At 45.9% G+C, this 100,579-nt stretch carries 82 protein-coding genes and 1 riboswitch; of the genes, 45 read left to right on the forward strand and 37 right to left on the reverse strand.

The window, feature by feature from the left end:
• The coding region (locus tag QUA45_RS00005) for an AAA-like domain-containing protein (protein ID WP_333218793.1) at window positions 1-1,485 on the reverse strand (1,485 nt) is incomplete at its 3' end.
• Between the two features lie 611 nt (window positions 1,486-2,096).
• Here QUA45_RS00005 and fbp point away from each other — a divergent pair.
• From fbp to QUA45_RS00065, 12 genes are all read left to right on the forward strand, one after another.
• A complete protein-coding gene (gene fbp, locus QUA45_RS00010; protein ID WP_333094994.1) occupies window positions 2,097-3,170 on the forward strand; it encodes a class 1 fructose-bisphosphatase in 1,074 nt (357 codons plus the stop codon).
• Between the two features lie 203 nt (window positions 3,171-3,373).
• A complete protein-coding gene (gene tal, locus QUA45_RS00015) occupies window positions 3,374-4,528 on the forward strand; it encodes a transaldolase (RefSeq protein ID WP_333094993.1) in 1,155 nt (384 codons plus the stop codon).
• A 261-nt stretch (window positions 4,529-4,789) separates the two neighbouring features.
• Window positions 4,790-6,319, forward strand: coding sequence for a glucose-6-phosphate dehydrogenase (gene zwf, locus QUA45_RS00020; RefSeq protein ID WP_333146798.1), 1,530 nt, complete (start codon window positions 4,790-4,792; stop codon window positions 6,317-6,319).
• Window positions 6,320-6,474: 155 nt separating this feature from the next.
• Entirely contained in the window at window positions 6,475-7,839 is a 1,365-nt protein-coding gene (gene opcA, locus QUA45_RS00025) for a glucose-6-phosphate dehydrogenase assembly protein OpcA (RefSeq protein WP_333094988.1), read from the forward strand.
• A 403-nt stretch (window positions 7,840-8,242) separates the two neighbouring features.
• Complete coding sequence (locus QUA45_RS00030; protein WP_333218795.1) at window positions 8,243-9,838, forward strand: cobyrinate a,c-diamide synthase; 1,596 nt, start codon at window positions 8,243-8,245, stop codon at window positions 9,836-9,838.
• 97 nt (window positions 9,839-9,935) lie between these two features.
• Window positions 9,936-10,427, forward strand: a complete 492-nt coding sequence (locus QUA45_RS00035; RefSeq protein ID WP_333094984.1) for an ureidoglycolate lyase — start codon at window positions 9,936-9,938, stop codon at window positions 10,425-10,427.
• 187 nt (window positions 10,428-10,614) lie between these two features.
• Window positions 10,615-10,809, forward strand: coding sequence for a hypothetical protein (locus QUA45_RS00040; RefSeq protein ID WP_333218797.1), 195 nt, complete (start codon window positions 10,615-10,617; stop codon window positions 10,807-10,809).
• Between the two features lie 26 nt (window positions 10,810-10,835).
• Window positions 10,836-11,144 carry a hypothetical protein gene (locus tag QUA45_RS00045; protein ID WP_333094979.1) on the forward strand — a complete coding sequence of 103 codons (309 nt, stop codon included), beginning with the start codon at window positions 10,836-10,838 and terminating at the stop codon, window positions 11,142-11,144.
• Between the two features lie 11 nt (window positions 11,145-11,155).
• Window positions 11,156-11,608 carry a hypothetical protein gene (locus tag QUA45_RS00050; protein ID WP_333094978.1) on the forward strand — a complete coding sequence of 151 codons (453 nt, stop codon included), beginning with the start codon at window positions 11,156-11,158 and terminating at the stop codon, window positions 11,606-11,608.
• A 95-nt stretch (window positions 11,609-11,703) separates the two neighbouring features.
• Window positions 11,704-12,144, forward strand: a complete 441-nt coding sequence (locus QUA45_RS00055; protein WP_333094975.1) for a KGK domain-containing protein — start codon at window positions 11,704-11,706, stop codon at window positions 12,142-12,144.
• Window positions 12,145-12,262: 118 nt separating this feature from the next.
• The gene (locus tag QUA45_RS00060) at window positions 12,263-12,439 is read left to right on the forward strand and encodes a DUF4089 domain-containing protein (protein WP_333123882.1); all 177 of its coding nucleotides are present in this window, start codon (window positions 12,263-12,265) and stop codon (window positions 12,437-12,439) included.
• A gap of 24 nt (window positions 12,440-12,463) precedes the next feature.
• Window positions 12,464-13,927, forward strand: coding sequence for an AtzE family amidohydrolase (locus QUA45_RS00065; RefSeq protein ID WP_333218799.1), 1,464 nt, complete (start codon window positions 12,464-12,466; stop codon window positions 13,925-13,927).
• Window positions 13,928-13,938: 11 nt separating this feature from the next.
• On the opposite strand, the gene rpsU is transcribed toward QUA45_RS00065, so the two are convergent.
• The 4 genes from rpsU to QUA45_RS00085 form a co-directional block, all read right to left on the reverse strand.
• Entirely contained in the window at window positions 13,939-14,133 is a 195-nt protein-coding gene (gene rpsU / locus QUA45_RS00070) for a 30S ribosomal protein S21 (protein WP_006632476.1), read from the reverse strand.
• 172 nt (window positions 14,134-14,305) lie between these two features.
• Window positions 14,306-15,440, reverse strand: a protein-coding gene (gene prfB / locus QUA45_RS00075) for a peptide chain release factor 2 (RefSeq protein WP_333094970.1) whose coding sequence is annotated in 2 segments (ribosomal slippage) — window positions 14,306-15,367 and window positions 15,369-15,440 — 1,134 coding nt in all. Because the reading frame shifts where the segments join, the coding sequence is not laid out codon by codon here.
• 95 nt (window positions 15,441-15,535) lie between these two features.
• On the reverse strand, window positions 15,536-17,119 hold the full coding sequence (locus tag QUA45_RS00080; RefSeq protein ID WP_333218801.1) for a tetratricopeptide repeat protein: 1,584 nt from the start codon (window positions 17,117-17,119) through the stop codon (window positions 15,536-15,538).
• A gap of 249 nt (window positions 17,120-17,368) precedes the next feature.
• Window positions 17,369-18,097, reverse strand: a complete 729-nt coding sequence (locus QUA45_RS00085) for a Bax inhibitor-1 family protein (protein ID WP_333074202.1) — start codon at window positions 18,095-18,097, stop codon at window positions 17,369-17,371.
• A 545-nt stretch (window positions 18,098-18,642) separates the two neighbouring features.
• Here QUA45_RS00085 and QUA45_RS00090 point away from each other — a divergent pair.
• A complete protein-coding gene (locus QUA45_RS00090) occupies window positions 18,643-18,969 on the forward strand; it encodes a PEP-CTERM sorting domain-containing protein (protein WP_333218803.1) in 327 nt (108 codons plus the stop codon).
• A gap of 72 nt (window positions 18,970-19,041) precedes the next feature.
• Here QUA45_RS00090 and bchD read toward each other — a convergent pair whose 3' ends face one another.
• Together bchD and QUA45_RS00100 are read right to left on the reverse strand one after the other, a co-directional pair.
• Window positions 19,042-21,147, reverse strand: coding sequence for a magnesium chelatase ATPase subunit D (gene bchD / locus QUA45_RS00095; RefSeq protein ID WP_333218805.1), 2,106 nt, complete (start codon window positions 21,145-21,147; stop codon window positions 19,042-19,044).
• A gap of 34 nt (window positions 21,148-21,181) precedes the next feature.
• On the reverse strand, window positions 21,182-22,465 hold the full coding sequence (locus QUA45_RS00100) for a HAMP domain-containing sensor histidine kinase (protein ID WP_333094964.1): 1,284 nt from the start codon (window positions 22,463-22,465) through the stop codon (window positions 21,182-21,184).
• 207 nt (window positions 22,466-22,672) lie between these two features.
• On the opposite strand from QUA45_RS00100, the gene QUA45_RS00105 reads away from it, so the two are divergent.
• Window positions 22,673-24,010, forward strand: coding sequence for an ArsB/NhaD family transporter (locus QUA45_RS00105; RefSeq protein WP_333218807.1), 1,338 nt, complete (start codon window positions 22,673-22,675; stop codon window positions 24,008-24,010).
• A 75-nt stretch (window positions 24,011-24,085) separates the two neighbouring features.
• Here the strand turns inward: QUA45_RS00105 and QUA45_RS00110 are convergent, their stop codons facing one another.
• Window positions 24,086-25,282, reverse strand: a complete 1,197-nt coding sequence (locus tag QUA45_RS00110) for a sensor histidine kinase (RefSeq protein WP_333094960.1) — start codon at window positions 25,280-25,282, stop codon at window positions 24,086-24,088.
• Window positions 25,283-25,453: 171 nt separating this feature from the next.
• Window positions 25,454-25,666: riboswitch (cyclic di-AMP (ydaO/yuaA leader) on the forward strand.
• 99 nt (window positions 25,667-25,765) lie between these two features.
• On the opposite strand from QUA45_RS00110, the gene ntrB reads away from it, so the two are divergent.
• The 4 genes from ntrB to QUA45_RS00130 all read left to right on the forward strand — a co-directional run bounded on the left by ntrB (window position 25,766) and on the right by QUA45_RS00130 (window position 29,890).
• The gene (gene ntrB / locus QUA45_RS00115) at window positions 25,766-26,614 is read left to right on the forward strand and encodes a nitrate ABC transporter permease (RefSeq protein WP_333094957.1); all 849 of its coding nucleotides are present in this window, start codon (window positions 25,766-25,768) and stop codon (window positions 26,612-26,614) included.
• Window positions 26,615-26,679: 65 nt separating this feature from the next.
• The gene (locus QUA45_RS00120; protein ID WP_333218809.1) at window positions 26,680-28,110 is read left to right on the forward strand and encodes an ABC transporter substrate-binding protein; all 1,431 of its coding nucleotides are present in this window, start codon (window positions 26,680-26,682) and stop codon (window positions 28,108-28,110) included.
• Between the two features lie 108 nt (window positions 28,111-28,218).
• A complete protein-coding gene (locus QUA45_RS00125; protein ID WP_333094952.1) occupies window positions 28,219-29,058 on the forward strand; it encodes a nitrate ABC transporter ATP-binding protein in 840 nt (279 codons plus the stop codon).
• Between the two features lie 46 nt (window positions 29,059-29,104).
• The gene (locus tag QUA45_RS00130; protein WP_333218811.1) at window positions 29,105-29,890 is read left to right on the forward strand and encodes a universal stress protein; all 786 of its coding nucleotides are present in this window, start codon (window positions 29,105-29,107) and stop codon (window positions 29,888-29,890) included.
• A 212-nt stretch (window positions 29,891-30,102) separates the two neighbouring features.
• Here the strand turns inward: QUA45_RS00130 and QUA45_RS00135 are convergent, their stop codons facing one another.
• Window positions 30,103-30,321, reverse strand: a complete 219-nt coding sequence (locus QUA45_RS00135; RefSeq protein WP_333066921.1) for a hypothetical protein — start codon at window positions 30,319-30,321, stop codon at window positions 30,103-30,105.
• Between the two features lie 214 nt (window positions 30,322-30,535).
• Window positions 30,536-32,479: a S9 family peptidase gene (locus QUA45_RS00140; RefSeq protein WP_333218813.1), complete on the reverse strand. Its 1,944-nt coding sequence runs from the start codon at window positions 32,477-32,479 to the stop codon at window positions 30,536-30,538.
• 79 nt (window positions 32,480-32,558) lie between these two features.
• Here QUA45_RS00140 and QUA45_RS00145 point away from each other — a divergent pair, with 79 nt between their 5' ends.
• From QUA45_RS00145 to QUA45_RS00155, 3 genes are all read left to right on the forward strand, one after another.
• Complete coding sequence (locus QUA45_RS00145; protein ID WP_333218814.1) at window positions 32,559-33,482, forward strand: nucleoside hydrolase; 924 nt, start codon at window positions 32,559-32,561, stop codon at window positions 33,480-33,482.
• A gap of 155 nt (window positions 33,483-33,637) precedes the next feature.
• Window positions 33,638-34,996, forward strand: coding sequence for a DUF3370 domain-containing protein (locus QUA45_RS00150; RefSeq protein ID WP_333218816.1), 1,359 nt, complete (start codon window positions 33,638-33,640; stop codon window positions 34,994-34,996).
• 119 nt (window positions 34,997-35,115) lie between these two features.
• Entirely contained in the window at window positions 35,116-35,499 is a 384-nt protein-coding gene (locus QUA45_RS00155) for a VanZ family protein (RefSeq protein ID WP_333218818.1), read from the forward strand.
• A 393-nt stretch (window positions 35,500-35,892) separates the two neighbouring features.
• Here the strand turns inward: QUA45_RS00155 and QUA45_RS00160 are convergent, their stop codons facing one another.
• The 3 genes from QUA45_RS00160 to QUA45_RS00170 form a co-directional block, all read right to left on the reverse strand.
• Complete coding sequence (locus QUA45_RS00160) at window positions 35,893-37,464, reverse strand: DUF4335 domain-containing protein (protein ID WP_333218820.1); 1,572 nt, start codon at window positions 37,462-37,464, stop codon at window positions 35,893-35,895.
• A gap of 184 nt (window positions 37,465-37,648) precedes the next feature.
• The gene (locus QUA45_RS00165; RefSeq protein WP_333218822.1) at window positions 37,649-38,254 is read right to left on the reverse strand and encodes a DUF3038 domain-containing protein; all 606 of its coding nucleotides are present in this window, start codon (window positions 38,252-38,254) and stop codon (window positions 37,649-37,651) included.
• 17 nt (window positions 38,255-38,271) lie between these two features.
• Window positions 38,272-38,472, reverse strand: coding sequence for a hypothetical protein (locus tag QUA45_RS00170; RefSeq protein ID WP_333218824.1), 201 nt, complete (start codon window positions 38,470-38,472; stop codon window positions 38,272-38,274).
• Window positions 38,473-38,638: 166 nt separating this feature from the next.
• Here QUA45_RS00170 and QUA45_RS00175 point away from each other — a divergent pair, with 166 nt between their 5' ends.
• Window positions 38,639-38,851: a helix-turn-helix transcriptional regulator gene (locus QUA45_RS00175; protein ID WP_333218825.1), complete on the forward strand. Its 213-nt coding sequence runs from the start codon at window positions 38,639-38,641 to the stop codon at window positions 38,849-38,851.
• Between the two features lie 503 nt (window positions 38,852-39,354).
• Here the strand turns inward: QUA45_RS00175 and QUA45_RS00180 are convergent.
• Window positions 39,355-40,296, reverse strand: a complete 942-nt coding sequence (locus tag QUA45_RS00180) for a site-specific DNA-methyltransferase (protein WP_333218826.1) — start codon at window positions 40,294-40,296, stop codon at window positions 39,355-39,357.
• A gap of 159 nt (window positions 40,297-40,455) precedes the next feature.
• The gene (locus tag QUA45_RS00185) at window positions 40,456-43,149 is read right to left on the reverse strand and encodes an endonuclease MutS2 (protein WP_333218916.1); all 2,694 of its coding nucleotides are present in this window, start codon (window positions 43,147-43,149) and stop codon (window positions 40,456-40,458) included.
• Window positions 43,150-43,612: 463 nt separating this feature from the next.
• On the opposite strand from QUA45_RS00185, the gene QUA45_RS00190 reads away from it, so the two are divergent.
• Window positions 43,613-44,884: an ATP-binding protein gene (locus QUA45_RS00190; RefSeq protein WP_333094930.1), complete on the forward strand. Its 1,272-nt coding sequence runs from the start codon at window positions 43,613-43,615 to the stop codon at window positions 44,882-44,884.
• Between the two features lie 281 nt (window positions 44,885-45,165).
• Here the strand turns inward: QUA45_RS00190 and thrB are convergent, their stop codons facing one another.
• From thrB to QUA45_RS00210, 4 genes are all read right to left on the reverse strand, one after another.
• Window positions 45,166-46,128 (reverse strand): homoserine kinase, encoded by a 963-nt coding sequence (thrB, locus tag QUA45_RS00195; protein ID WP_333094929.1) that lies wholly within the window; start codon window positions 46,126-46,128, stop codon window positions 45,166-45,168.
• Window positions 46,129-46,217: 89 nt separating this feature from the next.
• On the reverse strand, window positions 46,218-46,712 hold the full coding sequence (locus QUA45_RS00200) for a tetratricopeptide repeat protein (protein ID WP_333094928.1): 495 nt from the start codon (window positions 46,710-46,712) through the stop codon (window positions 46,218-46,220).
• Window positions 46,713-46,715: 3 nt separating this feature from the next.
• Window positions 46,716-47,282, reverse strand: a complete 567-nt coding sequence (locus QUA45_RS00205; protein ID WP_333094926.1) for a Uma2 family endonuclease — start codon at window positions 47,280-47,282, stop codon at window positions 46,716-46,718.
• A gap of 222 nt (window positions 47,283-47,504) precedes the next feature.
• Complete coding sequence (locus QUA45_RS00210; protein ID WP_333073175.1) at window positions 47,505-48,740, reverse strand: VWA domain-containing protein; 1,236 nt, start codon at window positions 48,738-48,740, stop codon at window positions 47,505-47,507.
• Window positions 48,741-48,812: 72 nt separating this feature from the next.
• On the opposite strand from QUA45_RS00210, the gene QUA45_RS00215 reads away from it, so the two are divergent.
• The 3 genes from QUA45_RS00215 to QUA45_RS00225 all read left to right on the forward strand — a co-directional run bounded on the left by QUA45_RS00215 (window position 48,813) and on the right by QUA45_RS00225 (window position 50,970).
• A complete protein-coding gene (locus QUA45_RS00215; protein WP_333094925.1) occupies window positions 48,813-49,472 on the forward strand; it encodes an ATP-dependent Clp protease proteolytic subunit in 660 nt (219 codons plus the stop codon).
• Between the two features lie 147 nt (window positions 49,473-49,619).
• Window positions 49,620-50,213 carry an ATP-dependent Clp protease proteolytic subunit gene (locus QUA45_RS00220; RefSeq protein ID WP_172188328.1) on the forward strand — a complete coding sequence of 198 codons (594 nt, stop codon included), beginning with the start codon at window positions 49,620-49,622 and terminating at the stop codon, window positions 50,211-50,213.
• Between the two features lie 130 nt (window positions 50,214-50,343).
• Entirely contained in the window at window positions 50,344-50,970 is a 627-nt protein-coding gene (locus tag QUA45_RS00225; RefSeq protein ID WP_333218828.1) for a J domain-containing protein, read from the forward strand.
• Here QUA45_RS00225 and QUA45_RS00230 read toward each other — a convergent pair.
• Complete coding sequence (locus tag QUA45_RS00230) at window positions 50,964-51,902, reverse strand: serine/threonine-protein kinase (protein WP_333218830.1); 939 nt, start codon at window positions 51,900-51,902, stop codon at window positions 50,964-50,966. The genes QUA45_RS00225 and QUA45_RS00230 overlap by 7 nt on opposite strands.
• 461 nt (window positions 51,903-52,363) lie before the next feature.
• Complete coding sequence (locus tag QUA45_RS00235) at window positions 52,364-53,095, reverse strand: DUF7873 family protein (RefSeq protein ID WP_333218832.1); 732 nt, start codon at window positions 53,093-53,095, stop codon at window positions 52,364-52,366.
• Between the two features lie 475 nt (window positions 53,096-53,570).
• Between QUA45_RS00235 and QUA45_RS00240 the strand changes: the two genes are divergently transcribed.
• Window positions 53,571-53,825 (forward strand): hypothetical protein, encoded by a 255-nt coding sequence (locus QUA45_RS00240; RefSeq protein ID WP_333073182.1) that lies wholly within the window; start codon window positions 53,571-53,573, stop codon window positions 53,823-53,825.
• Window positions 53,826-53,828: 3 nt separating this feature from the next.
• Here QUA45_RS00240 and QUA45_RS00245 read toward each other — a convergent pair whose 3' ends face one another.
• Complete coding sequence (locus QUA45_RS00245; protein ID WP_333218834.1) at window positions 53,829-54,722, reverse strand: EI24 domain-containing protein; 894 nt, start codon at window positions 54,720-54,722, stop codon at window positions 53,829-53,831.
• 89 nt (window positions 54,723-54,811) lie between these two features.
• On the opposite strand from QUA45_RS00245, the gene QUA45_RS00250 reads away from it, so the two are divergent.
• The gene (locus QUA45_RS00250; RefSeq protein WP_333094918.1) at window positions 54,812-55,603 is read left to right on the forward strand and encodes a 2-phosphosulfolactate phosphatase family protein; all 792 of its coding nucleotides are present in this window, start codon (window positions 54,812-54,814) and stop codon (window positions 55,601-55,603) included.
• Window positions 55,604-55,736: 133 nt separating this feature from the next.
• Here the strand turns inward: QUA45_RS00250 and QUA45_RS00255 are convergent, their stop codons facing one another.
• Complete coding sequence (locus QUA45_RS00255) at window positions 55,737-57,122, reverse strand: lipid-A-disaccharide synthase-related protein (protein WP_333094917.1); 1,386 nt, start codon at window positions 57,120-57,122, stop codon at window positions 55,737-55,739.
• Window positions 57,123-57,285: 163 nt separating this feature from the next.
• Between QUA45_RS00255 and QUA45_RS00260 the strand changes: the two genes are divergently transcribed.
• The gene (locus QUA45_RS00260; protein ID WP_333218836.1) at window positions 57,286-57,849 is read left to right on the forward strand and encodes a Uma2 family endonuclease; all 564 of its coding nucleotides are present in this window, start codon (window positions 57,286-57,288) and stop codon (window positions 57,847-57,849) included.
• Between the two features lie 63 nt (window positions 57,850-57,912).
• Here the strand turns inward: QUA45_RS00260 and QUA45_RS00265 are convergent, their stop codons facing one another.
• From QUA45_RS00265 to QUA45_RS00275, 3 genes are all read right to left on the reverse strand, one after another.
• A complete protein-coding gene (locus QUA45_RS00265; protein ID WP_333218838.1) occupies window positions 57,913-63,108 on the reverse strand; it encodes a PAS domain S-box protein in 5,196 nt (1,731 codons plus the stop codon).
• Between the two features lie 408 nt (window positions 63,109-63,516).
• Window positions 63,517-64,809: an ATP-binding protein gene (locus QUA45_RS00270; protein ID WP_333218840.1), complete on the reverse strand. Its 1,293-nt coding sequence runs from the start codon at window positions 64,807-64,809 to the stop codon at window positions 63,517-63,519.
• Window positions 64,810-64,993: 184 nt separating this feature from the next.
• Window positions 64,994-67,312 carry a tetratricopeptide repeat protein gene (locus QUA45_RS00275; RefSeq protein WP_333218842.1) on the reverse strand — a complete coding sequence of 773 codons (2,319 nt, stop codon included), beginning with the start codon at window positions 67,310-67,312 and terminating at the stop codon, window positions 64,994-64,996.
• Between the two features lie 160 nt (window positions 67,313-67,472).
• Here QUA45_RS00275 and QUA45_RS00280 point away from each other — a divergent pair, with 160 nt between their 5' ends.
• From QUA45_RS00280 to QUA45_RS00290, 3 genes are all read left to right on the forward strand, one after another.
• On the forward strand, window positions 67,473-70,043 hold the full coding sequence (locus QUA45_RS00280) for a glycosyltransferase (protein WP_333218844.1): 2,571 nt from the start codon (window positions 67,473-67,475) through the stop codon (window positions 70,041-70,043).
• A gap of 143 nt (window positions 70,044-70,186) precedes the next feature.
• Window positions 70,187-73,690, forward strand: a complete 3,504-nt coding sequence (locus QUA45_RS00285) for a glycosyltransferase (protein WP_333218846.1) — start codon at window positions 70,187-70,189, stop codon at window positions 73,688-73,690.
• Between the two features lie 71 nt (window positions 73,691-73,761).
• On the forward strand, window positions 73,762-75,090 hold the full coding sequence (locus tag QUA45_RS00290; protein ID WP_333218847.1) for a GH39 family glycosyl hydrolase: 1,329 nt from the start codon (window positions 73,762-73,764) through the stop codon (window positions 75,088-75,090).
• 95 nt (window positions 75,091-75,185) lie between these two features.
• Here the strand turns inward: QUA45_RS00290 and QUA45_RS00295 are convergent, their stop codons facing one another.
• The gene (locus QUA45_RS00295) at window positions 75,186-75,485 is read right to left on the reverse strand and encodes a contact-dependent growth inhibition system immunity protein (protein WP_333094907.1); all 300 of its coding nucleotides are present in this window, start codon (window positions 75,483-75,485) and stop codon (window positions 75,186-75,188) included.
• Window positions 75,482-76,021: an RNase A-like domain-containing protein gene (locus QUA45_RS00300; protein ID WP_333094905.1), complete on the reverse strand. Its 540-nt coding sequence runs from the start codon at window positions 76,019-76,021 to the stop codon at window positions 75,482-75,484. The genes QUA45_RS00295 and QUA45_RS00300 overlap by 4 nt, the downstream gene beginning before the upstream one ends.
• 318 nt (window positions 76,022-76,339) lie before the next feature.
• Here QUA45_RS00300 and rfbF point away from each other — a divergent pair, with 318 nt between their 5' ends.
• The 5 genes from rfbF (at window position 76,340) to QUA45_RS00325 (ending at window position 81,218) form a co-directional block, all read left to right on the forward strand.
• Complete coding sequence (gene rfbF / locus QUA45_RS00305) at window positions 76,340-77,116, forward strand: glucose-1-phosphate cytidylyltransferase (protein ID WP_333094903.1); 777 nt, start codon at window positions 76,340-76,342, stop codon at window positions 77,114-77,116.
• A gap of 205 nt (window positions 77,117-77,321) precedes the next feature.
• Entirely contained in the window at window positions 77,322-78,386 is a 1,065-nt protein-coding gene (locus QUA45_RS00310; protein WP_333218849.1) for an acyl-CoA dehydrogenase family protein, read from the forward strand.
• 77 nt (window positions 78,387-78,463) lie between these two features.
• Window positions 78,464-79,195, forward strand: a complete 732-nt coding sequence (locus QUA45_RS00315; RefSeq protein ID WP_333094901.1) for a cyclase family protein — start codon at window positions 78,464-78,466, stop codon at window positions 79,193-79,195.
• 176 nt (window positions 79,196-79,371) lie between these two features.
• Window positions 79,372-80,118, forward strand: a complete 747-nt coding sequence (locus QUA45_RS00320; RefSeq protein WP_333094900.1) for a DUF1995 family protein — start codon at window positions 79,372-79,374, stop codon at window positions 80,116-80,118.
• A gap of 329 nt (window positions 80,119-80,447) precedes the next feature.
• Window positions 80,448-81,218, forward strand: coding sequence for a metallophosphoesterase family protein (locus QUA45_RS00325; protein WP_333094898.1), 771 nt, complete (start codon window positions 80,448-80,450; stop codon window positions 81,216-81,218).
• Between the two features lie 177 nt (window positions 81,219-81,395).
• Here QUA45_RS00325 and QUA45_RS00330 read toward each other — a convergent pair whose 3' ends face one another.
• Entirely contained in the window at window positions 81,396-82,247 is an 852-nt protein-coding gene (locus QUA45_RS00330; RefSeq protein WP_333094896.1) for a M48 family metallopeptidase, read from the reverse strand.
• 372 nt (window positions 82,248-82,619) lie between these two features.
• Here QUA45_RS00330 and QUA45_RS00335 point away from each other — a divergent pair, with 372 nt between their 5' ends.
• A complete protein-coding gene (locus QUA45_RS00335; protein ID WP_333094895.1) occupies window positions 82,620-83,144 on the forward strand; it encodes a DUF4330 domain-containing protein in 525 nt (174 codons plus the stop codon).
• 334 nt (window positions 83,145-83,478) lie between these two features.
• Here QUA45_RS00335 and QUA45_RS00340 read toward each other — a convergent pair whose 3' ends face one another.
• Entirely contained in the window at window positions 83,479-84,384 is a 906-nt protein-coding gene (locus QUA45_RS00340) for an alpha/beta hydrolase (RefSeq protein ID WP_333066981.1), read from the reverse strand.
• Window positions 84,385-84,949: 565 nt separating this feature from the next.
• Between QUA45_RS00340 and QUA45_RS00345 the strand changes: the two genes are divergently transcribed.
• Entirely contained in the window at window positions 84,950-85,528 is a 579-nt protein-coding gene (locus QUA45_RS00345) for a hypothetical protein (RefSeq protein ID WP_333218851.1), read from the forward strand.
• Here the strand turns inward: QUA45_RS00345 and QUA45_RS00350 are convergent.
• Entirely contained in the window at window positions 85,496-86,431 is a 936-nt protein-coding gene (locus QUA45_RS00350) for a hypothetical protein (RefSeq protein ID WP_333094893.1), read from the reverse strand. The genes QUA45_RS00345 and QUA45_RS00350 overlap by 33 nt on opposite strands.
• A 215-nt stretch (window positions 86,432-86,646) precedes the next feature.
• Complete coding sequence (locus QUA45_RS00355) at window positions 86,647-86,919, reverse strand: hypothetical protein (protein WP_333094892.1); 273 nt, start codon at window positions 86,917-86,919, stop codon at window positions 86,647-86,649.
• A gap of 629 nt (window positions 86,920-87,548) precedes the next feature.
• Between QUA45_RS00355 and QUA45_RS00360 the strand changes: the two genes are divergently transcribed.
• The 3 genes from QUA45_RS00360 (at window position 87,549) to QUA45_RS00370 (ending at window position 90,977) form a co-directional block, all read left to right on the forward strand.
• On the forward strand, window positions 87,549-88,451 hold the full coding sequence (locus tag QUA45_RS00360) for an MBL fold metallo-hydrolase (protein ID WP_333042449.1): 903 nt from the start codon (window positions 87,549-87,551) through the stop codon (window positions 88,449-88,451).
• A gap of 240 nt (window positions 88,452-88,691) precedes the next feature.
• Complete coding sequence (locus QUA45_RS00365) at window positions 88,692-89,906, forward strand: bifunctional riboflavin kinase/FAD synthetase (protein ID WP_333094891.1); 1,215 nt, start codon at window positions 88,692-88,694, stop codon at window positions 89,904-89,906.
• A 162-nt stretch (window positions 89,907-90,068) separates the two neighbouring features.
• Window positions 90,069-90,977, forward strand: coding sequence for a MoxR family ATPase (locus QUA45_RS00370; RefSeq protein WP_333066985.1), 909 nt, complete (start codon window positions 90,069-90,071; stop codon window positions 90,975-90,977).
• Window positions 90,978-91,230: 253 nt separating this feature from the next.
• On the opposite strand, the gene QUA45_RS00375 is transcribed toward QUA45_RS00370, so the two are convergent.
• Together QUA45_RS00375 and QUA45_RS00380 are read right to left on the reverse strand one after the other, a co-directional pair.
• Window positions 91,231-92,439: a glycosyltransferase gene (locus QUA45_RS00375; protein ID WP_333218853.1), complete on the reverse strand. Its 1,209-nt coding sequence runs from the start codon at window positions 92,437-92,439 to the stop codon at window positions 91,231-91,233.
• Window positions 92,440-92,859: 420 nt separating this feature from the next.
• Entirely contained in the window at window positions 92,860-93,039 is a 180-nt protein-coding gene (locus QUA45_RS00380) for a hypothetical protein (RefSeq protein ID WP_333094889.1), read from the reverse strand.
• Window positions 93,040-93,153: 114 nt separating this feature from the next.
• Here QUA45_RS00380 and QUA45_RS00385 point away from each other — a divergent pair, with 114 nt between their 5' ends.
• Together QUA45_RS00385 and QUA45_RS00390 are read left to right on the forward strand one after the other, a co-directional pair.
• Window positions 93,154-93,480 (forward strand): MgPME-cyclase complex family protein, encoded by a 327-nt coding sequence (locus tag QUA45_RS00385; RefSeq protein WP_333042436.1) that lies wholly within the window; start codon window positions 93,154-93,156, stop codon window positions 93,478-93,480.
• Window positions 93,477-94,214, forward strand: coding sequence for a hypothetical protein (locus QUA45_RS00390; protein WP_333094888.1), 738 nt, complete (start codon window positions 93,477-93,479; stop codon window positions 94,212-94,214). The genes QUA45_RS00385 and QUA45_RS00390 overlap by 4 nt, the downstream gene beginning before the upstream one ends.
• An 80-nt stretch (window positions 94,215-94,294) precedes the next feature.
• On the opposite strand, the gene QUA45_RS00395 is transcribed toward QUA45_RS00390, so the two are convergent.
• A complete protein-coding gene (locus tag QUA45_RS00395; protein ID WP_333218855.1) occupies window positions 94,295-96,397 on the reverse strand; it encodes a tetratricopeptide repeat protein in 2,103 nt (700 codons plus the stop codon).
• 293 nt (window positions 96,398-96,690) lie between these two features.
• On the reverse strand, window positions 96,691-97,632 hold the full coding sequence (locus QUA45_RS00400) for an NAD-dependent epimerase/dehydratase family protein (protein WP_333218857.1): 942 nt from the start codon (window positions 97,630-97,632) through the stop codon (window positions 96,691-96,693).
• Window positions 97,633-97,856: 224 nt separating this feature from the next.
• Here QUA45_RS00400 and dnaG point away from each other — a divergent pair, with 224 nt between their 5' ends.
• On the forward strand, window positions 97,857-99,878 hold the full coding sequence (dnaG, locus tag QUA45_RS00405) for a DNA primase (RefSeq protein WP_333218859.1): 2,022 nt from the start codon (window positions 97,857-97,859) through the stop codon (window positions 99,876-99,878).
• A 157-nt stretch (window positions 99,879-100,035) separates the two neighbouring features.
• Here the strand turns inward: dnaG and QUA45_RS00410 are convergent, their stop codons facing one another.
• Window positions 100,036-100,551 carry a pentapeptide repeat-containing protein gene (locus QUA45_RS00410; RefSeq protein ID WP_333218860.1) on the reverse strand — a complete coding sequence of 172 codons (516 nt, stop codon included), beginning with the start codon at window positions 100,549-100,551 and terminating at the stop codon, window positions 100,036-100,038.
• Window positions 100,552-100,579: the final 28 nt, after the last annotated feature.

Consider the following 100,579-nt stretch of genomic DNA (forward strand, 5'->3'; position numbering starts at 1 on the left):
TTCTTCAGTAGGAGCGACTTTTAGCAAGCTATCTAAGGTAATTCTCCCCCTGGCAACTTGGTAGAGAGCAACTCGAACTAAATAAGGATGACCGCCCACCATTTCCATCAGGTCACAAATCTCTTGATTTGACCAATTTAAACGGTGTCGATTCACTAAATCTGTTACCTGTCTCTGATTGAGTTCAGGTAGCTCTATGGGCAATCCCACGTTAAATGGCGACTGATTAATATTGAGAGGAATATAAACTTCTTGAGAGTGAGAAATGACCAACCTCAGCTTTTTCCAAATTTCCTCATTTTTGCCCCGTTCGTGCCAAGCTCGTAATAATCCAAAGAAGTCGGTGGCTATTTCGGAATGCTGAAAAATCCGATCTACTTCATCTAACCCTAAAACAAGAGGCTGAGCAATGTTAGATAATAGATAGCGTTGGAAATAGTTGGTGCTTTTATTTTTACTGCCGCGAACGCCTTTCCAATATTCTCCTAACCGGTCTTCTAAATTTAATTCATTGGTAATCTCACCACAAAACCACTGCAACAACTCATTAAGATTGGTGAGAGAACTGCCATCAGCCGATTGAAAGTTTAAATAAGCCGTTTGATATCCCTGTTCCTTGGCGTGGTATAAAATTCGCTGCACTAAGGAAGTTTTTCCCATTTGCCGGGGGGCTTTGATTCGGATTAAAGCTCCGGGCTTGACAATAGTTTGGTAGGAGTCCGATTCAATGGGAGGCCGATCGATATATAGGGGTGAATCTAAACTAACAGAACCTTCGGGGTTATCTAAATTGAGAAGAGAAAGGGGAGGTGCGGCGATCGATCGCGCATTTTCCCCCACAGGCGACGGCTTCTCAACGATATCGCTAACAGAAGCATCCTGCGATCGATCTAATTCTTCCGAAAAATCCGACTTCTTCTTTAATACCGGAGTAAGTTCTTCTGCAATCCCTGCCATGCTGATGCTAACGCAACCCAACTTATAGGCAAATTCGATCGACTCCCCCGCCGCCAAGGTATCGTAAAAACCTACAGCAAATTCTCGTGCGGCCTTATCTCCCACCGCTTGGTTCATGCCGATCACGTAGGGAATGTGACGTGCGATCGCCTCAGCTTGCACTTCTGAATAGCAAGCGTTGAGTATTACGCACTCCACGTACTCCTTAAACGCCTCAAACAAAGCTGCCAAAGCTTTGGCATTTACCAGCTTAATCTGCCCCATGTCATCCTCTAGGGCTAAACCGCTTTCTCCTGCACCATGCCCTGAGAAATGCACAATCTCTGGTTTATAATCTAATACGGCTCGCTGCATTTCTCTTGGCGTTACTGCCCACTGTTGATCCAGTTGAAACTTGTCGCGCTTTTTAGAGCGTTGCAACCCCTCTGCAATTTCCTTCGCCTCTTCACCTAAGCGCAAGGGAGTTGAGTTTTTCGGGTTGGCGGCTAAAAACAGGATCGTTTTTTTCTTTCTTGGGGAACTACTCATCAATGGAACCTTCACGCTTAGGAGATACAGGAGCTTAACGACACTACCTCAGTCAGGGCGAGATATTTCTTGCCTTTATACGGTATTTAACCACAAACATCTTTATTTTTGTTGAGCAGTAAACTGGCAGAAACGATCGCCCTGAGTCAAGCATAACCAATCAAAAAGGCGATCGCGACTCTCAACTAATCTTTTAGCTACGTATTCAAGAAGCGCGATCGGCTTCCCGTTTGGCAGTCGTATTTTTATAAATATCGAGATTCTTTGCCCCTGTAAAATCAATTCCTCGTACTACATCTTTAGAAATCTTTTTAATAATTAATCAAGCAACAATTTTCCTTCTTCCTTCTTCTTTCTGCTCTTCCTCTAGGTCAAGAGCGGTTAATTAAAAAATTTAGTGATTTTGGATACAATTCCCGGCTCAACAGTCGATCGCACTCCTCAATTTTCGGTGGGGATCTAAAATTCACCTAAAGTTCGACGCCCTTTGGCAAAACCCTCCCTAAGATAGAAGTTAGGGGACGATCGGTCTAATAGCCGATTCAGGGGCAAGTGTCAAGCACCTGAAAATCCCAAACTCAGAGCCGCAAGACAGGGAGGTTATCAATATCATGGTACAAGCGCCGACAGGGGAAACCCGCCTGGGCCCGATCGATCAGGTGCAAGCCTTAGACCGCGATTGCACGACTCTATCCCGTCACGTACTCCAGCAACTCCACAGCTTTTCAGCAGATGCTCAGGATCTCAGCGCTCTGATGAATCGCATCGGACTAGCTGCCAAGCTGATCGCGCGGCGGCTCAGCAGAGCTGGGTTAATGGCAGATGCCTTGGGGTTTACAGGGGCTGTGAACGTGCAGGGAGAATCCGTCAAAAAGATGGATGTCTATGCCAACGAAGTGTTTATCTCGGTATTCCAGCAAAGCGGACTGGTATGCCGCTTAGCTTCCGAGGAAATGGAGAAACCCTACTACATTCCCGAAAATTGTCCGATCGGGCGTTACAGTCTGCTCTACGACCCCATAGACGGTTCTTCCAATCTTGACACCAATCTCAATGTAGGCTCTATATTCAGCATCCGCAAGCAAGAGGGGGACGATGAAGACGGTTCGGCTTCCGACTTGCTGCAACACGGACACAAACAAATTGCCGCTGGTTATGTGCTCTACGGCCCCAGTACCATGCTGGTTTATTCGATCGGTCAGGGTGTTCATTCCTTTACCCTCGACCCCAGTTTGGGCGAGTTTATTCTAGCTAACGAAAACATTAAGGTTCCCGATCGCGGCCCGATTTACAGCGTTAATGAAGGCAACTTCTGGCAGTGGGAGGAATCTTTGAGAGACTACATTCGCTACGTACACCGCAGCGAAGGCTACACCGCCCGGTACGGCGGGGCTTTGGTGGGAGATTTCCACCGGATTTTGTTCCAGGGAGGCGTGTTTTTGTACCCCGGAACGGTGAAAAAACCGGAAGGTAAATTGCGTTTGCTCTACGAATCGGCTCCTTTGGCGTTTTTGATGGAGCAAGCCGGCGGGCGCGCCAGTACGGGAGTTCAAGACATCTTAGACGTTGTGCCGACCAAACTGCACGAGCGATCGCCCTTGATTATCGGCAGTAAAGAAAATGTAGCGATGGTCGAGTCTTTTATTCAAGATCGATCGCGCAATCCTAGAACAGCTCAAGAGTGAAGGCATAGGGAAGTTCGGCAACGAGCAATGTACGGGATGTAACGGATGTCAGGAAGACGGAAGAAGGAAGAGGGTTTTAACTTATAACTTTCGACTCCCAATTACCAATTCCCCATTGCCAATTTTCAATTACCAATTTTCAATTTTCCATTTCCAATTTCCAAGTCCAAATTAACAGCTATCAACTTGTAGGAGTTACAGTAATGACAGCAACGTCAACGAATCACCTGTTAGAAATTAAAGAAATTGGCCAAAGTATCTGGATGGACAATTTGACTCGCGATCTGATCGAGTCCGGCGAACTCAAAAAGATGATTGAAAGTAGGGGACTGCGCGGGATTACATCTAATCCGGCTATTTTTGAGAAAGCGATCGCGGGTAATGTGATTTACGACGCAGATATCGAAGCCGGCATCCGGGCGGGTAAATCTGTAATGGAGATTTACGAATCTCTGGTATTTGAAGATATCCGCAACGCTTGCGACATCTTCGCCCCAGTTTACGCAGAGTCGAAGGGTTTGGACGGGTACATTAGCATTGAAGTGCCACCGACGATCGCCAACGATACAGAAAGCACGATTAGCGAAGCCATGCGCTATTACCAAGCCCTCGGCAAAGAAAACGTGATGATTAAGATTCCGGGAACCGCTGAAGGTTTGCCCGCAGTCGAGCGAGTCATCAGCGAAGGCATTAACGTTAACGTGACTTTGCTGTTCTCAGTTGACAGCTACGTCGAAACCTTCTGGGCTTACATTCGCGGTTTGGAAGCGCGGGTGGCTAAAGGTTGGGATGTGAGCAATATTGCTTCTGTTGCCAGTTTCTTCTTGAGCCGGATCGACATCAATATCGATGGCAAGATTGACGAAAAACTCAAAAATGTCACAGATATTTCCACAAAAGCTAAACTGGAAGCAGTGAAGGGGAAAATTGCGATCGCCAATGCGAAGATAGCTTACCAGAAGTATAAAGAGATCGTAGCGAGCGATCGCTGGCAAGCATTAGCGGCTAAAGGAGCGAAAGTGCAGCGCTTATTGTGGGCTTCCACCAGCACCAAAAACCCCAACTATAGCGATGTGATGTACGTCGATGAATTAATCGGCCCCGACACCGTTAACACTTTGCCACCGAACACCGTTGAAGCTTGTTTCGATCACTGCGATGTCGCACCCCGGATTGAAAACAATGTTGCAGAAGCTTACACCCTGATCGAAAGTCTCAAAGATCCGGACATCGACATCAACTTGGACAAAGTGATGGAAGACTTGCTCATCGACGGGATTGAGAAATTCGTCAATCCGTTCCAATCGCTGATGGATTCCTTGCAAGAGAAAGTCCAGAAGTTGTCACCCGTCGCTTAGGCAGATATCTGTATCCTGAAAGGCAGAAGCATTTAGGAATGGGAGTAGATAATTATTTGGGTTCTTAAAGGCTGAGTTTTAAATCCTCTCTAGGAATTTTGAGATAAATGGGTGTCAGAGTTCCTAGAGAGCAAAATCATCTGCCTCCTCTAGCAGTATTAAGAATCGATTAACTCTCTCACCCAGCAACTAGCAGAAATGACCGCAAACTATCATGGTGTCTTGGCAGGGTTAACACCACTAGAACAAGGAAAATAAATAATGGTAACGCTACTTGAAAATCCACTGCGGGTCGGTTTGCGAAAAGAACGGGTGCCAGAACCACAAATTCTGGTAATCTTCGGAGCTTCTGGGGATCTCACCCAGCGCAAACTGGTACCTGCCATTTATCAGATGAAGCGCGATCGACGCTTGCCACCGGAAACTACCGTGGTGGGAGTAGCCCGCCGCCCTTGGAGTCACGATTACTTCCGAGAGCAAATGCGCGAGGGCATTGAAGAATTTGGTGGCGGCATTGGCAATGAAGAATTTTGGCAAGATTTCGCTCAAGGTTTGTACTACTGTCCGGGCGACATTGACAACCCGGAAAGCTATCAAAAACTCAAAGCTTTCTTAGCGGAACTCGACGAAGAAAGGAGAACTCGCGGCAATCACATATTTTATCTCTCGGTTTCTCCGAACTTTTTCCCAGAAGCAATTAGGCAACTGGGCGCGGCTCAAATGTTGGTTGACCCAGCAAAACACCGCTTGGTAATTGAAAAACCCTTCGGCCGCGACTTGAGTTCGGCAAAAGCTCTCAACCGAGTCGTGCAGCAGGTTTGCCAAGAACAGCAAGTTTACCGGATTGACCACTATTTGGGTAAAGAAACTGTTCAGAATTTAATGGTATTCCGGTTTGCCAACGCGATTTTTGAACCGCTGTGGAATCGGCAATTTGTCGATCACGTACAAATTACAGTTGCAGAAACAGTAGGCGTAGAAGACCGGGCCGGTTACTACGAATCCTCTGGGGCGTTGCGGGATATGCTGCAAAACCACTTGATGCAGATTTTCTGTCTGACGGCGATGGAACCGCCGAACTCGCTCGACGCTGACAGCATCCGCACCGAAAAGATGAAAGTTCTGCAAGCAACTCGCTTGGCAGATTTGAATAATTTGGACTTCTCAGCGATTCGGGGTCAATATTCCGCAGGTTGGATGAAGGGCAAACCCGTGCCGGGATATCACGAAGAACCGGGGGTTGCTCCCAACTCGACAACGCCAACTTTTGTGGCGATGAAGTTTATGATTGACAACTGGCGCTGGCAGGGAGTGCCTTTCTACCTGCGAACCGGCAAACGGTTGCCGAAAAAAGTTAGCGAAATTGCTATTCAGTTCCGCGAAGTTCCGCTGCTAATCTTTCAGTCCGCGGCCCAACAAACTACTCCTAACGTTTTGACTATGCGCGTGCATCCGAACGAGGGGATTTCGCTGAGGTTTGAGGCGAAAATGCCGGGGCCGGATTTGCGGACGCGGACGGTGGATATGGATTTCAGTTACGGTTCTTCCTTTGGGGTGACATCTTCGGATGCTTACGATCGACTGTTAATTGACTGTATGCTGGGCGACCAAACTTTGTTTACCCGTTCTGATGAAGTGGAAGAAGCTTGGCGGGTGGTAACGCCGGCCCTGATGGAGTGGGAATCGTCCAACGACCAAGATTTGGTTCCTAAATACGAAGCGGGTACTTGGGAACCGGCGGAAGCAGAACTGCTAATTAACAGAGACGGCCGCAAGTGGCGCAGACTTTAAGAGTGATTAGTCAGCATTTATTAGTCATTAGTTATTGGTCAGCCTTAGTATTAGTGATTAGCTAATAACTACTAACTAATAACTAATAACTACTAACTAATGACCCAGGACTAATAACCAATGAGTAATGACTGATAACAAGGGAGAGAAGATTTATGACGATGACACCTATGAAAGCTCCGCCTCTGGTTTCGCTGCAAAATCCTAAAGATGTGTCGATCGACCAAATAGAGGCCGAATTGAGTCAAATTTGGGAAAGTTACAGAGAATCGGGGTCGAAAGGGGATGTTCCGATCGCTAGTAGGGCAACAACTTTTACTTTTGTAGTCTACGAACCCGAAGAAACTCAGCGGTTATTGGCGGATCTGGGATTTTACGACGGGCCGGTGGACGGTATTACCGGGCCGATGACGGCATCTAGCATCAGGGCGGCTCAAAAAGCTTACGGGCTGCCGAGAACTGGCAAACCTAACGCTGAATTGCTGGCAACTTTGCGGGAAGAAGTGGCTCGCAAAAATTCAAAAGGCGAGGAGATGGGATCGAGTGGTTTGGGTTCCGGGGGATCGGGCGTGGCTGATGCGATTGTGGCTGCCAATCCCTGCCGGATTATTGCTCTGTGCCCGACGGCGGGAGAAGATACGGGCGTACAGGCTCAAGTCGCTGCTTATTGTCCGGTTCACAAGCGCACCACTGGCAATCTGATCTGCTGCGAGTATATAACGCTCCGGGGTACGGAAGCTGCTTTGGAACGGGTGAGCGGCATCGTGACGGCGTTGACTATCGCTGATTTGCCGACGCTGCTGTGGTGGAAGGCGAATCCTGATGCCGATCGAGGTTTGTTCCAGCGGCTGGCGGCAATTAGCAGTTCTGTGATTGTTGACTCTAGCAGCTTTGCCGAGTGTGAAGCGGAATTGCTGTTGATGCACAGTCTGATCGAAGAGGGAATTCCGATCGCGGATCTCAATTGGCGCCGGCTGGCCGCATGGCAGGAGTTGGCTGCTGAGGCTTTTGACGCCCCGGAACGCCGCGCTGCGATTCGGGAAATCGATCGGGTGACGATCGATTACGAACAGGACAATTCTACGCAAGCGCTGATGTATTTGGGTTGGCTGGCGAGCCGGCTTCAGTGGCGTCCGGTTGCTTTCAAACAAGAAGAGGGCGATTACCAAATCAAGCGAATTAAATTCGCGGGGCCGGACGAACGGGTTGTCGAAGCCGAGTTGGCTGCTATTCCTACTGCTGATACGGGCGATGTCCCGGGCGATTTGATTGCTCTGCGTTTGAATTCTACAAACGAAAAGGCTGACTGCGGTACGGTTCTGTGTTCGGAAGTCGGCGGCTGTATGCGGATGGAAACGAAGGGCGGCGCTCAAACCGATCGGTTTAACCAGGTGAGTCCTCTGTTCGATCAGGTGACGGAACAGTTGCTGGGCCAGCACTTGCAGAGTTGGGGCCGAGATGTGCTTTACGAAGAAAGTTTGGCAGTGACGGCTCAAATGCTGAAGTTGGCTAAGCGGTAAAAAGAGGTTCGGCAACGGATTGTGTAGCGGATGTAACGGATGGATGGAATCACGAGAAAGGAGAAAAAAATAAGCAATACGGATTGAGTTAATATTCAGTGGGGCAGGCAATGTCTGCCCTACTTTTATTCTTCTCTTTTCTTCCTTCGCGCTCTAGCGCTTACGCGCGGCTTCGCTTAACGCGTCTTCGCGGTTCATTAAATAGTTATTATTTGAGCGGTGCGAGAGCAATACTCATAACTTTATCAAGTGTCTATTTTTATGAGGAAAGATTGCATAAATCTTTTATTGATACAGAAACCGCAGATGCAAGGCAGATTAACACAGATAAACGCAGATAATTTCGTGATTGGAAAGCAACTTTGACAATCTTATATATTATTTATTTTAACTAACTATAACTATGACTTTAGTAATTGCTGGCGAACGCAGCGGTGCGGGAAAGACTACTGTAACGATCGCCCTTTTAGCTTATTTAATCCGCCGCGGCTTGAATGTTCAATCTTTTAAGGTTGGCCCGGATTACATTGACCCGATGTTTCATGCTTTTGTTACTGGTCGCCCCTGTCGCAATTTAGACCCGGTATTAACGTCTGAATCTTATGTAAAAAAGTGTTTTTCTCGTCATATTCAAGATGTCGATTATGCCTTAGTTGAAGGGGTAATGGGGCTATTTGATGGGGTTTCTCGGAAGAAAGAAGAAGAAAGTTCGGCAACGGATTTCGTAACGGATGTAACGGATAAAATTTCGGCAACGATTGTACGAGATGTAAAGGATTTAACGGATTTAAGGAAGCCAGAAGGAAAACAACACTATTCTATTTCCTTTGCTTCTACGGCTCATGTTGCTTATTTGCTGAATTTGCCGGTATTGTTTGTGATAGATTGCAGCAGGCTCTCTGGTTCTGTGGCTGCGATCGCCCACGGTTTTCGTTCTTTTAACCCTGACCTTAAATTCGCTGGTTTGGTGCTCAATCGGGTGGCGAGCGATCGACATTTGGAACTGCTTCAAGATGCTCTCAAACCGCTCAATTTACCGATTTTGGGCGTTTTGCGTAGAGATGAGGCTGTTACTATTCCAGATCGACATTTGGGGCTGATTCCGGCTGAGGAGTTGCCGAATCTTCACGCTGCGATCGATAAACTGGCTGATTTGGCTGCTGTTAGTTTTGACTGGGAGCAACTTTTGCCTTTGTTGGCTGCAACTCGAAATGGGGGAGGTGAGGGGCCTGAGCAACTTTTTGGTAGACACAATTTCCCTTCGGGAATTGTAGTTAAAAAAGATGATGTTGTCAACAGTTTGGGAAAACAATTTGGAGTGAGGATTGCAGTTGCGCGCGATCGGGCTTTTAATTTTTACTATCAGGACAATCTTGATTTGTTGGAAGAGTTGGGTGCGGAGTTAGTATTTTGGAGCCCGCTTGATGACTCGGTTTTTCCTGACAATGTGCAGGGGTTGTATTTTGGCGGCGGTTTTCCCGAAGTGTTTGCTCAAAAATTGAGCGGTAATGTTTTAATTCGGGATGTGGTAAGAAGTGCGATTTTTTCGGGAATGCCGACTTATGCGGAGTGCGGCGGTTTGATGTATTTGTGCGATTCTATTGTAGACTTCGATGGCAATTCTTGGGAAGGGGTGGGTGTGTTGAAAACTGCTGCTGCGATGGGAAAGCGTTTGACGCTGGGATACCGAGAAGCTGTGGCGGTGAGGGATAGTTTGGTGTTAACTGCTCTTGATGAGGTTTGGGGACATGAGTTTCATCGATCGCATTTAACTGTCGAACCAAGTAATCCAGTTTATCACAGTTGGAGGTATGGGAAGCGGGGGGAGGTTGAGGCGGTTGCTGAAGGTTGGGGAGTTTGTCAGGTACACGCTTCTTATTTGCATTTGCATTGGGGTGCTCGGCCTGATATTCCGGCTCGTTTTTTGCAGCAGTGTGCTGATTTTGATTGTAAGGGTGTTTTGGGCGATCGAGAAAGCGAACTAGATTTTTTTATTTAATTAACCGCAGAGGAAACAGAGGGCACAGAGAAGAGAATAGAGAGGAGTTACTGTATTAGAATGTTGATGACGGATCGAGCTAGGGATGTTGGGATTTATGAGCGAAGCAATTTCTACTAAGCAGTTATCCGCACAATGGGTGACACCGGAGAATTTTCGGAGTTACGGTCAAGTTATCTTTGCGGCTGTTGAGGGCAAGTCTTTCGATGCTGAGGATGCTCAGTTAAATTTGCAAAATGGTATTCCTAGATTTTACATTATGCGGCTGCACCATAAAGGTCGCAAGTTTGGCAAAATTACACGACACATTAAATGTACTCAGTGTTTGGGTTCTTTGGAGGGGAAGGATTGGTTGATGGCGGTTGCGCCTCCTGGGGATAGCTATAAACCGAGTTTAGAGGATATGGCTGCTTTTCGGATTCCGGGCAATTGTTTTATTAAGTTAGATGTGGGGACTTGGCACGCTGGGCCGTATTTTGATGCGGATTTTGTTGATTTTTACAATCTGGAATTGAGCGATACTAATGTGGTTGACCATTTTACCTTTGATTTGGTAAAAAATCACAATCTGGAGTTTGAGATTGTCTGATATTGGCGATTTGTAGTTGCGCTTTCTTGGGGTTGATTATGGTTATAGGTGGGTTTTTTGAGTAAGATTTTTTAACCGCAGAGGGCGCAGAGGACGCAGAGGAGGAAAAGGAGGGGGTTCGCAAGTGATTGGGGAATTCTTTTGGCATTACTAGGCTGAATCGCCACTAGGAAGATAGAGCTTACAAGTGTTAAAACAAGTGGATTTGTCATTTCTGAGCAAAAGTATAGCAGGGTTCTGCGCGATGTCGTTGTTGATTGTGTTGGACGCTGAGGATTGTTATGATGCAATTAGGAGGCGCGCTGCGGTTTGGTATGTGATTTCGCGGGGTAAGTTGCTGGCGGAAACTGCACCTGCTAAAATGAGTTTTTATGGTATTTGACAAACAATATTTGAAGCTGTTAAATTGTGAATCAAGGTGCTATTCCCGATGAGAGTCCCATAAATTTGCAGGAGCAACTGCTACTGCAAGATGCTAAGGCTGGTAATTGCAAAGTAATTCGTCGCGGTACAGATAGATTGTTGGGGGATGCGCCGAGACTTATTGCTGTTTATGGCGGGAATTATGAAGATTGGGATAAAATGACAAGTATTGAGGCTTTTGAAATTAATGGAGCTTCCGTACAAGTTCATTGGTTTCGGAACAGTCAGACTCTTCAAGATGTGGAGTTTAAGTTCAAGCGACAGTATCCCAAAATTGCTCCTAAAAATTTGTAGGTCATCAAGTTATGAAAATTCGTTGTATTGCTAATACGGGTGAATCTCTCCCTGATAAATATATAGATCCGCCACGTGGTTACACTAAAAAAATTAAGTTGGCATTAACAATAGGCAAAGAATATGTTGTTTATGCTATCCGAGAATGGCAAGGTACTATTTGGTACTACATCTGCGACGATATTTTTAGCTATTATCCGATGGAGAATCCGGCACCAATGTTTGAAGTAATTGACAGTAGAGTTTCTAAGTATTGGCGGTTTGAACTTTCGCCCAATGGCTTGTTAATGATAGCGTTTGAGCAGTGGTTTACTGACCCTTATTTTTATGATAAGCTGACGGATCAGGAAGAGGCGGAGGTTGAGATTTTTGAGAAGGTTAAGGAATTGATGGATGCTGAGGATTTTACTTTGCCTCCGCTGGATGTTGCCGTTGAGAAATTGCGGGAAACTGTCAGTGTTTGAGTTGGGAAAGTGCGATCGCAAATTGTTTCTTTACCACCTTGACTCAGAGATATTGAAATGGTATCAAAGAGGAATAACCCGAATTTTGAAAAAAAATGAACGATAAAATTGAATCCAATAAAAACTATGAGGCAGTAGGCGATGATGATGTTTTGTTATTCGGTCAAACAACTTTTCTGGTACGAAAGTTTAAAGAGCTATCGGGTAGCAAGTTGAGTGAGATCCTGGGGATTCCCGCAAATGGACAATACATAAGGGATTGGATGAGAGAGCTAAAGATTAACCCAGAAACAATAATTAGTGTAGGCGAGATTAACTGGAAATCGCATGAAGAAGGAATCGATTGTCAAATTATCAAAATTGGTTCCAAGGGTTGGCAAAAAGGAAAGGTTAAAATCGAAGTTAATAAAAACATAAAGTCTGGGGAAACGCAGACATCTATAAAGTTTTGTCCTGATGAACCACTAGAGCCAAAATCTCCTTTAGATGATATCAGACAATCTGAGGAATACAAAAAACTGAGCAATAACAACTGACAGCCCGATCGCTATTACAATACAATAATCATCGCACTTATATCTGAATCTTAGATTTTTAACCGCAGATGAGGGCAGATGTACGCGGATGAACGCTGATGTTGTTTGGGATGGACTAATGACAAATATAGAAGAATATGTCGATCGCACTGCTGAACTGATAAACTTACCCTTAGACCCGGAACATCGTCCAGGGGTTGTGGTAAACTTCGAGAGGATAGCTGCGATCGCCCGACTCGTTACTGAATTCCCTTTACCCCCAGAAGTAGAAGTCGCGCCGGTGTTTGAACCTTAGATTTTTAACCGCAGACGAGGGCAGATGAACGCAGATGAACGCAGATGTTTTTTAGATAAGGCTGATGCGGTTGCTACGGCAGCGGCGGTTAAATGTGGTAAGGTTACGGCTACAGAGGCGGTAAGTGCTGCTTTGGAACGGATTGCTGTTAAGGATAAAGCTGTTAATTGCTTTACTGCAATCACTGCATCAAGCGCCCTCGCAGCAGCCGAAAATATAGATAATTTGATCGCAAATAACCAAAACCCAGGCCCTTTAGCAGGCGTTCCCTTCGCAGTCAAAAACCTGTTCGACATCGGCGGAATTACTACTCTAGCTGGGTCAAAAATCAACGCTGGCAATCCTCCGGCTACCCAGGACGCGGCGGTGGTCGCCCGACTAAAACAAGCCGGGGCTGTGCTCGTAGGTACTCTCAACATGGATGAGTACGCCTACGGTTTCGTCACCGAAAACAGCCACTACGGGCCGACTCGCAATCCCCACGATACTACCCGCATCGCTGGCGGTTCCAGCGGCGGTTCCGCAGCAGCAGTCTCCGCCGGTTTTGTACCCGTCACCCTCGGTTCTGATACTAACGGTTCCATCCGCGTACCGGCTGCTTTGTGCCGTGTCTTTGGGTTTAAGCCTACTTACGGCCGTTTGTCCAGGGCTGGCGCTTATTTATTTTCGGGTAGTTTGGATTGTGTGGGGCCGTTTGGGCGATCGATCCGAGACATCGCGCTGCTGTACGATATCCTGCAAGGCCCTGATTCTCGGGACCCAGTTTGCACTCAACGCCCGCCAGAACTTTGTTCGCCGCAGTTAAATCAAGGCATCGAAGGATTGCGAATTGCTGTTGCTGACGGGTATTTCGCCACAGGGGCCGAACCGGAAGCATTGGATGCTGTAGAAATAGTTGCTAAAGCCTTGACAAATGTCTTGGATTGTGGTACAGCTACAGAAAAAACAACAAACCCCCCAAAAATAGGGGGGCTTGCAACTGTCAGCATACCGGAATCCGATCGCGCCAGGGCTGCGGCATTTATCATTACCGCCTGCGAGGGGGGAAACTTGCATTTAGACAATTTACGATCGCGCCCTCAAGACTTCGATCCTGCCACGCGCGATCGCTTTTTAGCGGGAACCCTGATCCCTGCGACTTGGTACTTGCAAGCGCAGAGATTCAGACAGTGGTACCGCGATCGAATTCGCGAAATATTCCAACAAACAGACATCATCCTCGCACCCGCCACCCCGATAGCAGCCCCTGAAATTGGCGTCGAGAAAATGGTAATAGCCGGACAAGAAATCTTAGTGCGTCCCAATCTCGGACTGTTCACCCAACCCCTATCATTTATTGGCTTGCCCGTTCTTTGCGTGCCCGTACAGCGGCCCGGCGCTTTGCCCTTGGGGGTACAAATTATTGGTGCTCCCTACAGCGAAGCGGTGATTCTCCGAGTCGCTGCGGTACTAGAATCGCAAGGCATTATATCTGCCGAATCAATTTAGTGCTAATAATTCTAGGGTTTGTTGTTGCGGTGAAAGCGTCTCTTAGTCCTTCTGGCAATAGCTTTGCGCTTCTGCTTTTCCAACGGGGTTTCAAAGTGGCGGTGCTTTCTCATGTCGGGGAAAATACCCGCTTTGGAAACTTGTCGCTTAAACCGTCGCAGGGCTGACTCAATCCCTTCATTTTCGCCTATTACAACTTGGGTCATTATTTCTCCTTTTGTTCGTTAGATCAAGTTTTATCATATCAAGGTTTTTGGCCGCACGACCTGTTGAAGGTCGGGCGATCGACCAAAACCCCAAAATTATACCAAATCCGCTGCCATCACGGCTCTTAATTCTTTAGTCTGCACAGGCAGACTTTGTATGTCAAGGAGCGAATTAGATTCCCGCGGTTGCATCGGTTTGGGCTATCAACTGATTTTCCTGCCGCAGGTAAGCTTGAATAAACTGGTCTAATTCGCCGTTCATCACATCTGCGATGGCGGTTGTTTCCACCCCTGTACGCAAATCCTTGACCATTTGGTATGGGTGAAAAACATAATTGCGAATTTGGTTGCCCCAAGCCGCCTCCACCATGTCGCCGCGAATCTCGGCAATTTCCGAAGCCCGCTGTTCCTTAGCAACCACCAACAGTCTAGCCTTGAGTAATGCCAAAGCTTTTTCCTTATTTTGCAACTGACTGCGTTCTTCAGTGCAGCGGACGGCCAAACCAGTAGGAATGTGAACGATGCGGACTGCGGTTTCTACCTTGTTAACGTTTTGCCCGCCCTTGCCGCCAGCGCGGGAAGTCGTGATTTCCAAATCTTTTTCTGGAATGTCCAACTTGACGGATCGATCGAGAATTGGCATTACTTCGACGCCTGCAAAACTGGTTTGACGCTTGTCGTTAGCGTTAAAAGGCGAAATTCTGACTAAGCGGTGAGTGCCTTTTTCCGATCGCATATAACCGTAAGCGTAGCGGCCGACTATTTCCAAAGAAGCAGATTTAATACCTGCTTCCTCTCCCTCGGAAATTTCCATTAAATGTACTTTGTAACCTTGACTTTCCCCCCAGCGGGTGTACATCCGCAGCAGCATTTCGGCCCAGTCTTGAGCATCTGTGCCGCCGGCCCCGGCGTTAATCGTCAAAACAGCGCCGCCTTCGTCGTAGGGCCCAGATAGTAATTGTTGCAGTTCCCACTGGTCGAGTTCGCGGGTTAACTGAGAAAGACTCGATGAGGCTTCTTGGAACAGGGACTCGTCGGCCTCTAACTCCAGCAGTTCTAAAATAGCTTTAGCATCTTCCAAGCTCGTTTGCCAGCCGCGATATTGTTCTAAATGAGATTTGAAGTCATTAAGTTCTTGGAGGGTTTCTTGAGCTCGATCTTGGTCATCCCAAAATGCTGGTTGGGCGCAGATTTGCTCTAAGTCTTGAATTTTGGCTGTGAGTGCGGGGATGTCAAAGATAGTCCTGGGTTGCACCCAGTCGATCGGACAATGTTTCGATATTGTGTTTGATGTCTAGAACTTCCACTATTAGTCCTCTTGGTTTTGGGTGGTAATATCGATTTTAGCTGAAATTTCGACATTTCAGCAATTAATCCATGTATCCGTGTCGTGCCTTCCTTCTTATATATACTGCGAACCTGTTGAATTGAAAGTTTTACCGCATTCGTGAGCGCATACGTCCAACCTTTTAGAACAGGAAAAACTTTTGGTGAGGTCTTCGCGAAACCAATCTCTGGCGATCGCATCTTTCACCGATTGAGTTCTGAGAGAATTAAAGCCATTTCCGTACTTTTCAATTAAAGCCAGCATCTGCGGTCTGTAAGTGTGGTTATAAATAGCGTATTTAGTATGGCTTACCCAACAGCAAGGCCAGAGTTCCGCTTCAAAACTGATAAAAATCTCTTGGGTGGCTTGAGTTTGGCAGCTAATTTCTACATTTCTGTAGTAATTGTTTAGGCTACCAAATTTTTCTACAGCTTGGATAAATTGGTCTCCCTGGGGATTTTTATATTGTTCCAACGATGGGGGTTGAAGTTCTTCGGTGGCTGGCTTTGATGGGACAGAAGGAGTTGGTTCTGGTGCTTGAGAGGTTTCGATAGCTATCGCTTGATACCAAGCATAATTTGCTTTTTCTGGTTGCCCCAACTGCGTCAAAACTTTAGCTAAATTGCGATAAGCTCCGGCAAAATTGGGTTTAAGCTCGATCGCCTTTTGGTAATAAGCACTAGCGGGCTGCCACTGTTGCTGTTGAGCGTAAAGACTGCCGACATTAGCATAAACTTCTGGAAAATTAGGCTGAATTTTGAGGGCTTTAGCGTAACAATCTGCTGCTGCTTGCATCTTCCCCAAACCTTGAACAGCATTGCCTAAAGTTTTCCAGGCTGCTGCAAAATTAGGTTGAATTTTGAGGGCTTGTTGGCTGGCTGCGATCGCATCTGAAAGTTGCCCTTGTTTCAAGCATTCCTCAGCTTGTCGGTGGAACTGAAGCGCGGTCTGTTCTTGATGCTGAGGGCCTGACACATTAGCTGTTGCTGGTTGGTTGGGGCGATCGCTCTTAGCCTCTAGTTGAGAGTTTTCTGCCTTCTGGGGCTGTTGATTTGCGGACTCTTTGTCATAAATCTCTTTCGCTACAAAACGAGAGGTTGCTTTCGGTACAAACTCGACAAATCCTAGTTGTTGGGCTAAATCGCGTGCTGCTTCTACTTGGTGCTGGTTGTGTTCAAATATCAAGTAGTGCCATACAGCTTTTCCGCCAGCTTGGATGAAGGCATTAACCGACTGCATTATCCTGTCCCAGTTGGTATTTTGGCGGTAGATGCTGTTAGTATCGGCCAACCCGTCGATACTAAAAATTACGCGATCGTGTTCTCCTGTCATCGCCTTTGCGAGGGTTTGCCACCAGTCGGGATTGCGTCCGCTACCGTTGGTGTACAGGGAGATATGAGGAACTCCCATGCGGTGCAAATACTCGATCGCGGGAATTGTGGTATTGCTAGTCATAGCATCGCCGTAGTTGCCGCACATATAAACCAAATCCAACTGAGAGCAAAACTCTTGTGGGAAAATTCTCTCAATATCCTCCATCTTTAATTCCGCCCCCGGCAAAATCGGGTTGCCGGTGCGGGGACACTGCGGACAAGCTGCATTGCACCTGGAGGTAATTTCTACGCTGACTCTCCTGATATCTTCATATTTTAAGTACATGAGTTTTCCCCGATTAATTTGTGATTAATATTGAAATCGCGATCGACACAATTAGATAGCAAGAGGTTTGGTAGAGTGATTAAAAAGTAAAATTATACCTTATCCTTGCCGCCTGTGAACATGATATAAGTTTTTTGTATGTAGGACAAAGGAGGCGAGGACGACTATCTTGATTCCAAATCTTAATAAAAAAAACCGCGGCCGGATGTCGATCGGGCCGCGGTTTTTTTTATTAAGCTAAAGTTTCAATTAATCGCGGCTGTTGATAGCAATCAGCAGGCGCAGAATGAAAATGAACAAGTTGATGTAGGTCAAGTACATCGACAGAGCGGCGGGCAAATACTGGTCGTCGCGGTAACTGCGGGGTAATATGTAAAAATCGACGATCGCAGCGCCGGCAAATATAAACACGCCGATGCCAGAAATGCCAATTTCCAACCAGGTTGGGGTGTAGACGCCAAAGAGAGAGAGCAGAAACTGACCGCCAACGACGACTAACAAAGCAATCACACCTAAACTGATAGTTTTGGTGAGGGCCATGCCATCTTGTTCAGAAAGGTTGGAGCCAATTTGGCGGGCGGCGATAAAGGTAATGCCGCATCCGAGGGCTGCAAAAGCGATGCCGGAGATGCCGACGCCTTGGGTTCTGAGGGCTGTAAATACCAATCCGCTGAGGGTGTAGCCGGAAAGCAGGCTGTAGGTTGCCAGCAGGGGCAAAGCGGTGTTTTTGTTGCCTTGTTCGGCGGCGCCGCGGGCAATGAAGAAGAGAATTAATTCTACGACGATCGCGGCAATGAATGTGGGAAAGAAGATGCTGGGATAGTTACGAATCACTCCGAGCCCGCCGTAGGTGCCGACAGCAGTTAAGACAAGTCCGCCTCCCACGAAGGGGAGAGCGTTGGAGATGACGTTGGGGCCTACCAGCGCGTGGTTTTTGGCCTCGCGCACGGCTTCGCGGAAATTGCTAGTGTTACTCACGAGGATTTACCTAATTTTGGCTGAGAATTGCTATCTATCATTTTGACAGCTTTACACTTTGTTTGCAAAACCTGAAAGAGTTTAAAGATTTGATAAAGAACGGGGGTGAAATCACTCCAAACCAGGGATCGATTGTTTATAATAGACTGCGTACAAGTCGGTGCTGTTTCGCTGTCTCGCTGCAAAGCTATAATTTAGTTTAAAGTATCGGCGCTATCTGGGGCCAAGGGCTAGCTTAAAGTCGCGCAAATCACAGATAGCTGAAGTCAATCAATTTGGGAGGGGAGATTTACGATTGGGGATTATACAGTATATGCTAGAGGCAGTAGCCCAAGTTGATTTTAGGTTTTTGATTCGCGACTTAGTTGAAACTAGGGACAAGAAACTTCAATAATCTAAAATATAAAATATAAATAAAATCTAAAATCTAAAATCGGTTCCGTTAATTGCTAAGGTAGCTCAGACAGTAGCTCAGACACAGGATACCGAGAAAATAAATGAAAAGATCGAGTTGTATCGACAAACTGCTAAATAGGTAATGTCCAATGCCCACCTTTTTTGAGCGCAAATTATTGCCCCCTACAGCGGGGATTTTATTGGCTGCCGCCGCCATTATTTGCAGCGGTCAAGCTGCACTTGCAGCTAATGTCCGAGCCGTTTATACGGCTACTTCAGGCCAGGGTTCAGAAAATTTGCTGCTGGCTCAGACAGGTCAACTCCCCCAAGGTACAACTTCTTCAACCCCGAGCCGGGGGACGGCAAACCGCGTACCTCTGCCCGTAAGAATTCCTGAGCCTTCGACGGTGGTAGGGTTGGGTTTAGTTGCCGGTTCCCTGGCGGTGAGTCGCCGGAGAGCAAAAGTAAAAAATTAGACTTTTGGGCAAAAGTCTAATTTTTTGGTTTTTAACTGCAGATAAACGGAGATAAATCCGGGTGTCAGGATTTTAGCCGATCGCGTCGCGCAGAGCATTTTTAGTCATAGCTGCGATCGACTGTTCGGTAGCTTTGGGCAAGTGATAGTATTTCCCTCCAGAAGTCTTGGCCAATTCCTTCGCAAAGCCAGTCGAAATAAACTTGCTCTCGGTATCAATTACCAGCAACTGCATTCCCAACCCGCGAATTTTGGCAGCAATTTCTAACAATTCCTGCTTAATATCAGGCTTTTCTCCATCTACAATCGGTTCGCCCAAAGAACGAGCCAAAGGAATATTACCGCGTCCGTCTGTAATGGCGACAATCGCAACTTGACCGATATCTCCAGACTGCCGCGCGTTGACTCCCACCCGCACTGCTTGAGTCAAACCGTGGGCCAAGGGGGAACCGCCTCCGCAGGGCAACCGTTCCAAACGCTTGCGGGCCAAGGCTATCGAGCGAGTCGGCGGTAGCAGCACTTCTGCTTGTTCTCCGCGAAAGGGAATCAGAGCAACTTGGTCGCGGCTTTGATAAGCTTCTGTGAGTAGCTGCATGACTGCACCTTTGGCCGACTGCATCCGGTTGAGGGCCATCGAACCCGAAGCATCGACGACAAATACGACTAAAGCTCCAGCTTTTCTGGCCAAGCGCTTCGCCCGAATGTCTCCCTGTTCCACAAATACACGGCGCTCAACTCCCCCTTGTACCCCCGAAGCTTGGGGGGGGTTAGAATGCCTGTCGCGGCGGGCTTTTTGGTAGGGTGCGGCGGCTCTGAGGGTGGCGTCAACGGCGATGCGGCGGACGGGGCCTTTGGGTAATACTGGCTTGACGTAACGGCCTCTATCTTCCGAGAAAATGGTGCTGCGGCTGCCGGATTTGCCTTGGCGGCTGGCGGCTTGGGCGAAGAAAAGCACGCTGGGGTCGAGAATTACGCCTTCGGGGTCGAAAAGAAATTCTTCGGGAATGGTATCTTTTTCTGGTTCTTGTTCAGGTTCCGGGTTGTCTTCATCCTCTTGGTCTTCTTCGTCTTCTTGCTCGTTTTCTGGTTCGTCTTGTTCTTGTTCTGACTGCTTTTGGGGAGGCGGTGGGGGCGGAGGAGGAGGAGAGTTTTCGTCTGGGGGAGTTTGGATGATGGTGGCGCGGGGTACGATGACTAATTCTACGGCGCGGCGCAGGTCTTCGGCGTTAACTTCTGTGCGTCCCTCCATGGCGGCGGCGGCTTTGGCGACGCGGACTGCGAATATTTCGGCGCGGTGTCCTTGAACGCCACCCCGGATGGCTTCTTCTACTAGGTAGGCAATTTGTTCGCGTTTAATGCTGACATCTTTGAGCCATTCTCTGGCTAGGATGATTTGGGTTTTGAGGTTGTCGGTGTCTTCGCTGTATTGATTGAGAAAGTCTTGGGGGGAGCTGGAGTAGGATAAAGCTTGTTCTACTGCATAGACTCTTTCTTGTAGTTCGAGTGCTGCGTCGGCTGAAAGTACGATCGCGATGCGATCGAGCAAATGTTCTCTCAGCGGCCCTTCTTCGGGGTTGTAGGTGGCGATAAATAGAGGTTTGCAGGGGTGTTGAAAGCTGATGCCTTCGCGCTCTATTTGGTTGCGCCCTTCGGTTAATACTGTTAGCAATTGGTTGGAAATGTTGTCATCGAGGAGGTTAATTTCGTCTACATATAGTACGCCTCGATTTGCTTGGGCTAGGAGTCCGGGTTGAAATACGGTTTGACCGAATTTTACTGATTGTTCGACATCGACTGAACCTAAGAGTCTGTCTTCGGTGACACCCAAAGGAATTTGAATGAACGGTGTGGGAATTATTTCAGTAGTTAAGGAATTAGTATCGGTGGTGTGGGCATCTTGCCCGCCATTTTCTGCTAACAAGCCTGATGCCTGTTCGGCAATAATTTCATTAGGTTCGGCGTTGCAAAAAGAATCTTTAACAATTTCAATGGGTGGTAGTAATGAGTGCAAGGCGCGGGCCATTACTGATTTTGCTGTACCGCGGCGGCCTGCGATCGCCACTCCTCCCAATCCGGGATCGACTGCTGCTAACAGCAGGGCTAATTTGATTGCTTCTTGCCCGACTACGGCGGTGAGGGGAAAGGCTGTGGTGGAAGGGCTAAGGTTGGCTGCGGGCATAGGATTTTCGGATGTAAAAATTTGAACTTAATGTTTAGCTTACTTCTTGGAGTATTTTAACTTCTTGGGGTAGAATCACGGTAAAAGTTGAGCCTACTCCTATTTCTGATACTAACTCGATTTTGCCTTGGAGCAGCGTGACGAGCCGCGATACTATTGCTAATCCCAGGCCAGTGCTTTCGGTGGGAAAGAGCTGTTTGCCTGCTTCTCCTGCTTGAAAGAAGGGGTCAAAGATGCGCTTTGTATCTTCCGGGGCGATGCCAATGCCGGTATCTGTAATTGCGATCGCCCACTTTCCTTCTCCAGCAGAGTGGCAACTTAATTCGATGCTACCAGATTCTGTATAGCGAATGGCATTGCTCAGCAGGTTGATCAGAATTTGTTGCAGCCGCTGTGCGTCGGCGATTACTTGTCTTGGGGCGCAGTCGCTGGTAACAGCGAGCTTTAGTCCTTTAGCATCAGCAATTGGCTGCATCATTTCTACTACGGTGTTAATTACTGATTGTACATTAGTTCGCTGCAGGTTAAGTTTAATTTTGCCGGCATCAGCGCGAGAAAGTTCTAGTGTGTCATTAATCATGCGAAGCAAGTGTCTGCCGTTACGCAATACTCGCTCGATGTGTTCGATGCCGGGGAGGGTATCTTTGACTTCTGATTGCCATTTTTCTTTTCGCAGGAATAGTTCGGAATAACCAATAATTGAGTTGAGAGGAGTTTTGAGTTCGTGAGCCAAATGGTAGACGTTTTCTTGATGGACGCTGACGAGGCGAGAGAGTTCTTGATTGGTGAGTTGTAACTGAGTTTGGATTTGTTGAAGTTCCTGCAGCCTCTGAGCTACGTAGCTGTTGAAACACTGGGCAATTGCTTCGTCTAGTACGGCATCTATCAGCCGAAAAGCTCTGAATACGTCGGCGGTGCTTCCTGCTAGCAATTCGGATTCTAATTGCGAGAATATTACTTGACGCAATAAGTGGTATTCCTGGGCTACTTCTGCTGCGTCGTAGCCTTGTTCGGCTCTGAGAAATCCGTGATCTAAACTGGCTTCAATTATTAGTTTTATTTCGCTGTTTTGATATTGGGAAAGCACTGTGGTCATCGCCTGCAGCAGGTGAGGTATGTGATTTTCGATTGCTGAGTGCGGTAAGGCGTCAGCGGTTTCAATTTTCCGATCCTGACGAACTGCTTCAATCCAGTTTTGGACGATAGTATCGGTTTTGTCGGCGAGCACTTGGCTGTAGTCCATGATTTCTGCGTGGGGGTTGAGTTTGGCAGAGATTGCCCATGCTTCATTGTAGTTGAGCGATCGCCCGATCGCCATATCAAACTTCGGGCGATCGCGACCCTCCCAAAAGAAGTAGTTTTGAGGTGATTTTTTCCCTGTACCGGAAAGCTCTTGATGAGTTGCTCCCAGCTTGTGGCTGCCAAAATCAGCACTTAAATTTATTGACAGAAGAGCCAGAAAGTAGTATATTCACTCGAACCGAAAGTTTTTAATTTTTAAGTTTTATTTTTTTCAGGGGACTAAATGGAAAACCTGCAAGCTGTGATTGCTGCAACAACATTTATATGTGTAATTTTCTTAATAATTACAGAATGGATACACCTCACAGTTGCGGCATTTCTTGGAGCGGTAATTCTGGTTTTTACCCACGTGATGACGTTAAACAACGCGATCGAATATATCGGTCGGAGTCACGCCACCCTGGGCTTATTTTTCGGAGTCATGGTAATGGTGAGAGCCTTTGAGCCTACCAAAGTATTCGAGTATTTGGCAACTCAAATTGTGCTTCTGGCTAAAGGCAAAGGTAAAAATCTCTTGCTGGGTATTGTCGCAATTACTACGCCAATTTGTGCAGTTTTGCCCAATGCTACGACAGTCATGCTGCTAGCACCATTAATTCCGCCTATCGCAGAAGAAGTCGGTGTAGATTTTGTGCCGTTACTGATTTTAATGGTATTTGTAGCTAACAGTTCGGGACTGCTAACAATAGTAGGCGACCCGGCGACATTCATTGTCGGCGATGCTATTAACATGAGCTTTGCAGATTACCTGATAAAGTTAAGTTTGGGCGGGGCAATTGCCGTAGGAGTGATAGTAGTTATGTTGCCTTGGCTGTTCAGCGAAATTTGGCACAAAAACTTAGAGGATTTGGAACATTTGCCGAGCCCAAAAATTAATCACCCCCGAGTCTTAGCAGTGGGCGGCTTAATTATAACTTTCGTGCTGACATTTTTTGTCATAGGAGAGTCTCTGCCCGTGCCTATTTCACCTGCAGCGGTTGCTTTGTTGGGGGCTGCTTTGGCAATGCTTTTAGCTCACCATTCCAAAATTGATTCTGTTAATAATATTTTGCGGGATTTAGATTGGAGCACGCTCCTATTTTTTATGTCTATCTTTGTGCTGATTGGCGGTTTGGAAAAAACCGGAGTTATCGGCAATATATCTGGAATATTAGCAGTAATTTTAGGGAAGAATATTTTTCTGGGTTCTTTAGTTTTGTTATTTTTTGTGGGTTTGTTGTCGAGTGTGGTGCCAAATATTCCGCTGGTAGTGGCGATGGTGCCGCTGCTAAAACAGTATGTTGTTAATATCGGGCTCGCACCGGCAGAGGTGCTGGCTCCCGATTTTGCAGGGCAGTTTCCACCTGCTGTGCTGCCGCTGTTTTATGCGATGATGTACGGAGCAACTTTAGGCGGAAACGGCACTTTGGTAGGAGCTTCTTCTAATATAGTGGCGGCGGGAATTTCTGAACTGCACGGGCGCCGCATTTCTTTTCAAACTTTTCTGCGTTATGGGCTGCCTGTGATGGCGGTGCAATTGGTGGCTGCGGCTGTTTATGTAACTCTTCGGTTTCTGATTTGAAGTCAGAAGCAAGAGGGAAGAAGTCAGAAGTCAGAGGGCAGAGGGAATAAAAATTAGTTGGTAATACTAAAGCATCTAAAATTCAGCCAATTCTAAGGGAAAAATTACAGTGAAGGAAGAGCCAACTCCTACTTGAGAAACTAATTCGATTTTACCTTGCAAGAGCTTGACTAATCGAGCGACAATTGCTAACCCTAAGCCGGTACTGTCAGGAATGCCAGAGCTTAGGGAGTTGTCTGCTCGAAAATAGGGTTGAAAAATCCGCTCGCAGTCTTCGGGAGCAATGCCAATTCCTGTATCTGAGACAGTTACTGTCCAATATTTATCTGGCAAAAGTTCGCTTTTTATTGTAACAGTACCGGCTGTGGTGTAGCGAATGGCGTTGCTGGTTAAGTTTGTGATAATTTGCTGCAAGCGCAAGCAATCTGTCACCACTCGCTCGTCTGAGAGATGGCACTCTACAGCTATCTCTAAACCTTTTGCTTTCGCTAAAGGCTCAATTATTTCGACAACAGTGGCGAGTACATCTGGCAGGCTGATTGCAGTTAGCTGTAACTTTATTTGTCCGGCTTCGTACCGCGAAATTTCCAGAGTATCGTTGATCAATCTCAGTAACAGTCTGCCGCTGTTGAGGACTCTATCAATATGTCCTATATTGGGAACAAAACCTTTAATTTCGGAATAGTTTTGTTGCTGGCGCAAAAACAAATCTGAGTAGCCGATAATAGAGGTGAGGGGAGTTTTTAATTCGTGAGCTAAGTGAGATAAGTTCTCTTGATTGGCGCGAACTAAGCGAGTCAGTTCTTGATTTGTAAGTTGCAATTGGTTTTGCAAATCCTTTAGTTCTTGGAATCTTTCCTGGGTAAAAGTTTGGAAACATTTAGCAATTACTTCGTCGAGGGCCGTGTCAATTAAGCGGTAAGCTCTGCTGACTTCGGCGGCAGAGGCTTTTACCAATTCTGGCTCTAAAGCCTCGAAAATTACCCAGCGCAGCAAGCGGTATTCCCGCGCAATTTCTTCGGCGTCGTAGCCTTGTTTTGCCCTGAGAGTTCCGTGTTCTAAACTTTTTTCTACGAGTGTGCGAATGTCGCTCTCTTGGGATTGGGAAAGCATAGTTACGATCGCTTGTAGTACCATTGGAACGCTGTCGCGCACGCCATTGTAGGTGAGTTCTTTAGCGGTTTCGAGTTGGTCGTCGGAGCGTACAGCTTCGATCCAGTTTTGTATAATTATGTCAATTCGATCTTGCAGCGCGAGGCTAAAGTCTCTCATGGCTCAAGTAGAGAAAGAAGTGGCCGATCGCATTTTATCTCTCTAGGTGAGTTTAATTAATTAACTTTTGGAATTTTCTCTCAACTTTGGAGCTTTGCCGATCGCCAATGGCTACTCCTAAAGACATATTGACAAAAGCAAATGCTCGTGCTAGCTTAAGTTAAATTGGCTTAAAAAGTCAAGCCTAATCCAGCACTGCGCGATCGAACCAAGCGTGTGGCTGGAGCGGAGGAACCAATTTTAGGGGCTAATTTCTACAGAATTAAAAAGCAAAGTTAAAAATTGCCAAATTTGAGTGTAATTTTTGATTTTGAAATCTAAGGAGAAGGACATCTCTCAGTCCTAGCCCGTCAGCTAACTTCGCAGGCATTGAGAAGAGACTGAAAAGCCAAATTTCTGAAAAAGATTGTTTGGCTTCGTCAGTGTCTCAGGTTGGTATTGTTCAAGATTCTTGTACCTGCCCTGACTCTGAAGGAGATTGAAATGTTCATACAGCTTAATTTATCTGCGATCGTACTTGCAGGAGTTGCAACGTGGAAGCGGGTCAAACCCGTTGTCATCCGAGATGCTGTTTTGTTGCCTGCGGCTGGTTTTTTGGGAATTCTTGGTGTGTGGTGGATTGTTGCCAGCTTCAACAGCGATTTGATTCCCACTCCCTATCAGGCGTTAATCGCTAATTTAGATTACATATTCCATCCATTTTATCAGCGCGGGCCTGGAGATTTAGGCATTGGCTGGCTGCTGCTAGCGAGTTTGCGGCGGGTGTTGGTGGGATTTTTCCTGGGTGCAGCAGTTGCGATTCCCGTGGGATTTCTGATCGGGATGTCGAAACCGGCAATGATGGCGCTCAATCCGCTGATTCAAATCTTCAAACCGGTGTCGCCGCTAGCTTGGCTGCCGATAGCTTTATCGATTTTTAATTTAGCAGAGCCGTCGGCAATTTTTGTCATATTTATCACGTCTTTGTGGCCGACAATTATCAACACAGCTTTGGGAGTTTCTAGCGTTTCCCAGGATTATCTGGATGTGGCGCGAGTTTTGGAAATCCCGCAATGGAGGCGGATTACCAAAATAATTTGGCCGGCGAGTTTGCCATACATTTTTACAGGTTTGCGGATTAGTTTAGGGATTGCTTGGCTGGTGATTGTGGCGGTGGAAATGCTGACAGGCGGTGTGGGAATTGGCTTTTTTGTCTGGGATGAGTGGAGCCGTTTGAATCTAAGTTCGGTATTTTTAGCGGTGTTGGTAATTGGCTTAACTGGATTGTTGCTCGACGCTGCAGTTGACAAAGTTCAGGAATGGGTAACGCATCGATCGGTCATTAATCATTAGTAATTAGTCATTAGCTCACGGTTATTGATGACAGACATTTAGTTATTAGCGATCGAGAATTAAATATGAGTGACAAGTTTTCCAATGAATGGAACCGCCGAGAGTTTTTTCAAAGAATGGGAGCGGCGGCGGCGGGAATGGTTTTATCTGGTTGTGGAATTAGCGCGGATCGATCGGCAAAAGGACTCACAGAAGAAGCCTTAGCCGTAAAGCCGGTAGTCGATTCCCGAACCTTAGAAAAACCCAATTTAACCGTAGGATACGTGCCCGTTAACGATTGTGCACCATTTGCGATCGCCTGGAAAAAAGGCTTTTTCCGCAAATACGGTTTAAACGTCAAACTCAACCGCGAAGCAAGCTGGGCAACCTCCCGCGACGGCGTAATCTTCGGCCGCCTCGACGCCTCCCCAGTCGTATCCGGCGCCGTCACAAACGCCCGAATTGGCGCCGAAGGAGCGCGCCACGCACCCCTGTGCGCGGCAATGACAATTCACCGCCACGGCAATGCCATGACGATGAACAAAGCTATGTGGGATTCCGGTTTACGCCCTTGGCACGAATACAACGGCAATTTGGAAGAATTTGGCAAACAATTTCGAGCTTTTTTTGACAGTCAGCCGTCGGAAAACAGAGTTTGGGCAGTGGTTCTGAGTTCTGCGATTTACGAATACTTTATCCGCTACATATCGGCGGCTGCGGGTGTCGATCCGTTCAAAGAATTTCGGGTAATTATTGTGCCGCCGCCGCAGATGGTAACGAACATCAAGATTGGCGCCATGCAGGCTTACATGGTGGCAGAACCTTGGAATACGCGGGCAATTCAAGGCAATTTGGGAGTGGGTTTTACCTTCGTGCAAGGCAAGGAAGTTTGGCTGGGACATCCCGATCGCCTTTTGGGAGTAATGGAATCATTCATTGAGGAAAATCCGAAGACTTATTACTCGTTGGTTAAGGCAATGGTGGAAGCTTGTCAGTATTGCAGCAAGCCGGAAAATCGCAGTGAAATATCGGCGCTGCTGACTGAGCGATCGTTTACGGGGGCGAGACCGAAAAAAGGGGCGATCGACAAATTTACGCGACCGGCAATAGTTGGCGACTACAACTATGGAGGGTTTGACGGAAAAGACCGCACCCTACAATCGGAAGATGCAACTATTTTCTATGACATTCCTAAGAATTTGCCTCAAATACCGGGAAATCATTCAACATTTCTGTGGCAGTCTCAGAGTATTTGGTTGATGACTCAAGCCGCTCGCTGGGGACAGATTAAAGAAGTTCCAAAAAATGCTGAGGAATTAGCTAAAAAAGCTTGGAGAACCGACATTTACCGCAAGATTGTTGCCGAAATGGGGATCGATTGTCCCCAGGAGGATTACCAAGTGGAACCTGCGGAACTTTTTATTGATAAAAAGGCATTCGATCCAAGCGATCCGGTGGGTTATTTGAATAGTTTTGAAATTCGAGCCAACCGTCCTCAGTCTTTTTTTCAGTCTTAATTTCTACATTCCTGAACGCAGAACCTCTGCGAGGGGGCGAACCTTACCGGCGCTTACCCAACCGGAAGTAAATCAAATTAACACTTTACTACTTTTTAGGAGAATACCGTGACTCAATACTTTTCTACTTCTATCGAAGCCAGCAGCCAAGTCAAGAAGCAGCCTGAATTTTTGGAAATCAACAACTTGTTCAAGTCGTATAAAAATCCTGACGGTAGCGAATTTAGCGTTTTGGACAATATCAATTTAAGTATTGGAGAAAACGAATATATTTCGGTAATCGGTCACTCGGGCTGTGGCAAATCAACGCTGCTAAAAATAGTGGCTGGTTTGGAAAAACAGAGCAGGGGTATGGTGACACTGGAAGGAAAAGAAATTCGCAAACCTGGAGCCGATCGCATGATGGTATTCCAGCACTACGGATTGCTGCCTTGGCTGACAGTGCGCGAAAATATTCGGCTTGCAGTTGATGAAGTTTTGCAAAGTCTTAGCCGTCCCGATAAGATTAGTCTTGTCAACGAACACCTAGCAATGGTAAACTTAACGGCAGCAGCCGATAAATATCCAGACGAAATTTCAGGAGGCATGAAACAGCGGGTTGGGATTGCGCGAGCTTTGGCGATTCGACCGAAAATGTTATTAATGGACGAACCGTTTGGAGCGCTGGATGCTCTAACTCGTGGCAAGTTGCAGAAACAGGTGCTGGATATCTGGGAAAATCACAGACAAGCTGCAATGATGATTACTCACGATGTGGATGAAGCTATCTATATGTCCGATCGCATTGTGCTGATGACAAACGGTCCGGCGGCGACAATAGGGGAGATTTTGTCAGTGCCGTTTTCGCACCCGCGCGATCGCCAGGAGTTGCGGGAATCGAAGGATTATTACGAACTCCGCAACTATGCTTTGAATTTTCTCGATCGCTACTTTACTCAAGACGAATAACACCCGACCGATCGACATAATAATTAACTTAAGAGAGGTTAAGCCTGTGAATCTCAAAACAATGTTAGCGCGTTTTGAAAGTGCATTGGGATACCAAAATTTAGCAGAAGAAATGGTATTGCTGCCAGAGCAAACATTACCAGTTTCTAAGAAATCAAAATCCCCAAAACAGGCAAAAACTATCAATTTTATTGTCGGTTACAACAGTTCTCCCCAAAGTCAAATAGCTCTGGATATTACCCTTTGGATGGCGCATCAAACTCGTTTAGTAACAACTAAAGAAGTCACGGTTCAAGTCGTCTACGTGATCGACGAATCGCCAAAAAGTTACGGTGAAGATAATTGCAAATTTGCTGTAGCAAATGCCTTGGTCGCACAGCAGAAAGTGTCTAATTTAGAGGAAGCATTCGCGCTTAATTGTGCAGCGCCTGCGCTGGCTTTACAAACCGAAATCCCATCGGTAGCCCAGCAAAAAACTTGGATCGATCCGCATTATTTTCGAGAAATTTTTGGTCAAAAAAATGAGTACGAGGTAGCAGATAAGTTGCTGTGGCAAGCGCGCTGTTTGGCTGAGGAGTGGCGCGGTTTATTCAAAGCTCATTTACGCATCGGGCGGGTTGCTACAGAACTGAGAAATGTGGTTGAATTAGAATCAGCCAACTTACTTTTCTTGGGCTGCGATTCGGGAAACCACTCGCTGGTTAGGGAACTAGGCAATAATTTTCCGTGCTGCGTACTCGGGATTCCTTCGGCACTCAGCTATCAGATGGAGGTTCAGCCTGAAGAAAGTTTGAGTAAGTTACAGTTGGCTACAACTATACCTGCACATTAAACTGGTTCAGCACTTACGCAAAACTATATGTAAGGTTCGCAGTGCAAACCCTACCGCTATAAATTCGCGCGCTAAACATTTTTTTGCGTAAGTTCTATGTCGATAAAAGATTAACAATAGTTTTCTCGCTCGAAGTTCCAACTAACAGACAAGTGGGACTTTTTTTGATTATTGAGATGTTTAAAGTTCCTCTTAAGGAAAAATGTCGTCACTTACCTGAGCATAGACAATTCGTTAACTAATTTTATCCTTCCCCGGCACACAGAGCGCAGCAGTCGATCGATCGAGCGTTTGTCTTCCTCAGTCAAATTTTCGTCAAAAATAGCAGCCATCAAACCATACCTATCGGCTAGAGTAATGTAGCCATTTTGATTCACTTCGGCAAACAGCTCGGCCAAAGCAGATGGAATCAGGTGGACAGGAGTTTGCATAGCGATTGAGTCTAAATTCGACGATCGCGCGATCGGGCGTTTCTGCAACAACAAAAGGCGATCGCACTATAAAAATTTATAGCTCTATTGCCTTTAAAGGTGTGACAATAAACAGCAAAATTTGTGAAGTAAATCACATTTGAAATTGGCGAATTATGATAAAGTGGGCAGGTGCGTTTTAGGGAAGACCGAGCAACTGCAAACTTAATGTTTTCTAAAGATTGAAAATCACCACTTCCTCCACAGGTTCAGCTAACTCAAACTTAAACACCCGGGAATAGAAATAGAATTCGCCGTCAAGAGTTCTTTTGATATTTTCAGCGCGGCGAAAACCGTGCTGTTCCCCTTCATAAGCAACATAAGCAACCGGCAAACCTTTAGCTTTCAATATCTCTACCATCATTTCCGCTTGATTGGGCGGAACCACTTTATCTTCTAATCCTTGAAAAAAGATAACGGGACAAGATAAACGTTCGGCGGAATGAATCGGCGAACGAGCTACATACAAATCTTTTCTTTCAGGATAAAGCCCGATTAATCCATCCAGATAGCGCGCTTCAAATTTGTGAGTATCCGTTGCCAAAGCTTCCAAATCGCTAACTCCATAATAGCTCGCACCGGCCTTAAACACATCGCGGAAAGTAAGAGCGCACAGAGTAGTGTACCCCCCTGCACTGCCTCCGGCGATCGCCATTTTTTCGCCATCAACTAAACCTTTTTCAGCTAAATATTTAGCACCGTTAGCGCAGTCGTCAACATCGACAATTCCCCAACTATCTTGCAGTCTTTTTCTGTATTCTCGGCCGTAACCAGTGCTGCCGCCGTAATTAACATCGAGCACGGCAAAACCGCGACTCGTCCAATATTGAATTTTCAAATTCATGCTACTAGAAGTAGCGGCAGTTGGGCCGCCGTGACTTTTGACGACAAGCGGCGGTTTTTCACCCGCAGGCCCTGCGAAATCTTGATTTTTCGGGGGATAGAAGAAACCGAAAGCAGTCAAATTGTTTTCCGTGGGAAACTCGATAGGTTCCGGTACAGAAAGATAACCCGGATTGATGCTTAAATTGCTCGATTGGCGCCAGATTGACAGTTGACTTGTTGCTAAATTTAATTGTACAATAGCAGTAGATTCAGTTGGCGAACTTGCAAGAAAAACCACAGTTTCTCCCCGCGCTTTGACGGAGGAAATATCAGTGTAATGCGTTTCAATTGTTGTCAACTGCTTTGTCGTTAAATCAAGACTTGCTAAATGCCACTGGCCTTGCTGAGTGTAGGTGCAAATAATTTTGCTTTCCGAGACAACGGCATAAGTAGACATTCCAAAAACCCACTGGGGAAGTCCGAATTCAGCCGCCATTTCGCACAGAGGTTCGACCTGTTGTTGTTCCCTCGGCAAGCGGGGATTGACGGTTCTATAGAAATTCCACCAGTTCGACTTGTCAGAAACAAAATACAAAACTCCATCGGGCGACCATTCCGGTTGAAAAATCGACTCCTCAACCCCGCCAGCAACTAAGTATTTTTCACCTAAAGAACCATCAGCCTTAATTTCTGCTACCCACAATTCTGTGCCATCCCACGGCATATTTGGATGGTTCCAACAAATCCAGGAAAGTAGAGAACCGTCTGGACTTAAACGAGGGGAAGCATAAAAATCATTGCCCTGAGTTAAGATTTGAATATCTTCGCCGTTATCTAAATTAATGCTAACAATAGTATTGACAGATTCACCCTCACCTGCATGGTCTTCGCGCACGCCAATCAGGCGATTTCTCTGCTTGTCAATTATCGCATCTGCATACCGAGAATTAGCAGCAGGAGTCAGAGGTTCGGGTTGAGAATTTAATGTTTGAACATAAATACGTTGGTCGGCAAAATGAGAGAAATAGACAACACCGCCAGCAACTGCAAAAGCAGCGCCGCCGTATTCGTTAACGCGAGTGCGAACATTAAAAGGATGCGGTGTCACGTCGCTGATTGTACCGTCAGGAGTGCGCCGCACGAGGACGCTTCTCCCCGCTTCCGAAGGCCTTCCCTCAACCCAGTAATTATCATCGCCGTCAATAGCAATTTGTCCCAGTCCGACAGTTCCAGAAACAATTAAATCGGAAGAAATAGGTGATTTCCAAGAGCCGTAAGGTGATACTGTATTCATATAGTTAAGGCTGTTGTGTTTGATGCACAAATAAATTTATATTTGTACTTTACACTAATTCAGTCACCGGGAAAGCAAAATGTCCAAAAAACTCGTACTAATGGATCACGACGGTGCAGTTGACGACTATCTCTCTGTCGTATTGCTGATGACAATGGAGGAAGTCGAAACTCTGGGAGTAATTGTAACTCCTGCGGACTGCTACATTCAACCGGCGGTGAGTGCAACACGCAAAATCCTCGATTTGATGGGGCGTTCAGAAGTTCCGGTGGCGGCGAGTACGGTGCGGGGACTGAATCCATTTCCGGTGTTATTTCGGCGAGATTCCTTTGCAGTCGATCGACTTCCCATTCTAAATGAAAAAGGAACCATTGACACGCGGTTAATATCAGAACCCGGACAAAACTTTATGGTGCGAGTTTTGCAAGATGCAGCCGCACCAGTCACATTAATGGTAACGGGGCCGTTAACAACAGTAGCGCAAGCTTTAGATATCGCGCCAGAAATTGAAAGCAAAATTCAAGAAATTGTCTGGATGGGAGGCGCCCTCAATGTTATCGGCAATGTTAGCAAAGATATGGAACCCGGACAAGATATGTCGGCGGAATGGAATGCTTACTGGGACCCGATAGCAATCGAGAGAATTTGGCAAACCCAAATTCCCGTTGTCATGTGTCCTTTAGATATCACCAATAATGTACCGCTAACTGTAGAATTTTCCAATCTCTTAGCAAGACAGCACAAATATCCAATTTCCGACTTAGCAGGACAGTGTTATGCCCTAGCAATATCTCAAGATTACTATTTTTGGGACATTTTGGCAACCGCTTATTTAGCGCATCCAGAATTTTACCAACTGCGAGAATGGGAAACAGAAATTATTACCGAAGGCATCAGCCAAGGACGCACAAAAGTTAAAACGGGAGGGCGAAAAATTCAAGCAATGGATCAAGTAGACACTGCCAAATTTTACAACTACATATTACAACAGTGGGCGCGGTAAAAATCACAATATCTGCTAGAAGCGACCAAAATCTCCGTACAAAACCCGCCCTGACACAAATATTAACCTCCTCTTCTCTTCCCTCTCTTCCTCTGCGCCCTCTGCGCCCTCTGCGGTAAAAAAAATCTCAACTCCCAAGTGCAAAACATCAAAAAATGCTGCCACCTCTATCAATCATCCCCTTAGCCCAAACCCCTCCCGCACCTCAAGAAATAGTCCAAATCCAAGAAGTACGACCTCTCCCCGGACAGTTAGACAACATACCAGTATTTAACAGCAACAGTCCTGAATTAGTGCTGCAAGAAGGAATTTTGCTTTCAACATTTCCTCCGGATGGTAAAAGATTTCCGGCGGCACATTTAAACTTTGCCTTTCAAGGACGTTTCGACATATTTGCCCACCACATAGCCCGCGCACCTTCCCCGGAAGATTTGCGAACCTTGTATCAAGGAGTAATTGTTTACAATCCGGGCAATAAACCTGTAAAAATAGATATATTGCAAGCTGCGAGTTATCTCAGTCAACCCGATGCACCTTTTATTGAATTGCCGCCGCAAGTCGATAATTCAAACAGTAATATTTACGCTGGGCCCGGAAGCCGCGCTGTGAATGATATTTTGAGAGGAAGGAGACAGTCAGAGTTTGGGCCTGGGTTAATTATTCCACCGGGAAAAAGCCAAATGTTGATGAATCATCCGATACCGGTGCGGGGATTGGTGCCGCCGCTAAACGGTCGATCGACCTTGATGCGGTTGCGGAGCGATGGTATAGTCTATGTTGCCAGTCTTGCGATGTTTGCCCCAGTTGACGCACAGGGAAACGGACAGGGAAACGAGCGATCGCCTAATTTAGCAGAATGGCAAAACTTATTAGACAATGGTAATATAGCCGGGCCGCGCGATCGAGTTCCCACACCGCCCGAAATCACCGAAGGTCAAATAATTTACGGTCGAGTTGCCGGTGTAGCATTAGGTTCAGAATGGCGATCACTTCTCTCCGACAACCCCGCCACATCAAACCTAGCAATTCCCCAACCCGGAACAGCATTTTCCTATCCATTAAGCAGCCTCCCGCGCGGAATGCTGGGCACAAATCAAGTGCAAAGTGCGAGGATGCTAGTCCGCTACCCAGATACAGCATACCGCGCCCACGGCAATTACGGAATTCAATACAGTCTCAGCTTGCCACTGTACAATTTTACCAGCAAGAATCAAACTGTAACTGTCGCAATTCAAACTCCAATTAAGACAGACAAATTAACTTCAGGAGGACTTAATTTTTTAGAACCTCCGGCACCTCAAACTTTTTTTAGGGGAACGGTTCGAGTGCGGTATAATGATGACAGTAAAGTGCCTCAAACTCGCTACGTGCATTTAGTCCAGCGGCGGGGACAGCAGGGGGAACCTTTAGTACAATTAGAGATGAAATCGGGAGAAAAGCGACTTGTAGAAGTGGATTTTATTTATCCACCCGATGCGTCACCGCCGCAAGTTTTGACAGTAAAAACCCATTAAACTTGAGCTGCTGCTACTGCTAGGCATACGCCTACAAATACAATACGCAATTAAAGATTTGTTTTTATTTTGGGGCGGCGCATAATTAATTTGTCCCTAGTGGGTATCGGCAAAAAAAGATGAAGTTCTCAAAAAAATTCTGGATAGTTGCTTGTTTTGTGTACGTTTTAATTCTTCTCAGTATTATGCTTTTAGCAGGTACGGGGAAATTACTCAACTTTCCTCTCGCTCATCCGCCTTATGACAAACTAGGTCACTTTATTTTGTACGGAATAGCATCTTTTTTGTGCCATAGAGCAACAGGCAAAAAAAAGATCAATTTGTTTAATTATTCAATTCCTTTCGGTTCCGCAATTTTTACTATGTTCACTGCTGCAGAAGAAATGCTGCAAGCCATTTTACCAAATCGTACTGCTAGTATTGAAGATTTTTTATATAGTTTTTGGGGGATTGCAGTTTTTTATTGGATTGGAGAAGTTTGGGATAGAACAAAAGGGCATTGATGATATAGAAGGAAGTTCGGCAACGAATTCTGTAACGAATGTAACGGATGTCAGGAAGAAGGTAGTTCGGCAACGAGCAATGTACCGGATGTAACGGATGTCAGGAAGAAGGTAGTTCGGCAACGGATTCGCTTTCTGAGGATGTAACGGATGTCAGGAAGAAGGAAGAAGGAAGTTTCTAGAGTGCAGAATGCGAACCTGTTGACGAGTGTCAACAACTTTTTTTTACTGGTGACTCTGCCCGCACGGGTTAATAGATATGTATACCACAAACGGGAGCAACTGTCAATACGCTGGCGGCTGCTACCGCAGTGAAAATTTAATTTTTTTTGAAATTGTTTAACATTAGCAATTTACCGAGATTTCCCATCTGGACAATGTGTTTGAGAGCCTTCAATCACTCTCTTCCAAAAAAGTTTGTACTCGACCGCTTGGTCGCAAAACAACTCTAATTTTCGGGTTTTTGCCATTAGAAACGGCAGAAACAAACGGCTCGCCGACTAATGGCATATTAGCTTGCTCGATATAATCTGCTGCTGCTTTTCCCATCGGCACAATACTTTGAACTGACCCATTTTCATCGATCAGCACGCTGTATTCCAAAGTTTGTTCCATTCCTTCTGGAGGCTTCCAGCGTTCCTCAAAGTAAGTTCTAGCTTCTGAAACTTGAGGAATTGTATCAAATAAAGTGCGGTTTTTTTGGCTAGCGGCAGCCTGGTTGTTGTCCTCGGACTCGGTGGTTGGTTGATCGTCCTCAAGGGGTGGGAGTTCGGTACTGGCGGGGGGGACAATCGGCTCGATGGGGCTGGGGAAGGGCTGCGGCGGGGGAACGGGAAATCGGGAAGCCGACAGCGAGGGCGGCAGGGGGGGCGGTACGGCGGGAGCTAGTCTCGGCGGTAGGGGGGGCAGCACGTAGGGTACTGGTGCGGGTGCTTGGGGGGGGGAAATGGGTGGTTCTTCGGGGGCGGGAATAGTGATCGTTTGCCCTTTAGGGAAAGCTGGGGCGCTCTGTGGGGCGCTGGCTGCGCTGCCGTTGGGGGGAAATAGCAGGGGTGGCTGCTGGATGGGGCTGGGTCTGTTGGTGGGGGGATTTGGGGCGAGGGCGATGGGGGGCAAGCTGGGGCTGGGGGAGGCGGCGGTGTTGATGGGCGGGGGCGGCAGGGGCGGTAAAGTGGGTGTGGCGGCGGGTGTTGGTGCTGGGGGTGTCGGTAGGGCGGCAACAGGACTGGGGGAGACGCCGGCAGCTAACTGGGGGTTTCCTGGATCGGGGGCTGTGGCGGTTTGGGGGGAGGTGGCGGATCGATCGAGCATTTTGATAGTTCCTGTCGTCAGGCCAGCGCTGGCGACCAGCAATGCTGCCACCTTGAGCCAGGGTGAGGACAGCGGCCGTTGAGACTCGCGGTTGAGGTTGGGAAGCGCCATCACTTCGGCGGCGCAGTCATCTAGTGCTGTGGCCAAGTCAAACAGTTGCAGCGTGCTCAATGGAACTACTGGCCCAGATTCTGCTGCGCTCAAAGAGCCTAAAAACAAGTTGTGGGCGAGCAAGCCGCGCGGTTCTAAGCGGGGGGGAACCGGAAGGTAGGAAGTTGGGAGAGAGTAGGGGTTGGAATTTGCTAGTTCGGAAGTGTTGACGGCTCGATCGAATATAACGGCATTACGCGCGACTTCTGGCGAGTCTGGGCCCGCAGGGATACGGCCGGTTTGAGAGTTGAGGTTGCTTTCCCAATCGCGGGATTCGCCGAGCAAGTTTTGGACGTAGTTGCTGACAGCTTCGTGGAGGGTTTCGAGTTGAATTCGATCGCCCCTGAGAGTAACGTGTTGGGTATCAGGCAGCCTGGGGTCGTCGAGTCGCAGCTCGAAACTTAAAGATTTAAACACCGGTTGGCCCGCCCAGCGAGATAGAGGCGAACTTTTGGCTGTAATTTCCAGCGTGCAAGTGGGGGGCGTGTACCGTTTGAGAACCATAGCAGGAAGGAAGAAGGAAGAAGGAAGAGGGAATAACTATGTTTTATCTGATATTTTGCAGCATTCTTAACAAGCTTTTTTAGCAACAGGCAAGATGCCTGTTCCACAATAAATAAATTTTCTGGTGGAACAGGCATCTTGCCTGTTCCCGATGTTTGTGATTCTCGTTCCCATTATGCTTAGCCTAATTCTTAGCGCGGTCTAGAAGAGCCAGCCAGAGGCGACGGTGGCCGCCGGGACTGCTGTAAAACAGCAAATCGATCAGGAGTTTGAGGGCCAAATCACTCAGTTCTCGGGCCGATAAGTTTTCTGCATCTTCCATGCGCGAGCCATAAGTGTTGCTGAACCTGTCAATATAATCTCCCAGCAAAGCGATTGTGTGAGGTTCGCGGTTTTGCTCGGCCATTTGTTCGAGCAAAGCAACAGCGCGGCGGATTAAAGCTTGGTGCTGTTTTGCCAAATGACAGCTTATCAAAACTAGCGATCGAGCTTCCTCCACATCTAGTTTTTTGCGCCCTCCGTGGCCTTTCCGCAGCGGGTTAGATTGGCGCAGCCGCCACAAAGCTACCCGATCGGCTACCATTGGCTCTAAATTCAGTTCGGCTGCTACCTTGAGCATCGCCTCTGAGCCAATTTCTGCCAGTGCTTCTAGGGCTAACAGCACTAAATCCAGTTGGGCTTTAATGTTGTCCAACTGAGTAGGTTCTGGTGCTTTTTGGGTCAATTCTTCCCAGTTGGGAGATGGGCCCCTTTCGTTTGTGGGAGCGGAGGACTTTACGGTCGAGCGCATGGCTTCAGCACGGGAAATTAAGACTGGTTGAGGCAGGATATCAAACAGTATGCAGTGATTGAAGCTTTGCAGCCTGTGGGCAACAGCACATCTGTTAATTTTTCTCCATAGCTCGTTGCTTTGATTCCGGCAATCCTAACTGCTGGACGGAGTTGCGGGTGAAAAGTTGCGGTTTCAAGTTCGATCGATCGCAATCCGCAAAACCCAGAGATTTTCACCCCTAACCATCCTACGCCACACAGTGACCGAAATCAAATCAGTGCTTTGAAACTATCGGGCCTTATATCAATGCAAATATCCTAGCGCTCTCGAATGCTACTTATAGTCTGTCGCTACTTATAGTCTGTCAGATTATAGTTGTGATTGCTTCATCTGGCGCCATCTATGGATATTACGGAGCAATTTGGTAAAAAAGTTAGACATTTCAGAAAGCTCAGAAATCTTTCCCAAGATCGGCTTGCAGAACTATCTGAATTACATCGCACCTATATTGGTTCAGTTGAACGAGGTGAAAGGAATATAACCCTGCTTAATGCCAGCAAAATAGCCAAGGCATTATCAGTTAGCCTAGCTGAGCTGGTAATTGATGATGACTGAAAGAAGACTCGAGCAAATTTTAGCAAGATACCAAAACTCATTTACCGAAAAAATTTATGCAGAAGAGAATGAAGAACACGATATTTTAATGGATGTGTTTGGTATTTCTCCAATAAGAAAAAAATAAAATAGGCAATATTGGGGACGTGAGTTAGGTATGTGTTGGCAATTGTTAGTTACTGAAACGTGTAAAACATTTTGCAGTAGTTTTCAGCCAGCATTTAAAGTTGGAAGCGATGAGCCGTGCGATCTGATTGTTGATGGGTACGCAATAGATACAAAATATCGTATTGGCTCAGGAGATTCTGGAACACTGAAAAAGTTCAAATCTTATGGGCCACTACTTCGTACTTATAATTACCAGCCAGTTTTTTTAATCCTTAGACAACATAATTTGCCCGCAGCTATTACAGCGTGCCAAGCCGGGACTTGGAAAGTTTACACGGGGGACGATTCGTTTGAGTTTATACAAACAATAAGCGGATTTGATTTAAAGTCTTTTCTTATTGAAAAAGTGGGAGAATTCCCTGTATACCGCTGAAACTATCAAGGCGCTTGTTGATAATCTCTATGTAGTCAGGTACTATTTCAATGCCAACATACCTAATGCCAAATTCTTTCGCCGCCAGCAATGTAGTTCCCGATCCTGCGAAAGGGTCGATTAAAATAGAATTTTCCAAACGCGGTACAAATATTTCGACCAGCTTTCTCATGAGAGCGATTGGTTTAACTGTGCAGTGGACGTTAAACTCCTCGGTTTTCTCACGCTGTATACCTTCTAAAATATTGGACTGAAAACCACCGAACTGATCTTTAGTATAAAATAGACCAGTACCATACTCCTGTAGAGTTTCCAAGTAATTATTGACCAGGGGTTTTTGAAGTACGCAGATTGCTTCCCATTCGTTCCTCAGACAACTGTGCCAACCATCCCATTTTTCAGAGTTTTCATATCCTTTCTTCTCTAACTGTTGTTTGATATTGACACCTTTAGGGATACCACTGGATCTTTTATACACAAGAATATCTCTGGCATAGAAACCAGCACTTTCAAGTGCTACTTGTACGTGAGCAACAGTCCGTGTGCTGTTGAAAACTAAAACTGTCGCACCCGGTTTGCAGATCCGAAAAAGCTGCTCACCCCACTCAAAGCACCACTTTTCATAATCCAGAGTGTTGTTGCGATTCCTTTGATACCATTTTTCGTTTCTGACTCCACCTGCTAAACCACTGCCATAGGGAATGTTTTTAACAAGGGTTTTATTTCCCTTGCCATTGACTCTTTCAATACGCCTTTGAATTTCTGAGTCATCCCATTTATGACCAATAAATTCATAATTATAAGGTGGGTCAGTGATACACGCAGAAATATAATTTTCTGGCAATGTCTTCATCACTTCACGACAGTCGCCAACCAAAACTTCATTTGAGGGAGTTTTTTTCATTAGTCAGGCAGTTACTAAAGTGGGAAATCAACTCTTAATTATTCCACATTTGCAGTATAGTATCCATTCCGGTTGCATCAGTATGATATGTTCCTTGCGACTTGTTTTGCTGCTGATAACTATATAATTACGAGTCAACCGGAAATGCGTAAATCCTGACTATTTCAAATAAACCACGGTAACACCTGCACCTCCTTCTTTTTGACTGGCGAGCTCAAAGCGGGAAACCTGCGGGTGATTCGCGAGGAACTCGTGAACCCCGCGCCGCAACTGTCCCGTACCTTTGCCGTGAATTATCCACAGGACTCCGTATTCCACGGCTTTGGAAAGAGCTCTGTCTATTTCGATTTCTGCGTCTGAGACTCTCGCGCCCCGTAGGTCGATCGAATTATTAGCAGTGCGAATGGCGATTTCGGGATTGGGTTTCGCAGGTTCCGCCGCTGCTTGCTTAGCTTTAGCGGTAGCGAGTGCTTGTGCTTGGGCGGCCGCCTTGGCTAATTGAGCTTTAGTTTCCGGTTTTTGACCGTCGAGGGATTCAATTTCTCCCAGTTTGACAGTCATTTTCATAATCCCAAACCGAACGCTCAACTCTTCGTTAGCATCGGGGCCGCTGAGGACTTCGGCGGTTTGGCCCAAGCTGGGAATGCGGATGCGATCGCCCACTTTCGGCATAAAACCCGGTTTGGGTTTAGCCGGTTGTTGGCGAGAGGGCAGGTGTTTTTCAGAAATTTGATTTAAGGTTTCTGTCGCTTGTTGGGCATTTTGAGCCGTCTGGTTGCCCGACTGCAAGCGACGAATGATTTGAGCAATTTCTGATTTTGCTGACCCTATCGCCTCATTTACTGCCACTTCCTGAGCTATTTTTAGTTCTCGCTCCCGCTCTTGCAAAGCGGCTGCTTTTTGAGAAACTTCTCTGTGCAGTTTTTCGGTTTGGTGTAGCAGTTGAGTTGCTTCTCTGGCCTTGGTTTCCTGTTTTCGGCGCTGTGCTTCGAGTCCAGCAATTACTTGATTGACATCTTGAGAGGCTCCCCCCACATAGGTTTGAGCTTCTTCGACTATGGATGCTAGCAAACCGAGTCTTTTGGCAATGGTGAGGGCGTTGGAACGTCCGGGAATTCCCCACAGCAAGCGATAGGTTGGCTGCATGGAATTGTCGTCAAATTCTACTGAGGCATTTTCAAAGCGGGAGTCTTGATATTTGAGGGCTTTGAGTTCGCCAAAGTGGGTAGTTGCAACTGTTAATAGGGAATGTTGGGCGAGGTATTTCAACAGGGCGATCGCCAATGCACTGCCTTCTGAGGGGTCTGTCCCCGCTCCTACTTCGTCTAACAAAACTAAAGATTTGGGAATTGGTAATTGGGAATTGGCAATTGGGATTTGGGGTTGGGGAATTTGTAATTTAGGTTTGAGGATTGGGAAAGCAGAAACCGTGTTCTGTGGATCGGTGACTTCCTCCTCTTGCTGTTGGAAATTAGTAATTTTCAGGTTTGAATTTTCTTCCCCTTCAGCCTGGGATTTATTGTGTAAAACTTCTAAAATGCGGCTGATGCGGCGGATATGGCCGGAGAAAGTAGACAAACTTTGCTGCAAAGATTGTTCGTCACCAATATCAGCCAAAATATTGTCGAACCAAGGCAATTCTACGGGTTCGCGGGCGGCAACAAACATTCCTGCTTTCGCCATTAAAGCTGCCAAGCCCAAGGTTTTGAGGGTGACAGTTTTGCCGCCAGTGTTGGGGCCAGTGATGGCGACGACGCGGATGTGCGGCCCGATGGTTAAATCGACCGGCACGACTGGAAACCCTTGCTCGTGCTGTTGCTGCCAAACTAATAAAGGATGGCGCAACTGGCGCAGGGTAATTTGCGATCGCAGGTTGCGAATTAATAATTGACTGTTTTCTGAGTTTTCCTCATCTTCTTTTTCCTCATCTTCTTTTTCTGGATTTTTTGGTGCTAATTCTGGCTCTCCCAATTCGATAAATTTCGGCGGATTTGCTTGCAACCAAAAACTATAACGCGCTTTAGCGGCGGCTAAATCTAAAGTTGTAACTACCACCACCAATCTGTCTAAATCGGGTTTGACTGCTGCGACTTGCTCCGTGAGGGCGCGGCGAACTGCTTCTTCTTCGGCTTGTTCTTGCCTGAGCAACTGCCGCATTTGGTTGTTAAGATTGACTGTGCTGTGGGGTTCTACGTACAGTGTCGCGCCGCTGGCCGAAGAGTCGTGAACGATGCCCGGTATCGCATCTTTTTGGGGAGCTTTGACGGGAACGACAAAGCGTCCGCTTCTTTGGGTAATTAGCTGTTCTTGTACGGCGTTGGATTGGCGCTGCAAAATCCCCTGCAATATTTGATAAATGCGATCGCGCAACTGTCGCATTTGAACTCTAATTCCTGCTAATTTAGGAGTGGCTCTGTCTGCTACTTGAGCGCGATCGTCTATACAGCGATGGATTTCTTGCTCTACTTCGGGATAAGTCCGCAATTGGGCTGCAAGTTCTTTGAGCGTCGGCACATCTGCCTGAGAGTCAATTATCCGGCGCAATTGCCTTGCTCCGGCGAGGGTAGTAGCAATTGCCAGCAATTCTTCGCCGCTGAGCAAACCTTGCAGTTCGGCTCGCTGCAGAGAAGTGCCGATGTCTTGGATGCCTTCAAAACTCAAAGCACCGCCAGCGCGGCTCTCTAACTGATAAGCTTCCTGAGTTTGGGCTAGGAGTTCTGCTGTTTGAGCTTGAGTTGCCGGGATTTCGAGGTCGAGGGCGGCGGCGACGCCAAGTTTGGTGGCCGCGAAGGTAGCTAAGTGCTGACACAGGCGCGGCCATTCTAATAGTTCTAGTGTTTCGGCTTGAATCAAAGTTGAGGTGGTGTTGGTAATTGGCATTCTCAGGCGCTGACCGAGAAGGTGAATTTAACGATACTATTAATTGATTTTAAAGTTTTTTATTGTTTCCTGGCGCAATTTGAGAAACTATCTGCGATCGCCCTCAGCAGTCTTTCGGCCGAAAGCTCTGATGTAACATTAATTACGAAGGAGAAAATTTGCATTTTTGCATTACCCGTCTAAAATTATACCTTCTGGTGATACCATTCCCCAAAAAATATGCAACTTTAGGCAAGCTCCCAACTATTATACAGTAAGTCATTCCCAATTTTTTACTCTAAAATATAAATTGTAAAATGGTATGGGCTATTTTGGGTTTTGAGGGAGCGGGGATGGGCTGTTTTTTGGTGGAATTGAACTATTTTGGAATTTTAAATCTGTCAGCGCAATTCTGGCGGTTGTATCCTAAAAAGTAATTTGTGGAGGTGGTAGAAGTATGGCAAAGATTCTGGCGATCATCGCGGATACTGTGACTTTTCAAGTTGTCCAAGAGTTACTCAGCCAACAGGGACATCAGGTGAGAGTCGTTCCCGACGACAAGGAGGGTTTAGACTTGGCGAGGGAGTTGTCCCCCGATGTGATAATTTGCGACGGGACTTCGCCTCAAATCAACTTTTTGGAGGTGTGCCGGCTAGTGAAAGCCGATTCCCTACGGGATAGCTTCGGTTCACGAGAATTGGCAACAGCCTATTTTATTCTGCTGACAACACCAGACCAATTTGATGAAATTCAAGAATTGGATGTGCCCTTTGACGATTTTCTGTTTAAACCGATAGTTAAGCACGAATTATTGGCGCGGGTGCGCGCGTCTAAGCGATCGCACGAGTTGAGGGCGCGGTTGGAGTTAACACAGCAAGAATTGCAACTGTCGCGCGAGCGAATTCTGCAAAGTGAAAAAATGTCTAGTTTGGGCGAATTGGTGTCTGGGATAGCCCACGAAATTAATAACCCAATTACTTTTATTTACAGCAATCTAACTCACGTCCAAAGCTACACGACCGATTTAATTGAACTACTGCGATTGTATCAACAAGAGCTAGTCAATCCCGGATCGGAAATTCTGCAAAAACAACAAGATATGGATGTGGAATTCGTACTCGACGATTTATTAAAAATTGTGAGTTCCATGCGTACCGGGAGCGATCGCATCCGTCAAATAATTTTGTCACTACAGGATTTTTCCCGCAGCGATCGATCGGGCTGGCAGTTATTCGATGTTTCCGACGGTTTAGAAAATACTCTGTTGTTGTTACAGCACCGCTTGCCGGCGCGCGAGGGAAGGCGAGACATCAAGGTGATGAAAGAATTCGGCAATTTGCCACAAATTGAGTGTTATGCAGGTCTGCTCAATCAAGCTTTTCTGAATATCATCAATCACGCGATCGATGTTTTGGAAGAGTCTGCTCAAGAGTTGGCAGAGTTGGAATCGAGCAAATTTAAGCCTGTGATTTTGATTAGCACTCAGGTGGTCGATGGTCAGCGAATTTCTATTGAGATTGCTGATAACGACATGGCAATTAGCAAAGATATCACAGCGCAACTTTCTGAGCCATTTTTGGTTTCCCAACCTGCGGAACCACCGATATCACCGGGACTTGCTCTCAGCTATCGGATAATTGTAGAGCAGCACAAAGGAGAGTTCAAGTGTTTTTCAGAACCGGGTAAAGGCACTAAAATTCAGATAGAAATTCCGCTGCGTCATAGTTAATTAACAGTATTTACAGTTGGTGGGGCGGGTTTTTAAATTTGTTGGTTTTAGCCGGAAATTGTTGTGAATCCGCCCCTACAATGACTGCACTTTTTTAAGGTAAAATTTTGTAGAGGGAATGGCAGAAGTTATCGAAAACAGACTTGAGTTGATATTCAAGAGATTTGAAGGAGAGAGGAAGAGAATAGAAATATGAATAATTCCATCGATAGGGGCAACCACGGGAGATTGCCCCTACAAAACACGGTTATGTAGATGTTGTGTGTCTAGGAGTGGAACAACTAAAGGGAGACTTGCCCGCCTTGAGTATCGAGGCCGATCGCCCTTACCTCAGCATTTACCCCAAATTCCATCCAAGCAGCCGCCATCCCTTTCTCAACCGCAACAGCGTTAGCCACATCCGTTAAAGCTAAAAGCGTTGGCCCGGCACCGCTAATTACCATTCCACAAGCCCCTGCATTCAGGGCAGCTTGTTGCACCGCTTCATATCCCTTAATCAGAGATTGCCGGTAAGGCTGGTGAATTTTGTCTTGGAGGGCGCAGCGCAACCAGTTTTGATTGCCAGTTTCTAAAGCCCGCACTAGCAAACCGAGGTGTGCGGCATTAAAAATCGCGTCAGCCTTACTGTAATCTGCTGGCAAAACTTTGCGGGCTTCGGCTGTAGACAGTTCAAAATCCGGGATGGCTACCACGGCCACAATATTTGGATGCCAGGGAATATCGCAAATCTCCCAAGCACCCCCCTCCTGCCCCTTACTAAGGGGGGGTTGGGGGGGTGGATTGCTAGCAGCGAGACGACAACCTCCGAGTAAAGCGGGGACAACGTTGTCGGGATGGCCTTCAAGTTCGATCGCCAACTGCATCACTTCCACCTGACTCAAAGGCTTTCCGGCTAATTCATTGGCACCGACTAACCCACCGACAATAGCTGTGGCGGAACTCCCCAAACCTCTAGCCAGCGGAACTTGCATATCTATATGTATCGCTAAAGGGGGCGGCGATTGGTTGAGGCGATCGTATAACTTGAGAAAAGCTTGATAAGCGAGATTGCTGTCGTCTGTCTTGACTTTGGCGGCTTCTTTACCTGTAACAGTAATTTTTAGTTTCTCGGTTGCTGAGGGTTCGAGTAGGGAGAATTGGAAGCGGTTATAGAGGCTTAAAGCGGCGCCGATGCAGTCGAATCCGGGGCCAAGGTTGGCGGTTGTAGCGGGTACGGTAACGGTGACGGTAGAGATTACGGACATTTTTTGAATAGTTAATTTGGAGTGTTTAACCGCAGATGAACGCGGATGAACGCATATCGCAGGTATTATACTATGTTTTCAAAAGCCATTTATTCTTGCAGCATTTCAAGGTGCTTGATGGCATCTTGATAATCGTTGGTATTACCATCTTTTTGATAGAGTTCGGCTGCTTTATGATAATCGGCGATCGCCCCCCGTTTGTCTTCTAAGAACTCGCGGACTCTGGCGCGGTTGTAGTAGGCGTCGCCGTAGTTCGGGTTAATTTCAATTGCGCGATCGAAATCTGCTTTAGCTGCTGGGTAATCTTTGAGATTGCGGCCGTGGATGATGCCGCGTTTGTTGTAGGCTTTGGCGTAATTGGGGTTGAGGCGAATAGCTTCGGTGTAATCGGCGATCGCCCCTTGAATATCTCCAGCCTCTGATTTGGCTAAAGCACTATTGAATAAATCTTCTGCGGGATTTTGAACAATTGTTTTTTGAGCTATTAATATTGCTGAGGATTGAGCAGATACAGCCGGAAATATATTACCCAAGATAGTAAATATTACTAGAGTAGTAATTAAATTGTAAAATGATAATTTCATAATTTAGGCAAAAATTAGAGCAACAGAACAACTAAAACCGGGCAACAAAGGCGAAGTTAGTTCATCATTACTCAACAGCGTAGAAATGAGCCTTAAACTTGCTTGTTCCCTGCGATAAACTTCTATTTGCTGCAACCGCCAATTCACAATCCAGTATTCCTGTACTCCTCGTACCGAATAGAGTCTGAGTTTCAAATCTCTATCCCGTCTTTCATTGTCTGCACCGAGGGACAATACTTCAACAACTAACTCAGGTGCGGCGGTTAAATGGCCGGCTTCGTCTAGCAAGATAGCCAAGCGTTCATTGCTGGCCCAAACTAAATCAGGAATAACGTTATCAGCATCCGTGAAAATGATACCTGGATTGATTCCTGCTCGTCCTAAATTAGTCTCTCGCGACCAAGTATTAAGTTCTTGGTAGAGGTTGCCTATAGCTTGTTGATGACCCCAATGGGGTGCTCTAGTCACAAATAACTCTCCATCAATAATTTCGTAGCGATCGCCGTTATCGGGCAATAGTTCTAAATCGGCGGTAGTCCAGCCTAGTTTATCCGATATTTTCTGGTTCATACAAGCACTCTTGATAGGTGATACAAACATTCTAAACGATCGAGCTTATACACGATCCACAGCTTAAAACAATCTGGCTAGACTGACTTTCGCTTTTTGCAGGCGAGACTCAGAATATTGAAACCCGCCTGGGCGCGGGTTTCGTTTTTGTAGACGCTATTTCGCATCGCCAAATTGTCCGATCGCCCAATTTAAAATTATTTAAAATTTCAAATCGCGCGATTACTTCAAAATAGTTTTAGAAGCAATCCGAGTTTTCTTGCGATCGGCTTCACTCAATTGTTCGCCAGACTGCAAACGAGTAGCAGAAGTTTGCAGCACAGTTGCGGCACTTTGATCGCCCATTTGCAGAGCAGTTTTAGCGGCAGTTTGCAGCATCGTTGCCGCGCCGGCGCGATCGCCCTGTTGCAATCGGGTTTCTGCGAGTTGAGTTTGGCGGTATTTAGCCAAAGCTAAAATGTGCTGCTGCACCATCGGGTTAATTGCCGGCTGATAAACTTTCAGGACATTAGCGGAAAGTGCAACGGGATCGGAAAGCAAACTTTGACCGACAGTCGGATCGTCATAGCGAATTTGCAATTGCCCGATCGTCTGTGTACCTTCGGGCAACTGTCCAATATAAATATTAGCCAAAACTACTCGCTCTATATCCTTCATTAAATCTCCCAGGCGCACCATAAAACGATCGCCCTCTTGCTGTACCGGTAATTCGATCGTATCCGGGGAAACTTGGGCGATCGGTTTGAGTTCGGCTAACCGCACTTTTGGCATTAGCGAAAATAGCAAATAAGCATTAGTCAAACCTACACCTTGGATGCGAGTAAATAGTTTGCCAAACTCGTCAACCGCATCTTCGGGACGCTGAATGTGAGCCAGAGCACCGCCGCCAGCGTCAGCAATCTTTTCCAAAATATCCTGGTTCCAGTTATCGCCAAATCCCAAAGAATTTAAAGTCATGTTGTAGTCGGCAGCCAATTTAGCCAACTTCAAACAGCGGCTGTCGTCGCCGTGTTCGTTTTCGCCGTCAGTCAGCAGAAATGCTTGAGATATAGCTTCTTTTTTGCCTTTGCCCAACTCTTCAATACCTAACTTAATGCCCTCATCAATTGCTGTGCCACCGGCCGAGCGCAATTGCTCAATTTGCCGTTTAATGCTGCTGGGATCTCCTACAATTTGATTGGGGACGAGGACTTTGGCTTTGTGGTCGAAAGCCACCGCGCAAAAGCGATCCCCGGGCTTCAACCTGTCTAGCAACCGTCCGGCGGCTTGTTTGACGGTTTCCAAGGGGCGTCCACCCATCGAACCGCTGTGGTCGAGAATCAGGCACAGGTTTAAGGGTACGCTGGAGTCGATCGAGCTTGCCGTCGCAGACACCGAAATCGCTAGCTGGCGCTGCGTTGAGGGCGCAGCAGCGTCAAGGTTAGGGTCGTTTAAAACCGGGAGCAAACTAACTTTCATGCGGGATACCTAAAGATTGCGTTAGTATTTCTTTAAGAATAGCTCCATCAGTTCAGGCAACATTTCGGTTATATGAACACACCAATTAAAGCTGTGCAATCGCCATACTACGGGGAAGGGAACTCTCGGACGCCACCTCCCGATTTGCCATCCCTGTTGCTGAAGGAGCGGATCGTTTATCTGGGGATGCCTCTGGTGCCTGCGGTAACAGAACTAATTATCGCTGAACTGTTGTTCTTGCAGTACGAAGACCCCGAGAAGCCGATCAAAATCTACATCAACTCGACCGGCACTTCTGGTTACAGTGGCGAACCCGTCGGCTTTGAAACAGAAGCCTTCGCTATCTGCGATACGATCAGGTACATTAAGCCGCCCGTACACACTATTTGCCTCGGTTCGGCAATGGGGATGTCTGCGATGCTGTTAGCGGCTGGTACAAAAGGCTTTCGAGCGAGTTTGCCCCACGCTTCTATTGTGTTGCACCAACCCAAGGCTTACACGCGGGGTCAAGCAAGCGACATTCAAATTCGGGCTAAGGAAGTGCTGGCAAATAAAGCGACGATGCTTGATATTTTTGCAAGCTGTACTGGCCAACCGATCGAAAAGATTACTAAAGATATGGATCGGTTGCTGTACATGACGCCTTATGAAGCTAAAGAATACGGTTTGATCGATCGTGTTCTTGAAAGTTCGGAAGAATTAGCGAAACCGCTGCCTGCAGGAGTTATCTAATTCGGTTATGGGTTATTAGTTATTAGTTATTGTTTATTGGTCATTATAGCCAAAAACTAAAAAACCTGAAATAACAAGTAAAAAATAACTAATAAACCCTAACCAATTGCCCGATCACCAATTACCAACTAAACGGAGTTCCGAATTATGCCTATAGGTGTGCCAAAAGTTCCCTACAAAATGCCGGGTGGTTATGATACTCAGTGGATTAATATCTACGATCGCCTCTACCGGGAACGAATTATTTTCTTGGGCAGGGACATTGACGATGAAATTGCCAATCAAATCATCGCTGTGATGCTCTATCTCGATTCGGAAGATTCAGGTAAGGATATTATTTTGTACATCAATTCCCCAGGCGGAATGGTGTCTGCAGGCATGGCTATTTTTGATACCATGCAGCACATTAAATCGGACGTGGTGACGATTTGTGTGGGCTTGGCTGCTTCGATGGGTTCTTTCCTGTTAGCTGCCGGTGCGAAGGGGAAACGGTTAGCTTTGCCTCACTCGCGAATCATGATTCACCAGCCTTCTGGGGGCACGCGGGGACAAGCAACGGATATTCAGATTGAGGCGAAAGAGATTCTGCGGCTGCGCCACGAACTCAATAATATCTATGCTAAGAATACTGGCAAGCCGATCGAGAAAATCGAGAAGGACATGGATCGCGATTATTTCATGTCCGCTGAGGAAGCTAAGGAATACGGCTTGATTGACAGAGTGATCGAAGATCGTCCGTAAGTTATTTTTGCGCCTCAGTAGTGCGGGCAACCCTCCCACTACAACCTAGTTCGCAGTAAATTTTGGCAGAATCTTTACATTTAAGGATTCTGCCATATTTAATGGTATTATCAACGCTCATTCATGCTAAATGGATATTGCAGATTATTACCGACAGTTAGGACTGAGGTCTGGCGCGAGTTTATCGCAAGTTAAGGCCTCTTATCGGCAGTTAGCCAGACAGTATCACCCCGATGTGAATCCGGGAAACGAACAGGCTAAGAATAAGTTTATTGCTATTACTGAGGCTTATAAGTTCCTGGTGAAGGTTGCCCCCCACCATGTTGCGGAGTCGAAAGTTGCCAATTCAACTGTGCCGCCTACTTGGACACCGCCGGATCGGGGGGTGAAAGCTCAACCGCAGGCAGTTAAAGTGACTCGAAAAGAGGCTGCGGTTCAATCTAATGCGGAGTTGTCGGCTGCGGAACAAAAGTTAAAGCAAGATGCTTATTGTGAATTGCAGCAGTTGCTGAAATATCAGAGGTTCCCGCGGGCGATCGCCTTGATTGAGGGTTTGGCCCAGCGGGTTCCCGAGGATTTGGAGGTGCGTCAGTGGCAGGCGATCGCCTATCAGCGCTGGGGACGGCATTTGATCGGAGAAAAGCAGGTTGATAAGGCGAGAATTTATTTGAAAAAGGCTGTGAAAACGGACCCTCACAATCGGGCTTTGTGGGCAGAAGTTGAGCGGGATTTTCGCCTGCTGGAACAGATTTATTGAAGCGATGTTGTGTCCCCCTTTTCCAGGGGGTCTGCGTCGTAAATTTTTAATTTATCTAATTTTTCTAAAATAACTTGGGTATTTTCAGGTCGATTTTCTAGTAGCGGTTCGATCAATTCGTCGATCGAGTCTAGGAGTAACGGGTCAATATCTACAGCCTGGTTCCTCCAATTAATTTTACCAGTTTTTTCATTAACGGGAAAGTGACTTGGCTGTATGCCTGTTAATAAATGTACAAAAGTACGCCCTAGGGCAAAAAAGTCCGATCCCACGCCTGCTTTACCTAGAATTTGTTCCGGTGCGGCGTATCCAGCAGAACCTATGGGTGCGGTATCTATATCTGCTTCTGTGGCGGCGCCGAAGTCAATTAATCTCAATTTCCCATTGGCTTCAACCATCAGGTTGGATGGCTTAATATCCCGATGTACTACACGATACTTGTGGATTTCCTGCAAAATATGAAGCATTTGTTGCAGCCAATCTAGAGCGAGCTTTTGACAAACGTACTGTTTTTTAGTTAAGAATTCTGCCAAGTTTTCTCCGGTAATTTTTTCCATCACCAAACAAGACAATTTCTGGAAGTTATGGGGGAGTTTAATTTGGAAATAACCGTCAGGTTCGACTTGGGGAACCGATCCCTTTCCGGCCAGCCAAATCAAAACTCGCGCTTCTTGCTTGAACAACCGAACTAAATCGGGATTGTGGGTGTGTTTCAAGACTTTTAAAATTTTGACAGTTCCCCATTCGTTTTCCCCGGTTCCAAAATCTTCAACTTCAAAGATGTCTGTGGGGCGTGCGGGATTGGGCGATCGCACTGGTTTAAGGATGCGGTAGCGATCGCCAATTAACAAATCTGTGCCGCAAGCCTGACAATTTTGAGCAGCAGCAGGATTTTCGCGTTGTTCGCAGTGAGGATTGATGCAATAAATCATCGGCCTTGATACGTCCAGGACTGACGGATTTAACGAATTGAATCAATTATTAGCATAAAACCCAGCAGTTCTGACCTTACTACTGGGTTTATATTTACCGCCCATTTGCGCACGCTATCACATTTAAGTCAAGGATTTAAGATTAATAGCATCGCGCTCTACCAATTGAGCTACCCCCCTGCGTTTGGTAGAGGGGGCTGGATATGAGCCAGCAACCTCGATGATGTGATTTTCCTGACATTCGTTTTAGCGATCGGCGGTGAATGCTGAGTTTAGAGTAATAGCTTGCTGTTGAATTTGTACGCAATGCTGCCTCTGCCAATTGGGCTACCCCCCTATTTTGGGTAGAAGGGACAGGAGTCGAACCTGTACTGTCACATTTGTACGGTTTAAGTTGAAGTTTGAGATTGAACTTGTACTCTGTTTATATCTTAAACCATACCTATCAAAAAAGCAAGCAATTAGCGGAAAATAAACTGAAAAATTCGCTCCCCCACTCTCTGTTCCTCAACTTGTGAATTGTTAGCTTCTTCGCGGGCGAACATAACAGCTTGCTGCAAGATTTCCACCCTTTGCAGCAACTCATTGATCCGCCGCGCTGGCAAAGCTCCAGAAAACTTGACAGTCCGCCAATAGCCGATCGTAATATCTTCGTAATAAACATCGACTTGAGCCGGATGGTGTTCGGTAGCTTCAGCTTTAACGTGATTGCGCGGAGTTTTAAAAGTCTTAAGAGTTTGCACCGGTTCTGTGGCCCAGCAGTCGGCCGAAGCATCGAAGTTCCACGTCTCGGAAGCATCTAAGACGGGAAGTTTCTTGATAAATGCTTGCAAATCTGCTAACTGCTTTTCAAGGAATAGCAAATAGCTGACGGGAACTTGGCTCAAAAGCACGTTTCCGTCTACAGTTACGTCCGCGCGGGCGCTACAGTTTGTCCAATCTTTAGTTGCGGTTACGTCGAAGAGTTTGGTCAAAACTTCAGTCGTTTTGCGGATAATCTCTTCTGCTTTGACTTCAACTTTTTTGGACTCTGGCGGCAGTTGTTCGCCTTCTTCGTCTTTGGGACGGTAAGTGCGGGAGATTCCAGAAAGCACAGCGGGCTTCTGGAGAGCTTTTTGAGCTTCTGCCAGTTCTTGAACCGAGCGGCTTTTGATGCCTTTTTCGATCGCAATAATCTGATTTAAGCGTGCCATTGTTCGATTTTATTGACGCTGAACTGATATCAAGCCAGGTTAATACTGATAATCAAATGGTTTGTCTTGGGGCTTTTAGGGCTTTGATAACTCTCCCTCCTCAGTACAAACCTCACGATCGTTCTTTAACCAGACTTGTTTAGTTTGTAGTATTACATAATTCAATATAAATTACAAACTTTTTTTGTAGGCGCGGTGCCAAGAGAACCCGCGGCTATCCGTACCCAGCAATTTATCTCTCAAAAAATCGGCAAAATCTCTAGCGTCGCTGCCAAAGTGTAGCAAATATCACTCTTTGTTAGCGCTGCGACTACCTCTTGAGATAGATGCGGAAATACCTCCCAGGGCGCGTTGTCACATTGAGAAATATTTCTTAACATATAGATAACAAAGGGAATCCGAGGAGACACCAAAAATCCTTAAGCCCTTGGGGTGCCCAGGTTAATCAGATTTTTCGCAAACAAGGGCTAAATCAATGAACAAGCTGCAAAACTCCGAAGTTTCAGCATTTTTGCCCATGCTCCAAAAAGGCATTTGGCTGTTTGGGATTCTCTCCTGGATATTCGGGCTGACAGATAGAACTATTGCACTATTATCTGACGGATATTTGTCGGCGATCGATATTGTCCAGCTATTTACAGCATCCTTTTTCTTCATTAGCTGGCTGTTATTAAGCCCGTTTTTGGGGCTTAACTCCCAGAGTCAGCCGAAGGAAGAAGCATCTCCCTAGTTTTTAATTTGTAATGTTAGTTTCTCGATCGCTATTTGTTTCTTCTGGGGCAAAGCGGGTCGGCCAAATGCGATCGCAAAAAAACAAAGTTCCCGCCGTCACGCACAGCGGAATCGCCAACAGATTCAACAGCGGAATGCTCACCAAACCCAAACAAACCAAACCAAAACTCCCGCTGGCCGGCAAACTCGCCCAAATTATCTCCAACTTCTCCTGAAAAGGTCGCCTCCGCCTCTCCAAAGGTGCATCTAAAAAGTCCAAACAGACAATAGTCGCGCCCAAAGCTACGCCACCCAAACTGCTAAGAATAGAGCCGACACCAGGGATAAAATTTAGCAGCAGCAGGGGTATACCGACGCTCAACAAAATTTGTAGTTTTCGCAGTTCAAAGGCGATCGCCCTTTGAATATCCCCAAAACTACTCGCCAAATTCATTGGTGCTTCTGCGGGCAATTGACCGTTCCGCAGCAGTTCCAATTGTTCGGAAAGTTTGCCGTACCAGGGCGAACCTAAAATCACGCCAAACTGCACTAACAAAAATCCAATTATCAGCAAAAGTCCTGACACTAGGAGTACGCGCAGCAGCCAGCCGAAAGCAACTGTTAACACGGCAAGAAAGCTCAGCCAAGCTGGAAAACTCGCAATTAGAGTATTAAATCGGACCGACAAATCGGCAACCAAAACGTCTATTCCTGCCAAACTGGGAAATAGCAAGCTTAAATAAAGACCAATACCAATTATAAAATTTAGCACCACGGGAACCAATACATAAGTCCACAGCTTGGGAGTTTGCAAAATCAGCGTGAAAGCTCGCAAAGGATAGGTGAAACCTGCCAGGAGTCCAATTGGTGCGGTAATGGCGATGTCGGCGGGGTTTGAATTTAGCTGTTTTGACATATTTTCTGCTTTTGAGGACTTGACTCTATTTTCTATTATCCACTTTCCATTATTATTAATGATGAGGATTTATCGCAGGTTGCCCAAAAGTGAAGCTTTTTATTTACCATACCCCGGAACTTACGCCAGCCGACAAAATGCCGGCTTGCGCGATCGCAGTTGATGTGCTGCGGGCGACTACGACAATGGCAACGGCCCTGAATAATGGGGCGGAAGCTGTCCAAGTTTTCAGCGACTTAGATAAGCTAATGGCCGAGAGCGAAAAATGGCCTGCAGATAAGCGGATTCGCGCCGGAGAGCGAGGCGGCGGCAAAGTTGACGGATTTGATATGGGGAATTCCCCCTTCGACTGCACGCCAGAAAAGGTGGCTGGGAAGCGAATTTTTATCAGCACAACTAACGGTACTCGGGCTCTGCAGCGAGTGCAAGCTGCTGCAACTGTGTTAACGGCGGCTTTGATAAACCGCAAATCGGTGGTGCAGTTTTTGTTAAATAAACAGCCGGAAACTATTTGGATTGTGGGTTCTGGTTGGGAAGGGAGTTATTCGTTGGAAGATACGGTTTGTGCTGGTGCGATCGCCCAAAGTCTGCTAGCAGAAAGCGGTATTCCTGCGAGCGATTTTGCTGGTAATGATGAAGTATTTGGGGCTATTGCTCTTTATTTGCACTGGCAAGATCGGTTGCATGAATTGTTGGAAAAGGCAAGTCACGGCCAGCGCCTTCTCGGTTTAGGTGTTATTGAAGATTTAAAATATTGCGCGCAAACGGATACTTTAGATGTGCTGCCTGTGCAGCGAGAACCGGGAGTTTTGGTTAAGTCGGATTTTAAAATTCCTCAAGCTAATTTCTGGGTTCCATCATCAGAAAAAACGGCGACTTGAAATTTTCTGCGAATGCAGTATTAGTAAGGTGCGCCTAGGCGCACCTACGAAAATTAGTAGGTAGTTAGTGAACAATATTTTTAAATCAAGTAGAATTAAACATACTTGGTAGGGACAAAACAACGTTTTGTCCCTAGTCTATTGCAGCCAATTGAGAATTGCTGGATTCACCGCCGAAGCGCTGAATTAAACACTCGGCAATTCTGGCTGCTGCACCGGGTTCTCCCATGCGCCGCAAGCCATTTTCAGCGATTAGCTGCAACCTGTCAGGGTCGCGGAGCAAAGACTGGACGGTGCCTGCAACTTCAGCAGGATGTTTGACTAAAATTAATGACGGGCCTAACAGGCGACTTTGAGCTTCTGCAAAAGCTGGAGTAAATTGCGGGCCGTTTCCGGGAATGGCGATCGCCGGTTTTCCTAAACCTACAAATTGTTCTGTAGCAGTTCCGGCCATTGCTATTGCTAAATCCGCTTCGTACAAACAATCGTTAAAACTTTGCTGAGTCAAAATCATCGTGGCGTTTCTCTGCACAAATGTCAAGGGCAATAGCAAATTAGGAGATTCTTTCCGAATTTCTTGACCGCTAGAAATAGGAGGTCGCAAAATACTTCCTTCTCGCCGCTGCGTTCTAGTTTCCCCGTCTTGTCGCCAGCCGAAAAATTCTAAACTAGGTCGCAAAGCTTCTAAGTTTAACTCTGGAGAAATGGCTCCGAAAAATAACAATTGGCGATCGGCAAACAGCGACAAAATTCCGGCTACAGCCTCTACTATTAGCAGCCAATTAGCGTAGGCTTCCGGCGCTCTAGAACCGGGGAGTAAGGTGATGACTAGCGATCGCGACATTTCCCGAAACTCTGCGTCAGGGCCGTAAAAACCGGCGGGGTTTTCCGGTTCGAGTCCGTCCATCATCGGATTTCCGAGATTGTAAGCGGGAATTCCCAGCTTTTGTAAAGTCTCGGCAGTCAGCGCGTCCCTGGCAAAAACGGCCCGACAGCGCGATCGAGTCATCAACCAGCGCTCCCAAGGCAAATAAACCGATCGCGGGCAACCCCACCAGCCCAAGACTCGGGATTTGCGAGCCAGAGGCCCGTTCTCGTCGCGCAAATAATACTCTGACTTGGCAGTACCGACAAACGCATAGGGCGCGCCGCTGACCCAAGCAAACAGCAGCGGTACAATATCCCCGCAGGCTAAAATAAAGCCGTCTTGATTCCCAGACTGTTGTTGCGATCGCGCCCAAGCGCGGATGGCTTTAAACTGAGCGATAGTCAACTGAAGCAGGCCGCCTTTGACATCGCGCAAAAATTCTCTCCCGTCCATGTAAATAAAGCCGCCCGAAGGCATCCGCTGCACCGGGCCGATGATGCGGGCGTTTTCTAGTTGAGCGAAAGCTTGCCCTTCACCCACTAGCGGAAACACGGCTAATTCTGGCGGATGCGGGTGCTGTTGCAGTTCCTGCAAGATGCGAAGGGCGATCGCGTCTTCTCCGTGGCCGTTACTGAGGCAAAGTAATTTCAATCCCAACTCTCTCAAAAACTGTCTCTGAATATATAGAAGCAAGATTAGCCGCAGGATGCAAGGTGGTATAGCCGAAGGAAGAAGTAAGTAGAGCGCCGATGGCACGAGTCCGGGACTTTTGGGTAAAATAGCAGATGAAACTCTATTTTATAGGTAAAATCGGATGGTACAAACCCTGCGAAAATCTTTGACACTCCAAGAGTTTCTGAAGTTGCCAGAAACCACACCAGCCAGCGAGTACATTGACGGTGCAATCATTCAAAAACCGATGCCTCAAGGAGAACATAGTGTCATTCAAGGCGAGTTGACAAGTGCTGCTAATGCTACTCTCAAACCTCAAAAGGTGGCGCGAGCATTTCCAGAACTACGGTGCATTTTTGGCGGTCGAGCGATCGTTCCAGACGTAACTGTATTCACTTGGGAGCGCATTCCCCGTAAAGACAATGGCGGTGTGGCAAATGTGTTTGCGATCGCCCCGGATTGGACAATTGAAATCCTCTCCCCCGACCAAAACCAAACTAAAGTTACTAAAAATATTTTACATTGTCTCAAACACGGAACTCAAATGGGTTGGTTAATCGATCCAGATGAGCAATCGGTTTTTGTATATCTGCCGACTCAATCAACGGAGGTGTTCGACGAACCGGAACAGTTATTGCCCGTGCCATCTTTTGCCAGGGAATTGCAACTGACAGTAGGAGAATTATTTGGTTGGCTATTAGAGTGATATCATGTCCGATCGAGCGACCGGACATGATATCACTACTGACCACTGACCACTGACTACGGACTACTTCCCCTCGATATATTGCTTTAAAGTATTCCGAATTTGTTTGAGCTGAAATCCCTTAGCAAGTTGGCGCAGCTTCGAGATAAACGGTACTAATTTAGGTTCTAAACTCTCCAGCTTAGCACTCTCCTCAAAAATTTCTTCAATGTCGCCCATAGCAGCGAGTTTCAAAATTTTTGCTACCGACTCAGAAACCGCAGGTAACAGAGAAGAATAAGCAGGAAAATCCGATGCGGGTGACAAACAGGGAGTTTTGCGCTTTTTGTTTTCCGAAGTTTCCCCGTAAATCCATTCTAGATCCAAATGCACGCGCAACTGTGCCAAAAAGTGATTTGCTTCGATCGGCTTGGGAAGAAAATCATCGCACCCTGCAAGGAGTCTCTCTTGCTGCGCCGCATCGAAAACGCTAGCTGACATAGCGATTAACACGATATTTTTTACTTCCGGTAACTCCCGCAATCTCCTAACAGTTTCTAAGCCATCCATTACAGGCATCCCCAAGTCAATAAAAATCACATCCGGTTGAAATTCAACTGATTTGTACAGGGATTCTTGACGGTTTTGTGCTTCTGCAACTTCAAATCCCAAACGCCTCAGCAACCTGCACAACAAATCGCGATTTAGTTGATTTTCATCCAGGATTAGCACTTTCCGCTTGTTGCCAACAAAACCAACAACCCAGCGTTTTTTCCGCAAAGGAGATACCTCTAAGTACCGTTGGACTGCGGGCACTTCTAAATCCAGCCAGAAAGTGCTGCCTTTTCCCAAAGTGCTGTTTACTCCAATTTGGGTGCCCATCATTTTTGCTAATTTCTGGCTGATCGAGAGTCCGAGACCCGTACCTTCAACAAATGTATTGCCTCCTACTTGGTGGAATGGCAAAAATATTTCTTCTAACTTGCTTTGGTCTATTCCTGTGCCAGTATCCTCGACTTGAAAGCGGATTTTTAAAGTGTGTTGGGCTGGGTTCGCATTTTGGGCGAAGCGCAGATAATTTTCTTTCAGTTCCGAACTCAAAATCGATAATTCATAATTTTCGTTTTGCCCTCGACTCCAGGCCTGTGTGCCTACATAGCCGACTTTAAAAGTCACACCTCCGCTGTTAGTAAACTTAACAGCATTGCTGAGTAAATTTATGAGAATTTGGCGCAATCTTTTTGGATCTACACAAACGCAGCTAGGTAGGGGAGATACTTGTTCGTAATTGAATAAAATTTCTTTTTGCGAGGCCCGCATCTGAAAGAGATCGGCAATGTTTTTTGTGAAATTTAGAAAATTCAACTCTTCTGGGTAGAGTTCCATTTTTCTAGCTTCGATTTTGGAAAGGTCTAAAACATCGTCGATTAGCATCAGCAGGTGTTGACCGCACTGTTGAATATTGCTGAGACTTTCTTGCTGATCTGAGTTTAAGTCTTTGTCGGTTTTCAAGATTTGAGCGTAACCTAAAACGCCGTTTAAAGGCGTCCGCAATTCGTGGCTCATGTTGGCGAGAAATTCGCTTTTAGCGCGGTTGGCGCTTTCTGCGACTTCTTTGGCTTGTTGGAGGGCAGATTCTGCAAGTTTGCGATCGGCAATTTCGGTTTGTGCTTGTTGAAATAGCGTCGATTGCTGGATCGCGATCGCCAATTGCACGCACAATTGCCGGAGGGATTCTATTTCTGAGGAATCCCAGGGACGGGGGCCCCTGCAATCCTGGGCGATTAGCAGTCCCCAGAGCTGATTTTTTGCGGTCAGTTCGGTCTGGGAAATGCTTTCTCGTGCTTTTAAAATCGGCACTATTAAGTTAGCTTTTACTTCCAATCCTTCGAGAAACTTTATGTGGCATTCCGTCAAATTTTCTTGGTAAATATTTTCCATAGATCTAATACCGCCTTGCTGATAAATATCAACAAATTTCTCTTTAAAACAGCCATCAAGATTGTTGAAATTTCGCAGCGAAATTCTATCTTTTGCCACTGATTCCACAACGACAAAGCCACTCCAGTCCGGATTAAAACGGTAAATAACTGTGCGGTCTGTTTGCAAAAAGTGCCGCACTTCTTCGACAGCAGTGCTGAGGACTTCTTCTAAATTGAGAGAGGAGCGAATGCGATCGAGCATGGCAACTACCAGCCGTTCTCGCCTTAATTGCTGCTGCAGGGCCATCTCGGCTTGTTTGCGTTCGGTGATATCGGTAATTACTCCCACTAACCCGATTAAATTACCAGTTTCATCTTTAATGCCGTCGGCGCGAAATAAAGTTGTTACCAGTGCGTTGTTTTTAGTGTTAATTTTGAGTTCGCCTTGCCAAGATTTGCCTTTACGGATAGTTTTAAACATTTCTAACAGCACTTTAGTTTGGGGGTAAATTGCTGTTAATCCGCCTGCTGTGTTTAGTTCTTCTGCTGTGTAGCCGTACTGTTGAATAAAGGCTTGATTGTGGTAGAACGATCGCCCTGTCAAGTCAGCAATGCCGATCGCATCGCTGGTGCTTTCCACTGCTTGAGTAACTCGCAGCAAATCTAATTCTGCTTGTTTGCGATCGCTAATATCAGTAATAGTGCCGATATAGCCTTTAATCTCCTGCTTGTCTCCGATTTCTGCAATTGCCTGACCTATCACCCAGATTATCCGACCATCTGGATGCTGAAAGCGGTATTCAGATTTAAAAGGTATTTTCTCAAAAGTTGCGCGATGCCATTCATTTTTTACCCGCTCGACATCATCAGAATGTATGGCATTCATCCAGCCAATTTCTGCTGCTAATTCTGCCTTTAATCCCGTAATTTCACTCCACCGTTTATTCACATAAAGGCAATTTCCTAAGGTATCCGTATGGAAGATGCAAACTGGCGATGCTTCTGCTAAAGTCTGGTAACGACGCTGGCTCAATCGCAGGGCTGATTCTACCTGTTTTCTATTAGTTATATCGCGGACTATAGAAATTATTTCGCCACCGACAAGCATTGTCAGCGACAATTCTTGAGGGAACTTACTACCGTCCCGGCGCTGACCGATAGCTTCTATATTGCAGTACCCTTTTTGCAAGAGCATCGGCATTATTTGTAGTTCAAAAAATATATTTTCTGCTTTGCTGTAGAGCATTTTCCATTTCTTCCCATACAGTTCGCTAGGGCTGGTCAAGCCGTACATTTTCAGATAAGCGTCGTTGGAATAAATACATTCTTTATTATTATTAAAAATGGCGATACCGTCATAAGCAGCGGCCATTGCTACTGCTTGTCGCTGGAGTTGGGACTCTGCTTGTTTACGAGAGGTAATATCGTGACCAACTGAGTAGATTAAACCTTCTTCGCTAAATGGCGATGCCGTCCACAGGAAGTATTTGTAAGAACCGTCTTTGCATATGTAGCGGTTTTCAAAGGAGATACTGGACGTACCCGCGATTAGTTTCGCTCCTTCAGCCGCAGTAGCTTTTCGATCCTCTGGATGAACAAATTCGATCATTGGCTTGGCAAACAATTCACTAATACTGTAGCCTAAAGCTGTTGACCAAGCTGGATTTAAACGTTTAAAATAGCCGTCAAAACCAACAATACAAAGCAAATCTAATGAGATGGTAAAAAAACGATCGCGCTCTGTTTGTGCCTGCTTTAATTCAGTAATATCCATCACTAAACCGTCCCAGAGAATATCGCCTTCGCTGCTAGATTTGCTCTCATTAGTGAGCCTTTCTGGTCTCGCAGCTCCTTGCAGCCACTTAACTTTTCCAGATGGTAAAGTCTGCCGCCACTGCTGCTGCCAAGGTTCCAGCTTAGTGGCTGAAATTGCGATCGATGCTTTTAAATCTAAGAGATCGTCTGGGTGAATTCCATTGAAAATCAGTTCCGCATTTTGCTCTATTGCTTCTGCCTCTAATTCGTAGAGTTTGCTGCTGCCTGAAGAGATGTAGGGGAAAAACATTTTTCCAGTTGCTGACATTCGTAATTGATAAATTATTCCCGGCAGGTTAGCTACCAATTTTTGAAAGCGAGCTTCGCTTTGCTCCAGGGCTTTTTGTTGCTGTCTGTATTCGGTAAAATCTCTAATTGTACCCACTATTACTTTACTGCCGTCTGCTATTTGGAAGACGCTTTTTTTGGTAGAAATTATGTGTTCTCTCCCGGCAGAGTCGGTAAATTTTTCTTCTGTTTCCAAGCAGACACCCGTTCTCAATACTTCTTCATCTTTTGTCCAAAAAACAGCAGCTTCTGATTGGGGGAAAAAGTCATAATCTGATTTGCCAATCAGTTCTTGTCGCGATTTGCCGACCAACTGACAAAAAGCATCATTTAATATCATCCAGCGGTGTTGCTCGTCTTTGACAAAAATTGGGTCTGGCGTAGCATTTATGGTGTGATTTAAAAATTCTTCTGACGCTTTCAGTTTTGCTTCGTAGCGGTAGCGATCGCTCACGTCCAATACTACTTCGATCATCCGGTTGATTGACCCGTCCTGGCGGCGGATGCAGCGCAGGGAAACTCGCGTATGAACTATTTCGCCGTCTTTTTTGAGCCACCTTTTGTCTGAGATGTAACCGTCGATCGTACCTGCTAACATTTGAGACAATTTTTCAAGATTGGCATCAAAATCCTCTGGATGAGTCAACTCTAGCCAATTGTTCTGCATGAGTTCGTAGCGTTCGTAGCCCAGCAAATTGCACAAGGCATCGTTAACTTCTATCCAATTGCAATTTTGAGGAATTTCGCAGTCAATAATTGGAGCGATGATGGCAATTCCGATCAGGGAATTTTCCACCACCGAACGATATTTTTCTTCGCTGTTTCGCAAAGCATCTTGACTGTTCTGGCGTTCTATGGCGTAACGGAGCGATCGAATTAACAGTTCGCTGTCGATTTTTCTTTTTACCAAATAATCCTGTACGCCGACCGAAATCAACCGCAGGGCAAGTTCTTCGTCGTTTTGGGCGGTCAGAACTACGATCGGCACATTTACCCCGTACTCTTGTACCCGAGCCACCGTCTCGATTCCCACACTATCTGGCAGTGAAAGGTCTAATAAAATTATGTCAAAAGTTTCTTGATTCAATCGCTGCTGCGCTTCGCTGAGGCGCTCTACTTTCGTCAGCACTATACGCTGCGCGCCGCCTATTTCTGACAGCAAATCTTCAATCAGCTCAGCTTCATGAGGGTTGTCTTCTACTAACAGAACTTTAAAGCAGATAGGAGGCAAAGCTAAGTTAAAAACTGCTTTCATAATATTTATTGACTAACAAAATATTAAACTAACTTAAATTTTACCTTTTATTTTAAGGGCTGTCATTCAATTCACTTACACATACATCGAGCGTCAGATTGGGGAGAGTAAGCAAGCGCTACAAAAATTATGTTTTAATTAAGATTTTATCACGCATCAACTCGACTGTCAACGGAAAATAATTTTTATTCTAACTGACATTTATACCACTTAAAAAAAATGCAACTGTAGCCCATCTCCCCACCCGGATAGTCACAGTTATTCCCAATTATTCAATCTTTTAACCTGCCCTATTAAATACTATCAACTTCTAGATTATATCTTTTAGGTTATGATTTATAACATAGAAAGTATTATTTAATTTTACCTAGATTATAGCTTCTACATTTTGCAGAAATTATGTCTCAATTAAGCGAGAGTAAAGTAAAAAGTTGAACCTTGCTCCGGTTCCGATTCCACCCAGATACATCCGCCGTGAAGTTCCACAATCTTTTGACAAATTGCTAAACCAATACCTGTTCCCGAATATTCTCTTTGAGTATGCAAGCGCTGGAAAATTTGAAAGATACGTTTTTGATGCTGGGGAGCAATCCCAATTCCATTATCTGAGACAGAAATTAACCAGTTTTCCTCCTGTTTGCAAGCGGTAATATGAACCACAGGCGGTGCATCGTGGCGATATTTAATCGCATTGCTGATTAAATTTTGAAATAGCTGTACGAGTTGAGAAATATCCCCCATTACCGCAGGTAATTCGCTGTATGTGACAACGGCTTTAGTCTCACGGATCGCCCCTTGCAGGTTCGCGAGTGCTTGCTCGACTGCGTGATTGCAATCTATCAGTTCAAAAGGTTTCCGACTCCGGCCAACGCGCGAATATTCGAGTAAATCGTCAATTAAAGTTTGCATTCTGGTGCAGCCCTGAACGATATTGCCGATAAACTTACTACCTTGGCTGTCGAGTTGGTCTTTATAGCGTTTTTCTAAAAGTTGAGCGTAACTGGCAATGGTTGCTAAAGGCGCTTGCAAGTCATGAGAAGCCACATAAGCAAATTGTTCTAGTTCTGCATTTGAACGTGCTAATTCTTGGTTAGATTTTAATAGAGCAGATTCAGCGCGCTGGCGGTGGGATATCTCTTGTTGGAGTACCAAATTTTGCTCTTGCAGAGCTTTTTCTACAGCGCGCCGGGTGCTGATTTCTTGTTGCAAAATTTGATTTTTCTCCTGAAGAGTTTTTTCTACTGCTAAGCGACTCGTGATTTCTTCTTGCAGCAGCATATTTTGTTCTTTTAGCTGCTTTTGTAAATTCCGTAGGCTGAGGTGACTTTCGATGCGGGCGAGAACTTCTTCAAACTGAAAGGGCTTGCTGATATAGTCAACAGCTCCCACAGCAAATGCGTTTACTTTGTCAAATACTTCATCTTTAGCGCTGATAAAAATTACCGGGATTTCGCGAGTTTTTGCTTCTAGTTTCAAGTGCTGACAGACTTCGTAGCCGTTCATTTCCGGCATCATTATGTCGAGCAAAATCAAATCGGGTGGATTAGAATTGCAGGCTCTTAGAGCCATTTTTCCGTTAATCACGCAGCGGGGGGTGTAGCCCCTCTGAGTCAACATCGTAGACAACAGACGCAGGTTTTCTGGTGTATCGTCTACTACTAAAATGTTTCCTAACGGCGTCCCTGGTTGGTGATTGTTCATTAAATTATTTCCCAGTTCCTCTTTTATTCACAAAAAATGTTTGCAGCTATTTTATTTAGGACTTACGGAAAACACCCGGTTTTTAGTAGGAATATTGGGGAAATAAAACGAGGAATCCGCTCAGAAACCGGGTGTTTAGCCGTTTGTGAACAAGCAAGTCCTGTTATTATTCCTTTACCAATTCTCAAATCCCCAGCAGCAGAGTCAAAGCATTATTGTCCCAAGTCAATCCTTTGTCTAAAACGTTAAATCCCGCGACTTTGCACATAGCTTCTAAAGCAGTAGCTGTAGGCAGCCACCAGCACGCCGCAAAGTTGTTCATGTCAAAAACTGCTTTCTCAGTTATCCCTATAAGTTGGTTGTTGTTGATGTATGTCCGCCAATAAGCTGTTAAAATAGCTCGTTCTGCGTCGTCCAAAGCGGGAATAAACATTACTCCAGAAGCGGGAATTTCATAGCGTCCCAACTCATTTTCTATCACTTCTTGAGTAATAGCTGAAGTGAAAATTAAATGCTCGCGAGTTATCTGACGCAAAGCAACTAAAATCTGCAACGGATGGGGGTGATGGTACAAAACTCCTGCACAGTGAACTACATCGTAAGGCTCGCCAATGTCTGCAAGCTGAATCTGAGTGATATCTTGATTGATACAGTCATAATTAGCAATATTTAAACTTGTCATGCGATTGTGAAAATCTTGCCACCAGTGCATGGATGCCGGCATGGCATCAATCATTGTCAGAGAAACTGCACCGTATTTGCTAGCTACAGAAACTTTTTCGCTGACAGTTCCCCACAAGCCACCGACTTCTGCAAAAGTCTTGCCTTGGGCGACTCGGGCAATGTAACGATCGCGAATATCCTTAGCTTCTAACTCTAATAATAGAGTAGATTCCCCTGTTTGACGCTGTTTTTCTAAAATCTCCTCTAATTTTTGGGAGATTTCTGGATCTTTGGGTCTAATTTCTAATGCCATCAAGTACAACATTATGGCTTCGTTACGCCGATCGCTCTCAGCAAACTTTTGGGCGATTTCGCAGTAAAATTCAGGAGGGTGCAGCGGCTGCATTTCGTGGTGATAGTAGCTAGTTGCTAGATCTGAATCTACCGGAGTTCTTTTAATTAGAGCCTTACCTAACTTCATGTAAATTTTCGGTAGAGACGGGTCGATTTTAAGCGCACAAAGGTAGGCAGAAACAGCATCGTTCCATTCGTGACTTTCACTCAAAGCATCGCCTAAATTGTAATAAGACCAAGAAATACGGGGATTAAGTTCAATAGCACGTTGATAAGCGCTAGCTGCGGCTTTCCACTGTTGAGTTTTTAACAGCACTTCTCCTAAATTGTGGTAAGTCCAAGAGAATTCTGGATTGAGTGCGATCGCCCGCCGATAAGCTAGTGTTGCTGGTTCAAACTTTTGAAGTTTAACTAAAGTCAAAGCTAAGTTATAATGAGACCAAAATAAATCTGCATTTAGGGCGATCGCCCGTTCGTATGCAGCCTCAGCTTCTGACCACTTTTCTAGTTTAAAAAGAGCATCTCCTAACTTGTGAAAAGCTGCGAAGAAATTCGGGTCTACTTCAGTAGCGCGCTGGTAAGCCGCAGCGGATTCCGACCATTGCTCTAATCGATCGCAAGCTGCACCGATGCTGTAGTAAGACCAAGAATAATCCGGGTTAATTTCAACAGCCGTGCGGTAGGCTATCGCAGCTTCTTGCCATTTTTCTAAATTGAGCAGCACGCTGCCTAAGTTGTAGTATGACAAAAAAGAATTGGGATTTAAATCAATACTTTTTCGGTAGGCAGCCTCCGCTTCGCGCCAGAGATCCTTAGCTTGCAAAACATTTCCTAATTTGTAATGAAGCTCCGAAATATCCGGCTGGAGTTTAATCGCTTTGCGATAGTTAACAATAGCTTCGTCCCACTGTTTCAAGTCGCTAGCAGCTTCTGCTATTTTGCAATAAGCTTCGCAACAACTCGGGTTTAAAAAAATGGTGCGATGGTAACAAACTAGCGCTTTTTCAGGCTTATTTTGGCTCAGCAAAGTATTACCTAAATCGAGATATTCTTCTGCTGTTTCTATCGGTTCCACGATCAGTGCTTGATACCAACAGTCTGCTGCTTCTTCAGCTTGACCGACTTGAGTAAATATCCGGCTTAAATTACGGTAAAATCCTGCAAAGTTTGGTTGCAGGGAGATGGCTTTTTGGTAACAGGCGATCGCCTCTTGCCACTGTTCCAAAGTAGCGCTGAGAGTGCCGAGGTTAGCAAAAGCTTCGGCAAAATCGGGTTGGTGGGCGATCGCAACTTTATACCAATACCTTGCGTCTTCTAGTTTACCCTGAGCTTGCAGCGCTTTCCCCAAGGTCTTGCAACTCTCTGCAGAGTTGGGTTCAGATGCCAAAACTTGTTGGCAAAGTGCGATCGCTCGCTCGAAGTTGCCTGTAGCTAAATAAAGTTCTGCCTGTTGCTGAAAATTCACCTGCGCTGTTTCCGAATTCATTTTTTATTTTCCTTTTGAGTAATGATTCCCTGTAAAATTATATGCTACACTTTGCCAAAGTTCAAGCTTTTGTAAGTAGATCTACCGAACACAAAATAATGCTGAATGTCCGGCACATTAATCTAAACTAGATAATCATAGGTTAACAGCGAGCTAAATAATGTCAACAGTCAATCAAACACCGCTCATCAGCGTAATTATACCTGTATATAATGGCGATCGCTACATCGTACAAGCGGTAGAAAGCGCCCTATGTCAAACTTTTACTAACTTGGAGATTATAGTTGTAGACGATGGTTCGACAGATCGCACGCAGCAAGTATTGCAGCCTTATTTTGACAAAATTCGCTATATATACCAGGAAAATCAAGGAGTAGCAGTCGCCAGAAATATTGCTTGCCAACTAGCGCAAGGCGAGTTTTTGGCATTTCTAGATGCCGATGACTATTTCCTACCATCCAAGCTAGAGAAACAACTAGCTTGCTTTGACGCTGACCCCACCTTAGATATGGTGCAAACAGGTTGGTCGATCGTCGATGAAAACGGGCGAGAGATTTCTGCTGTCAAGCCTTGGCAGCAAGCGTCTAAATTAGATTTAGAAAGCTTTATTCTATATAAATGCGTGCGGCCGAGTGCGATAATGCTGCGCCGAAAGTGGTGGGTAAAATTGGGCGGTTTTGATTCTCAGTTTCCACTAGCAGAAGATTTAGACTTTGCCTTGCGTTTAGCTTTAAAGGGGTGCAAAGCAGTTTGGTTAGAAGAAACACTTACCTGTTATCGCCAGCACAATTCTAATCTCATGTCAATCGGTTTTCGCGTAATGAAGAATATAGAAATAGTGATGAAAAAATTCTTCGCTAGACCCGATTTGCCTCAGTCAATCCAGAAGTTAAAAAACCCAGAACGCTATCAATGCTTAAAGTGGCTGGCATGGCGGATGTATCGCGACGGTCATCTAGCAGAGATGGCACAGTGTTTAGAAGAGTCATTACAACATACGCCTTTTTCGCCAACAAAAACAGTTTTGAATTGGCTAGAAAGTTTTCAGATGGCTTCGGAAGAATATGGTGAAAATTTTGACGCTTATTCGCTGAGTACGTTAGCGGAATGGCAAGAGATAATTCTGATGGTGATGACTAATCCACCCCAATCTCAACAGAGTTCTATTCCCACAGCTTCACCAGCGCGTGAAGCGAAGCTACCCCGTAGGGAAACGCACATTCTACTCTACAACACCGACGATCCGGGCGTGGGAGGATTAGCGCAGTATAATCATGCCATTCTTTGTCAGTTAGCCTTGTTAGGCTATCGAGTCACTTGCGTGCAAACCAAACATTCTAGCCCCTTGCTGGAGCGAGAACGAGAGTTAGGTATAGAGCATTTGTGGCTGGATTTTAGCGGCCATAAAGATTTACAGCGGGTGTTAAGAAATACTCAGGATGCACGAGAGCTTTTTGCTAGCAATCAACCGGATATGATTATTTTTAGCGATGGTTGGCCCTTTTCCAATTTTGCAGCTAAACAGGTAGTTATTGAAATGGGAATACCATACATGATGGTGATTGGGTTAGTTATGCCAGAACACGCAACTTTTGCCTGCGGGGATGTAGTGCCTTATGTAGAAGGAGTGCTCTACCACTGCCTGCAAGCTAGAGCCTTGATTGTTGGCGCTTACGAACATTTGAATTTATTATGCCAAGATTTCAAGTTGCCAAAAGAGCGAGGACAAGTGATTTATTTGGGACGTTCTCCCAAATATTTTGCACCTCCTAATGCTGCGGCTCGTCAACGCCTGCGACAAGAAATAGACATTCCTGAAGATGCGATTGTCTGTTTCACATCGGCTCGATTGGCATCGATTAAAGGGCATCGATATCAGATCGAAGCAATCAAGCAGTTGCAGCAGTCTCCTGTGTGGTCTAAACTGTATTTTGTGTGGGCAGGAACTGGTGAGGGAAGCGCTGACAATGTAGAAATAGAATTGAGGAAAACTATTAAAGAGTTAGAGGTGAGCGATCGCGTAAAGTTGATCGGACAGCGCTGGGATATCCTAGATTGGCTTGATGCTAGCGACATATTCATTTTGACTTCTCTGGCAGATGCAGCGCCTTCTCTTGCAGTCATGGAAGCGATGGCTAAGGGATTGCCGATAGTTGCAACGGCTGTGGGCGGTATTCCTGAAGGGCTTGGCGATACTGGGAAATTGTTGCCCGATCCGAATACCGATCCAGAGGGAACCGCGAGGGAATTGGCGAAAACTGTAGAAGCTTGGGCGATGAATTCAGAATTGCGCCATCAAATCGGTCAAGCTTGCAAGCAGCGGGCAGAGAAACTATTCAAAGAGGAACGGATGTTGGCAGAGTCGATGGAGGCGATCGAAAAAGCTTTAGTTTGCGATGATAACCAAACAGATCAATTTGTTGCTCAAAAAGAGGTTCAGAGGTCAATAACGAAGATAGAAAGCCGGGTGCATTACAGCTCTTTAGTGTGGAATGCTTGGCAGGCTTACTGTCAAGAAGATCTAAGCAGAATGCAGAAGTCGCTTCAAGAATCTTTGAAGTACACACCTTTTTTGACTACAGAAACGCTATTAAACTGGGTCGAATATTTTGGCAATTTTTCGTCAGCTAAAGGGCATAATTTAGATACATATTCTCTAATTAATTCAGCAGAATGGCAACAATTAGTCGAGGAAGTACAGGGAATTGAATCTGTATTTTATGCACGCTAAAATACCAGATTTACCTTTCAAATTCGGATTGCTGTCAGCAGTACAATTGTATCTGCCTTCTGCCTTCTGCCTTACCTCCGTTACCTCCGTTACCTCCGTTTCCGAATCAGTTACCGAACCCTTCCTTATCACCGATAAAACTCATGTCAATGGCAAATCCGACACCGCGAGTAAGTGTAATTATTCCAGCATATAATGGATCTCGCTACATCGCGCAAGCGGTAAAAAGCGTCATCAGCCAAACCTATAAAAACTGGGAAATTATCGTCGTAGACGACGGCTCAACCGACGACACCCGCCAAGCATTGCAGCCTTATGTTGAAAAAATTCGCTATGTTTATCAGGAAAACCAAGGAGTAGCTGCCGCCCGCAACCGAGGAATTCAGGAATCCCGATGTGAATTAATTGCTTTTTTAGATCAAGATGACTTTTTATTGTCAGATAAGTTAGCTGGACAAGTTGCGTTATTTGACGCTCAGCCATCATTAGGAATTGTTAATAGTGGCTGGCGAATGATTAAAGAGCAAGGCGAAAGTATTTTCGATGTCAAACCCTGGGAATATTTGCCTCAGCTAGACTTAAAAACCTGGATTGTTTATCTGCCACTACTTCCCAGTGCGATGATGTTTTCGCGGCAGTGGCTGGAACGAGTCGGTGGCTTTGATTCTCAGTATGATTCAGTAGATGATGCCGACTTAATCTTGCGTTTAGCACTATCTGGCTGCGAAGCTGCTTGGTTGCCTGAAGTGACAGTATGCTACCGCCAGCACGGGCAAAATGTGTCCATTCAGAGAGCGCTAAAACAGGCAAACCTTTGTATTAAATTAAAGCAAAATTTCTTCAGTAGAGCCGACTTGCCAGAGGACATCCGCCAATTAGAAAAGCAGGCGTTGTATGAAGCTCTGACATGGATGGCGTGGCAACTTTACTACAGCGGCTATCCGGCAGAAATGACTGAGTATTTGCAAAAATCTTTAGATTATACCCCGTCCTCGCTGACACTAACTATAATAGATTGGGTAAAGCGCCTTATCGGAATTTCTAACACCTACGGCTGCCCAATTGATGGCATGGCTCTCAGAAAAATACCCGAATGGAAACAGTTAATGGGTAGTATCATTCCTCCCAAAAAAGTGCGCGTCAGTGTCATTATCCCGGCTTACAACTGCGAGCGCTACATTGTCAGAGCCATAGAGAGTGTTCTCAGCCAGACTTATGAAAACTGGGAAATTATCGTCGTAGACGACGGTTCAACTGACAACACGCGCCAAGTTTTAGCACCTTACCTCGATTTAATTCAATACATCTATCAAGATAACCAAGGAGCAGCAATTGCTCGAAATCATGCTTGTAAGTTAGCAAAAGGGGAATTTTTAGCTTTTCTCGATGCTGACGACTTCTTCTTACCAGAAAAACTAGAAAAACAAGTAACTTGCTTTGACGCTGATCCCACATTAGATATGGTGCAAACAGGTTGGGTTATTGTTGACAAAAACGAGAAAGGCATCTATGGAGTAAAGCCTTGGGAAGGAGCACCAAAATTAGATTTAGAAAGTTTTGTTTTGTACAAATCAGTGCGTCCCAGCGCCATGATGCTGCGGCGAGAGTGGTGGGAACGCTTGGGCGGTTTCGATCATCGCTTGCCGCCAACCGAAGATTTAGATTTTGTGCTACGTTTAGCTTTAAAAGGCTGCAAGTCAGTTTGGTTAAAAGAGATATTAACCTGCTATCGTCAGCACGACAGCAATATCATGTCTAACGGCTCCAAATTAATGAAAAATACGGAAATTTTGATGGAGCAATTTTTTGCTCGGCCAGATTTACCTCAGCACATCCGCGACTTGAAACGCGCGGAACGTTACAAGTGTTTCGTATGGATAGCATGGCGGATGTATCGCGACGGATATTTGGCAGAAATGGTCGAATGTCTGGAAAAATCTCTGCATTACACTAATCTGACAGGTACTGAAACTGTTTTTAATTGGTTGGAAACTTTTAAGGGAGTTTCGGAACAGTACGGCTACCACTTTGATGCCTATGCTTTAACCAATTTACAGGAATGGCAAGACATAGTGGCGATCGCAGCGAACAATCCTTATCAGTTTCAATCGGCTCCCAGTTCGACTTCTCGGCAGCCAAGACAGCACGTACTCTTGTACACAGAAGATTCAGGAGTCGGCGGATTGGCTCAGTTCAACCACTCGCTGATGTGTAAATTAGCTGCGGATGGCTACCGAGTTACCAGCGTTCAAAGTCAAGCTTCTAACCCTTTAATTACCGAACAAAAACAGCTAGGTATCGAACATATTTGGCTAGAGTTCGACACGATGAAAGAGTTTTTGCGAATAGCTTACAATTTAGATGACGCTCAAAAGATTTACGCCCAGGCTCGACCGGATTTAATTATATTTAGTGACGGGTGGCCGATGGCTAACTTTGCCGCAAAACAAGTTGCGATCGAGCAAAATATACCGTACATAATCAGTTTGGGTTATATCAATCGCAATTATGAAACTTTCGATCGCGGCGATCAAATTCCCTATTTCGATGCAGTTGCCTACCAGTACATGGTAGCCAAAGCAGCAGTAGCTGTTTCCCACGAGAATTTAAACTTGTTCCAAAGTCTATTTAAAGTGCGTCTAGAACGGGGAAAAGTAATCTATTATGGCAGACCAAATAGTTATTTTGAGCCTCCGAATCTTTCCACTCGCCAACGCCTGCGTCAAGAACAAGGAATCCCCGAAAATGCTGTTGTTTTTTTTACGGCGGCGAGATTGACTCCAATTAAAGGATATCAGTATCAATTGCAGGCGATCGCCCAATTGAAAAATCGTCCAATTTGGTCCCAAATTTACTTTGTTTGGGCCGGGCCTGGGTCTACTACTCACGACAATCTGGAACCTGAATTAAGAGCAACTGTGAGCCAATTGGGAGTAGAAGAACAGGTTAAATTCTTAGGACAGCGCTGGGATATTGCCGATTGGCTAGACGCCAGTGATATCTTTATTTTATCTTCCGAAGCTGAGGGAATGCCACTAGCGATTATGGAAGCAATGGCGAAAGGATTGCCCGTAATTGCCACAGCAGTCAGCGGTATTCCCGAAGAATTGGGAGACACGGGAAAGCTACTGCCCGATCCTACAATCGATCCAGCAGGAACAGTAAAAGAGTTAATAGAAACGGTCGAAATATGGGCCGAAAATCCCGAAGCGCGCAGGCTTGCAGGACAAGCTTGCAAAGCGCGAGCTCAAGAACTATTCAAAGAAGAACGAATGCTTCGGGAATATGGAGAAATAATTGAACAGGCATTTGTAAGTGATGAGAGCGACAGTTTCTCTATAAGTCCGAAACTCCAAAAGCAGGTACAGCAAGTTGATAGCCTGCTGAAATACTATTATTTAGTGTGGAAAGCTTGGGAGGCTTACGAGCGGGGAGATATGTACGAGATGGTGAATAATTTGCAATCTGCTTGGGCTTGCACACCTTATTTTACCACAGAAACTATCTTTGATTGGGTGAAAAATTTTGGTATTTTCGCTGCGGAAAAAGCAGTTCCGTTCGATACCAACGAGCTGATTAACTCCAGCTCCTGGCAACAAGTGATAGAATCAATACAGAGTTTTGAAGTGTTGTCATCTGTTCGTTAAAACTGAGTTCTAGCAGCATTCTCAGGAACGGGCAAGATGCCCATTCCACCAAACACCAACCAAAGAAAAATATGCAACTTAAATTCAATTTCCCACGTATTCATAGACTGCTGCCAATTGGTTTAGCTATTGTCACTGTTCTGTTAATAGCCTATTTGGGACAGGCAAAAGCGATCGCCCAACTGCGATCGAACGTGACAGTAGATTTTGGACAGCCTGCCACCGGTACAATTTCCATGAGTGGCATCCTGCACGGAATCGACACTGCCAAACCGCCGGATAGCTCGATAAAACCCTTACAGCCCAAACTTTGGCGGGCCGGGAGACTCGATATTTACGATCGAGTAATCGCCAGCGGAGCCGAGTTTCAGTTAGTAGTTAGCGACTTGTGGGGCTACGGTAGCAATCCCAATGGCTGGCCATATCAAAATTACCCCGCGTGGGAAGCATTCATCCGACAGTTAGCCCAGCAAAATAAAGGCAAAAAAATTATTTGGGATGTATGGAATGAACCAGATTTGAAAGATCCATTTTGGAAGGGAAGCAGAGAACAATTCTTTGAAACTTACAAAAGAGCTTACAAAATCTTGCGGGAAGAATTGGGACCGTCAGCGATGATTGGCGGGCCGAGCCTCGGCCGCTACAGCAAAGAATATCTCGCCGCTTTTTTGGATTACTGCAAGGCTAACAAACTTGAAGTAAACTTCCTCTCATGGCACGAACTTAACGACACGATGATTTTATTTGTTGACGATCACGTAATTGAGGCTAAACGCAATTTTCAGCAAAGTCCCTCTTACAAGGAACTGAAATTGCAAAAAATTTACGTCAATGAAATTGTGGGGAACTTAGCGCAGTACCAGCCGGGAGAAATCTTAGGTTATTTGTATAACTTAGAGTATGCAAAAGCTGACGGTGCTTGCAGAGCTTGTTGGGAGAGCAAAGGGCCAAATAAAGTTAGCAATTGCTTCAACAATACGCTGAGTGGGATGGTCACGCCTAATAATTTTGAACCGAGAGCAGCTTGGTGGACATACAAAGCTTATGCTGAGGGAGTTAATTCGCGGGTGCGGAGCTGGTCAAATAACAATCGCCTTGTCGCTTTAGCCAGCAAATCAAATTCGGAAGGTAAAGCACAGATACTTTTAGGTTATTTCGATCCCAATTTTTCCTCAGCAACAACGGTAACATTAAGCCTCGGAAATTTGGAGCAGCTTGGTATTCAAAGAGGTCAAAAAATAACTCTAAAATTAGAGAAAATTCCCAACAATCAAGAAGGAGCAGTGCCACAGCTTGTCACCGTTAAAGAAGAAAGTTTTTCGGTAGGTAGCGGCAGCTTGGCTTATGTTATCCCTAATTTAAACGTCCACGAAGGCTACTTATTGACGGTTAGTAAGTGAGCTAGCTATCCTATTGAATTGGGGACAAGTTGTAGGGACACGGCACGGCCGTGTCCTTATAAATATATAGCCGTGTTCTTACAAATATATATATTTTAACTGGGATTATTCAAAGATTTTTGCACCGATTCCAACCACCCTCGGACTGTTTGATTTTCGGATTGGGGGTCGTAGTAACACCCTAATTCATCGAGGATGAATGCTTCTAAATCGGCTGGGGCGATCGGCATTTCTAGCAATTGGCTGAGTTCTTGCGATGCAGCTTCAACACTTTCGGGTGGTTCGCTGCTGCGGTAGTTGTTCACTACATCACTGGGAGTGTCAGCTTCTAAAGGCCAGTCTTGGTGAAAGTAGGAACTGAAAAATTGGGTTAAATGAGGAAATTGATCGATCATTGGGGATAAGCTGTGAGAATAAAGTATCCGGGAGGTAATTTGGCGCTGCGCTGGAGGACGATTCTCAGGCTAGTTGTCGAAGTTGCTTTGGATGCTCGGCGACGCAGAGTAATGCCAATGATTCTGTTGGCATTGTAGTCGATCGTATAACGATTGCCTCGACTTTTCACCCAGGAGTCGATCGCACTTTGATTTCTGTTCATTGCTTCTGCAATAGCCGCTTCGGCGACAGAACGATCGGTAAAAGAAGATGCTGCAGAAATTCTTGTTTCGCTTGCGAGTCGCTGTGCTAGTTGTGCTTCTGTTTTACCAACGTGTCTCTCTAAAGTGTGCCCTCCTGCTGATTCGTGAAATTCTAATCCGCCGCCCGGTATGTTCGGAACAAAAGCTAGGGTGGTTGGTGCTATAGTTGAGCCTTCCGGTGCAACAACCGTGGCGTAAACACCAGGTATTGCCGATTGGAATAATATAATTATTGAGGCGATCGCACAGAGGATACCTAAAAAGTTTTTTAGGCGATCGAGTTGATTTTTCATTGCTGTTGAATCTATTTCTTATATTTAGTATAGGTACTTGCTGTTTTTTTGTCTATGTCTTAATCGACTCTTAGTAAGTTAGAAAATGCGCTGTATTCAAATATACGGTTCGCAGTACCCACCCTACTGCTAGTTAGAAATTGCGCGCAGCATTCAAATACACGCTGCGGTCGCGCGCACCCTAAAATTATTTATAATAGTTCGTGATTTCTGCGGTTTACAAAGCTTCACTCACTATGAGAAAATGTTAATAATTCTTTGAAAAAAATCCTGATGATTGATGATAAGTTACTTTATTATCTTTAAAAATGTGAAAAAATGCAAGTAGTTATCCTAGCAGGCGGTCTCGGTACTCGTCTCAGAGAAGAAACAGAGTTTCGTCCCAAACCCTTAGTTGAGGTGGGGGGGCATCCGATTATTTGGCACATCATGAAGATCTATGCACACTTCGGTTTCCAAAACTTTATTGTGTGCTTGGGCTATCGAGGCAACATGATTAAAGAATATTTCCTCAATTATGAAGCCATGAACAATGACTTTACTATCTGTCTGGGACGCCAAAATACCATCACTTATCACGAGGAACACCTCGAACAAGATTTTAAAGTTACACTAGCTGAAACTGGCGCCGCAAGCATGACAGGAGGGCGGGTAAAACGGATCGAAAAATATATCGATCGCGAGAATTTCATGGTGACATATGGCGACGGAGTAGCTGATGTCAATATTGAGGCTTTAGTCGATTTCCACAAGTCTCATGGTAAGCTGGCAACTGTCACCACATTTCGTCCGATTTCTCGCTTTGGAATTTTGGATGTAGACAGCGATAGCCGAGTAGTTCAATTTTCTGAAAAACCTCAAATCGACGGCTGGATTAGTGTTGGATATATGATATTTAACCGCCGGGTATTTGAGTATTTAGGGGAAGATGATTGTATTTTAGAACAAGAGCCGATGCAGCGTTTGGCTGCAGACGGACAGTTGATGGCTTACCGTCATGATGGGTTCTTCTTTGCGATGGATACTTTTCGAGAATACAAGTATTTAAATGAGCTTTGGGATGAAGGGAAGGCTCCTTGGAAAGTCTGGAAATAAATTAGTTGGGGCGCGAAATTCAATTTCTGCCCCACACAAGTGTGAATAAAAATTACTATAAAATTACCTCATAAATCCGGTGGCTTCGTAGATTTTTCGTGACTTGTCGCAAAAATCGCAGTCACTGGGTTTTTATAGTTCCCTATGAGTGGGAAATCAAACTTTTCTAAATAAGGTAAAACTTACTATAAAATAATTATAAAGAATGGATTCCCAAGAAATTCTCAACAGCACAGAAACTTACCTACAAAAGTGCGTTGCACCCCAGGCGGAAATTATCGACAGCGACTCGAAAGCGCTGAAAACAGCAGTTGCTGGATTAGAAAATCGATCGCTCTTAGCATTGCGAGTTTCCCAAAAATGGGGCGGTGCCGAAATTGCACCGGAGATTTTTTACCAATACCAGGAATTGACGGCTCGATATTCCGGCGCATTGTCTTTCCTGCAAACTCAGCACCACAGCGCAACTGCGATGCTTGCCAACAGCGACAATCAAATGCTAAAAAGAAGATACTTGCCCGCGATTGCCCAAAAAGAGCTACGCTTGGGTATTGGGTTTTCGCATTTGAGGCGATCGGGCAATCCGGCAGTCACCGCAACTCCCACAAAATCGGGGTATTTACTGTCAGGAAAAGTTCCTTGGGTAACAGGTTTTGGCTTGTTTCAAAAGTTTATTGTAGCGGCGGTACTTCCTGACGAACGCTCTGTGTTCGGTTTAGTGCCTTTTGCCAATATTGAACGCGAATCGGGGAAAATAGCTTTTAGCGAAATCATGCAGTTAATCGCCATGAGTTCGACTAATACTGTGACAGCCACTCTCGATAATTGGTTGCTGCATGAATCGGAAATAATTTCAGTTAAACCTGTCGGCTGGATTTCGGAAAACGACAGCAAAAATATACTGAATTTTGTTCCGGGTACTTTTGGCTGTATTCGAGCGGGATTGGATGTAATTGCAGCAGCGGCTGCTGTTAAGAATTCACCTTTGATAGCGGCGGCTTCCCAAAAATTAGAGCAAAAGCTCGATCGGCTAAAACAGAATTTCCCACAATCTCAACATAGCTCGAAAGCAGAACAATTAGGGCTGCGAGCTCAAGCCATTGATTTAGCGGTGCGTTGCGGGCACGCGGCGGTTGCAGTTTCTAGCGGTGCTGCTAACGGTGTGCTACACCCCGCCGGGAGAGTTTACCGAGAAGCTTTGGTGTATACTGTTTCCGGACAAACAAAGGATGTTATGGAAGCAACGCTAGATCGACTAATCGAATTTTAGATTTGAGATTTTATATTGAGAGCGCAGAATGTCAAAAACTTAACTGTATTTAATAAATAATAGGTATATTTAACCTGATGACAAACAACTTCAACTCACATAACTTAAAAACGATTGCCTACAGCCACATTATAGACTTAACCCATGTAATTCATCCCAACATTCCCATCTGGCCCGGAGATCCAGCGACAGAAATTGCCCCAGTAGCTCAAATAGAAACAGACGGGTATTTCCTGCGAAAATTCTCGATGGGCGAACACAGCGCAACTCACATCAACGCACCCAATAGCTTTTATGCAGCAGGCGCCAGCATTGATAGTTATTCCCCGCAGTCGCTAGTTTCCCCTGCAATTACGATCGACATCCGAGAGCAAAGTCTTGCCAATCCCGACTACACTTTAACAATTGATGATATATTGACTTGGGAACGGCAGCACAAACTTATAGAACCGGGAAATCTAGTTTTATTGTATACTGGCTGGCAAGAAAAATGGAATGACGAGAAAGCATTTTTCAACCGAGACGAACGCGGGATTTGCCATTTTCCCGGATTTGGCAAAGCAGCAACTCAATTTTTGCTAGAAGAACGATCAATCGCCGGAATAGGAACCGACACCCACGGAGTCGATACCGGGCGAGATGAAAGTTTTGCGGTTAACAAATTGGTATTGGAAAAGCAGCGAATAGTGCTGGAAAATCTAGCAAATCTAGACTTGTTACCTGCGGCTGACATCACTTTAGTTATCGGAATATTGCCTCTTTTGGGAGGTTCCGGTTCGCCAGTGTCGGTGTTAGCTTTTGTTGCTTGAGGCGGTAAAACTTACATCTTGCACCATTCTTAAGAACGGGCAAGATGCCCGTTCCACAAGAAAATTCACTCTTTGTGGAACAGGCATCTTGCCTGTTCCTAAACAGGTAATTGAGAATGGTGCAATATCTCAAGTAAAATTAGATTGAGAGAAGTCGAGTAAAAACAATTAGATTAATGACAGAACTGCCCAAGGATCTCAACGAGGCGATCGCCCAATCCCGCATTGCCACCGCCGCTGCCCTCTCGGACGGCAAAACTCTACTGCAAGTCGAATTAGTATTTCCAGAAATCGCCCTGCAAGCACAGTCTATCACCTTACAATTTCTCCCAGAATTTGAGGAAATCTACCCCGGAGTAAAAGTCTTTTTTCCCGACACCGGTGCGGCAGCCCTCGCGCGCCGCGACTGGGGAGAAACACCGTTTAAAGTCACTGATTTGGGTAGCAGTCGCACCCCTGTTGAAGATAAAATAGCACCGGAAGATCAACTTTTCCTTTTGATCAATCCAGCAGCCGTAGAAGTTGCCCAAGTCGAAAAAATTTACATAGCTGCGGCCGGTCGCCCAGTAATTCTACTCAACCCGCGCCTGGAAGATGTTGCCACCATAGGTATAGGCTATGCGGGCCGCCAATTGCGCGATCGATTCCTCAGCAAAATTGAATCTTGCTACTATATCAGACCCCTAGACACTGCTGCTTTATTCCGCTGCTACCCTCAACCGTGGCAAGTGTGGCTGGAAACCAACGACGAATACGAACTAATTTCTGAAACCGCCCAAAAACCAGTCGGAGACGATTTAGAGCGCATTTTAGCCGCTTCTCTCCCAAGCGCCGATCCTGACTCCTCCACACCTGCCAAACCTGTAAAAAAGAAAGGTTTTTTGGCAGAACTCCAGACATTCCTCAAAGCTTTGACTCAGTGACAATCGTTAAGGCTCGATCGTCTTTTAGGGTGTGTCAGCTAGGATTATTTTCGACTTAATCCGTCGTCTAATCGCTGATGCACCCTAAAGCGTGAAATAACTCAAAGCTTTGACTCACTAACAGCAGTTGCAGAACCACAATTAACAGCTTGCCTGTGTTTCTATCAGTAGCTACGCAAACAGACACTGGCGAGCTTTACACGACATTTATACAAAGGAGTATAATGGGTGACACCCCTCCACCGTAAAAGAGGGGAGGCAAATAGCAGCAAAATCAGATGCTATAAGCTAGAGATGGGGCTTTTGAGTCAGGGAAGCGGATAAACACAATGGAGCACCGGCGCATTGTTATCGGGGACGTACACGGGCATTACGACGGGTTAATGACCCTGCTAGAGGCACTTGCCCCCAGCTCGAACGATCGCGTCTATTTTTTGGGAGACTTAATCGATCGCGGCCCCAAAAGCGCTCAGGTATTAGATTTTGTGCAGCAAAGCCCATACCAAACTCTGTTGGGCAACCACGAACAACTGATGCTGGAAGCTTTGTCGGGGACGCCGATGGATATGCGAGCGTGGCAATCTTGGCTCTACAGTGGCGGCGATGCGACAGTAGCAAGCTACAGAGATACAGGGATGATGCCGTACAAACACTTAGAGTGGCTGCGATCGCTCCCCACGCACTTGGACTTAGGGGACATCTGGCTGGTTCACGCCGGCGTTGACCCACATCTGTCGATCGATGAACAGTCGATCGAACAACTGTGTTGGATTCGCAGGGAATTTCACACGATGTCGAAACCCTATTTTCCCAATAAATTAATTATCACCGGTCACACGATTACCTTTACCTTTCATGGGGTCAGACCGGGCGAATTAGTCAGGGGCGAAGGGTGGTTGGATATTGACACGGGTGCTTATCATCCCAAAAGCGGTTGGCTGACTGGATTTGACCTCAGCTACCGCAGAGTTTATCAAGTAAATGTATTTAACAATCAAGTCCGAATTTTGCCGTTTGACGAAGTTGTCAGGCAATTGAAGCCGCAGCCGATTGCACCCTCGCAACCTGCGATCGATTCTGTTGTTCAACAGCAGTGTTAAATCAAGTTTTCTTTGTAGGGTATGTCAGCTTAAGTCCGATCTCTTAAATCGAAATTAACTTGCTGCTGACTTACCCTAATAACTGGATTTATTTTTTAACGAACCGCGAAGACGCGAAGATCGCGAAGTAAGAAAAAAGAAGAGAAAATAAGAGAGTGCCTGACTGATTTACATTTGCTACGAACCTAAAAGTCTGCGGATTTCTAGCCTGTAATCCTCATTATTCAAACCTTCACCGCTAGCAAGATCCGGATCGATAGCCTGTGAAATAGCCGCAATGCGATCGCCAGTTGCCGGGTGAGTGCTCAAAATGCTAGGAGGAGAAGGTTTGTCCAGCAACTTTTTCATAAAATCAACCATCCCAGATTGAGCGTAGCCCGCTCGCCCCATAGTTTGCAATCCCAACTGATCGGCTTCATACTCAGCTTGGCGGCTGTGGGGACGGCGCAAAGCCAGTTCCACCCCAATCTGAACCGCCTGAGATCGATCGAGCCCTGTGGCGGAAGCTACACCTGAAGCTATGGCCATTTGACGCATTTGTTTAACCGCGTGGCGAGCATTAATGTGAGCGATTTCGTGGGCGATCACACTTGCCAATTCTGCCTCATTGTCCGCCGCTGCCATCAAGCCTTTATTCACATAAACAAAACCGCCCATAGTTGCAAAAGCATTAATCGTGTCGTCGTCAATGACTTGAAAAGTATAAGGAATATTCGGGCGAGTGCTTTCTTGAGCGAGTCGTTGACCGATGCGGTTGATATATTCTGTAGTGTCCCGATCGCGGTCAATCTTAAACTCGCTGTTCGTTAACTGCTGATTAATTTGTTGACCAATAGCCACCTCTTGTCGATCGGACATATTCGACAATTGAATAACTTGAATGCCCCGAAAAATCAGTTCAGGCAAAGAAAATGCTTGAGTCGGTTCCGGGGAAACCACCCCGATACCCGCAGCCACAATCAGGGACAGAAACAGATAAATCCCCCGGCTGCAAGTATGCCGGCAAGTCAACCAAAAACTTTTTAACATGAGTGATACGTGCCAGAAGTTAGATAAAATTGTAGAAAAAACTTGAAAAGTCACTAAATAGGCAGACGTAATTTGAGGCTGCTTAGTTGCTATTCTAGCTTTTTGTCAATTTTGAACGGCGCCACCAGCTTTTGGGCGATCCAGCCAAGGCCGATCAACCGCCGTTAACTGCCTTCTGGGTTAAGTGCCCCAGTCATGCGGATTTTGGGCGATCGTTGTGGTAATATCTTTTAGCTTCAGGACTTACGCATCAATAAAGTATGTAATTGCCAGCGGTAGCTCAGCAATAGCAGCATCTGTTTTTCATCGATGTCTGCGTAAGTCCTGAGCTTGTAAACATACTCCTGTCGCTATCAGTATAATAGGCGATTTATGAAAATTTTGGATTCTCAAGGCCGGCTGTTCGGCAAACTCAGCATCCTAGACGTAGGTGCCGCTCTAATCGTACTGCTAGTTGCAGTCGGAATCTTCTTCTTTCCCGGCACTTCTGGCGGTTCCGTCGCCCAAGTCGGCACCAGTGTCAAACCTGTAGAAATTGATGCAATTGCGATCGGTCTCAAAGGAACAAACGTTGAAAATTTGTTCAAAGCAGGCGATAAAATCAATGTGGTGATCCGCAATCAACCCTCCGGTCAGATTACCATCAAATCTGTCAAAACTCTCACCAGAACCCTAGCAGTTCCTCAGCCCAACGGCACTCTGAAAGCTCTCCCCGATCCCAGAGAAGAAGAAGCCTTCAGCAAAAATATGATGTTTACCTTAGAGGGAAAAGGTCAACTTACTGAAAATGGTCCGGTTTTAGGTAATACGAAAGTCAAAATTGGCACTACGCTAGAGCTTGAAGGCAACAAGTACATTTTCAACGCCAGCGTTATCGACGTGCGAGTCAAAGAATAATTAGTTGTCAGTTGTCAGTTGACTGTTGACTGTTGTCGGTGGTCATTGGTGTCAAATTCAGACTAAAATTCATGATAAATCTCGCTTATAGCAGAGTCTAGATCCCCCCTAGCCCCCCTTAAGAAAGGGGGGACAAGATTATTGTCAAAGTCCCTCTTATTAAGGGGGATTTAGGGGGATCTAGATTTGGATATAAACGAGAGATACAGCGGTCTTTAGGATTAAGTTGACATCTATGGGTAGTGGGAAATTAATCTTCCTTCTTCCCTCGAACCTGGAACCTCTATCCGTGACATCCGTTTGCATCCGTTAAAAAATCCGTTGCCGAACTTCTTCACCCTTCTGAAAGCAACTTTAAATATTGCCGAATTAAGCCAATCGTGACAGCGGGAATTTCTAACTGCGGAGTCAAACCTACATTTTCCAGAGGTTGAAAAACTTTGATTGCTTCGGGGTTGAGGTTTGCCAACCGCTGGCCGATATCGGGTCCGGTAAACTGCGATTTTTCTCCCCAAATAATCGCTGTCGGTGTTGTTAGCTGAGTGATGTACAGTGACAAATCAAAGCACAAATCTCCCCGCACAAAAGACAGGGCGGCATATTCTGCATTTGGTTCCAAAGCAGATGCGAGGTAAGCATCAACAATTTCTTGGTAAACGCGACGGGAATCGGCAAATTGACGTTGTTCTAGGAAGCTACGGATGCCGCCGTCTGTGGCGATTCCGGTACTGTAGAGCAAGCGATCTAAAATCGGCGTGTTGACTAGCTTAGCGAAGAAACTGCTGCCGTAATCTTGTCCGAAGTCCGACAAACCGCTGGGTATGGTCAAAATTAGGGATTTGAAGAGATCCGGCCGGGCGATCGCAGCTCGAATCGCGATCGCCCCTGTCAGCGAAGAAGCAATCACCTCTGTCGGACTGCCGCAAGTTTTTTCTAGAAATTCGATCAACGTTGTGATATAATCTTCAACCTGATAATTTCTTGCCGGATGTTCCGATCGCCCCCAACCGATTAAATCCGGTGCTAAAATTCGATATTCTGTCGCAAAAGCCGGATAAACTTTCGACCATTCATAGGCACTCGACCCGCCACCAAAACCGTGAAAAAATACTAAGTTTGGTTGCTTTTCCGAAGTTGAGGTCGGCAACCCCATCCAAGGCATTTTTTCAGCAGTGTAGTAAACCATTCTGCCGAGAGAAGTAACTATCGATCGCTGACCGAAGCCGAGGGGTACAAGCATAAACTAACCTCAATCGCTGTTATATTTTAGATTCTTTTCCATCGCCCCGTCTTTGTTTAAAAAACTTGCAAAGCTGGTGGCGTTTTTGTAAAGATTGAGTAATGATTTAAATCTATTTTAGTACAGGTGAAGCGTGAAACTACAGACAGCAAGTAAGTTTTGCGATTTGGGCAATTCGGCTGTGTAGTTATCCTTACCCTTGCAAACTACCGCCGATCGGAGATAATAGCAAAATGATGGGTAAGACCCCTCACCAAAATAGAGTCTGTTCGCCAAACCCGAAAGCAGGCGCTCGGAAAGGAGGACTATTAGAACTCGCTTTCAGGCAGGCGGCAGGTTTGCCGACGCTCGCCAATCACAAATCATTAATCACGATATTTTGCGGAGCAGTGGCTTTTGAGGTCGAAAGTCTTTGTTGGAGGGCGGGCGATGCGGTTTCGATTCCTAATTGCAGGTTTGGCAATCACGGGCCTCGCCGTTATCAATTCCAAAACACAAGAAACAACTAATCTCAGGGAGGTCTACTAAAATGCAACTGCTCAGAAAAAGGGATCGCGAGGGTTTTATGGTTGATGCGAAAAGTCTTCAATCTGACGGGTTGGCAGAGTTTGACACAGCCTGTCGAAGCATGGATTTAAACGGCAAAAAGTCTTTTGTCGCCACTCCAGAACGCTCAGGCGCAGGTTCAGATGTGCGATCGCGCGCCACGGTACCTGCGATCGTCCGCGTAGCTTTAGAAGACTTGAAATGTTTTGAAGTAGTAGAACACCAGTTTGCACATTGGGGGGTGACTTTTAGCAATGCCGTCGCCATCCAACCTTCAAACCCAGCATTTTTCACGGGTTCTGCGGCAACAGTGTTAATGGGGGCCCCGAAAAGCGGACTGATAGAAGTAACTTTTAAGTATCCAGTTCGCTGGGTGTCGGGACTTGTCACCAGTTCGCGACGAACTGTTTTATCTGCTTGTGACATTGACGGCAACCCAATTGTTCAGGATGAAATGCCGGCGCCCAATCTGGTCGGGTCTAATTCTCCGATCGCCCCTAGGGCTCCCCTGCGCGTAAAAGCTCCGAATATTCATAAAATTACTTTTTACGCTTTTGACGGTCAGCTAATAGTCGATGACTTGATTTTTGGATTTTAAAGCCATGCCATAAGTAGCGTCCCAAGTCTGCAAACCTTCGAGAAGGGCATTGCGGACTAAAGCTTCTGGTTCCCGACTCAGCATCAGGCGAAAGCACTCGGCAGCGCGGGAACGGGCGATCGAACTTTTGACGGAGCTCACAGGGCCAAACCCACCCTTATTCACCAAATCGGTCATTTGTCGCACTGCAATCAAACGCTTCACGGGGTCAGCATCAGTCAAATCCGCCAGAATGCGATCGAGCGCCACTTCATCTTTTGCGGCCCTGCGACTCAACCCTTGCCGCAGCAACAGCCCTGCAATTGCGATCGTGCCCAAATTCTGCAAAATCACGCTCAAAGCCATCCAGTGGCTCTCGGAGTCCGCCCAAATCGCCAAACTCATGTAAGCGCCCAAGGTAGCAATGCCGCCCGTACCCACGGCTAAAACGAACCGGCGGTTCGGGCCATCCCAAAATTGCTCGCCTTTCGATCGCAGCAATTGCCAGTCCCACGACTGCCCTCGGTAAACCAGCATCATCGCTGCTATCCCCAAGCCGGTGGAAAACAGTAACTGACTGTTCCACCACCCCCAAACTGCTGCCAGGGTGACAACTGCCAGCCAACCTTTCGATCTAGTCAAATGCTCTAGCAGCCACTTGAGAAGAGCAGTAGAAACCACAGGCGATCGGGCCCAGGAGGTCTTACCATCTGCCCTCCTACGCCTTGTTTCGGCAGTCCGGCCTGTGGCTGTTGGGGTTCCCGGCGGGCGACGATCGTCCGAACTAAATTCCCTCAAAGCTTGGCCATCAGTTATTTCTAAAGACAGGTCGCTCAAGGGGAGATTGCCGAGTTCCAAAGTGCGATCGGACATTTTCACAGGCGATCTATTCAGCTTGGTTGTAGTTTTTTTAACTTGATTCATACTGACTTTTTTGAAAAATAACTTAAAGTTATCTAGCCTTTTTTAGCACTGATTTAGATTCTCGGTAAACAAGAGTCTAAGACTCTATGATACCCGAAATTCAAACCCGTGACGAGTACCGCAACTGCGCGGAATTCCGAGAAATCCTTACCCAAAATAGAGCTATTGAAGATTGTTGGGAAAAGCACCACAGGTTAACAGGGAATATTTCTGCATCACTCTTGAGACAGAATGGCGCTCGGAGTTGGCATGATGGCAAAAAATCGAAATTTTTTAATTTCAGAAAAGAAGGGAATTTTGAGTGATTCAATTCGTCCGCCAAGAAATGCACGAGAAAATTTAGCCTTTTGCCCCCAGGCCCGGACTCTCGCTGCTACCCCGGTGTCAGATGAGGCTGGGTTCAGCTCGATCGCTAGCTGGACAAACCGCAGCCTCTGGGCGGGTCGAGAATCCAGACAGTATTGGTTGATAATTAATAGCAGAAGCATTCCTAAACTGCTAAGATTTTTGAATTAATGGGAGTTGAGTTAATTAAACCGAGTTCTGGCAAAAAGGACTCCCTGATGCTCGTGGGCAGGGGTTAAATGGCGAGAGCATCTCAAGTCTGATAAACTAACCGTCATTCTTGTATAGGCGCGTTCACGCCCGATCGGCAAGATCTGCCAGATATCGCCGCAAAACAGCCCCGACACCTGCATATTATGGTCGATCAACCGGACTAGATAGCAGGAAAGCCATCATCCAGGTTCCAACCCGTAAAGCAGCAAGGCAAACAACCGACCGCGCGATCGTGTTCGGCAAGTGCAGAGGCTGGAAAAACAGCGGCTTTTGACCAAACTCAGACATAACTGCGGCCCCAAAGTGTGTCTGTGGAGGTTAGGCTAGTGAAGAGAAGAAAAGAATAGTTACGATCGAGACTTCATTAGTCTACCTTGTAATTTATTGCTCAGTTGTCAAGCCCAACAGTTTTACATTCTCGCGATGAGCGAGACTCTTGGCACTTCCAACAAGTGGGGAACTCGACCATCAAAGAGCTTGGGTTTGATGGTAAAGCCCTTAGTAATATGTAAACACCTTATTATCGATAACTCGCCGGAACAATCTTGCAAGAAAACCCATGTCTAGTATGCAAAACCAATTCACGGTTCACTTCTGGGGCGTTAGAGGTAGCATAGCGTCTCCCGGGGCAGAAACAGTACGTTACGGGGGCAACACGCCCTGTGTAGAAATGCGAGTGGGTGACAGCCGCCTAATTTTCGATGGCGGTACTGGATTGCGGGTTTTGGGACAAACTCTCCTGTCCCAGATGCCCGTAAAAGCTCATATGTTTTTTACTCACTCTCACTGGGATCACATTCAAGGATTCCCCTTTTTTGTCCCAGCTTTTATTCCTGGGAACTGCTTTCACATCTATGGGGCTATTGCTCCTAATAAGGCTACTATCCAGCAGCGCCTCCACGACCAGATGCTGCACCCCAATTTTCCGGTACCCCTGCAAATTATGGGGGCAGACCTGAAATTTAACGATATAGAAGTGGGCAAACCGCTGGAACTCGGAGAGATTAAGGTGGAAACTGCTTTGTTGAACCATCCGGGGGAAGCTATAGGCTACCGCGTCAACTGGCGGGGGTATGCGGCTGCTTACGTGACTGATACCGAACATTTTCCCGATCGTTTAGACGAAAATGTGCTGTATTTGGCTCAGGATGCTGAGGTGCTGATCTACGACGCTACTTATACCGATGAGGAGTATTATGCCGAGAAGAGCAGCAAGGTCGGCTGGGGACATTCGACTTGGCAGGAAGCAGTGAAGGTGGCAAAGGCTGCTAATGTCAAAAAGTTGGTGATTTTTCACCACGACCCGCTGCACAATGACGAGTTTTTAGACAGGGTGGGAGAACAAGTGGCTCAAAGGTTCCCGAATAGCTTGATGGCGCGGGAAGGTTTGTCGTTACAATTGCTGCCTCCTGATAACGATTTGTCTGAAGCGTCGGTGCAAGCGCCTCAAGTGTCTGTCTGAGGGATTTGAGCTTGTCAGGTGGTTCTGAAATCTCGATCGGTGAAATCTGAAATTTAAGCGAGGGCTGACCTCACTCAAAGACAGATACCGTGCCACGTACTCCTGTCGTGGAAAACCAAAAAGTTTAGACCAAAGTTCAAACTTCCAGATTTATCTGTGGAGTCAATTCTAAAATCTAAAATCTAATATCTAACATCGACTGGCGATCGCAATCTGACTAAGTATGTCAAAATTTTAAGCGTGTGGGTAACTTCTTCTTGTACCGCTGCTCTGACTCCAACTTCTGTTGCCTTGGGAAACTTTGATGGTTTGCACCTAGGGCATCGACAAGTCGTGCAGCCAATTTTAAATCGATCGCCTGGGCAAAATTCTGCGACGGTTTTTGCGTCGGGGCAAAACACGCGCTCAAACGTTGGCACAGATCAAAATTTGCCAAGGGAACATCCGGCGACCTGCGAAAATGACTCAGCAGCACCGCCCGATCGAGCTGGCAGCAGCCATAATTTCGAGGGTTTGATAGGCATTAGGGCTGACCGCAACAGCCTCTCTGGGATCGATTCTGATGGGGTCGATCGACTTTACAGCACTGTGGTGACATTCGATCCGCACCCGCAAGAATTCTTTACGGGTCAACCGAAAAAACTGCTGACCCCTCTGGCAGAAAAGGTAGAATTGCTCGCAGCAATGGGCGTCGAGCAACTTGTGCTGCTGCCGTTCGATCGAGAATTGGCGGCTTTGACTGCTTGTGAGTTTGTCGAGGAAATTTTGGTGCGGCAACTAAAAGCGAGTCGAATTAGTGTGGGGGTTGATTTTCGGTTTGGACGGGGACGCGCTGGAACGGCTGTGGATTTACAGTCGATCGCCGCCGGTTACGGTATTGATGTTGCTCTTGCACCCCTGCACAATTGCGGTGGGGGCGATCGGATCAGCAGTTCTGCAATCCGCGAAGGTCTGGCATCCGGCGACCTCACAAGAGCGAATCAGTTGCTGGGGCGACCTTACAGTTTAGTCGGGACTGTGGTTGGCGGACAGCGGCTGGGTAGGACGATCGGATTTCCTACTGCTAATATCGAACTGCCACCGGAAAAATTTTTGCCACGTTTTGGCGTGTATGCGGTGCAAGTCTCGCTGAAGCATGGATGGGAAAAGATGAAAGAGGAAAGTTCTTTCTATCAGCGGGAAAATCCCAAATCTCTAATTCCGGGTACATCATCCAATTTATCTTTTGTCAATGGAGTGATGAATGTTGGCTGTCGCCCGACAGTAGACGGGCTGCAACCCACTGTGGAAGTTCACCTGTTAGATTGGTCTGGGGATTTGTACGGTCAAACCTTGAGCGCGAGTTTAGTAGAGTTTTTGCGACCCGAACAAAAATTCGCTTCTCTGGATGCTCTCAAAACTCAAATTCAGGCAGATTGCGATATTGCTAGAAGCCTCTTAACTGCTAAAGTCTAATAATTATGTGATCTAGAACAGCGTCATAGGTTTAAAAATGGTGGAAGATGAGTCAGAACAATTGTAGTTTTACCAATACGAAGTCCGCAAGGCAAAGACTCAAGATTTTGGCAGTTTGATGTTCGATCAACCATTAGCAATTAGCACTTAGTAATCAGGGATATGAGACAACATATTGAGCGGCTCAAACAAAATCTAAGCAAAACTATGGTCGGCAAAGCGGATGCTATTCGCTTGGTGCTGGTAGCCGTGCTTTCGGGTGGGCACGCGCTGCTGGAAGACGTACCCGGTGTGGGAAAAACGCTGCTGGCGAAGTCTTTGGCGCGATCGATCGATGGGAAGTTTCAGCGGATTCAGTGCACTCCCGATTTGTTACCGACGGATATCACCGGTACTAACATTTGGAATCCCCGCAGCGGAGAGTTTGAGTTTTTGCCCGGGCCAGTTTTTGCTAATGTTTTGCTTGCCGATGAAATCAATCGGGCGACCCCGCGAACTCAGTCAGCTTTGCTGGAAGTGATGGAAGAAAAGCAGGTGACAGTAGATGGAGTTTCTCGGAATGTTCCGGCGCCGTTTTTTGTGATTGCGACTCAGAACCCGATCGAATATCAAGGCACTTTTCCGCTACCGGAAGCCCAGATGGATCGGTTTACTTTGTCTTTGACTTTGGGCTATCCCGCTGCGTTGGAAGAGTTGCAAATGTTGGAACGACTTTCTGATAGTTTTGCAGTGGAAGATTTGCAGCCTTGTATTTCTTTGGAACAGGTGCAGGAATTGCGGCGTTTGTGCGCTGCTGTGAAGGTGGAAGGCTCTTTGAAACAGTATATGGTAGATTTGGTGCGATCGACGCGCGAAGATGAGGAGATTACTCTCGGGGTGAGTCCCCGGGGTGCGGTGGCTTTGCACCGGGCATCCCAGGCTTTGGCATTTATGGAGGGCCGGGATTTTGCTACTGATGATGATGTTAAGTATGTGGCGCCGCACGTACTATCTCACCGTTTAATTCCGGCGGGGGGAAGGAGGGCTAAGGCAATTGTAGATCGATTGTTGCGCTCTGTTCCTATTCCTTAAAAAGTTTGTAAGTAGGTCGTTCTAATTAAATAAATAGGCAAGATGCCTGTTCCACAAAGAATGATTTTTATTATGGGACAGGCATAATGCTCCCCCTTGTTATATCAAATCCGGTGGCATCGGAATTAATATTACCCACCTTCAGGAAACGGCACTGCCCTTTCCCTACCATTAATAGGGCGAGAGTTACATCCGAGGAGGGCTAATGATTATTTTGGGGTAGGGAAACAGCATTGCCTTACTACTTTTTTAATCACGCCTTAATAGCACTATCAAACAGCGCGACTAATTTTTGGGCCTCTAAATCAACGTTGTGTTGTTGAGCAACTCTCTCGGCTCCTGTTTTCCCCATTTGTTCTAGTTTTTCCACAGGTGCTTCCAATACCGCGCGCATCCCTACGGCTAATGCTTCTGCGGAACCGGGAGGAACTAGCCAACCGCAAACACCGGGTTCTACGAGCTCCGGGATGCCAGCAACATAAGTGCTAATTACGGGCCGATTGAGAGCGAGGGCTTCCATAATTACGACGGGCAAACCTTCAGCAAAACTCGGCAATACCATTGCCCGTGAAGCTAAAATCTCTTGCTGAACTCGATCGCCACTGGCCCACCCGGTAATTTCTATATGATTTTGCAGGCCGAGTTGCAGAATCTGCTTTTCAATATCCGATCGCAGCGGCCCGTCTCCTACGAGTACCAACTTAAACTCTAAGCCTTGAACTGCTAGCAAGTTAGCAGCTTCTAGCAATAACAAATGACCTTTTTGTTCGCTGAGCCGGCCAACGCAAGCTAAGCGCGGTGCTGCGGGTATGGGGACGTAGGGTGCAGCTAAAAATGCGGTATCTACGCCGCAGTGTATGACGTGAATTTTTGACCAAAAAGTGCGATCGCACCACCGAAAAAGCTGACTTTTACCGAAGGAACTAACTGCTGCTACAAAGGTCGATCGTTTAATTTTTTCGTCTAAGGAAAGAAGTGTCGCTTTATCAAATTCTTCAGGGCCGTGAACGGTGAAACTGTAAGTCGGGCCGCCAAGCACGCGGCACAGCATTGCAACTGTTGTGGAATTTGTCCCGAAGTGAGCGTGAACGTGTGCTGTACCGGATTCTGCAAACCAATTTAAAAGAATGCAAGCTTCTGCTAAATAAGCTAGATGCAGCAAAATCCCCCGTTCCGAGTGCCAGCCAACTTTGAACATTAACCGCACAGCTTCGATGAATCGAATGGGTCTAGTTGCGGCAACGCGCAGCAAACCCCACGCTAACCCCTTTACACCAACTCCTAAGATTACTTTAGTCAATTCTTGCTCTAGTTTGTCGGCCCCATCAACGAGTTCTGACTCGCAGGATCGGATCGAAAAACGTGCGACTTTCATGCCGCAATTTTCAACCGCTAGGACTTCTCTGCGGACAAAGCTGTGGCTGACTTTGGGATATTGGTTGACTAAATAAGCGATGTTCATGAAGGGGGAGAAAATTTTATGGTAAAACTTAGATTAGTTTAGCCTTTGGCAGCAGTACGTGGGCAACAAATTTAGCTGATTTGTTGAGCTTATTTGAGCAGGGGCGGAGGGCGATCGCTTTTGGTGGGATGGGGGAAGTGACAGCGGGGCGATGTCTATTCCGCCGAGAGGAAATCAATCCACACATTTTACATTTTTAATACAATAGTTAGGACTGTTTTTAGGTAGTAGTCACAAACCCTTGATTTTCCCGCGAGCACATCGATCACCATCAAAGCCTTTTTTTAGGGTTCCCAATCAAAAACTGTCTGAAGTATTTTCATATGCAAACCACTCCCAATCCGGTTTAACAGCGTTCTGTTTACCTCAATAATTAGTAATTATTCAACCTGCAATTCCATCTAATTTCCTATTGTCACCTCAATTTTCCCGAAAATCACCAGCCCGAAAAATAATTGCCCAAATCCCCAAAAAACCAGCAAATCTCGCACATCTCGCAACTCTCACAACTCCCTCCACTCTCGCCACCAACGATTTTTCTGAGGCGACTTGCTCTGCATCTACCCAAGATGACAGCAAATAAGGTAAAGTAAACGGCACAAGAGTCTAGAACTCTCCAACAACCGCAACTCGGCAAACCCGCCCCTGACCAGCAAAACTGGTCGGTACAGGTGGCATTAACCGCTAACCGTCAACCTCTAACAACCCAGAAAAATGCAAACCTACTACTACGTTTTAGCCAGCCAACGCTTTTTGCTAGAAGAAGAAGCCCTAGATGAAGTGTTTAAAGAAAGAACTCGCAACTACAACGAACAAGAAAAACAAATAGACTTCTGGTTGGTCAAACAGCCGGCTTTCCTAGAAGCACCGACAATGGCAGAAGTTAAAGCAAAATGCCCTCAGCCAGCCGCCGCTATTATTTCTACCGATCCTGTCTTTATCACCTGGTTGAAACTGCGATTAGAATATGTACTGACAGGTGAATTTCAAGCACCGTCAGCAACTATTCCCGATGCCCTTGCATCCCTACAGACAGCATGAACAAAATAGCAAAATATCAGACGAAACAACTAACAATAATTAGGGGTAAATTGTACAAATTTATTTTGTCTCTCCCCCTATTTTCTGCTACTTCGATCGCCCTTTTGGTATTGACAATTTTATCGAGTTCTGTTAAAGCTCAGTCGGGCTGCCAACCGCCCCAGTCCGATGAATATCTACTGTTAATTGTCACCCCAACACCCGAACAGCAAGAAAGAGCAAAACGCTCTTTCCCTGGAAATACTAACAACACAGTTTGTCGGTACATTAATGACACGGTGACGCGAGTGGGTGGCTTTCGGGACTCGCAAATCGCCAGCGATTGGGTGAAATACATCGAAGATGTTGTCGGATTGCAAGCTTACGTAGTACGATCGCCCGCAGCGGCGCTACCCCAAAATTTGCCAGTCTACAACCCTCAGCCAGCACCAGGTTCTGAACCAATAACCAATTCTCCCAGCGGCAATCTTGCCTTCAATCCCCAACCCCTGGGTCCTGGTTATGCAGTGTTAGTAGATTACTTCAACCAACCGGAATTAGCCGCCCAAGTCAGGCAAGCATTAGGCACGCAAGTAGGCTTAGCTTCCTACGGCCAGCGTCCCTTTTTATTCGTCGCTTATACAACGGATCAAAACGCCGCTACTGCTGCGGTAAAAACATTGAGCGATCGAGGTTTTTGGCCGATGTTAGTAGACAGCCGCCGAGTTACCTTAATTTCTCCCGCTGTTCGCTAAAAGATAACTTACCCCACGATTATTGGGAGCGTGAAATCATTACTACACCCAAAGTCCTAGCAGAGGGGGACTAATAACAATTATTGTTGTTGTTGTTTTTGGGATTCTAGCGGGCTGCTTCCTAGCTGACTTTCTGCCCGCTTTTTTGCTTCCATTGCCGCTCCGTAATCCGGTTTGTAGCGAATTGCTTTGTCATAGGAGGCGATCGCATCTTCGTATCTTTTTACCGCTACAAGTGCATTACCGCGGCTGTACCAGGCTTCGGAGTAGTCTTGCTTGACATAAACGGCTTCGTTGTAAGACACTAGCGCATCTTCGTACCGATTCAAATTGTACTGAGCATTTCCTCTATTGTACCACGCCTGATATTCTTTCGGATTTAAATCTAAGGCTCTGTTATAACACTCAATTGCTTGTTCATACTTGCGTAATTCGTGGTACGACCAACCTAAATTGTACCACGCTTGATAATAATCCGGTTTTAATTTAACAGCTTTTTCGTAAGCTTCTACTGCTTCTTCATGTCGGCGCATTTTTAGCAAAGCGATGCCTTTACTGTACCAGGCTTGATAAAAATTTGGCTGAAACCGCACGGCTTTTTCGTAGGCTTCAAAAGCTTCTTTATTTTTGTTTAATTCTAGGAAAACATTGCCTAAGTTATACCAAGCTTCAAAATTATCGAATTTAATTTCAACTGCTTTTTGATAGGATTCTACGGCTCGATCGTACTGTTTTAATTTTTGGTAAGCTTGCCCCCGATTGTACCACGCACCGTACAAATTTGGCTGAAACTGTACCGCTTTTTCGTAGGAGGCGATCGCTTCTTCGTACCGCTGCGAATCTAACAGAGTATCGCCTCTGCCTTCCCAGGCGGTGGCATAGTCGGGCTGGATTTTCAAAGCGTTATCAAAAGATGCGATCGCCTCTTGAGACTGTTGCAACTTCTCCAAAGCATAACCGCGTCCCGTCCAAGCTTCCAAGTATTCCGGCTTTAATTCTATGGCTTTATCATAAGCTGACTGCGATTCTTGGTATTTTTTCAATTCATATAAAGTTTTGGCTTTTTCCTGCCAAACTTCCGCGTAGTCCGGTCTGAGAGTTATTGCTCGCTCGTAAGCTGCCAGAGCTTCTTCAAATCGGCTTAAATTGTAAAGAGTATTGCCTCGGTTGTACAAATCAGTTGCATTGGCAGAATTAAAAGTGTTTACACCATAAATAGATGCTATAATACTGACGCCAATTAAACTGGCGATCGACAATATTTTTAAATAGAGTTTTTTTCGGGATTTTACAGGCTTATTCGCAGCAGCAACCGGAGGTAATACAGGAACTGTACCGCTGAAATAATTTTTCAATTCTTTAATAGCTTGCAGCGTTTCGCCGGCACTAGAATAACGCTGGCGAAAATCGTACTTTACCATCTTATCTAAAATCTTGGCAAATTCAGGACTGACTGATGTTTTGTCCTGCCAAATAATTTCCTCTGTATCGGGGTTTCTTGGCATTTGGTGGGGATTGATGCCCGTCAGGAACTGAATTGCGATCGCACCTGCGGCATAGATATCGCTGCTGAGTTTCGGGTTGCCGTGAGCTTGTTCGCTAGGCATATAACCGGGAGTACCGATGCTGACACTCAAGCTATTTTTGATCTGAGGATTGGTGATTTGAGTAGTAATTTCTTTGACTGCGCCGAAGTCAATTAAAACTAATTTTCCGTCTCTATCTCTGCGGAGGATATTGCGGGGATTGACATCGCGGTGAATCACATTTTGCTGGTGTACGAAATCTAAAATTTCCAGAAGTTCTTGCAATATACAAATAACTTGATCTTCCTGCATAACTCCCGCATTCCCAGGAGAAGCAGGCGTAATTTCTTGACTTAAATCGTGACCTTCTATAAATTCTTGAACGAGATAAAACTCTTGATTCTCTTCAAAAAAAGCAAAAAGTCGGGGAATGCGATCGTGATTTCCCAATTTGTACAAAACTTGTGCTTCGGTATCGAATAAACGTCTAGCTACCTGTAGAGTTTCCGGATCGGTTGCTTGAGGTTTAAGCTGCTTGACGACGCAGAGGTGATTGCCTGGTAGCTGCTTATCTTCAGCTAAGTAAGTTTGAGCAAATCCGCCGCCTCCCAAGTGACGGATAATGCTGTAGCGATTGCTGAGTGTTATTCCAAGCATGAGATTTACCTAATATTTCCTAGTCTTTTGGAGAATTAGCTTCCAACCAAGCTGTTAAATCTTCCGCATTTGAAAAATCTAATATAGCCTCTCTAAATTTTTTAATTGGTCGAACGACCACTGGGAAGTTTGAATTTCCATAAAATAAATTTCCGGGTGAAATCCATGATGCAGTTGTTCAATCATTAATTTAGTTCCATTTGCTTTCTTTCTTGTTCCCTCCCCTTACGGAGGGGGGAGGGTGAGGGTGGGGTTCTACATTTTTGCTGGCATTGGGATGCTCCCACTCTAACTTAACTTTGAACCGATTTCAAAATTTCATCATCGACTGAAAAATTTATCTCAGCTTTGTCCCGTCCCGAAACTACATAATCATTCTGAAAAGAATCTTTCAATCCAGAAAGTAAATCAAATTCCGGCTGCCAGTTAAGATCGGTGACAGCTTTATTAACTGAAGCAAAAAAGTGCTGCAATCGCATCGGAAAAGCTTTCTTTTTGCCGAAGTCAAATTGTTTCGGATCGTAGTGTACAATCTTAATAGCATCAGGGGATTTGCCTGCCGCTTGAATGCAGGCGCGGGCTAAACCGTCAAAGGTGACAAATCGATCGCCCGAAACGTTGTAAATTTGCCCGATCGCCCTAGAGTTGCCCAAAACCGCCGCCATTGCTTTAGCCAAATCCTGACAGTGCCCCAACTGCGTGAAGTGCATTCCGTTACCGGGAATCGGAATCGGTCGATCGCGCACGATGCGATCGAAAAACCAAGCCTCTAAATCGTTATAATTTTGGGGGCCGTAAATGTAAGTCGGGCGAATCGAAGTCCAAGGCAAACCCGAGGCGGCCAAGTAATTTTCGGTTTCGCATTTACCCAAGTGCCGGCTTTTAGGATCGGTAGCGTCCCCTTCGATATGAGGCATTTGATCCGACTTCAAATAAACCCCCGCAGAGCTCATGTAAACAAAGTGCTGCACCCGCCCTTTAAATATTTCAGCTAAAGGCTTTGTATCGCTGAGTTCGCGGCCGTTGTTGTCAAAAACAGCGTCAAACTCGACTGTCGATAACTTTTCTTGCAGTTGTTCGACATTAGTGCGATCGCCCTGAATCTGTTTTACGCCCGGAACCGGTACAGGCTTGTTGCCCCGGTTAAACAACACCACTTCATGCCCTTGTGCTGCTAAAATCTTAGTAAGATAAACTCCGATAAACCGAGTACCGCCCATCATTAAAATTCGCATTATTTTCGATGCTCCTTACAGTTAGTGTAAACATCTTACAATAAAGTTATGCCTTACGGAGAAACCATTTTTTTAAATAAAACACATATTAACAGCGATCCGCCCTGGTACGAAAAACCGGAACGCTTGAGTTTTTATGTGCAAGTCCTAAATGTCAGTTTTGTGCTTTCCTAAAGTGCGATCGCTCACAATAAACATAATTTTAATTGGTCTAAAATAGCCCTATGCAAGTTCCCCGGCTGCATCCAGAAACAATCGAAGAAGTTAAACAAAGAGCAGACATAGTAGATGTCATTTCCGGTCGCGTCGTGTTGCGAAAACGCGGCAAAGAATTTGTAGGTTTGTGTCCTTTTCACGATGAAAAATCTCCCAGCTTTACCGTCAGTCCCGGCAAACAAATGTATTATTGTTTCGGCTGCGGTGCAGGTGGCAATGCTTTTAAGTTTCTCATGGAACTGGAGAAACGCCCTTTCAGCGAAGTAGTATTAGAATTAGCTAAAAATTATCAAGTCCCGGTCAAAACAGTCGAACCAGAACACCGACAAGAATTGCAGCGGCAAATTTCTCTGCGGGAACAACTCTATGAAATCTCAGCACTAACAGCCAACTTTTACGAACACGCTTTGCGACAAACCCAAGGAGAAGAACCCTTAGCATATCTCAAATCAGAGCGCCAGCTCAGCGAAGAAACTATTCAACAATTTCAATTAGGTTATGCACCCCAAGGTTGGGAAGCACTTTACAGTTATTTAGTAGAACAGAAAAACTATCCCGCGCAGTTAGTCGAACAAGCTGGATTAATTGTACCCCGAAAAAATGGCGGCAGCGGTTATTACGATCGCTTCCGCAATCGCATTATGATTCCCATTCGCGACACCCAAGGCAGAGTCATCGGTTTCGGCGGCCGAGCTCTCGGCGACGAACAGCCGAAATACCTCAATTCTCCCGAAACAGAACTCTTCGATAAAGGCAAAACTTTATTCGCCTTAGATACGGCGAAAACAGCCATTAGCAAAGCCGATCGCGCAGTCGTTGTAGAGGGGTACTTTGATGCGATCGCACTTCAGGCCGCCGGCATCTCCAACGCCGTCGCTTCCCTCGGCACAGCCTTAAGTTTAAACCAAGTACGGCAGTTATTGCGCTACACTGACTCCAAACAAATTATTCTCAACTTCGACGCCGACAAAGCAGGAACTCAAGCAGCAGAACGTGCGATTGGAGAAATAGAAAAACTCGCTTATCAAGGAGAAGTCCAACTGCGGGTGCTCAACATTCCCGACGGCAAAGATGCCGACGAATATCTCAAAACATACTCCCCAGAACAATATCGAGAATTGCTCGAAAATGCTCCGTTGTGGCTCGACTGGCAACTGCAACAAATGCTGGTTAATCAAGATTTAAAAAAAGCAGATATTTACCAGCAAATTACTAAAAATTTTATTAGTTTGTTAACTAATATTACTAACGATAATCAACTCATACTTTACATTGCAAAGTGCGCGGAAATCCTAAGTAAAGAAGACTCTAAACGGACACCAATACTAAGAGAAAATCTGTTAAACCAAGTAGTTAGCGATTGGGGTAAAAGGCTGAGTCAAGACGAATCTTTGACAATTCCGCCGTTAATTAGAAAGAAGCTGAAGCGGCACACGCAATATAAAAAACAGCGTGCAATTAGCGAAAACAAAAGCTCAAAATCAAGTTTATCTGCTGCTGTAGCTCGCAGTCTTTTAGAAGAAGCAGAAGCGCAATTATTGCAGATTTATTTGCACTGTCCCGAATACCGCCAAGATGTCAGAGAAGCAATAGAAGCTAGAGACGTGCAGTTTAGCCTTTCTCACCACAGATTTTTGTGGCATCAGATTGTAAATGCAGAAATATTGCACAAAATGTCTTTACAAGTAGCGCCTTCAGAGTTAATATTGAAATTGCAAGATAGCTTCATTGAATATCCAAATCAACTCAATCAAATCTCGCATTTATTTCACTTAAACGAGTTCTCAGAAAGAAACGTTTATCGCGCACCTCTAGTAATTAGATCTGCCCTCGCCTGTATCGAGCAAATTATCAGCATGAAGCGCCGCCGAATTGCACTCAATATGTGGGAAAAAGCCAAGGCAGCTAGCAGTGGCGAAGAGGCTATAGAATATCACCAACTATTCTGTGCCGAACAAGAATGGCTCAAGGAATTAGAGCGGTTGCGTCAAGTTAATTTTTACGATTTAACATCCGTACCTTGGGGCTAATACCATTTTATATTTTAGATTTTAGATTGGGGATGACTCGTTCGATAGATGTTGGAAGGTTGCCTGCGGTTACATTGTTTTAACTGAGATAAGTAAAAAAGTCCTTAGTACAAGCTTGTTTGTACTCAGGACTTTATTCCTTTATTCAACGAGCCTTTTAATAATCGCAAAAAAGAGTTTCCCGAGTATCTCTACCTGTCACAGGATTAGTACCTTTTGCCACTTTACAAAGTTTTTCTATCATATCGTCTCGCAGCAGTGTCTCTGTAAAATCTGCACCGTCAATGATAGCTCCTTCCAGCCTGGTATTGTAAGCGAAAGCACCCTCAAGGATAGCATTAGTTAAATTTGCTTTCATCATGCGAGCTAAATCTAGAGTAGCACCCGTGAAATTAGCGCCTTCTAAATTTGCTTCTTCCATATTGGCAGCAAAAAAGCTGACGCCCCGCAAATCTGCATTAGTAAAATTGCTGTTGCGAAGATTCGCTTTATTAAAGCTGTCGTCAGTCAGAACTTGCCCAGTAAAATCAGCGCCGACTAGGATTTCTTTATCGTGATCCAAAGCGAAAGCAGGTGCGGGATTAATAGCGATCGCCCCAGCGACAATTACTGCTAAAATAACAAAACTCAGCAAGAAAGTATAAATATGTTGGCGAATTCGAGAAATCATCATACAAGTTCAAGCTAATGGGCAGTCGTGA

It is taken from the genome of Microcoleus sp. Pol12A5 (genome assembly GCF_036701435.1).
GTDB lineage: Bacteria > Cyanobacteriota > Cyanobacteriia > Cyanobacteriales > Microcoleaceae > Microcoleus.

Excerpts from the sequence above, each read along its gene's own strand:
- fbp (WP_333094994.1), top strand. The coding sequence starts at position 2,097 with ATGGTACAAGCGCCGACAGGGGAAACCCGCCTGGGCCCGATCGATCAG.
- tal (WP_333094993.1), top strand. The coding sequence starts at position 3,374 with ATGACAGCAACGTCAACGAATCACCTGTTAGAAATTAAAGAAATTGGC.
- zwf (WP_333146798.1), top strand. The coding sequence starts at position 4,790 with ATGGTAACGCTACTTGAAAATCCACTGCGGGTCGGTTTGCGAAAAGAA.
- opcA (WP_333094988.1), top strand. The coding sequence starts at position 6,475 with ATGACGATGACACCTATGAAAGCTCCGCCTCTGGTTTCGCTGCAAAAT.
- QUA45_RS00030 (WP_333218795.1), top strand. The coding sequence starts at position 8,243 with ATGACTTTAGTAATTGCTGGCGAACGCAGCGGTGCGGGAAAGACTACT.
- QUA45_RS00035 (WP_333094984.1), top strand. The coding sequence starts at position 9,936 with ATGAGCGAAGCAATTTCTACTAAGCAGTTATCCGCACAATGGGTGACA.
- QUA45_RS00050 (WP_333094978.1), top strand. The coding sequence starts at position 11,156 with ATGAAAATTCGTTGTATTGCTAATACGGGTGAATCTCTCCCTGATAAA.
- QUA45_RS00055 (WP_333094975.1), top strand. The coding sequence starts at position 11,704 with ATGAACGATAAAATTGAATCCAATAAAAACTATGAGGCAGTAGGCGAT.
- QUA45_RS00060 (WP_333123882.1), top strand. The coding sequence starts at position 12,263 with ATGACAAATATAGAAGAATATGTCGATCGCACTGCTGAACTGATAAAC.
- QUA45_RS00065 (WP_333218799.1), top strand. The coding sequence starts at position 12,464 with ATGAACGCAGATGAACGCAGATGTTTTTTAGATAAGGCTGATGCGGTT.
- rpsU (WP_006632476.1), bottom strand. The coding sequence starts at position 14,133 with ATGACCCAAGTTGTAATAGGCGAAAATGAAGGGATTGAGTCAGCCCTG.
- QUA45_RS00080 (WP_333218801.1), bottom strand. The coding sequence starts at position 17,119 with ATGTACTTAAAATATGAAGATATCAGGAGAGTCAGCGTAGAAATTACC.
- QUA45_RS00090 (WP_333218803.1), top strand. The coding sequence starts at position 18,643 with ATGCCCACCTTTTTTGAGCGCAAATTATTGCCCCCTACAGCGGGGATT.
- bchD (WP_333218805.1), bottom strand. The coding sequence starts at position 21,147 with ATGCCCGCAGCCAACCTTAGCCCTTCCACCACAGCCTTTCCCCTCACC.
- QUA45_RS00100 (WP_333094964.1), bottom strand. The coding sequence starts at position 22,465 with ATGGCGATCGGGCGATCGCTCAACTACAATGAAGCATGGGCAATCTCT.
- QUA45_RS00105 (WP_333218807.1), top strand. The coding sequence starts at position 22,673 with ATGGAAAACCTGCAAGCTGTGATTGCTGCAACAACATTTATATGTGTA.
- QUA45_RS00110 (WP_333094960.1), bottom strand. The coding sequence starts at position 25,282 with ATGAGAGACTTTAGCCTCGCGCTGCAAGATCGAATTGACATAATTATA.
- ntrB (WP_333094957.1), top strand. The coding sequence starts at position 25,766 with ATGTTCATACAGCTTAATTTATCTGCGATCGTACTTGCAGGAGTTGCA.
- QUA45_RS00120 (WP_333218809.1), top strand. The coding sequence starts at position 26,680 with ATGAGTGACAAGTTTTCCAATGAATGGAACCGCCGAGAGTTTTTTCAA.
- QUA45_RS00135 (WP_333066921.1), bottom strand. The coding sequence starts at position 30,321 with ATGCAAACTCCTGTCCACCTGATTCCATCTGCTTTGGCCGAGCTGTTT.
- QUA45_RS00140 (WP_333218813.1), bottom strand. The coding sequence starts at position 32,479 with ATGAATACAGTATCACCTTACGGCTCTTGGAAATCACCTATTTCTTCC.
- QUA45_RS00145 (WP_333218814.1), top strand. The coding sequence starts at position 32,559 with ATGTCCAAAAAACTCGTACTAATGGATCACGACGGTGCAGTTGACGAC.
- QUA45_RS00150 (WP_333218816.1), top strand. The coding sequence starts at position 33,638 with ATGCTGCCACCTCTATCAATCATCCCCTTAGCCCAAACCCCTCCCGCA.
- QUA45_RS00155 (WP_333218818.1), top strand. The coding sequence starts at position 35,116 with ATGAAGTTCTCAAAAAAATTCTGGATAGTTGCTTGTTTTGTGTACGTT.
- QUA45_RS00160 (WP_333218820.1), bottom strand. The coding sequence starts at position 37,464 with ATGGTTCTCAAACGGTACACGCCCCCCACTTGCACGCTGGAAATTACA.
- QUA45_RS00165 (WP_333218822.1), bottom strand. The coding sequence starts at position 38,254 with ATGCGCTCGACCGTAAAGTCCTCCGCTCCCACAAACGAAAGGGGCCCA.
- QUA45_RS00175 (WP_333218825.1), top strand. The coding sequence starts at position 38,639 with ATGGATATTACGGAGCAATTTGGTAAAAAAGTTAGACATTTCAGAAAG.
- QUA45_RS00180 (WP_333218826.1), bottom strand. The coding sequence starts at position 40,296 with ATGAAAAAAACTCCCTCAAATGAAGTTTTGGTTGGCGACTGTCGTGAA.
- QUA45_RS00190 (WP_333094930.1), top strand. The coding sequence starts at position 43,613 with ATGGCAAAGATTCTGGCGATCATCGCGGATACTGTGACTTTTCAAGTT.
- thrB (WP_333094929.1), bottom strand. The coding sequence starts at position 46,128 with ATGTCCGTAATCTCTACCGTCACCGTTACCGTACCCGCTACAACCGCC.
- QUA45_RS00200 (WP_333094928.1), bottom strand. The coding sequence starts at position 46,712 with ATGAAATTATCATTTTACAATTTAATTACTACTCTAGTAATATTTACT.
- QUA45_RS00205 (WP_333094926.1), bottom strand. The coding sequence starts at position 47,282 with ATGAACCAGAAAATATCGGATAAACTAGGCTGGACTACCGCCGATTTA.
- QUA45_RS00210 (WP_333073175.1), bottom strand. The coding sequence starts at position 48,740 with ATGAAAGTTAGTTTGCTCCCGGTTTTAAACGACCCTAACCTTGACGCT.
- QUA45_RS00215 (WP_333094925.1), top strand. The coding sequence starts at position 48,813 with ATGAACACACCAATTAAAGCTGTGCAATCGCCATACTACGGGGAAGGG.
- QUA45_RS00220 (WP_172188328.1), top strand. The coding sequence starts at position 49,620 with ATGCCTATAGGTGTGCCAAAAGTTCCCTACAAAATGCCGGGTGGTTAT.
- QUA45_RS00225 (WP_333218828.1), top strand. The coding sequence starts at position 50,344 with ATGGATATTGCAGATTATTACCGACAGTTAGGACTGAGGTCTGGCGCG.
- QUA45_RS00230 (WP_333218830.1), bottom strand. The coding sequence starts at position 51,902 with ATGATTTATTGCATCAATCCTCACTGCGAACAACGCGAAAATCCTGCT.
- QUA45_RS00235 (WP_333218832.1), bottom strand. The coding sequence starts at position 53,095 with ATGGCACGCTTAAATCAGATTATTGCGATCGAAAAAGGCATCAAAAGC.
- QUA45_RS00240 (WP_333073182.1), top strand. The coding sequence starts at position 53,571 with ATGAACAAGCTGCAAAACTCCGAAGTTTCAGCATTTTTGCCCATGCTC.
- QUA45_RS00245 (WP_333218834.1), bottom strand. The coding sequence starts at position 54,722 with ATGTCAAAACAGCTAAATTCAAACCCCGCCGACATCGCCATTACCGCA.
- QUA45_RS00260 (WP_333218836.1), top strand. The coding sequence starts at position 57,286 with ATGGTACAAACCCTGCGAAAATCTTTGACACTCCAAGAGTTTCTGAAG.
- QUA45_RS00265 (WP_333218838.1), bottom strand. The coding sequence starts at position 63,108 with ATGAAAGCAGTTTTTAACTTAGCTTTGCCTCCTATCTGCTTTAAAGTT.
- QUA45_RS00270 (WP_333218840.1), bottom strand. The coding sequence starts at position 64,809 with ATGAACAATCACCAACCAGGGACGCCGTTAGGAAACATTTTAGTAGTA.
- QUA45_RS00275 (WP_333218842.1), bottom strand. The coding sequence starts at position 67,312 with ATGAATTCGGAAACAGCGCAGGTGAATTTTCAGCAACAGGCAGAACTT.
- QUA45_RS00280 (WP_333218844.1), top strand. The coding sequence starts at position 67,473 with ATGTCAACAGTCAATCAAACACCGCTCATCAGCGTAATTATACCTGTA.
- QUA45_RS00285 (WP_333218846.1), top strand. The coding sequence starts at position 70,187 with ATGTCAATGGCAAATCCGACACCGCGAGTAAGTGTAATTATTCCAGCA.
- QUA45_RS00290 (WP_333218847.1), top strand. The coding sequence starts at position 73,762 with ATGCAACTTAAATTCAATTTCCCACGTATTCATAGACTGCTGCCAATT.
- QUA45_RS00295 (WP_333094907.1), bottom strand. The coding sequence starts at position 75,485 with ATGATCGATCAATTTCCTCATTTAACCCAATTTTTCAGTTCCTACTTT.
- QUA45_RS00300 (WP_333094905.1), bottom strand. The coding sequence starts at position 76,021 with ATGAAAAATCAACTCGATCGCCTAAAAAACTTTTTAGGTATCCTCTGT.
- rfbF (WP_333094903.1), top strand. The coding sequence starts at position 76,340 with ATGCAAGTAGTTATCCTAGCAGGCGGTCTCGGTACTCGTCTCAGAGAA.
- QUA45_RS00310 (WP_333218849.1), top strand. The coding sequence starts at position 77,322 with ATGGATTCCCAAGAAATTCTCAACAGCACAGAAACTTACCTACAAAAG.
- QUA45_RS00315 (WP_333094901.1), top strand. The coding sequence starts at position 78,464 with ATGACAAACAACTTCAACTCACATAACTTAAAAACGATTGCCTACAGC.
- QUA45_RS00320 (WP_333094900.1), top strand. The coding sequence starts at position 79,372 with ATGACAGAACTGCCCAAGGATCTCAACGAGGCGATCGCCCAATCCCGC.
- QUA45_RS00325 (WP_333094898.1), top strand. The coding sequence starts at position 80,448 with ATGGAGCACCGGCGCATTGTTATCGGGGACGTACACGGGCATTACGAC.
- QUA45_RS00330 (WP_333094896.1), bottom strand. The coding sequence starts at position 82,247 with ATGTTAAAAAGTTTTTGGTTGACTTGCCGGCATACTTGCAGCCGGGGG.
- QUA45_RS00335 (WP_333094895.1), top strand. The coding sequence starts at position 82,620 with ATGAAAATTTTGGATTCTCAAGGCCGGCTGTTCGGCAAACTCAGCATC.
- QUA45_RS00340 (WP_333066981.1), bottom strand. The coding sequence starts at position 84,384 with ATGCTTGTACCCCTCGGCTTCGGTCAGCGATCGATAGTTACTTCTCTC.
- QUA45_RS00345 (WP_333218851.1), top strand. The coding sequence starts at position 84,950 with ATGGTTGATGCGAAAAGTCTTCAATCTGACGGGTTGGCAGAGTTTGAC.
- QUA45_RS00350 (WP_333094893.1), bottom strand. The coding sequence starts at position 86,431 with ATGAATCAAGTTAAAAAAACTACAACCAAGCTGAATAGATCGCCTGTG.
- QUA45_RS00355 (WP_333094892.1), bottom strand. The coding sequence starts at position 86,919 with ATGCTTCTGCTATTAATTATCAACCAATACTGTCTGGATTCTCGACCC.
- QUA45_RS00360 (WP_333042449.1), top strand. The coding sequence starts at position 87,549 with ATGTCTAGTATGCAAAACCAATTCACGGTTCACTTCTGGGGCGTTAGA.
- QUA45_RS00370 (WP_333066985.1), top strand. The coding sequence starts at position 90,069 with ATGAGACAACATATTGAGCGGCTCAAACAAAATCTAAGCAAAACTATG.
- QUA45_RS00375 (WP_333218853.1), bottom strand. The coding sequence starts at position 92,439 with ATGAACATCGCTTATTTAGTCAACCAATATCCCAAAGTCAGCCACAGC.
- QUA45_RS00385 (WP_333042436.1), top strand. The coding sequence starts at position 93,154 with ATGCAAACCTACTACTACGTTTTAGCCAGCCAACGCTTTTTGCTAGAA.
- QUA45_RS00390 (WP_333094888.1), top strand. The coding sequence starts at position 93,477 with ATGAACAAAATAGCAAAATATCAGACGAAACAACTAACAATAATTAGG.
- QUA45_RS00395 (WP_333218855.1), bottom strand. The coding sequence starts at position 96,397 with ATGCTTGGAATAACACTCAGCAATCGCTACAGCATTATCCGTCACTTG.
- QUA45_RS00400 (WP_333218857.1), bottom strand. The coding sequence starts at position 97,632 with ATGCGAATTTTAATGATGGGCGGTACTCGGTTTATCGGAGTTTATCTT.
- dnaG (WP_333218859.1), top strand. The coding sequence starts at position 97,857 with ATGCAAGTTCCCCGGCTGCATCCAGAAACAATCGAAGAAGTTAAACAA.
- QUA45_RS00410 (WP_333218860.1), bottom strand. The coding sequence starts at position 100,551 with ATGATGATTTCTCGAATTCGCCAACATATTTATACTTTCTTGCTGAGT.